At 38.6% G+C, this 115343-nt stretch carries 88 protein-coding genes, 4 tRNA genes and 2 pseudogenes (1 of these 94 cut by a window edge); 37 read left to right on the top strand and 57 right to left on the bottom strand.

The window, feature by feature from the left end:
• Both V6E90_RS09485 and V6E90_RS09480 read left to right on the top strand, forming a co-directional pair.
• Positions 1 to 1108: the 3' portion of an ATP-binding protein gene (locus tag V6E90_RS09485; protein ID WP_016542936.1), read on the top strand. 347 nt of this gene lie to the left of the window's left edge; the window shows 1108 of its 1455 coding nt (coding positions 348-1455); its start codon lies off the left edge, out of view; its stop codon occupies positions 1106 to 1108.
• 302 nt (positions 1109 to 1410) lie between these two features.
• Positions 1411 to 2925: an acetyl-CoA hydrolase/transferase family protein gene (locus V6E90_RS09480; protein WP_016660112.1), complete on the top strand. Its 1515-nt coding sequence runs from the start codon at positions 1411 to 1413 to the stop codon at positions 2923 to 2925.
• Positions 2926 to 2980: 55 nt separating this feature from the next.
• Here V6E90_RS09480 and V6E90_RS09475 read toward each other — a convergent pair whose 3' ends face one another.
• From V6E90_RS09475 to V6E90_RS09460, 4 genes are all read right to left on the bottom strand, one after another.
• Positions 2981 to 3718 (bottom strand): class I SAM-dependent methyltransferase, encoded by a 738-nt coding sequence (locus V6E90_RS09475; protein ID WP_332605205.1) that lies wholly within the window; start codon positions 3716 to 3718, stop codon positions 2981 to 2983.
• 97 nt (positions 3719 to 3815) lie between these two features.
• Positions 3816 to 3891, bottom strand: a tRNA-Phe gene (locus V6E90_RS09470).
• Between the two features lie 140 nt (positions 3892 to 4031).
• Positions 4032 to 4107: transfer RNA gene (locus tag V6E90_RS09465), tRNA-Phe, on the bottom strand.
• 100 nt (positions 4108 to 4207) lie between these two features.
• Complete coding sequence (locus tag V6E90_RS09460; RefSeq protein ID WP_004657331.1) at positions 4208 to 4585, bottom strand: GNAT family N-acetyltransferase; 378 nt, start codon at positions 4583 to 4585, stop codon at positions 4208 to 4210.
• A gap of 104 nt (positions 4586 to 4689) precedes the next feature.
• Between V6E90_RS09460 and hisB the strand changes: the two genes are divergently transcribed.
• From hisB to V6E90_RS09430, 6 genes are all read left to right on the top strand, one after another.
• The gene (gene hisB / locus V6E90_RS09455) at positions 4690 to 5283 is read left to right on the top strand and encodes an imidazoleglycerol-phosphate dehydratase HisB (protein ID WP_004803817.1); all 594 of its coding nucleotides are present in this window, start codon (positions 4690 to 4692) and stop codon (positions 5281 to 5283) included.
• Positions 5283 to 5900 (top strand): imidazole glycerol phosphate synthase subunit HisH, encoded by a 618-nt coding sequence (gene hisH / locus V6E90_RS09450; protein ID WP_332605204.1) that lies wholly within the window; start codon positions 5283 to 5285, stop codon positions 5898 to 5900. Before hisB ends, hisH begins: the two co-directional genes overlap by 1 nt.
• 155 nt (positions 5901 to 6055) lie before the next feature.
• Positions 6056 to 6589: a DUF805 domain-containing protein gene (locus V6E90_RS09445; RefSeq protein ID WP_023271179.1), complete on the top strand. Its 534-nt coding sequence runs from the start codon at positions 6056 to 6058 to the stop codon at positions 6587 to 6589.
• A gap of 90 nt (positions 6590 to 6679) precedes the next feature.
• Positions 6680 to 7348 (top strand): 3'-5' exonuclease, encoded by a 669-nt coding sequence (locus V6E90_RS09440; protein WP_081408988.1) that lies wholly within the window; start codon positions 6680 to 6682, stop codon positions 7346 to 7348.
• Between the two features lie 66 nt (positions 7349 to 7414).
• A complete protein-coding gene (gene hisA / locus V6E90_RS09435; RefSeq protein ID WP_004803807.1) occupies positions 7415 to 8146 on the top strand; it encodes a 1-(5-phosphoribosyl)-5-[(5-phosphoribosylamino)methylideneamino]imidazole-4-carboxamide isomerase in 732 nt (243 codons plus the stop codon).
• A 226-nt stretch (positions 8147 to 8372) separates the two neighbouring features.
• A complete protein-coding gene (locus V6E90_RS09430; protein WP_332605203.1) occupies positions 8373 to 9830 on the top strand; it encodes a SulP family inorganic anion transporter in 1458 nt (485 codons plus the stop codon).
• 65 nt (positions 9831 to 9895) lie between these two features.
• On the opposite strand, the gene V6E90_RS09425 is transcribed toward V6E90_RS09430, so the two are convergent.
• Positions 9896 to 10447: a helix-turn-helix domain-containing protein gene (locus V6E90_RS09425; protein ID WP_332605202.1), complete on the bottom strand. Its 552-nt coding sequence runs from the start codon at positions 10445 to 10447 to the stop codon at positions 9896 to 9898.
• A gap of 159 nt (positions 10448 to 10606) precedes the next feature.
• Between V6E90_RS09425 and V6E90_RS09420 the strand changes: the two genes are divergently transcribed.
• Positions 10607 to 11449, top strand: coding sequence for a DMT family transporter (locus V6E90_RS09420; protein ID WP_378319710.1), 843 nt, complete (start codon positions 10607 to 10609; stop codon positions 11447 to 11449).
• 58 nt (positions 11450 to 11507) lie between these two features.
• Here V6E90_RS09420 and V6E90_RS09415 read toward each other — a convergent pair whose 3' ends face one another.
• Positions 11508 to 12767, bottom strand: a complete 1260-nt coding sequence (locus V6E90_RS09415; RefSeq protein ID WP_332605201.1) for a monooxygenase — start codon at positions 12765 to 12767, stop codon at positions 11508 to 11510.
• Between the two features lie 12 nt (positions 12768 to 12779).
• Entirely contained in the window at positions 12780 to 14030 is a 1251-nt protein-coding gene (locus V6E90_RS09410) for an SfnB family sulfur acquisition oxidoreductase (RefSeq protein WP_016542945.1), read from the bottom strand.
• Positions 14031 to 14386: 356 nt separating this feature from the next.
• Here V6E90_RS09410 and V6E90_RS09405 point away from each other — a divergent pair, with 356 nt between their 5' ends.
• Positions 14387 to 15787, top strand: coding sequence for an LLM class flavin-dependent oxidoreductase (locus tag V6E90_RS09405; protein WP_332605200.1), 1401 nt, complete (start codon positions 14387 to 14389; stop codon positions 15785 to 15787).
• A 30-nt stretch (positions 15788 to 15817) separates the two neighbouring features.
• Here the strand turns inward: V6E90_RS09405 and V6E90_RS09400 are convergent, their stop codons facing one another.
• Genes V6E90_RS09400 through V6E90_RS09390 form a run of 3 tightly spaced genes read right to left on the bottom strand, consistent with a single transcriptional unit; the run spans position 15818 to position 17823 of the window.
• Positions 15818 to 16213, bottom strand: coding sequence for a DUF4870 family protein (locus V6E90_RS09400; RefSeq protein ID WP_065343178.1), 396 nt, complete (start codon positions 16211 to 16213; stop codon positions 15818 to 15820).
• Positions 16214 to 16245: 32 nt separating this feature from the next.
• Positions 16246 to 16863, bottom strand: a complete 618-nt coding sequence (locus tag V6E90_RS09395; protein WP_016542948.1) for a DUF1294 domain-containing protein — start codon at positions 16861 to 16863, stop codon at positions 16246 to 16248.
• 9 nt (positions 16864 to 16872) lie between these two features.
• Positions 16873 to 17823 (bottom strand): homoserine kinase, encoded by a 951-nt coding sequence (locus V6E90_RS09390; RefSeq protein WP_332605199.1) that lies wholly within the window; start codon positions 17821 to 17823, stop codon positions 16873 to 16875.
• Positions 17824 to 17924: 101 nt separating this feature from the next.
• Between V6E90_RS09390 and hisF the strand changes: the two genes are divergently transcribed.
• Together hisF and V6E90_RS09380 are read left to right on the top strand one after the other, a co-directional pair.
• On the top strand, positions 17925 to 18683 hold the full coding sequence (hisF, locus tag V6E90_RS09385) for an imidazole glycerol phosphate synthase subunit HisF (protein WP_004657307.1): 759 nt from the start codon (positions 17925 to 17927) through the stop codon (positions 18681 to 18683).
• Between the two features lie 53 nt (positions 18684 to 18736).
• A complete protein-coding gene (locus tag V6E90_RS09380) occupies positions 18737 to 19180 on the top strand; it encodes a hypothetical protein (RefSeq protein ID WP_332605198.1) in 444 nt (147 codons plus the stop codon).
• Between the two features lie 241 nt (positions 19181 to 19421).
• Here V6E90_RS09380 and V6E90_RS09375 read toward each other — a convergent pair whose 3' ends face one another.
• On the bottom strand, positions 19422 to 20075 hold the full coding sequence (locus tag V6E90_RS09375; protein WP_016542950.1) for a sterol desaturase family protein: 654 nt from the start codon (positions 20073 to 20075) through the stop codon (positions 19422 to 19424).
• Positions 20076 to 20190: 115 nt separating this feature from the next.
• On the opposite strand from V6E90_RS09375, the gene V6E90_RS09370 reads away from it, so the two are divergent.
• Positions 20191 to 21198 (top strand): AraC family transcriptional regulator, encoded by a 1008-nt coding sequence (locus V6E90_RS09370; protein ID WP_332605197.1) that lies wholly within the window; start codon positions 20191 to 20193, stop codon positions 21196 to 21198.
• 175 nt (positions 21199 to 21373) lie between these two features.
• On the top strand, positions 21374 to 22063 hold the full coding sequence (gene aqpZ / locus V6E90_RS09365) for an aquaporin Z (RefSeq protein WP_332605196.1): 690 nt from the start codon (positions 21374 to 21376) through the stop codon (positions 22061 to 22063).
• A gap of 46 nt (positions 22064 to 22109) precedes the next feature.
• Here aqpZ and V6E90_RS09360 read toward each other — a convergent pair whose 3' ends face one another.
• The 3 genes from V6E90_RS09360 to V6E90_RS09350 all read right to left on the bottom strand — a co-directional run bounded on the left by V6E90_RS09360 (position 22110) and on the right by V6E90_RS09350 (position 25532).
• A complete protein-coding gene (locus V6E90_RS09360) occupies positions 22110 to 22352 on the bottom strand; it encodes a hypothetical protein (RefSeq protein ID WP_016542953.1) in 243 nt (80 codons plus the stop codon).
• Between the two features lie 68 nt (positions 22353 to 22420).
• Positions 22421 to 23494, bottom strand: coding sequence for a DNA/RNA non-specific endonuclease (locus V6E90_RS09355; RefSeq protein WP_032865896.1), 1074 nt, complete (start codon positions 23492 to 23494; stop codon positions 22421 to 22423).
• A 157-nt stretch (positions 23495 to 23651) separates the two neighbouring features.
• The gene (locus tag V6E90_RS09350) at positions 23652 to 25532 is read right to left on the bottom strand and encodes a potassium transporter Kup (protein ID WP_016542955.1); all 1881 of its coding nucleotides are present in this window, start codon (positions 25530 to 25532) and stop codon (positions 23652 to 23654) included.
• Positions 25533 to 25657: 125 nt separating this feature from the next.
• Here V6E90_RS09350 and V6E90_RS09345 point away from each other — a divergent pair.
• Positions 25658 to 25747: transfer RNA gene (locus V6E90_RS09345), tRNA-Ser, on the top strand.
• Between the two features lie 183 nt (positions 25748 to 25930).
• On the top strand, positions 25931 to 27094 hold the full coding sequence (locus tag V6E90_RS09340; RefSeq protein WP_332605195.1) for a tyrosine-type recombinase/integrase: 1164 nt from the start codon (positions 25931 to 25933) through the stop codon (positions 27092 to 27094).
• Positions 27095 to 27436: 342 nt separating this feature from the next.
• On the opposite strand, the gene V6E90_RS09335 is transcribed toward V6E90_RS09340, so the two are convergent.
• The 9 genes and pseudogenes from V6E90_RS09335 to V6E90_RS09295 form a co-directional block, all read right to left on the bottom strand.
• Positions 27437 to 28948: a DUF6035 family protein gene (locus tag V6E90_RS09335; RefSeq protein ID WP_332605194.1), complete on the bottom strand. Its 1512-nt coding sequence runs from the start codon at positions 28946 to 28948 to the stop codon at positions 27437 to 27439.
• A gap of 22 nt (positions 28949 to 28970) precedes the next feature.
• A complete protein-coding gene (locus V6E90_RS09330) occupies positions 28971 to 30821 on the bottom strand; it encodes an AAA family ATPase (RefSeq protein WP_332605193.1) in 1851 nt (616 codons plus the stop codon).
• Between the two features lie 4 nt (positions 30822 to 30825).
• Complete coding sequence (locus V6E90_RS09325) at positions 30826 to 31296, bottom strand: ABC-three component system middle component 2 (protein ID WP_332605192.1); 471 nt, start codon at positions 31294 to 31296, stop codon at positions 30826 to 30828.
• Entirely contained in the window at positions 31289 to 32299 is a 1011-nt protein-coding gene (locus tag V6E90_RS09320) for an ABC-three component system protein (RefSeq protein WP_332605191.1), read from the bottom strand. Before V6E90_RS09320 ends, V6E90_RS09325 begins: the two co-directional genes overlap by 8 nt.
• Before the next feature lie 56 nt (positions 32300 to 32355).
• Entirely contained in the window at positions 32356 to 35067 is a 2712-nt protein-coding gene (locus V6E90_RS09315; RefSeq protein ID WP_332605190.1) for a TnsA endonuclease N-terminal domain-containing protein, read from the bottom strand.
• Complete coding sequence (locus V6E90_RS09310) at positions 35060 to 36970, bottom strand: site-specific DNA-methyltransferase (RefSeq protein WP_332605189.1); 1911 nt, start codon at positions 36968 to 36970, stop codon at positions 35060 to 35062. Before V6E90_RS09310 ends, V6E90_RS09315 begins: the two co-directional genes overlap by 8 nt.
• Complete coding sequence (locus V6E90_RS09305) at positions 36971 to 39850, bottom strand: ATP-dependent helicase (protein WP_332605188.1); 2880 nt, start codon at positions 39848 to 39850, stop codon at positions 36971 to 36973.
• Positions 39851 to 39950: 100 nt separating this feature from the next.
• Positions 39951 to 40091 (bottom strand): annotated as a pseudogene (locus tag V6E90_RS09300) (SAM-dependent methyltransferase); the annotation flags it as partial.
• Between the two features lie 78 nt (positions 40092 to 40169).
• The gene (locus tag V6E90_RS09295; protein WP_332605186.1) at positions 40170 to 45986 is read right to left on the bottom strand and encodes a DUF4011 domain-containing protein; all 5817 of its coding nucleotides are present in this window, start codon (positions 45984 to 45986) and stop codon (positions 40170 to 40172) included.
• 190 nt (positions 45987 to 46176) lie between these two features.
• Here V6E90_RS09295 and V6E90_RS09290 point away from each other — a divergent pair, with 190 nt between their 5' ends.
• Positions 46177 to 51210 (top strand): RecQ family ATP-dependent DNA helicase, encoded by a 5034-nt coding sequence (locus tag V6E90_RS09290; protein WP_332605185.1) that lies wholly within the window; start codon positions 46177 to 46179, stop codon positions 51208 to 51210.
• A 74-nt stretch (positions 51211 to 51284) separates the two neighbouring features.
• On the opposite strand, the gene V6E90_RS09285 is transcribed toward V6E90_RS09290, so the two are convergent.
• From V6E90_RS09285 to V6E90_RS09265, 5 genes are all read right to left on the bottom strand, one after another.
• Positions 51285 to 51515 carry a helix-turn-helix transcriptional regulator gene (locus V6E90_RS09285; RefSeq protein ID WP_332605184.1) on the bottom strand — a complete coding sequence of 77 codons (231 nt, stop codon included), beginning with the start codon at positions 51513 to 51515 and terminating at the stop codon, positions 51285 to 51287.
• A gap of 67 nt (positions 51516 to 51582) precedes the next feature.
• Positions 51583 to 52494, bottom strand: coding sequence for a recombination directionality factor (locus V6E90_RS09280; RefSeq protein ID WP_332605183.1), 912 nt, complete (start codon positions 52492 to 52494; stop codon positions 51583 to 51585).
• 139 nt (positions 52495 to 52633) lie between these two features.
• The gene (locus V6E90_RS09275; protein ID WP_332605182.1) at positions 52634 to 53746 is read right to left on the bottom strand and encodes a YqaJ viral recombinase family nuclease; all 1113 of its coding nucleotides are present in this window, start codon (positions 53744 to 53746) and stop codon (positions 52634 to 52636) included.
• Between the two features lie 117 nt (positions 53747 to 53863).
• On the bottom strand, positions 53864 to 54913 hold the full coding sequence (locus tag V6E90_RS09270) for a DUF932 domain-containing protein (RefSeq protein WP_332605181.1): 1050 nt from the start codon (positions 54911 to 54913) through the stop codon (positions 53864 to 53866).
• A 283-nt stretch (positions 54914 to 55196) separates the two neighbouring features.
• The gene (locus V6E90_RS09265; protein WP_332605180.1) at positions 55197 to 56315 is read right to left on the bottom strand and encodes a hypothetical protein; all 1119 of its coding nucleotides are present in this window, start codon (positions 56313 to 56315) and stop codon (positions 55197 to 55199) included.
• A 203-nt stretch (positions 56316 to 56518) separates the two neighbouring features.
• Between V6E90_RS09265 and V6E90_RS09260 the strand changes: the two are divergent.
• From V6E90_RS09260 to V6E90_RS09250, 3 genes and pseudogenes are all read left to right on the top strand, one after another.
• Positions 56519 to 56828: pseudogene (locus tag V6E90_RS09260) on the top strand (OST-HTH/LOTUS domain-containing protein); the annotation flags it as partial.
• A gap of 714 nt (positions 56829 to 57542) precedes the next feature.
• Positions 57543 to 58277 (top strand): hypothetical protein, encoded by a 735-nt coding sequence (locus V6E90_RS09255; RefSeq protein ID WP_332605179.1) that lies wholly within the window; start codon positions 57543 to 57545, stop codon positions 58275 to 58277.
• Between the two features lie 56 nt (positions 58278 to 58333).
• Complete coding sequence (locus V6E90_RS09250) at positions 58334 to 59074, top strand: lipoprotein (protein ID WP_332605178.1); 741 nt, start codon at positions 58334 to 58336, stop codon at positions 59072 to 59074.
• A gap of 70 nt (positions 59075 to 59144) precedes the next feature.
• Here V6E90_RS09250 and V6E90_RS09245 read toward each other — a convergent pair whose 3' ends face one another.
• The 12 genes from V6E90_RS09245 to V6E90_RS09190 form a co-directional block, all read right to left on the bottom strand.
• Positions 59145 to 59417 carry a hypothetical protein gene (locus V6E90_RS09245; RefSeq protein WP_332605177.1) on the bottom strand — a complete coding sequence of 91 codons (273 nt, stop codon included), beginning with the start codon at positions 59415 to 59417 and terminating at the stop codon, positions 59145 to 59147.
• A gap of 142 nt (positions 59418 to 59559) precedes the next feature.
• Positions 59560 to 59913 carry a hypothetical protein gene (locus tag V6E90_RS09240; protein WP_005206975.1) on the bottom strand — a complete coding sequence of 118 codons (354 nt, stop codon included), beginning with the start codon at positions 59911 to 59913 and terminating at the stop codon, positions 59560 to 59562.
• 211 nt (positions 59914 to 60124) lie between these two features.
• The gene (locus V6E90_RS09235) at positions 60125 to 61003 is read right to left on the bottom strand and encodes a YagK/YfjJ domain-containing protein (RefSeq protein WP_332605176.1); all 879 of its coding nucleotides are present in this window, start codon (positions 61001 to 61003) and stop codon (positions 60125 to 60127) included.
• Between the two features lie 370 nt (positions 61004 to 61373).
• The gene (locus V6E90_RS09230) at positions 61374 to 62915 is read right to left on the bottom strand and encodes a hypothetical protein (RefSeq protein WP_332605175.1); all 1542 of its coding nucleotides are present in this window, start codon (positions 62913 to 62915) and stop codon (positions 61374 to 61376) included.
• Positions 62916 to 63232: 317 nt separating this feature from the next.
• Positions 63233 to 63964 (bottom strand): Fic family protein, encoded by a 732-nt coding sequence (locus V6E90_RS09225; protein ID WP_332605174.1) that lies wholly within the window; start codon positions 63962 to 63964, stop codon positions 63233 to 63235.
• Positions 63965 to 64250: 286 nt separating this feature from the next.
• Positions 64251 to 65252 (bottom strand): T6SS immunity protein Tli4 family protein, encoded by a 1002-nt coding sequence (locus V6E90_RS09220; protein ID WP_016542956.1) that lies wholly within the window; start codon positions 65250 to 65252, stop codon positions 64251 to 64253.
• Positions 65253 to 66532: 1280 nt separating this feature from the next.
• Positions 66533 to 68395 carry a lipase family alpha/beta hydrolase gene (locus V6E90_RS09215; protein ID WP_332605173.1) on the bottom strand — a complete coding sequence of 621 codons (1863 nt, stop codon included), beginning with the start codon at positions 68393 to 68395 and terminating at the stop codon, positions 66533 to 66535.
• A gap of 8 nt (positions 68396 to 68403) precedes the next feature.
• Positions 68404 to 69405 carry a T6SS immunity protein Tli4 family protein gene (locus V6E90_RS09210; protein ID WP_332605172.1) on the bottom strand — a complete coding sequence of 334 codons (1002 nt, stop codon included), beginning with the start codon at positions 69403 to 69405 and terminating at the stop codon, positions 68404 to 68406.
• Positions 69406 to 69510: 105 nt separating this feature from the next.
• Positions 69511 to 70512, bottom strand: coding sequence for a T6SS immunity protein Tli4 family protein (locus tag V6E90_RS09205; RefSeq protein ID WP_332605171.1), 1002 nt, complete (start codon positions 70510 to 70512; stop codon positions 69511 to 69513).
• Positions 70513 to 70617: 105 nt separating this feature from the next.
• A complete protein-coding gene (locus V6E90_RS09200) occupies positions 70618 to 71619 on the bottom strand; it encodes a T6SS immunity protein Tli4 family protein (RefSeq protein WP_332605170.1) in 1002 nt (333 codons plus the stop codon).
• Positions 71612 to 74350 (bottom strand): type VI secretion system Vgr family protein, encoded by a 2739-nt coding sequence (locus V6E90_RS09195; RefSeq protein ID WP_332605169.1) that lies wholly within the window; start codon positions 74348 to 74350, stop codon positions 71612 to 71614. The genes V6E90_RS09200 and V6E90_RS09195 overlap by 8 nt, the downstream gene beginning before the upstream one ends.
• Positions 74351 to 74406: 56 nt before the next feature.
• Positions 74407 to 75663 (bottom strand): hypothetical protein, encoded by a 1257-nt coding sequence (locus tag V6E90_RS09190; protein ID WP_332605168.1) that lies wholly within the window; start codon positions 75661 to 75663, stop codon positions 74407 to 74409.
• A gap of 225 nt (positions 75664 to 75888) precedes the next feature.
• On the opposite strand from V6E90_RS09190, the gene V6E90_RS09185 reads away from it, so the two are divergent.
• The 3 genes from V6E90_RS09185 to V6E90_RS09175 all read left to right on the top strand — a co-directional run bounded on the left by V6E90_RS09185 (position 75889) and on the right by V6E90_RS09175 (position 76951).
• A complete protein-coding gene (locus V6E90_RS09185; protein WP_332605167.1) occupies positions 75889 to 76371 on the top strand; it encodes a hypothetical protein in 483 nt (160 codons plus the stop codon).
• A 77-nt stretch (positions 76372 to 76448) separates the two neighbouring features.
• The gene (locus V6E90_RS09180; RefSeq protein ID WP_023271151.1) at positions 76449 to 76775 is read left to right on the top strand and encodes a gamma-glutamylcyclotransferase family protein; all 327 of its coding nucleotides are present in this window, start codon (positions 76449 to 76451) and stop codon (positions 76773 to 76775) included.
• 100 nt (positions 76776 to 76875) lie between these two features.
• Positions 76876 to 76951, top strand: a tRNA-Thr gene (locus V6E90_RS09175).
• A gap of 9 nt (positions 76952 to 76960) precedes the next feature.
• Here V6E90_RS09175 and V6E90_RS09170 read toward each other — a convergent pair.
• From V6E90_RS09170 to V6E90_RS09155, 4 genes are all read right to left on the bottom strand, one after another.
• Complete coding sequence (locus tag V6E90_RS09170) at positions 76961 to 77383, bottom strand: GFA family protein (RefSeq protein WP_016542682.1); 423 nt, start codon at positions 77381 to 77383, stop codon at positions 76961 to 76963.
• Positions 77384 to 77390: 7 nt separating this feature from the next.
• Positions 77391 to 78218 carry an SAM-dependent methyltransferase gene (locus V6E90_RS09165; RefSeq protein ID WP_332605164.1) on the bottom strand — a complete coding sequence of 276 codons (828 nt, stop codon included), beginning with the start codon at positions 78216 to 78218 and terminating at the stop codon, positions 77391 to 77393.
• Positions 78219 to 78220: 2 nt separating this feature from the next.
• The gene (locus V6E90_RS09160; RefSeq protein ID WP_016542680.1) at positions 78221 to 79519 is read right to left on the bottom strand and encodes an FAD-dependent oxidoreductase; all 1299 of its coding nucleotides are present in this window, start codon (positions 79517 to 79519) and stop codon (positions 78221 to 78223) included.
• A gap of 433 nt (positions 79520 to 79952) precedes the next feature.
• Positions 79953 to 80819, bottom strand: a complete 867-nt coding sequence (locus V6E90_RS09155; RefSeq protein ID WP_016542679.1) for a pirin family protein — start codon at positions 80817 to 80819, stop codon at positions 79953 to 79955.
• A gap of 286 nt (positions 80820 to 81105) precedes the next feature.
• Here V6E90_RS09155 and ycaC point away from each other — a divergent pair, with 286 nt between their 5' ends.
• Both ycaC and V6E90_RS09145 read left to right on the top strand, forming a co-directional pair.
• Entirely contained in the window at positions 81106 to 81732 is a 627-nt protein-coding gene (gene ycaC, locus V6E90_RS09150) for an isochorismate family cysteine hydrolase YcaC (protein WP_016542678.1), read from the top strand.
• Between the two features lie 69 nt (positions 81733 to 81801).
• Positions 81802 to 82728 carry a LysR substrate-binding domain-containing protein gene (locus tag V6E90_RS09145; protein WP_016660103.1) on the top strand — a complete coding sequence of 309 codons (927 nt, stop codon included), beginning with the start codon at positions 81802 to 81804 and terminating at the stop codon, positions 82726 to 82728.
• A gap of 7 nt (positions 82729 to 82735) precedes the next feature.
• Here the strand turns inward: V6E90_RS09145 and V6E90_RS09140 are convergent, their stop codons facing one another.
• Complete coding sequence (locus V6E90_RS09140; protein ID WP_065343341.1) at positions 82736 to 83656, bottom strand: LysR substrate-binding domain-containing protein; 921 nt, start codon at positions 83654 to 83656, stop codon at positions 82736 to 82738.
• A 136-nt stretch (positions 83657 to 83792) separates the two neighbouring features.
• Between V6E90_RS09140 and V6E90_RS09135 the strand changes: the two genes are divergently transcribed.
• The 8 genes from V6E90_RS09135 to V6E90_RS09100 all read left to right on the top strand — a co-directional run bounded on the left by V6E90_RS09135 (position 83793) and on the right by V6E90_RS09100 (position 92899).
• Entirely contained in the window at positions 83793 to 84470 is a 678-nt protein-coding gene (locus V6E90_RS09135; protein WP_332605163.1) for a hydrolase, read from the top strand.
• Between the two features lie 186 nt (positions 84471 to 84656).
• On the top strand, positions 84657 to 85169 hold the full coding sequence (locus tag V6E90_RS09130; RefSeq protein ID WP_332605162.1) for a hypothetical protein: 513 nt from the start codon (positions 84657 to 84659) through the stop codon (positions 85167 to 85169).
• Positions 85170 to 85352: 183 nt separating this feature from the next.
• Entirely contained in the window at positions 85353 to 88208 is a 2856-nt protein-coding gene (locus tag V6E90_RS09125; RefSeq protein ID WP_332605161.1) for a type VI secretion system Vgr family protein, read from the top strand.
• Positions 88209 to 88220: 12 nt separating this feature from the next.
• Positions 88221 to 89177, top strand: coding sequence for a hypothetical protein (locus tag V6E90_RS09120; RefSeq protein ID WP_332605160.1), 957 nt, complete (start codon positions 88221 to 88223; stop codon positions 89175 to 89177).
• A 10-nt stretch (positions 89178 to 89187) separates the two neighbouring features.
• On the top strand, positions 89188 to 90474 hold the full coding sequence (locus V6E90_RS09115; RefSeq protein ID WP_332605159.1) for a type VI immunity family protein: 1287 nt from the start codon (positions 89188 to 89190) through the stop codon (positions 90472 to 90474).
• Between the two features lie 101 nt (positions 90475 to 90575).
• Positions 90576 to 91097, top strand: coding sequence for a hypothetical protein (locus V6E90_RS09110; protein WP_332605158.1), 522 nt, complete (start codon positions 90576 to 90578; stop codon positions 91095 to 91097).
• 277 nt (positions 91098 to 91374) lie between these two features.
• Positions 91375 to 92037: a hypothetical protein gene (locus V6E90_RS09105; RefSeq protein ID WP_332605157.1), complete on the top strand. Its 663-nt coding sequence runs from the start codon at positions 91375 to 91377 to the stop codon at positions 92035 to 92037.
• 232 nt (positions 92038 to 92269) lie between these two features.
• Entirely contained in the window at positions 92270 to 92899 is a 630-nt protein-coding gene (locus V6E90_RS09100) for a hypothetical protein (RefSeq protein WP_332605156.1), read from the top strand.
• A gap of 476 nt (positions 92900 to 93375) precedes the next feature.
• Here the strand turns inward: V6E90_RS09100 and V6E90_RS09095 are convergent, their stop codons facing one another.
• Positions 93376 to 93984 (bottom strand): hypothetical protein, encoded by a 609-nt coding sequence (locus tag V6E90_RS09095; protein ID WP_332605155.1) that lies wholly within the window; start codon positions 93982 to 93984, stop codon positions 93376 to 93378.
• A 751-nt stretch (positions 93985 to 94735) separates the two neighbouring features.
• Here V6E90_RS09095 and V6E90_RS09090 point away from each other — a divergent pair.
• Positions 94736 to 97882 (top strand): HsdM family class I SAM-dependent methyltransferase, encoded by a 3147-nt coding sequence (locus V6E90_RS09090; RefSeq protein ID WP_332605154.1) that lies wholly within the window; start codon positions 94736 to 94738, stop codon positions 97880 to 97882.
• 1 nt (position 97883) lies between these two features.
• On the top strand, positions 97884 to 98489 hold the full coding sequence (locus tag V6E90_RS09085; protein WP_332605153.1) for a hypothetical protein: 606 nt from the start codon (positions 97884 to 97886) through the stop codon (positions 98487 to 98489).
• A gap of 84 nt (positions 98490 to 98573) precedes the next feature.
• On the opposite strand, the gene V6E90_RS09080 is transcribed toward V6E90_RS09085, so the two are convergent.
• The 7 genes from V6E90_RS09080 to V6E90_RS09050 form a co-directional block, all read right to left on the bottom strand.
• Positions 98574 to 98990: a hypothetical protein gene (locus V6E90_RS09080; protein WP_130066763.1), complete on the bottom strand. Its 417-nt coding sequence runs from the start codon at positions 98988 to 98990 to the stop codon at positions 98574 to 98576.
• Between the two features lies 1 nt (position 98991).
• Positions 98992 to 101115, bottom strand: coding sequence for an integrase (locus V6E90_RS09075; RefSeq protein ID WP_332605152.1), 2124 nt, complete (start codon positions 101113 to 101115; stop codon positions 98992 to 98994).
• Complete coding sequence (locus V6E90_RS09070) at positions 101108 to 102664, bottom strand: site-specific integrase (protein ID WP_332605151.1); 1557 nt, start codon at positions 102662 to 102664, stop codon at positions 101108 to 101110. The genes V6E90_RS09075 and V6E90_RS09070 overlap by 8 nt, the downstream gene beginning before the upstream one ends.
• On the bottom strand, positions 102657 to 103883 hold the full coding sequence (locus V6E90_RS09065) for a site-specific integrase (protein ID WP_008941061.1): 1227 nt from the start codon (positions 103881 to 103883) through the stop codon (positions 102657 to 102659). Before V6E90_RS09065 ends, V6E90_RS09070 begins: the two co-directional genes overlap by 8 nt.
• A 155-nt stretch (positions 103884 to 104038) precedes the next feature.
• A complete protein-coding gene (gene ssb, locus V6E90_RS09060) occupies positions 104039 to 104635 on the bottom strand; it encodes a single-stranded DNA-binding protein (protein WP_016542674.1) in 597 nt (198 codons plus the stop codon).
• A gap of 51 nt (positions 104636 to 104686) precedes the next feature.
• Entirely contained in the window at positions 104687 to 106051 is a 1365-nt protein-coding gene (locus V6E90_RS09055; protein WP_065343164.1) for an MFS transporter, read from the bottom strand.
• Positions 106052 to 106206: 155 nt separating this feature from the next.
• A complete protein-coding gene (locus tag V6E90_RS09050; RefSeq protein WP_004657231.1) occupies positions 106207 to 107289 on the bottom strand; it encodes a DUF475 domain-containing protein in 1083 nt (360 codons plus the stop codon).
• Positions 107290 to 107461: 172 nt separating this feature from the next.
• Between V6E90_RS09050 and tenA the strand changes: the two genes are divergently transcribed.
• On the top strand, positions 107462 to 108136 hold the full coding sequence (tenA, locus tag V6E90_RS09045) for a thiaminase II (protein WP_262756260.1): 675 nt from the start codon (positions 107462 to 107464) through the stop codon (positions 108134 to 108136).
• Between the two features lie 153 nt (positions 108137 to 108289).
• Here the strand turns inward: tenA and V6E90_RS09040 are convergent, their stop codons facing one another.
• From V6E90_RS09040 to V6E90_RS09030, 3 genes are all read right to left on the bottom strand, one after another.
• Positions 108290 to 108643: a DUF1304 domain-containing protein gene (locus V6E90_RS09040; protein WP_016542671.1), complete on the bottom strand. Its 354-nt coding sequence runs from the start codon at positions 108641 to 108643 to the stop codon at positions 108290 to 108292.
• Between the two features lie 66 nt (positions 108644 to 108709).
• Positions 108710 to 109693 carry a zinc-binding dehydrogenase gene (locus V6E90_RS09035; protein WP_332605150.1) on the bottom strand — a complete coding sequence of 328 codons (984 nt, stop codon included), beginning with the start codon at positions 109691 to 109693 and terminating at the stop codon, positions 108710 to 108712.
• 3 nt (positions 109694 to 109696) lie between these two features.
• Positions 109697 to 110299, bottom strand: coding sequence for a TetR/AcrR family transcriptional regulator (locus tag V6E90_RS09030; protein ID WP_016542669.1), 603 nt, complete (start codon positions 110297 to 110299; stop codon positions 109697 to 109699).
• A 244-nt stretch (positions 110300 to 110543) separates the two neighbouring features.
• Between V6E90_RS09030 and uvrA the strand changes: the two genes are divergently transcribed.
• Positions 110544 to 113375 (top strand): excinuclease ABC subunit UvrA, encoded by a 2832-nt coding sequence (gene uvrA / locus V6E90_RS09025; protein ID WP_332605149.1) that lies wholly within the window; start codon positions 110544 to 110546, stop codon positions 113373 to 113375.
• Positions 113376 to 113495: 120 nt separating this feature from the next.
• Here the strand turns inward: uvrA and V6E90_RS09020 are convergent, their stop codons facing one another.
• Entirely contained in the window at positions 113496 to 115217 is a 1722-nt protein-coding gene (locus tag V6E90_RS09020; RefSeq protein WP_332605148.1) for a GGDEF domain-containing protein, read from the bottom strand.
• Positions 115218 to 115343 lie beyond the last annotated feature (126 nt).

Here is a 115343-nt window from a genome sequence, read left to right as displayed (position 1 = left end):
AGAATTTCCTAAAGTCGAAGATAAATTCTTAGCGGAACTATTTACCAATCAGATTGAATCCAAACTGGCCAAAGAACTGGGCGTAGAAAACGTCACAGTTTATTTTAAATTTAAACCAATCCCACGAATTTGGATTCAAACACCCGAAATGAACGGGAACTGGGTCAGAGAACCATTAAAAACCTATACCAACTATAGCGTCGAACTGATCGCGGGATGGTTATTTGGTGTTCCTATCGTATCCTCCATCATTATTTTAATTTTGGTCCGACAAATGAATCGACCTTTGCGTCGTTTACAAAATACAGCCAACAATTATAGTAAAACAGGTAAAGCCCCGTATCTTGATACCAATCACGGGCCACTTGAAATTCGACAAGTGAATCAGGCCTTTAATCACATGGTGTATACGCTTGAGCAAACCGAACGTGATCGTCAGATTATGCTGGCAGGGATTTCACACGACTTGCGTACACCTCTGACCCGTATCCGTCTGACCGCAGAAATGCTGCCTGATGAGTTTTTCCGTGAAGGGCTGATCTACGATGTCGATGATATGGATGCAATTCTGAATCAGTTCATTTCCTATATGCGGGATGGTTCGGATGAAGAACTCACAGAAACCAACCTGAATACCCTGCTACAAGAACTGGTGGTGCAATTCAAACCACTGGATATCCGCTTTCAGGCACAAGAGCTCCCTATCATTGCTGCTCGTAGTTTGTCCTTAAAACGCCTGATTGCCAATTTAATTAACAATGCCAAACGCTATGGTGCAGAACCGATTGAATTGTCTGCTAGTCATGTCGACGAGCACATCTTAATTACGGTTGCCGATCATGGTGAAGGGATTCCTCCCGATCAAGTGGAAGAGTTAATGCAACCTTTCGTGCGTGGTAATTCAGCGCGAACAATTCAAGGCAGTGGTTTAGGTCTGGCGATTGTGAAACGGATTGTCGATATTCACCAGGGACAGATTAGCATTCGTAACCGTGAGCAAGGCGGCTTGGAAGTGGTGATTTCCCTACCCATTTCCACAACACCAAGTGACGAACCCCAAAATAATGCCATCGACAAAATCAAACAGACGCTAACAGGGCATTTTTAAAATTGCCTAATGAGCATCCATGCACAGTCTAGTCATAACTCTTCGACTAAAGTCTTCAGTCCCAGCAATACAGGATTGAGGGCTTGAGTTCGATTTTATACGGATTCAAACCAAACCATTGCCCTGTTCTGAAGTTTCTTTTCTGTATAAATTCAAGCAAATATCACACAGAAAATAAGCAACCGAAAAGCAGATGAATAAAGCGTATGCAGCTGTATTAGACCTTAGCCTTATTTCAATTCACTTTTCATGTTTTAGCGCTAAAATCCATAGCCAATGAAAAGCAATATTGAGAATGGATGATGTCTTTAAGTCGTATTCGTCTTGCAGCACTGCATGACAAAGTGATGAGTGCAGAGCAGGCAGCTCAGTTTATTAAAAATGATATGACGGTTGGCATGAGCGGTTTTACCCGTGCTGGCGAAGCCAAAGCTGTTCCACAAGCATTGGTTGAGCAAGCCAAAAAAAATCCGTTAAAAATCACATTAATTACCGGTGCGAGCCTCGGCAACGACTTAGACAAACAATTGACAGAAGCAGGTGTGCTTGCACGTCGTATGCCATTCCAAGTCGACAATACCTTACGTCGTGCCATCAACAATGGCGAAGTGATGTTTATCGACCAGCATTTGTCTGAAACCGTTGAGCAAATGCGTAACCAGCAACTAAAACGTCCTGATGTTGCGGTGATTGAAGCGGTTGCCATTACCGAGGATGGTCATATCGTACCAACCACCTCTGTCGGTAACTCTGCCAGCTTTGCGATTTTTGCAGAAAAAGTCATTGTTGAAATCAATACATCTTTGAGTGAAAACTTTGAAGGTTTACACGATATCTATATTCCGACTTATCGCCCTACCCGTACGCCATTGCCTTTGACACAAGTGGATGACCGTATTGGTTCAACCGCGATTCCAATTGATCCTGCAAAAATCGTGGGGATCGTCTTCAATGACACGGCAGATTCACCATCAACGGTGACTGCACCTGATGCTGAGACTCAAGGCATTGCCAACCACTTGATCAAATTCTTTGAACAGGAAGTGGCTGCAGGTCGTTTAGCGAAAAACTTAGGCCCATTACAGGCAGGGATTGGTTCGATCGCCAATGCAGTGCTTACTGGACTGAAAGACTCAAATTTTGAAGACTTGGTCATGTACTCGGAAGTGCTACAAGACTGTACTTTTGAGTTGATTGATGCCGGTAAGATGAAGTTTGCTTCAGGTAGCTCAATTACCTTATCAGCACAATGTGGTGAGCGCGTTTTTGGCAATCTTGAGCATTACAAAGACAAATTGGTACTGCGTCCACAAGAGATTTCAAACCACCCAGAACTCGTGCGTCGTTTAGGTATTATCGGGATTAACACTGCGCTTGAGTTTGATATCTACGGTAACGTCAATTCGACCCATGTATGTGGGACCAAAATGATGAATGGTATCGGCGGTTCAGGTGACTTTGCCCGTAATGCACACCTTGCGATCTTCGTAACCAAATCCATTGCCAAAGGTGGTGATATTTCATCAATCGTGCCAATGGTTAGCCATGTCGACCATAACGAACATGATGTCGACATCTTGGTCACAGAAGTTGGTCTGGCTGATCTTCGTGGTTTAGCGCCACGTGAACGTGCCCGCGTCATTATCGACAACTGTGTACATCCACTTTATCAAGGTGCGCTCAACGATTACTTTGACCGTGCTTGTGCACGTGGTGGCCATACCCCGCACATTCTTCGTGAAGCCTTGTCTTGGCATGCCAACTTTGAAGAAACAGGTCATATGTTAGCGCCAGCAGCTGTGGCCAAATCTGCTTAACGCTCGGCTCCCATCCAAATAAAAAGCATGTTCCGACATGCTTTTTTTACTCTTCCTATTCTGATGCAGCTAAGCGCCCCACTCTGAGCAAAATTGGAAAAGTGACTCCAATGGATTGCTGTTGTTGTAAAAGGCCCTCTAAGCTCAGCAATGGACTCTTATGCTGTTGATCTTGGTAATGCTTCACCGCAGACCAAGTATTTAAATAATCCCACAATTGCGGCCCTGTCCAGCTTAACTTAATCTGAAATTGCGGCATGCTGATTTCCTCAAAAGGAAATGGGATCGTTTGATAAAGCTCATCAATATAACGTCGTTCCGCATCCCAAAAGCCCTTTAAAGTATGATGATAGAGCTGATCGATTCGCTGATTTAGATCTGTATCATCCAACTGGATTAAGCCATAACCAATCACCGCAAAAATACCGTCTGCTTTCAGCGTTCGCCTCACTTCTGCATAGAATTTTTCAAAATCAAACCAGTGAATCGCCTGGGCAACGGTAATTAAATCAAAATACTGATCTGGAAATATGGAGTGCTCTGCGGCTTGTTGTAAATACTGTACATTGGCGAAGACTGGAGCCTGATCTAATTGATTTTGACTGAGGTCCGTTGCAACCACTTGCTGAAAATAGGGAGCGATCAGTTGAGTTAGCTGTCCCGAACCTGCCCCGCAATCCCATGCGCAAGCAAAACCATTCAGTTGCTTGACCAAGCTATGGATCAACGAGTGTGGATAGGTCGGCCGTGCTTGTTGATAAAGTTTACTGTGTGCCGAAAATAAATCCTTCATGTGGGTTTATTCTTCAATTTTTCTACTTGTCATCAATATAACAAAATATTGAAGCAATAAAAAAAGCCCCAAACTTTTGTTTGAGGCTTTTTGAATATGGTGGCGAGACCCAGGATCGAACTGGGGACACACGGATTTTCAATCCGTTGCTCTACCTACTGAGCTATCACGCCGATGGGGTGTATTAAGCCGCATCTCAGCTGAATAGTCAATAATTATCATGAGCTTTTGATTTGAATGCACATTTTTCACGCAATCAATTTTAAGGCAAAAAAAATCCCTGATGGGATCAGGGATTGAAAATACAAATTTATGGTGGCGAGACCCAGGATCGAACTGGGGACACACGGATTTTCAATCCGTTGCTCTACCTACTGAGCTATCACGCCAAAGTGGGCGTATTAAACAATGTTTGTCTAAGCCCGTCAAGCAAATTTGTGGGTTTTTCTCTTAAACGCTTAATTTTACTACAAAGCAGTCACCTAGAACTTAGATTTTGCCAAGATGTGATAAACAGCGATGGATGGCCCCACAACCCGGTTCAAACTGTTTAACCCCTTGTTCTTCTTCCATACGGCACACCTCTTCAACCAAGCGTTCAGCGACCCCACGCCCACGATTGGCTGGGTGTACCACAATATATTCCAAAACACGGCTTTCACCTTGTCCTGTCGCCCAAATTGCACCTATAATTTTGGTGTTAAATTCAGCAGTATAAACTGTGGTATATTGCTGTAGATTTTGTTCAAGTTGTTCCATTGCATCTTGCCCATCGCCAAACTCTGGGCTGGTATCGTAAAGTCGCTCTAGCTGAGTACGAATTCCTAGATTATCCAGAGAACTGTAAGCATGTACGGTAATAGGCATTGATTAACCCTCCTGAGCAAACTATGATGCTGTCACTTTTTCGTCACAGCGAAACTATTGGTTTTTAATTCAATCATTTTTGACGTTTTTTGAGGAACGTGTCCATGACGCAACGTATCAGTGAAGTGGTAAGAAATACCAACGAAACAAAAATTCGAGTTCGTCTCAATCTCGATGGTACTGGTCAAGGCACACTCAACACTGGAGTTCCATTTTTAGACCATATGATTGATCAAATCAAGCGCCATGGTCTATTTGATATCGACATTCATTGCGATGGTGACCTAGAAATTGATGACCATCACACGGTCGAAGACTGTGGAATCACCTTGGGACAAGCCTTTGCGCAAGCACTCGGTGATAAAAAAGGCTTACGTCGTTATGGGCATTTTTATGCACCATTAGATGAAGCACTGTCTCGTGTTGTGGTTGATCTGTCTGGTCGTCCGGGCCTGTTTATGGATATTCCATATACACGTGCTCGCATCGGAACCTTTGATGTCGATTTATTTTCAGAGTTCTTCCAAGGTTTTGTCAATCATGCGCTGATGACATTGCATATTGATAACCTGAAAGGCAAAAATAGTCACCACCAGATTGAAAGTGTGTTTAAAGCTTTAGCACGCGCATTACGTATGGCCTGTGAAATTGACCCACGTGCAGAAAACACCATCGCTTCAACCAAAGGTAGTTTGTAATGACCCGTATTGCTTTACTTGATTATGGCATGGGCAATCTACACTCTGCAGCGAAAGCGCTAGAGCATGTCGGTGCAACAGTTGATGTCACCAATGACCCGAAACTGATTGCCAAAGCAGATAAAATTGTTTTCCCAGGTGTAGGGGCGATGCGTGACTGCATGCAAGGTATGCATGAAGCTGGGATTGATGAGGTGGTACGTCAGGCTGCATTCAATAAGCCTGTGCTGGCGATTTGTGTCGGGATGCAAGCCCTCCTACAACGTTCGGAAGAAAATGGCGGTGTGGCTGCATTGGGTATTTTTGATGGTGTAGTGAAACACTTTCCTGAAATTCCTCATTTAAAAGTACCGCACATGGGTTGGAATCAAGTACATCAACTTGATCCAAGTCATCCCATGTGGAATAACATTGAGCAAGATGCACGTTTCTATTTTGTACACAGCTATTATGTTGAACCAAAAGATTCAGCAGTCACTGCGGCAACGTGTGATTATGGCGTAAATTTCTGTACCGCAATTCATAAAGACAATTTGTTTGCAACACAGTTCCATCCTGAAAAAAGTCATACCGCTGGTTTACAGTTGTTAAAGAACTTTGTGGAATGGAATATTTAAGTAGCCGTCGATGCAGATCAAGTTTCACGTTATGACTTGATCTGCAACTGATAAAATAAATTAAGCTTTAATTTAGAAAATTTTTCTTTATTATTCTAATGCATACATTTTTCAAATTTTACAACACCCATAAAAACACTTAGATAGGAATAACAATGAATTCATCAACTCAAACCGTGGATCACCCACTGAGCCCCAAAGGTCGCTTTGGCCGACTATCCTATGCTGCTTGGACATTTTTAAGTAGTATTATTTTTTTTATTATTTTCTTCGCACTCGCCCTGTCATCAGGACTATTTACAGCAGGTAGTCCGCAAGAACCTAACTTTCCAATCTTCCTCATTCTCGTAGTGGCAATTGTATATATTGGGTTTATTTATCTATCTTTTATTTTTACAATCCGTCGCTTACATGATCGAAATCAAAGTGGCTGGTTATCCCTGCTCATGATTGTGCCTTTAGCAAATTTATTTCTTATGATTTATCTATTTTGTGCTAAAGGAACAGATGGAGAAAATAACTTTGGTTTGGCGCGAATAACATCTGATTGGGAAAAAGTTTTAGGCTGGATTTATATCATTATCATCCCGCTTGCTTTTATTTTCGGTATTTTGGCAGCAATTTCGATACCTGCTTATCAAGACTATGTACAAAGAAGCCAGCACATTCAAATGGAACAGCAGAATTAAGGCTTACTCGTAAAAAAAGCCAAGTGTTGTGACTTGGCTTTTTTATTTCAATAAAACCCTTTAAGCTCAATCAAACGCTTTGAGCTTTTAATGCAAATGGATACGCCTCAACACACTCCTCCTTTAAGCAAAGAATACATTCGCGCCTTGCCTGCATTTCAGAATCCAAGCACAGATCGTATCTTGGTGATTCAAACACCTGCACAGTGCAAGGCCATTCAAGCGGAACTCGCATCTATTCAAGTTTTTGGTTTCGACACCGAATCTAAACCGACCTTCAAAGTCGGCGAGCAATCGACTGGTCCTCACCTGATCCAGCTGGCAACACCAAACCAAGCTTATCTGTTCCAAATCAGTGCTGAAATTTTAGCCTTCCTCAAACCAATCCTTGAAAATGAACAACAACTCAAAGTTGGCTTTGGATTAAAAAATGATACCCATATCTTCCGTCGCAAAGGTATTCAGTGTAATGCAATGATTGACCTATCCAAGAGCTTTACAAGTTTTGGTTATCGTAGCCAAGTCGGAATTCAAACAGCAATCGCGCTGCTTTTTCAGCGTTATTTTGCCAAAAGTAAAAAAATCAGTACTTCAAACTGGTCTGTTCAACATCTCAGCCCACAACAAATCAATTATGCCGCAGCAGATGCCTATGCCGCACTGCTTTGCTTCGAGCAACTGTATCAGCAACAATTACTCACAACCCAATTATTGCAACAAATCAGCAGAATACTGGAAGGTTCAGCAGACAAGGCTTAGCGATTGACCAATATTTTGCTAAGATGTAGCCAATTTAAACTCTATGATGATGCAAGGAGCGAAAGCATGCTAATCATCCCAGCAATTGACCTGAAAGATGGTAAATGTGTCCGTTTAAAACAAGGACGTATGGAAGACGATACCGTTTTCTCTGAAGACCCTGTGGCAACTGCACAACATTGGGTGGATGAAGGCGCACGTCGTTTACATTTAGTCGATTTAAATGGTGCTTTCGCAGGTACGCCAATTCATAAACCCGTGGTTGAGGCGATTGCGCGCGCACAACCTGAACTTCCAATTCAAATTGGGGGTGGTATTCGTTCACTTGAAACCATCGAGCACTATTTGGAAGCGGGCGTTTCTTTCGTGATTATTGGCACCAAAGCCGTGAAAGAGCCTGAATTTGTTGAAGAAGCATGCAAACGCTTCGCGGGTCATATCATTGTGGGGATTGATGCGATCAATGGCATGGTTGCGACTGATGGTTGGGCCAATGTGACTGATGTAAAAGCGACTGACCTTGCTAAACGTTTTGCTGATGCTGGCGTATCGAGTATTGTGTATACCGATATTGCGCGTGATGGCATGATGCAAGGTGTAAACGTTGAACAAACCGTGAACTTGGCCAACTATTCTGGTCTGCCTGTGATTGCTTCTGGCGGTGTCACCAATTTGGACGATGTACGTAACCTCAAAGACAAAAAAGGGATTTTGGGTGCGATTACAGGTCGTGCTATCTATGAAGGTACTTTAAGTCTTCGTGAAGCACAATTATTGCTAGACCAGCAATCACTCTAATCGTTTCAGGCTCTAGTTATTGTAACAATCGCTAGAGCTTTATCCCCTTGGGTGCTATGCTAGCACCAGTTCAAATAAAGCCCTCTCTGCTCACATGATGCTTACGCCACCTTAAGTTTTACATGCCCTATGTATTAACTCATCACTGTCTAGTGATGTGGTGTAGTCGTGTGTCTGTATATCACATCACTAGCCTTTAAAAATTCCTAAAAAATAGGCTATTTCTATGTTTTCCAATATTCGAGCGCAATGGTTCTCCAATATCCGTGCGGATATTTTGGCTGGACTGGTTGTTGGTTTAGCGCTAATCCCAGAAGCCATCGCCTTCTCTATTATTGCAGGGGTCGATCCCAAAGTCGGTTTATACGCTTCATTCTGTATTGCCGTGGTGATTGCTTTTGTGGGTGGTCGCCCCGCCATGATTTCAGCCGCAACAGGTGCAATGGCCTTGGTCATGGCCAGTTTGGTTAAAGAGCATGGCTTACAATATCTGCTGGCTGCCACCTTGCTCACAGGTGTATTGCAAATTATCGCGGGCTATCTAAAGCTAGCCAAACTGATGCGGTTCGTATCCAAATCTGTGGTGATTGGATTCGTCAATGCTTTGGCGATTTTGATCTTTATGGCGCAACTGCCTGAACTGGTCAATGTCACATGGCAGGTCTATGCATTGGTGTTATTGGGCCTGATCATTATCTATCTATTTCCGCTGATTCCCAAGATTGGAAAATTATTACCCTCTCCTTTGGTCTGTATCATCACAGTGACTTTGCTCGCCATCTACTTCGGCATTGATATTCGTACAGTGGGAGACATGGGTTCATTACCCGATACACTTCCCATCTTCTTAATTCCAGATATTCCCCTTAACTTTGAAACCCTAAAAATCATCTTTCCCTATGCTGTTGCTTTAGCTGCAGTCGGTTTGCTTGAATCCATGATGACCGCAACAATTATTGATGAGATGACGGATACCCCAAGCGATAAATTCCAAGAATGTAAGGGTCAGGGTATCGCCAATATCGCTTCTGGTTTTATGGGTGGCATGGCTGGCTGTGCCATGATTGGACAATCGATGATTAACGTCAAATCAGGTGGCTTGACCCGTTTATCGACCTTCTCGGCAGGGATTTCCCTCCTCATCTTAGTGGTATTTATCAGCGACTGGTTAAAAGTGATACCTATGGCCGCCTTGGTTGCAGTAATGATCATGGTCTCAATCAGTACCTTTGAATGGAAATCCATCCGCAGTTTTAGCAACAATCCGATCAGCAGTAATATCGTAATGCTTGCAACCGTGGTTGTGGTGGTTGCGACTCATAATTTAGCCTTGGGCGTACTCACGGGCGTATTACTGTCGGCTTTATTCCTTGCCAATAAATTAGAGCAAGATATTCGAGTTGAGCGATATTTTGAAAATCAGGCACGCGTTTATGATCTAAAAGGTCAGATTTTCTTTAGCTCTTCAGAAAAATTTATGCAAAGTTTTGATTTCAATGAAGATGTAAAAGAAGTCATTATTGATTTAAGCCATTCGCATATTTGGGATGTCACTTCAGTGGCCATGATCGACAGTGTGGTGCATAAATTCCAGCGTAAAGGCGTGCATGTCATGGTACGAGGTTTGAATGAGGCCAGCTCGATCATGATTGATAAGTATGGAACGCATCAACGCTCAAGCTAAGTTGGCATAAATAGCCACAAATGCTAAACGTGCTTAAGCAATCAAACTTAAGCACGTTTTGAGTATTAATAAATCACGTTTCGGATAAAGCGAACGGTGCTACTTCCTTGATTGAGATAACGATAATTGACAGAACTCTCAAATAAAATCGATTCGCCTGCCTGAAGTACTCGATTTTCCTGTTCAAACGAAAGCGTTAATTCTCCCTCTAAGACATAAATCAATTCTTGCCAGCCTTTTTGATCCGCTTCCGCCTGATACACCTCTCCAACTGCTAAAGTCCAGTTCCATAATTCCACCTGCGCATGCGTAGGTACAGCTGCGAGCAAAGTTGCCCGACTTTCAGGAAACTGCCCTTGCCAAGCCAAGCTATTCACAATTGCAGATTCATTTAAGTCCGTCGCACTGACCAATCTTTTAAAGTCCACGGCCAAAGCTGTTGCAATCGCATCCAACTTGGCCAAACTAATATTGACTTGCCCAGTTTCTAAGGCTGCAATGGTACGGCGACTAACGCCAGCTTGATCTGCCAACTCCTGCTGACTCAATTGACGTTCCGTTCGGAAAAGGCGGATATTTTGTCCGACATACTCCAATACCACCTCTGAATGACTCATCGACAATCACAACAAATAAAAATATGAGCAATATATTGCACAATAGTATAAAGCAATGCAATATGTGCAGTATATTGCACTATAACTACCTGGAGCGATGTCTTGACTGCTTTATCGCAATCACCTAAAGCCGCACAATTTGCACTTATTGTGATTACCATGATTTGGGGTGGCACCTTTTTAGCCGTGCAATATGCACTGAACTTTAGTACGCCAATGTTTTTCGTGGGTTGTCGTTTTGCTGTTGCGACCTTGGCGATTTTCTTGATTTCAATGAAATCGATGCGTGGGCTAACCTTCAAAGAGACCATGGCAGGCACAGCGATAGGCGTTCTGATTGCCATTGGTTATGGCACGCAAACCATTGGACTCCAAACGATTCTGAGCAGTGAATCTGCTTTTCTAACCGCGCTTTATGTCCCTCTCGTCCCCATTTTGATGTGGGTGATCTTCCAAAAAAGACCATCTTTGATGACATGGGTCGGCACAGCGTTGGCCTTTATAGGATTGATCTTTTTAACGGGTAATGGTTTTTCAAATATTAGCTTCAGTTATGGCCAAGTACTTACCTTGATCTGTGCTTTTGCTGTTGCTTTAGAAATTATCCTGATTGGTTATTTTGCTGGAAAAGTTAATTTGAGACGGGTCACCGTGATTCAATTGGCGGTCGCATCATTACTCTCTTTTGCCAGTATGCCCATGGTTGGCGAACACAGCATTCCCAATTTCTCATGGGGCTTGTTGATTATTGCTGTGGCTTTAGGTCTGGCCAGCGCTTTGATTCAGTTTGTGATGAACTGGGCACAACGCATGGTGGACCCAACCCGTGCTGCGATTATATATGCTGGTGAACCAGTATGGGCGGGTGTAATCGGTCGTATTGCAGGAGAACGCTTAACTTTATTGGCCTTATTGGGTGGCTTATTGGTTGTGCTTGGTATTCTCGTTAGCGAACTAAAATTTAAATTTTTTGCGAAGAAACAACTGCCAGAAAATAAATAAATATAGGAACGTGCACAACTGGTTTTATAGAAAGCAAAACTGTTGTGCACTGGGCCTCCTAAGCTGGGATTTGTTTTTGCTCCACAGCAACAGGGCTCTTGCCAATCTGCCAGACATAAGGCAATGGCGCCTGATTCACTTCCCAATCACCAATCACTTTCTGTTTATAGACTAATGGATTGTGTGAGGCGACCACACGGGCATTGCGCCAAAAACGGTCTAATTGCTTGTCAGTACTACTGGCCGATGCCCCCAAGGCATTAAACAACTCGGTACTCAAATTCAAGACCAACTCCGCAATCACCACTTGCCCCTGTGCTGATACTAATTCAGCACGCTCATTAGCCTCCAGTTCAGCCTGTTCATCATTCTGAAAATGTTGTAAATACGCAGCATCTAGGGCTTCAGCAGTACCCAGTGCAATCGTTTGCGCCGCATAAGCCTGTGCAGACGCTTTGCCAATCACTTGTAGGATTTGAGCATCGTCACGTACCAGACTGGCATTGCCATGACTATAAATCCGTGTCCGCTGACGTACCTCTTGAGTAAACGTCTCTACAGCACTTTGTGCAATACCTGCCAAAGTCGCCAGATGCACCACCTGATAAAAGGCAGTTTGGTATTTAAATCGGTGTTCAAAAACCAAAATATGATCTCGAGCAATCTCCACATTACTTAAGCTCAGTGTGCCGCTGCCCGTGGTTTTTTGCCCAAAGCCATCCCAATCATCCACAACATCAATGCCTTCTGCTTGCGTGGACACCGCAGCAATCACATGCTGATTGGTAGTTTCATCCAAAGCGAAGAGATCAATCCAGTCAGCGAATATCGTACCTGTGGAATAATACTTCTGACCATTCACACGGAGTTTTCCATCTGGTGCTGCCGTGACACGGGTCGCCACATCACCGATTTCAACTTGACCAATTTCCGTCCATGCATTCCCCACAATCTCTCCACGGACAAAGCGTTCGAACCATAAGGTCTGAGGTTCCGTTTTTTGGGCATTTAAACGGTCTTCGACAAAAGCAAAATGCCCCCGTAAGGCCTGAACTACATTGGAATCTGCCTGAGCAAGCTCAATCAACAACTGAAACAATTGCTTTTGTGAAACACCATCACCGCCAAAAGCGACTGGCACTCGTACCGCACCAAAGCCTGCCTGTTTTAACCATTGAATCGGTTCATAGGGCAATGCTCGGTTTTTTTCCCGTGCTAAAGCACCTTCTGCAATGCGTTGGAAAATCGGACGGAACTTCGCCGCCACCTGTTCATAATGTGCACCCAAGGCAAGATTTTGATTGCTTTGACTGGTCATAATAGCGCCCTCTTAACTCCACGCATGACGTGGCAGTGCCACACCATTCAGATAATAATTACCCACCAGATTGAACTTCCAACGTACGGGATCATGTAGGGTATGGGTTCGTGCATTACGCCAATGCCGATCCAGATTCAACTCCGATAGGGTTGAACGGGTACCAGACAACTCAAATAATTTATTGGCCGCCAACAATGCAATTTCCGTGGTCAGCACTTTCGATTCAGCCGTGAGTAAGGTCGCCTCAGCGACAGTGTCTTCAGTCGGATTGGCCAAAGCACGATCAATCGCCTCACCTGCCAAAGCTAAAACCGCCTCGGCTGCACGCTGTTTAATTTTCAGTTCGCCAATATTACTGATGGTATAGGGGTCTTGGCTGGCAAACTCCAAACCGGAGTCAATCCAAGGACGGGCATGCTCACGCACATAACGGATAGTTTCCTCAATGGCCCCACGTGCAATCCCTGCATCAACAGCGGATTGAATAATTTGTGAAATTGCACCTGCTGCGGTAGGTCGTTCAAACGCCTGATGAATCGGAACAACGTATTTCAAATCGACTCGGACCTGATCGAGCTGTACGCTGCCACTGGCTGTAGTGCGCTGACCAAAACTGCTCCAGTCATTTACAATGGTCAAACCTGGGCTATGTTGTGGTACCAGTGCGGCAAATACTTTGCCATCGTCACTCACAGCAACCACAGGAATCCAATGTGCCAATAATGCGCCTGTGGCAAAAAATTTCTGACCACTAATCACCGCATAATCATCATGAAATTCAATTTTGGTGGTCAAGTCCGCGACGGTTTTCGAGTTTTTTTCAGAGAATGCATTGCCTAAACGCTTGCCTTGCAGCACTTGATCGAAGAAGAACTGCTGCTGTTCAAGTGAAGCATCTAAGCGGATATGTTCTAGAAAGGCCCAATGATTTTGGGCAATTTGCCCTAAAGATGAATCTGCACTGGAAATGATGGTCACCACCTCAGCTAGAGTTTTATAACTCACCCCTGCACCCCCGAACTGTTTCGGAATATTAATTCCCCACAGACCCGAGGCAGAATATTGCTGAATTTCTTGCAAGGGTAACTTGCGCTCATGATCACGCTTTGCTGCCTCTTTGGCAAAAGCAGCCGCTACGCGATGCGCCACAGCAATGGCTTCTTGATCTGAAGCAATCACATGTGCTGGTGCATTATTCAGATAAAAATCTTGTGGAATACTCTGTGCATCTTCCAGTTTTATTTCTATTTTTGAGGTCATTATAAATACTCATTTTCTCAACTCCAAAATAAACTAGCATTATTTTTATTGCCTATTTATAAGTTAAATATAGAAACTAATCGTTTTATTTTAAATAACCTAAAAATCATCATTTAATAACCAAAAAAACATTTAAATTCAAAAGCAACTCTCCGAAAAAGCAACACCACACCTCAATACACCGCACTCAATTAAAAATTAAATAATATTTTGAATTCAATCAAAAATAACCATTCAAACCACAGTCCAAAACCCCGTTAAATACATTTGTGATAAAGATTTATTTTTTTATGATTAATCAATACGAGCATTATTCATTAATATCAACAAAAACGATTGATATACGATAGAGCGATATGACCAAGAAAATTAGATTTAATGCCTTTGAAATGAACTGTATTGCGCATCAATCGCCAGGCTTATGGCGTCATCCACTAGATCGCTCGACTGAATATAAAGACCTAGAATATTGGACCGATTTAGCCAAGATTTTAGAGCGTGGCAAGTTTGATGGGGTATTTATTGCCGATGTTTTAGGCATTTATGATGTTTACCATCAATCCGCAGAACATGCGCTCACAGGTGCTGTGCAAGTTCCCGTCAACGATCCCTTGCAAATCGTACCAGCTATGGCGGCAGTGACCCAACATCTAGGTTTCGGTCTCACTACCTCGATTTCTTTTGAACACCCTTATCCCTTTGCGCGGCGTATGAGTACTTTGGATCACTTGACCAAAGGCCGTATCGGTTGGAATATTGTCACCTCCTATCTTGAAAGTGGCTCAAAAAACTTAGGTCTTAAAACTCAAGTCAGCCATGATCAACGTTATGACATCGCCGATGAATATCTCGAAGTGCTTTACAAACTCTGGGAAGGTTCTTGGGAACAAGATGCCGTGTTACGTGATAAAGAACGAGGGATTTTTGCAGACCATCGCAAAGTCCATCCGATCAATCATCAAGGTCAATATTTCAGTGTTCCGGGTATTCATATTTGTGAACCGTCACCACAACGTACCCCCGTACTCTATCAAGCAGGTGCATCCAGTCGCGGACAATTATTTGCCAGCCAAAATGCAGAATGTGTGTTTATTTCGGCACCCACCAAGGCTGCAGTGAAAAAGCTGGTCCAAGGTATTCGTTCCAAACTGATTGAACAAGGCAAAGATCCCCATTCGATTTTAATCTACACCATGCTGTCCATCGTGGTGGATGAAAGCGATGCCAAGGCCCAAGCAAAATTTAAAGACTATCAAAGCTACGCCAGCTATCACGGCGGCTTAACTTTAGCATCAGGCTGGTCTGGCGTTGATTTTTCACAATTTCATGCCGAAGACAAAGTGGAATATATTCATACCGATGCGATTCAATCCATGCTCGACTCTTATGTCAAAGCAGATCCAAATCGGATCTGGACCATTGAAGAGATTGCGAAATTTACCAGTATTGGCGGCAATGGCCCAATCTTGGTGGGTGCTGCTGCCACTGTGGCTGATCAACTCCAAGCATGGACCGAAGAAACCGATATTGACGGCTTTAACTTGGCCTATATTTTGGCGCATCAGACTTTTGAGGATGTGGTGGAGTATCTGGTGCCTGAGCTACAACAACGCGGTGTCTATGCAACTGAATATACCAAAGGGACATTACGAGAGAAGCTATTTGGCCAAGGCCCTTTGCTGACCGAACCGCACCGCGGGGCAAACTATCGCTATCATTCAGCAGCGAAAATCAACAACACGATAGAACTCGCTTAGGTTCACGACCCAAGCGAGTTCTGATCAATGTTAGTCTTGATACATCGGTTTATTGTCATTTAAAGCAATTAAGCCACGGATGGCGCGATACACGATCCACACCCATGCCCCAAAAATCACCGCAAAGGCAAAGGTGGTTGCAGAAATCGCAACACCTGCAAAGGCCGTCCCGTTATCACCAGTAAAAAACAAGAATGAGAACGGAATAAAGGCAATAATATTCCACGCCAAATACCACCAGAAGGTGCGGATTTGCCAAGTAAAGTGACTTTCAAAAATCGAGCCTTTTACATCACTGCGTTTGACATAGTTGATGATCAAGGCAATGATTGCCAATAGACCACCAGTAAAAATCGCAATGATATAAAGTACATATAACACCAAAGTTAAAGTACGGTTTGGGTCTTGATCAACGGAATAATTCATTTTTATTTATCTCCAGAAACAAAGCTCCCCGATCAATAAAACACATTGAGTGGAGAAATTAACCAACATATCAATAATATATGGAAGACTATGGTACAGAAATAAATCTTACCAAACGGTTGTTTTTGTGTTTTATGTCTCAGTTTTTGCTGGGCAAGCCAACCACCGCACCATCCACCCAAAGCGTCCACAATATGTAAAGTCTGTTCTGGGATGCGTCGATTGCCCAATTGTGCCGCCTCTTTATCTTGCGCGTAAAGCCAATAGCTCAGCACATTCATCAAGCTCACGAACAGAAAAGTGTAAGGTGGCAATAATTTGCTCAAACTTGCAATTACCATGAATACAATATAAATCACAATACCAATCTGCATCGCAGACCAACGTTTCGACGGCTTAGGCTGACTCGGACGAGCACGATGCTCAATCACCTGCGATGCTTTCAAATACGTCGCCTGTTGAGCGCGATAACGACCGCGCTCATCCAGAATCACCACATATTCCAAGGCACAGCCGACCAAGGGTCTTGGCCCGGTGCGAGCAAAGTCTTTAATATGAATAAAAACACGCTCTTTTGTGGTGTCATTGGGTTGGATAAAGCCATAACCCTTATCATCAAACCATTCAACTAAACGACCTTGATCTCGCATGTCTGTTTCCTAAGCTGTGATTCGTTGTAGACGGTCTTGTAACATCATGCGCATTTCCAGCGGATCTTTTTGCAAAATATCATCCCCAGTACGCCCTTGCTCAGCATTTTTCTGCGCCACTTGTAAACGCATACTCCAGAAACGGCACGCCGCCATTGCCAAGAAAATGTTTAAACAAGCCAACTCATCTGCTGTCAGTAGACGAACGCTTTGATATGCTGCAAGAAAGGCATCGGCCTTGGCTTGATCTAAATGCGCTTGAGGATAAGCAGTACAAAAGTCATTGATACTGATCGCAATATCAAACAACCATTCATCTTGATTCAATTCATAAAAATCAAGGATACCTTGCAAGTGATCACCTTCAAACAAGGTGTTATCTCTGAATAAATCTGAATGAATAAAGCCCGTCGGACGATCTGGATGCTGCTGGGTAATTGCCGCAAACTGCTGGAACACCTGTGCCAATAGCGCCTGATCTTGCACATTCATTTCTGGTTTAAGTTGCTCAGCGACATCTGACCAATATTGATGATTACGGTTGAAATCACGTTCTAAAGGAAAGCCTTGTAAGGCTATATGCAATTTTGCCTGTGCTTGGGCAATCGCCTGAATTTGGATAATGCTGGCGTCTTCAGGATGCTCACCCATCAAGCGCGGTGCAATTTGTGCAGGCTTATCGGCAATAGTATGAATGGCCTGCCCACTATGCTTTAAAGGCACTGCCACAGGCACACCTGCCTCACCCAAACAATCTAATACAGGCACCAGCTCACCTGCACCTTCAGCATCCAATTCTTCAAAAACCGTCAAAACATAGTGTTTCTGTGATTGATCCACCAAAAAATAATTGGTGTTTTGAATACCGCCTTGGATTGGAATCAGGTCAATCACCGCTAAACCATAAGGCTCAGCAAAGGCTTGAACTTCTTCTAAACTCAACGGGGTATAAACCGACATGGAAAACCTGCAAAAAATAGCTGTGAAGTTTGATAGAATACCTGTTCCCTCCATGAAGGTGTAGCACCCCTTTCTTTATTGGCGATTTTTTGGAAAATTTTATGCTCGCAAAACGTATTATCCCTTGCTTAGATGTTGATAATGGTCGAGTCGTCAAAGGCGTTCAATTCCTTGATATTCGTGACGCAGGCGACCCTGTTGAAGTGGCGCGTCGTTATAACGAACAAGGTGCCGATGAAATTACCTTTTTAGATATTACTGCTACCCATCATGGACGCGACACCACTTACCGTACTGTAGAACGTATGGCAGAAAGCGTTTTTGTACCCCTAACTGTCGGTGGTGGGGTTCGTAAAGTTGAAGATATTCGTTTATTGTTGAATGCAGGTGCGGACAAAGTCAGTATCAACTCAGCTGCGGTTTTTACCCCTGAGTTTGTCCAAGAAGCCTCACAACGCTTTGGCGCACAATGTATCGTGGTCGCGATTGATGCCAAAAAAACGGGCGAGAACAAGTGGGAAATTTTTACCCACGGCGGTCGTAAGCCAACAGGCATCGATGCGATTGAATGGGCGGTGAAAATGGCCGACTTCGGTGCAGGTGAATTGTTAATTACCAGTATGGATGCCGATGGTACTAAAGCAGGTTATGACATTGCCTTGATGCGTCAAATTAATGATCGCGTCAATATCCCGACCATTGCCTCGGGTGGTGTCGGTAATTTACAACATTTGGCCGATGGTATCTTAAAAGGTGGTGCAGATGCAGTACTGGCTGCTTCTATTTTCCACTTTGGTCAACACACCATTCCAGAGGCAAAACAATATCTTGCCGCACAAGGCATTGAAATGCGTCTCTAAAGCCTGTAACGGGCGTAGCTTTCAGTTACGCCTAAATCGTTAGTTGAAAAAATATGAATGAAACTTTAGTTTGGACTATTATTTTTGTTGTTGCAGGTTTCATTTTCTTTTGGGCAAAAAATCAAAAAAACGCTCTGATTCACATTGTATTCATAGTCGCTCTTGTCCCTTTGATATTTATAAGCTATTTATCTGTACATAAATTCTATTATTATCTCGCAGTCAATTACCCCACTCAGCAGCAGCATTGTGGCATCTTCCATCAGTATCAAACTGTAAAACGTTATTCCAAAACAGGTGACTCGATACAATATTTATATGAGTTTAAGACCGAGCAAGGACAAATATTCATTTTTGCAAACAATCGCTATGTTGCTCAACATTTACCAATCATGGCTCACCTTCAACCGAAGCAAAAAATCTGTTTTCAGTATTCGCCTAATTTTAAAGACAGCGATGAACATTACCTACTCACAGGTTTGAATTTACAAAACTAACAGACAAAAAAATACCTTGCTAAGCAAGGTATGGAAACTGCGTTATACAACGCTAGAGGGTAAGCATCATCTCGTTATTTTGAACAAATTCTGAGCACTTAAAATGCTTGAGCTAAATTAGCGAGAAAATGAGCAAAGATATTGACATTAAAAACCAATTTTATTGACAATTCACGACAAAACCTCAGGCTTGATGTCATGATTTGTCAATAAAAAGCTTACTCCCTAATATCTATTCAGTTTAAGCCACCGATTCTTGTTTTGCTTCTGCCTCGGTTGGCTTTGCAGGCGATGCCACCAATTTGGGTTTCTGCTCGACCCACTTCACCGGGAATACCGCTTCCACCGCTTGAGTCAGTGCTTTAGACAATGCGGCTGGCAATGGAATACCTAAAGGATTGGCTTCTTTGAGATCCGCAGAAGAGACCACTCGGGTACCCATCACATAATCAAACCACGGACGCGTTACACACCAGTTGGCATCTTGGTTCGAATTCATATGGTGATCATAATGCCAAGGAATGGTTCGTTTTGCCCAATCAGGCTCTAAATGTGCACGACGATGCACATAATAATAGTTACCCGCACTATATAGTGCCGCTAAAGACATGCCTTTTGAGATTGGGTAAAACGCCACACTGGCAACGCCAGCCACCACAGCCAATGACATGATTTCGTTGCGGGTACGCCAATGCTCCACGCCCTCAACATAGCAATCATCTGAAAACTCCTGCTTACGTACTTCACGGTGATGTGCCCAATGCGATTCCATGCTTTTTGGTACAGGGCTATAACGTGGCTGACCCGGACGATGTACCCCATGCAAAATGTATTTATGCGCAAACCATTCAAATGCATTGGCAACCGCTAAACCCGCAATAAAACCCTTAATCATGGTTTTCTCCAAATGTTTCCTTATTTTTATTCAAGATATAAATTTTTGTAGGCGAAGTATTGACGATACGATATATTTATATTGACAAAACACGACAAGATCAGAGGTGGACAGGATGTCTCAACTCAAGAACTATACTGGCTCAGTTTTTGGCGGTTTGGGGCATTTATTAAAAGCCTACTGCGAGGCAAAAAACATTGAAATTCCTGAACAATTACAAAAAATTCAAAATCAGGAACGCTTTGATTATGTGATTTGGCGTGACTTACTTGAAGACCTGAATCAACGCCATCCCAAAATTGGTTTAGGCTTAGAAATCGCAGAATATGTACAACCCAAACATTTGGGGATCATTGCCTATCTGGCCCTGTCCTGTGAAAATCTTGGTGAAGCTTTGGCGCGTTATCATGATTTTCATCGCTTAATTTATGATGGCAGCCCGCTGGTGGTCGAATTTAGTCAACCTTATGGCTCTATCCGCTGGGAAGCACCTGAACCACATCCGACCCAATTGACCGATGAAATCGCGATTGCCTTGATGGTGCAGTTTCTTAAACTGTTTATGTCGGGTGACACCATTCATCTGCATGAAGTGCATTTCGTCAATGCTGCACCTAAAAATATCAGCATTTATGAGCAGTATTTCCATTGTAAAGTCCGTTTTGAACAGCCCAAAACCCAACTCCTGATCCCTGTCAGCGAAGCCTTTAAGCCGCTCAAAACAGGAGATCACACCTTACAGCAATTACTGTTACAGCAAGCCCACGCCTTGCTAGATCAATTACCCAATTCGACCCAACTCGATCAACGGCTACAACATGCCATTTTGACTGGACTACAAAAGAACCAATATCAGATCGATTTTATCGCCGAGAAACTGGGTCTTTCCGTGCGTCAATTACAGCGCCATTTACAACAACAAGACACCACGTTTCAAGAACGGGTACAGCAGGTTCGTTTTATGCTGGCGACCGAATATTTAAAAGACCCTCATCTGAGTTTGCAAGAAATTGCGCTACTGCTCTGTTATTCTGAGCAAAGTGCTTTTCAACGGGCTTTTAAGATTTGGACGGGGCAAACCCCGCAACAGTGGCGAAACAACAACATAACTTACAATTCGTAATAAAAACACTCATGAACTAACGGTTTCGCAACTGATCGATTTTTTTACTCGTTTTATATAAGAGCCTATATACCTATGTGAATTGGTTCACAATTTTTTCACGAGGGTTAAACATATCCATAATAAATTTTGGATGCTTGTTTTTTTATTTTTTATAACTGATGTGGTGATAACAATGAACAAATATTTAGCAGAATTTCTCGGGACCTTTTGGCTTGTTTTTGGTGGTTGTGGTAGTGCTGTGCTTGCAGCTGCATACCCAGAACTTGGCATTGGTTTTTTAGGCGTTGCACTTGCGTTTGGTTTAACCGTATTAACTGGCGCTTATGCGTTTGGTCATATTTCGGGTGGTCACTTTAACCCTGCTGTCAGTGTCGGTTTATGGGTCGGTGGACGTTTTGATTCAAAAGACTTAGTTCCTTATATCGTGTCTCAAGTGATTGGTGGTGCGCTTGCAGCATTCGTGCTGTACATCATTGTACAAGGTCAAGCTGGCTTTGCTGGTACAGGTGGATTCGCAAGCAATGGTTATGGCGAACTTTCTCCAAACCATTTCTCGGTTGCGTCAGCATTCTTAATTGAGGTTGTTTTAACTGCATTCTTCTTGATCGTGATCATGGGGGCTACTGATCGTCGTGCGCCTGCAGGCTTTGCACCAATCGCAATTGGTTTAGCTCTCACATTGATTCACTTGATCAGTATTCCAGTCACCAATACCTCAGTAAACCCTGCTCGTAGTACTGCGGTTGCGTTATTTGCGGAAACAGCAGCAATCAGCCAACTTTGGTTATTCTGGGTTGCGCCAATCATCGGTGCCATCATTGGTGCAGTGATCTATAAAGTGGTGGGTAGCGAGAAAAACTAAAGCTCACCTTGCATAAAAAAACAGCCTGCAACGGCTGTTTTTTTACTTATAGGAATGGATTTTCAATATCCTGCTCAGGTTTTCGTTCAATCTGCTCAGGCAAATCACCCTTCTCCAATGCCGCAACCACATCATTGATAAAGCTTTGCAATGCCTTTGCGGTTTTAAGGCCTGATTGATCTTTGGTAATCTGCAAATTGCCATATAAACTCACGCAATCGACCTGATTTTCCAAGGTCAGATCATAAATTGCTGAAGACTCATCACCCTGTTCAAAAGGCTTAAACATCGTTTCCCTCTCATTGTTGTTATCTATACCACAACATGGGCCAAGCAGACTGACTTTGCAAGCCGTACTTATCGCAAGATTTGTAAGAAATACTGCACCAAAGCATTCACCAATTGATTGATCAAGGCTTGCTTGGTCTCTTCATCAATTTGCGGGAATTTACTTTCAGTGGCATTGGTCGGTTGTGAACTAAACTCACGTTGCTGAGCTTGAATCGCATCGGTTTTAGCATCTTCAGCACATTGACTCTGACCATCCCAATGCAAATAGCTAATGTCTTTATTCGGCTTCACTTGCTGCGCAGAAACAGGCAGCTGATAGACGTTACGTTTCTGCTGCTCGGTCAACTGTGGAAATAAATTAATGCCCAGTTTCTCTTCCAAATAGCAAACACTGACCACTTTGACCTGCTGAGAATTATTATTCGGTGCATAATACGCCCCTATAATCCCTTGCTTGGGTAAATACACCGCTTTATAAACCGCAGTCGGGACAATCACGCCACTGCCAATGGTTTTCAGGCGTTTACCTTCAAATACGGGACCTGTCAGCACATAGGCGTCTTTATGCTGTTTGGTCACCATCGAGCGTACCGCTTCTTCTAATTTACGCCACACTTCCTGATTATTCTTCGGCGCTTGTGGCACCATATTGGCCAGTGAGAAGCTGTCATACTGTGCCGCCGTATTATTCATATCACCATTCGGTGCCATATGACCACGGTCATAGCCAGAACCACGATAGTCTGACAATAAAGCACGATGAGCGGGCTTTACTCGTGTTTCCTCGTGGAAATTATCTTCCCGTTTAATTTTGACGCTTAAGCGTTCTGGGGTCAGATATTCTGCTGTCCATAATGGGGTCTTGGAAATACCTGAATACATCACATTAAAATCATTAAAACACAGTGCATAACTGTCTTTTTTCAGACTGTCTTTGCTGAGTAAAGGCGGAACATCACGATAAAACTGTTTTAAACATCCCGTATTACTCGATTGAAATGGGATGAACTTGGAAATTTTTTCACTGCCAAATGCGATCGCAAAACTCCCTGTTGCGACCAGTGCCAACATCATTTTTCCAACATTTTGGCTCAAAAAAGCAAATGGGCTTTTACTCTTTCGGGTTGGTTTCTTTGCCATAACTACATCAAAATCAATATGAACGCGCAGCTTAGCAACTCAAAAGCCCTGTGTATATTGAGTTTCAGCCCAGAGCGACATTTTATGTCGCAAATCTGTACACTCAGGCAACAGACAATAAAAAAGGCACTCGAAAGTGCCTTTTTCTATTGTGTTATTAAATTTCGATCTGACTGCCCAACTCCACCACACGGTTGGTTGGAATCTGATAGAAGTCACTAACAGGACTGGTATTGCGCTGCATCGAGATAAATAACTTTTCACGCCACGGCGACATGCCATCCCCCACGGTATGTACAATACGATCACGTGAAATAAAGAAGCTCATTTGCATCATATCGAATTCAAAACCAAGCTCCTTATAAGCTTGTTCTAATGCATTCGGTACATTCGGCTGATCTTTAAAGCCATAATAAATATAGATACGATAAAAATGCTCATCCAGTTTTTCAACTTTTAAGCGATCTTCATCTGCCACATAGGGAATATCTTGGGTATAGACCGTGACCATGACATTACGCTCATGCAGCACTTTATTGTGCTTGATGTTGTGTAACATCGCATGCGGCACAATGTTTGGGGTCCCTGTTAAGAAAATCGCTTCACCTGGCACAAAATGGGTTTCTTTGCTCATGCCAATGCTCTTGATAAACAGTTCAATTGGCAAGGCATTGGTTTCCATACGGGTATAGACGATTTCGCGACCACGTTTCCACGTCATTAAAATGGTATACACCACCACACCAATCAAGATCGGCACCCAACCGCCCGACAAGATTTTTAATGAGGTTGAACCAACAAAAATTAAGTCAATGATCAGGAACGGTACCGCAAATAAAGCCACTTTCCACAATGGCCAACGCCATACGCCATACGCCAAAGTCGAAATTAGAATGGTTCCGCAGAGCATGGTCATGGTCACCGCAACACCATAAGCACTGGCCAACTCGGCACTGCTTTCAAACAGTAGAATCAGGATCACCACCGAGATAAACAACACCCAGTTAATGAATGGCAAATAGATCTGCCCTTGTTCCACATCCGAGGTATGGTGCACGGTTAAGCGTGGTAAATAACGTAATTGAATGGCTTGATTGGCCATCGAAAATACGCCTGTGATCACCGCTTGAGATGCAATCACGGCCGCTGCCGTCGCCAAGCCAATCATCGGGAATAAAGCCCAATCAGGAACCAGCAAATAGAACGGGTTTTCAATAGCTTTAGCATCACGTAATAGTAATGCGCCTTGTCCTGCATAGTTTAAAAGTAAGCATGGCAGGACCACCAAGAACCACGCCAATTTAATCGGCAAGCGTCCAAAATGTCCCATATCGGCATACAGCGCCTCACCGCCAGTCATGGTCAGAATCACGGCACCCATGGTGATAAAGGCAACTGTCGGTTGATCAAAGACAAAATGGAATGCCCAATACGGATTGACCATCATCAAGACATACGGGGTCTGGATAATGCTCCACAGTCCAATCAGACCAATGGATGCAAACCATAACAGTGTAATTGGGCCAAAGAATTTCCCCATGGTGGCAGTACCATGTCGTTGCACCATGAATAATGCGGTGAGGATACCCAAAGCAATCGGAACCAGCCAGCGATCTAAAGCAGGTGTCACCAGACTCAAACCTTCAATCGCAGATAGGACTGAAATTGCTGGGGTAATGATCCCGTCACCAAAGAACAGTGATGCGCCGATAAAGCCCAATGCAATCAGAAAGATTTTATTTTTATTGCTAAAAACGGAGGAGCGCAGATTCAGTGCGAGCAGTGACATGATCCCGCCTTCGCCATTGTTGTCCGCACGCATGATCATTGAAACATACTTAAAACTGATGGTCAGGTTCATACACCAGAAGATCAGAGAAAGAATACCAAGAATACTCGCTTCACTGATATCAACATGTCCTGTGACAAAGCATTGCCGTATTGCATAGAGCGGACTGGTCCCAATGTCTCCAAATACCACCCCTAATGCTGCCAGCGTCACCGCGGGCAATGCGGCTTTTTTTGCAGTACTTTGCATATGATGTTGTCTTCAAAATAGAACGTTATATGGCGCAATATTATCATTAGCCAAAAAGTTTTTCTGCAAATCTGTTCGACTACAACTTGGCAGCGTGCATTTTTTTGGGTACTATCGCACACCTTGGTGAGGTGTCCGAGTGGCTGAAGGAGCACGCCTGGAAAGTGTGTATACGTTTGCGCGTATCGAGGGTTCGAATCCCTCTCTCACCGCCAAGTTTACTTTTTATGATATCTCATAGAGTCCTAAAAGCTTAAATCTAAAGGGTTTAGGCTTTTTTTATTGCCTTATGTTTTCCAATTGACCCTATTGAATCCTGATATAGTTGGGGGTATAACTGGGGGTATAATAAATTACCCCTATTTTTATACCCCCAAATTTCTACGGGAAACGCTGCAATGCTTACAGATGCTCAGGTCAGAAAGATCAAACCTGCTGAAAAGAAAACCAAATATTCTGATGAAAAGGGCATGTATCTGGAAGTCACACCATCAGGTGGAATGCACTGGCGTTTGAAATTTCGCTTCAATGGCAAAGAAAATATTTTTAGTATTGGCTCATATCCTGACACCACACTTGCCCAAGCAAGAAGAATTCGTGATGAAGCACGCTTAAACTTAAAAGATGGAATTAACCCAAACGAAGTGAAGAAACAAAAAAAATTGCAGGTTGATGAAAGTACGCTTTTCAGAGCACTTGTGATGGAATGGATGCAAGACCGTAAAGCAGTCCTTAAAGAAGCGACTTATTTACGTGATTTGTCAGTATTTGAAAAAGATCTCTTCCCTGCTCTAGGCAATATGCCAATTGATCAAATTAAAGGGAAAGACGTATTAGCTTGCGCCAAGAAAATTGAAGAGCGTGGTGCATTAGAAATGGCGAAACGCTCAATCCCTTTAACTGGGCGTATTTTTCGTTTTGCGATTCGTAAAGGTATTATTGAGAATGACCCTACCCCACACTTAGGCGAAGCTCTTAAACCACGCAAAGTCAAGAATATGGCACGTTTGGATATTTCTGAATTTCCTGCCTTTCTTGGGCGTATGGATCGCTACCATGGCAACCTTATCATTCGATCCGCCCTACAATTGATGACGCTTACTTTTGTCAGAACAGCAGAACTGAGAATGATGGAGTGGAATGAGATTGATTATGAGAATCGTTTATGGCGCATTCCAGCACACAAAATGAAAATAGCTATGCCCCATATAGTGCCTTTATCAAAGCAAGCTTTAGAAATACTAGAAAGGATTCAACCGATTACAGGTATAAAACAGTACGTTTTCTATAATTACAGTACCGCGAAGCCAATCAGTAGTAATGCCCTTTTATGCGCGATTCGCACAATGGGTTATAACGGCAAAATGACTGGTCATGGATTTCGTGGGCTAGCATCTACTACCTTACATGAGCAAGGCTATATGCATGATGCGATTGAAATTCAATTGGCACATCGGGTTGGGAATGCCGTTTCTCAAGCTTATAACCATGCTCAACATTTAGACTATCGCATCAAAATGATGCAAGAATGGTCTGATTTTATTGATAGTTTACGTATTTAAAGCTGTATCTATTCCTAAACATAAAACAGCTTATGTTGAAGTCATTATCTTATCAAGGCAATAGAATTAATATTAGAACTTAGAATTTATATAAGAAAGGGATGTTATTTCTTTCCCACAATATGAGCATTTATAGATTCCCCTATATGAAGGAGCTAAATTTAAATACTCATGCTTTTTCAAAATCTTGTTTTGTTTTTCGCCTACTAGAACATAATTATGTCCCAACACATTTATACAACTTTTCTTTGCCATTTTCTCAGGAATAAAAATAAATTTATTCAACAATATCATATTTATAACTAATTTTACTAATCATGAACTTCTTCTAGAGTTGGTATTTTATTCTTTATTTACTTCACTAAACATTACTTTCGAATGAAATTCACAGCTTTCACCCCAAGCAATTAGTCGCTCTTCAAACTCAGGTACTAAAAACTCAATAAATTGGTTTAAATCATGCTTATAAATTTTGGCATCTTCTGGCTGTTGAGTATATCTTTTATAACGCTGTTTCCATTTACCCGAACTATCTCTCTCGTTTAATAAATCAGGTTTGCCTGTTACTTTTAAAGTAAGCATGAAATGTTTAATATAAGCTGGATGATGTTCCATCAAGTTATGAGCCACACCCACTATATCGTTAATATTGTTACCTACAACATAACCAAATTTTGCACTTAAAATTGAATTGACCACTGTTTTATAAGGTGCATGCAAAATGTATTTGGGTGTACTTATTGCCATTAGCTCAAGCTCCTCACGAATATAAAACCACTGAAAGTTAAATTGACTGTCGGTAAGATAATGAGCTTTTACCCATAGTTCAGTAAATTCGACTAATAATTCAGATTTATTTTTTGATGGTTTTTTTGTGTCAAGATCGACTTGTTCTAATGATTCAAGATACTTTCTAATCTTTAGTTTATCATTTTTATTATTACTTTCTTGTAAATATTTTTGTTGTAAGCCTAATCTTTGCTTTAATTCTCGATATACAGCTTCATAATCAAAAAAGTATATTTGCTTTGTAGATTCATTATGGATCAATTTTTTAAATTCAACGAACTCACAATTCCACTTATTAATAATTTGATTATTCTGTATTTCAGGCCTTAGATAATGGCATTCTAAGGTAAAAACTTTTGTTTTAATAGACTGAGCAACTGTAGAATCATTCACTACAAAGGCATTAGCATTATTGTTATAGTAAATATCTTGGATTGACTGTTTCTTTGCTTTTTCAGTTGGCTCAAAATGATTAAAAATCCATAATAAGCAAGAATTGTTATCTTGATAAAAAATCTTGCGATCAATAATCACATTTAAGAAAGTAGTAGAAAGCTGTCCTTCAAAAACGATTAACTGATTTTGGTATTGAGCAGATACATCGGGTTTACGCCATTGCTTTAGGTCAATGCTTTTACGAACTTGCTCAATATGAATATCACTAAAAGCCTCATCCACTTGAAGGCTCTTATACATGTTCTTTTTCAACAATTTATGTTGTTGAGTTTCTTTAGCAATTTGATATTTAAGCGCAGTTTTTTCTTGCTCTGACAGCTGTTTGATATGCTTTACAGGGCACTGGAAATTGGGATTATTTTCTAACTCAGGGATATGTTTAAAAAAGAAAGTTGCAGAGGAGTTAATCTGCATGTGATCTGTACGTCTCGAAAGAATCACTGGTGATTGACACCAAGCACAATTAAAAACAGGCTTAGTTTTATCCCTCTTATATCGCTCCTTTATTTGACTACGCCATTGAGTCAGCTCCATTTCAGATTGTTGGAAGAATACATCCATATCAATCCACATATCTTGATCTGTATCAATGATATGAATTAGCTTCATGACTTCTCCAACAACCTATAAATTAGCTTTTAAGTTTCAATTCACTGGGGAAAAAACCTGCTCTTTCTTTACTAGTAGCACTTCGTCCTACAAACTCCGTGTAACTTAGTTGAAGTTTTTGTTGAGCACTGGGCTCTTCATTCTCTAGAACAATAATTTGTCCATTATTATTCCGTGCTGTTAACCATCCATAAAAGCTATCTTTAACACCTTCTGGTAGCAACTCACCATCTGAATTCACATCATGTTCATGTAATTCTTCTTTTGAATGTTTAGGGTCTTTGTAAGTAACGACTGGAGAATCTATAATTACAAATCCTAGATGAGGTAAATTATTTTCAATATTAAGTTCCATCAAAGCAACCATATAAGCAGTTAAAAATATCCCACGCTTTCCTTTTCCATACGAAACCCTAGCTCTTTGATTAATCTTTATGTCAACACACTTATCATCAAAGTCGATCGTTCGAACATCAGGAACTTTCCATTCTTCTAATAGCTCTTTGATTCTTACTGATAAATTCGTTGCTGAATTAGCAAGATTTCTTTCTATTTTTTGAGTCATACGCTTAGATTTTGGTATTTCTTTCTCTAATTGTATTTGTAATCTCTGAATAATTTTAAAATTATTCAAATAAATCGATAACTCAGTTTTTCTCTCAGCAAGTTCCTTTAGGTTATCTTTAATACTCAAACCATCTGCTTCTAGTAATTTTTTTTGCTGGATTTTATTACTCTCCAAATTATAATTTAAACTATCCAATTTTAGAGAAAGCTCTGAAATTTCTGACTCTATATCTTCTATAGCGTACTTTAAACCATCTCTTAATCGATTTATTTTTTGAATTTCTACGGCAGCACCATTTCTTATTTTAGCAAAATCTTCTTCTGAAATATGATGCCTTTTTTGATGATCTAACGTAGTTAAACAAATTGGACAGGATCTATTCGGTAAATTAGCTACGATCGAGGCAGATATATTTGTCATCTCCAGTCTACTAATATCATTCAGATACTTCTGATCAAGTATAGAAAATTGCTCTTTAGCTTCTATTAGACTTATTACTTTGGGATTAGTTTCGTTTATTTCTCGCTCTAATGAAGAAAACTCACTTTTTAATTCTCTTAATGCTTGATAGTCATATGTCAAAAATTTATTAATTTCATCTATTTGCAAAGAAATTTTATCAAGATTATCTTCTACATCTTCCTTACTTATATCTTTTGGAATTTCATCATTAAGTATCTGTATCTGTTCCTGTAACGATGACACTTGTCCTTTAGCTTGGTTTCTAGCATCCGTTGAAATAGCTAAAGGCATCTGTGAATCATCAGAACCTGTTAAGAAAAAAGATAAAGCAGATCTATTTCTTACCTTTGTATTGGTGTCTTTACCTTCAAAATTAATATTATCGAGAGTCTGAATCTCATCAAATATACTAATGCGCCTTAAGTCATTTGCTGTAACACGACCTAAAGTTCCCGATTTAACTAATATTTTGTTTTCTTGAATATTATTTTCAGTTATCAAAAAATCATCTACTTTAAAATCAAGTTTTTGAGCTAAGTCTATTGGGACATCTGAATATATTCCTTCATATACACTTTCTTGACCATTAGCTAAACTTTTAAAAATTGTAAATTCTTTTCCATTATTTGATTCAATTTGTAGAATAGCTAAACTGTATCCTTCACTGAAGCCTACATCCTTAGGGATTTTTTCATCTCCCAAGCAAAACCTAATACATTCAACGATATATGATTTTCCAGTATCAGTTGGACCAAAAATTAAATGAGATTTTTTATCAAAATTTAATATAGCTGGCTTTTTATTATTTCCAATAACTATCAAAGATTTTATAAAAAACTTCATTTAACTATTCACCTAAGTAATTTAAATTTGATATATCAGAACCAATAATTATACTTTCATTAAAGAAAATATTTCGCAATTCAACTTCGCTGTAGCCACCAAATCTCTTAGCAACCCATTCGCATCTCTCAATTAATTTTTTTGAATATTCATTGTTCATTACTGAAATAATACTAGGTCCATTATCTCCTATATAATAATTAACCCCATCATCATCAATAACAACATCGATCAGAGAGCGATTTAACATTAAAAATATACCACTTTCTAAAGCATCTTTCTTGTTTGAAAATTCCCCACCCCGAAAAGGCACTAATGTATGTAAACTCTCAGGACCACCAAAATCAGAAGAATAGATTACAGCATAATCGAGATATGCTAATTTATGGATATCTGCTCCCCTAGGATATAGAGCCCCTAAGAGATAAACCATTCGTACCCCTAATTCTAAGGAAGTATTAAAAATATCACTCATCGTCAATCCATTGAATTTTTTCTTGATTAACTAAATGATGACAAGAACCTTGTAAATCACCACCCTGAAGTCTGGCATGTAGAGGATTTGATGTAACTTGCAGTGAAGATGCTACATTTAAAACATTACGAATTTTTTCATAGCCTGTTTCATGTGGATAAATGAGCTCATTTCCTATGCCTATCTCAACCTGCACCAGCAGTTCCTCAAAAGCACCTGGCAATTTGTCACGACTGAAACGATTCAGACCTTCCGCAGAGTAAAATAGTCTACGTTGCATCATCAAATGTTTATTAAGCGGTTTTGATAACGTCGTTAACTCTAATAAACTCCCACCAACTTCTTTATATACTTTTAGCAATTCCTTCAAATATATCTCTTCTTCCTTTTCATGTGCCGCTGGGACTTCAGGGTTTTGTTCTCGAGGCCCTAATACACCGAATAAACTCCAATGATTTGACGATCTCGCATGTATTTCTAAAAGCTCATTGGATGGTTTGATTTTAATTATTTCAAAATCAAAACCATTGATAAAATTTTCTAGCTCATCAGAAAATGGGTAACTAAACTCTCTCTTTTTCCATGTTGCTAAAATCCATTCTTTTAAATCAGTAGGCTTCATTACGTAATCGTATAGTTTCGGACCTACTTTTAAAGCACAAATAAAATAAGATCTAGGAATTGTATATTCACCCTTAAATACACACCAAATAAATTTTGCTAATTCTCCTCCAAAGTTACTAGGACTCAAACTATCTCCATAATGTTTAGCCTGATATAAATCCCATGTACCTGCTTCAGGCTTTTCTAAAGTGAGGCCACATACATCTCGGCCTTTATCTCCTGCGCCACCTAACCTATGTACATGTTTATAATTGTTCTCATTCTTTAATTGCACAACACATTGTTCAATAAATAACTCCCAATCATCTTCATTCATTAAAAAAAGACGTTGCTCAGGAGTTGGCTGTGCTGGACCAGTGTTGTATGGCAATTGACTCATATTCAAATACCTTTTACTTATAAAAGTATTACAGAAACCTATGATACTTTTTCATTTTATTGAATTAAATTTACATTGTTAGATAATACTTTGCGGCCAAGTAGCTGTTGGTAAATATGCGCATTTACATCAGTTCCCTTAATCATTTTATATTCAATCTGACTATGGCTTGCATATTCTTTAGCAGCCTTAGCTTTAGCTAAAACAATAGGATCGTCATATTGATGGTCACCTTTCACCTCTACAATGATGTACTGACCATTTTTCAACTGAACCAAGAAATCAGGGTAGTAATTTCTCAATGCGTATGAATCAGGGTCAATGTACTGGAAGTAAAATTCAGTTTTAGACTTATCAGTAAACATGCCCGTAAAGTAAATTTTTTCAACGTCATCATCTTTCAATAGGTCCCAAAACAAAGCATATTCAGGATTTGAATCAAAGGTATATGTATCTAGATTAAAACTCTTATCTCTATAATTTGCTTGTGTATCTGCATAAGTCGAGGTTCCGCCTTTTCCTTCTGCAATTTCATAGAAAGATAATCCCCCAACTGCTGGTGGAATAATCAACTGCACTTCTTTTTCTATCGTTTCTGACTCAATATCTTGCTCGTACAATGCTGTAAATAATCTAGGGATCACCACATCATACAAAAGCTCATTGAACTGATTTATACAAAATAAAATCCTTTCTAAGCCTTCTTTGGTTTGATCAAGCATTCGCTCAATTTTGATCGGACTCAAATTTAAATATCGAGATATTTCAGCAACCAAAGTTAAACCTGAATATTCAACTTTTTCTTTTTCATTAGTACGATCCGTAGAATTTGTATATTGAGCACTGTTGAAATCATTAGCCTGTAGATTTGTCGTCGTCGTTTGGATGATTAAATACTTACTTGTGAGTTCATGCCAAGCATCTTCATTTGTTGGGTCAAGATCAAGTGAAGTACCTTCTACAAACTCTTTTTCTTTAAGCTTAATCGTTTGCTTGACATGTTTGAGTTTGATCTTTACATCTTCTCTCACTTGAACATTCAGCATTTTTTTCGGTTTAGGATCTGGGTCTGAAAACTCAGAAGCAGTCATCCTAAAGTTTGCTTGAAGCTCAGTATCAAGAATATCGTAGTTTTGTTTGCTTAGATAAATTGAACCTGTATATTGCTGTTTACCAATTGAACGTAAACAGCGCATAGTTGCCTGTAAAACAAATACTTTTGATTTCGGTGAACGATACATTGCAACGCCGAATAATGAACGACAGTTCCATCCCTCACGGCCTTTATTGACTAACAGAATAAACTGCTTTTCAGATCCCTCTGTTCCAGCCACGTCCAAATTATTAAAATTTCGGATATCATCAGATTTGGTAATTTTATCATCACCAACGTTGACTAAAATTTTATCAGTCGAAATACCATGTTCTGCTAACTGACGTTCTAGCTCAGGTTTTAACTCTTCAGTAAGCTCCTCTACTGTTGAAGCAAAAAAAGCTAGTTTAGGTAATAAGCCTTCGGGTTTAAGGCCTTTTGTAGCATCCAAGAAATCTTTTACAGTAATTTTCACAAACTCTTCAGTCCGCGTAGTCGTATATGAGTTTACTTCTGGGCTTTTCAAATAGCGTTCTTGAATCGCATTCTTTAAATTGAAAGCATATACGACCTCGGGTAATACATCCTTACCAACATATGGTGTACCCGTATAGTTAAAACAAGCAACTACATGGGTACCAGCTTCCTCTAAATTTTTAGACAATTCATCAATGGTTCTACGTAGACTCTTATCGGTCTTAGAATTGTTATTACCTAACTGATTTTTCTTCAATGCATCACCAAAAGAATGATGTGCTTCATCGACAAAGATACCAAGTTGAGGCAAACGTGATAACTTCTCAAACCGTTGGTTTGTCTTTAGATCATCTTCATTAGCAGGTAGACCTAAATCACCAAGCAGCTCCGTCAGTTCACCAAAATTAGGCTGATCATTTTCAAATAGCTTTTGAGTAGCTGTCTTATCAGCATGCTGACGCTTAAGAATAATCTTTTGAGTATTCGAAACAACTAAGTTAAATTTAGAACCGTCTATAGTGCTTAGTGAAGTACCTGCTTCATCAAGAAAATGAAACTTTAGATTCGCGTCAAAAATACCAACATATTCTTTGGGTACAACTTTTGAAATATCAAAAGACTCAATCTCACGTAAAGACTGTAAGACCGTCTTATCAGGTGCAAAAATAAGTGCGTTTTGACAGAATCTTTTATCTTTAGGAAATTTATTAGCCAATAAAAACTCGTAAAAGATACACGTTGCCATGAGTAAGGTTTTACCCGTGCCCATCGTTAAAGCGAAAATATAGTTAGGATAATTTCGACTGTTATCCTTCATTTTTTTCAACACGGCTTGATAATTTTTTACCTCAAGGACATCCTCAAATGACAAACTACCTTGTAAGGAATCATCATTAATAAAGCCAGTAGCTTTTCGACCTTCAAATTGATTTTTAGATTCAAACCAATCCGCAAAGATCTGCTCTACTTTTGAATTTCCTAGAAACTCTTTTAAGAAAATATAAGTTTCTAATGCTTCAAACTGTGGCCTACGCAAGAATGCATCTGTTCGATTTTTAGGATCATTATAATCTAAAAACTTTTTACTCAGCTCTTTATAGCTTTTACGGATGTTACCTTTATTGCTTTCGTAAAATGCCCACAAGTAATTAAAGAAGGCAAAGTCTAAAGCTGCCGAAGAGTTAGGTTTCTTAGCCATTCGCTAACTCCTCTTCTGTCAAATCACGCTCTAATGATTCTGAAAGGAGATCAGTAATTTTAATGCGGATTGTTCCAGCATCTTCCGGAATTGTATATTGGCCTTCTACAAGTTCATTTTTCGCAGGAATGTCTGTAAGTGTTGGTTGGAAAACCGCACCATCATAGTTCCAGTCGATCATGATACTTTCGACCATTTCACGCCAGTCAGAAACCATGTCTTTGGATTGTGATAGCTTTTGCAATAAATTCATTGGATAGAACTTATCTATAACTAATTGGCTATTTTCCACCTTTAATAAAGCTTCAGAATCACGTTTAAATTGTAAATCAGATCGATCACGTAGAATATCCACGACTTCAATATCAAGCTTATAATTAATAGAATGTTCCACAAATGCGGCTAAATCAGGTTCATGTCCCATACAGTAAATAGTAATTTTTTCAACAGGTTGATTTGGCTTTTCTTCTTTACGCTTTTCAAAAGCTTTGTAGTCTACGCCATGAATTAAATCAGCAACATCCGCTTTAGTCGCAATATGGTTGACTGGCATCAGTTTCACCATACGACCATCTTTTTCACCATCGTAAACGCTGTTTGGAATTGATTGGATATCTAAAGCTTGGATCAGTAATTCTTTTGCCTGAATAGGATTTCTAAATATATCATAATGATTGACATTATAGACTTCGAAACTTGTATACAAAGTTTTTTCATCATTAAACTCAATCTGAGTATTCTTGAGTTCATCTGCCATTTTAAGCAAACGCTTTGTAGTTGTTTGAATTGCACCTAAATTTATATCTGCACCAATAAAACGACGCCCTTCTTGCATTGCTACTGATTGAGTGGTGCCTGATCCCATAAAACAATCAAAAACAATGTCCCCAGACTCCGAGGCTGATTGGATAATTCTTCGAATTAATCCCTCTGGTTTTTGAGTTGGGTAATTTGTTCTAACATTCGACATTGGATTATCGAGATTGATATCTCCCCACATACTACCAAAATCAAACTCCTCTGCCCAGAAATCATCAGCTTGGACTCCCTTTGAGTCAGACAAGTATTGTTTATATGACCATCCAGCTCCAATTGATTTTGGGGGTATAAGTCTTCCTTCTTTTTCCCATTCGTTAAATCGCTCTTGGGAGTATGATTTTAATGAAGTTACTCTATATGGACCTTTCGGATCATTATCGGGATTTTTAAATCTTTTTAAATAATCTTCACTGTATTCACTATAGGAGTGTTTAAATGAAAATTGAGCTGTTTTAGTATAAAACAATATAACATCATGATTAATAGGAAATTTATTTGCTCTAGCTTTACTACTACCAGCAAATGGACTCCTTTTCCAACAAATGGAGTTTTGAAAGTTATTGCTTCCAAAAATTTCATCTAAAATACATTGGACATGATGAGATCTTTTTGTATCTACATGAACAAAGATAGAACCCGTATTACAAAGGAGATCTCTCAATATAATTAGGCGTTCATATAAAAATTGTAGATATTCATCATTTGACCAAATATCAGTATATTGTTTTTCCTCAAAGACACTCTGATCATTCTCAACATCATGACCTTTTAAGCTAATTTTTTTCTTGTAGTCTGCTTTTGAATCGAAAGGGGGATCAATATAAATTAGTTTAATTTTTCCGCGATACTCTTTTAGAAGATGAGCCATAACCTGTAGGTTGTCTCCCCAAAAAATTTTATTCAGCCAACTATTTACAGCCTCACCATGTTGTTCCTTTAATTGTGCAGGGTAGTAACTTGTTGAAGTAAAAGGACGCTTACCTTTCCAACTCAACATTGGATAGCCTTTAATTGGCTCGAATTTAAATAACCCCTCTTGAGGGCTTTCTTCAGTAAAATCTAAAGTATTATTTTCAGTCGTCATTTAAAGACTTTCCTTCATAAAATTCCAATTCTTACGATCACAGTAAAAGCGCATGTCACAGTTGGGGCAAAGCTTATCAGGTCTACACGTCATCCCGTAATCTTTTGCTTCAATACGAGACACAACTTGATCAAACTGTTTCACAGTCTGTTCGATCTGATCATTTCTCTTCTCAAAACTGACATAAGGTGACCCCTCTGTCTCGCCAGTATAGTAAAGATGCATTCGACTCACAGTCTGCCCTGTTTTTTCTTCAAGCAAATGTGCATACAACTGAAGTTGACGTTGGTACGTTTCAAATCTTATTTTTTCTTTTTCTAAATCAGGCTTACGTTCGGACTTAAAATCAATAATTTCCACTGTACCATTTTCACCACGAATTAAATCAATACTTCCTTTTAAGATGTATTGATCTTTCACCAATGAAATTTCAACTTCAGCTTCTTGCAGACGATCAAGCTGTCTCTTTTCACGATCGTAATAATTTACAACATGCCTTTCAATCGCCTTTAAAGTATTCGGCGCCAAGAACTGTCGTTCTTTTTTAGACAAATAAATATAATTAGTATTCAACCAATTCTGTATTTGCTCATGACTAACCAAATGGCCTTCATTGCGCAACACAGCTTTATGAATATCTTCAATCGTTTGATGTACCAAGGTACCAAAAATCTGTGCACCAGCTCGAACAGGATGAAACTCAAGCTCTTTAAAGAATCGATATTGCTCAGGACACCCTTCAAACAAAAGAATATGTGAGGTAAATGCATATTCACGTTTTAGGTTCATTTCTTTCACTTGAGTAAATTCGATCCCTGATAAGTCGAGTTCAGGGTGGTTCCAATTTACTAGGCCATCAACAACCGACCTAAAATACTTCGAAGGCGAACTACCAACACCTTTTTTAATTTCTGCTGAAAGTACCAGTAAATTCTGAGCTCGTGAAAAAGCAGTGTAGTACAACCGCCAAAAATCAAAGTTTTTAATTAACTCAAAAGGCTCATAAGGTGGCTTGCTGAAGTAATTATTTTCTAGAATTTCATCAAGTGCTGTATGACTTTTCCTCGGAACACCTTCTAAGCTACACGTCACAACGATTGGATACTCCAACCCTTTAGATTGGTGAATCGTCAGGAAGGATACACAACCACACGGTGCATATTCAGAATCATCTTCATACTCTCCAATACCACCATCTTTCAAAAATCTAAAATACTGGTTGAACAGATCTGTCAAATTCTTGTCCACAAATTCACGAGAAATAACCGTAATATAATGAAGATGCTCAAACTTCGCTAACAGTGATGAAAACTTAGATAAGTTTCGCGCAGCACGACCCTTATCTAAGCCATACAACGCCTCATCTGAAAAATATTTGCTAAATAAAGGAAATTGTAGAGCCTGATAAAATAATGTTGTGAACGCATAATCTGTATTTTCAACGAGTTGATAATGTGTTCTAGCACGTTCTTGTGCCCACTTTAATAAATCGTGATTTTCAGGTTTCTGTAATTCCTCTTTAATCGAAGGAATACATTGCTGGTCATAGTAGTCCCAAATAGCAAGTTTAAGATTTTCATTCCATTTACGGATATTGAAATACTGCGGAAATAAAAAAATAAATAAACCAATGAGTAACTTAATCTCTTCACGATCAAAAAATTGATTTGAACGTGGAGAATAAACAGGAATACCTTTTTCTTCCAAATAGTTCGCTAGGCCAACAGCCCGATCACTTTGTACTGATCTAAATAAAAATGCGACCTGATTCCAATCAGTCAGACCATCATTTTTTAAAGATAATAGGAACTGATAATTTTCTTCATACCAATCTTCACGCCCTTCTGCTACAACTTTAATCACCGAAGGAACTTCAGGAAAGTTATCTTCTCTAGCACGTATGTTTTTATCATAACGAAAACGATTAGCTCCTGATCCCCATTCTAGCCTTTGCATCCACTGACCAAAGAAATTCACAATATCAGGGTGAGAACGATAGTTAGTTGTGAGCTGAATTTGCTTACATTTATGTTCATCAAAGTTCTTAGGAAACTCTAAAATATTCCGTATTGTTGCCCCACGAAAACGATAGAGGCCTTGGTCATCATCACCAACGACACAAAGATTTTGAGCTGCGCCCATCAATAATTTTAAAATACGTTCTTGAATAGTGTTGGTATCTTGATATTCGTCTACCATTAAATACTTAAGCTTTTGCTGTAATTCCAATACTACTGTTGGCTGATGTTCTAATAAATTTAATGTTTCGTACTGAATAGTGGAAAAATCTAGAGCATTATTTTCTTCTAATAATTGATGATATTTTTCCAAACATTCACCTAATATCTCTACCTCTATATCATGTGCCTCTTTTAACTCATCAGGGGTTAAAGCTTCTTCCGTAACTTTATTAAGTAAAATTAAAAGTTCATTCGCTTGATTCCAACGTGACTGTTCCTCTTTAATTAGCAAATGAAAGTTTTCAACCTCAGTAAATTCTTTCATCTTTTTATACAAAAGGAACTGTTGATCAAACTGATCATACAAAGTAAAACTACGCTTTAAACGTGTGTACTGTTGATTCTCTTCTAAAATTCTTAAGCAAATAGAGTGAAAGGTTCCTAAGTACATTTCATTCAGATTCAGATCAATTTTCAACTCAAGAAGTCGATTTGAAATCCGTGTCGTTAGCTCTCTTGCCGCCTTTTCAGTAAAAGTTACAACCAAAATTGATTCGGGCTGAACACCTTTGACCTGAATCAACTTCACAATACGCTCAACCAAAGTAAAAGTTTTACCAGAACCTGGACCAGCAATAATGAGTACTGGGCCATCTAAGGTATTTAGTGCTTCTTGCTGAGCTTTATTGATATTCGACATTATTAGCCTCATGAGTTAAATTGACTAATGACTTTGGCTTGTTATTTAAGAAGCTTAATGCAAGTGGTTGAATCTTTTCGTCTATTAATAGCTTACTCAAACCATAATCTAAATTGAGTATAAAAGCATTATCTGATAGATAATGTAAAAATGGTTGATATAAGCTCTCCATATCTACTTTAAATATAGACTCGAAGAACCCTAGTGCATTGATATCGTAATAATCTAAAGTTTTCTTCATTTTTATATCTAATTAAATATTCTTAACCCTTAGTACGGAGTAAATAAAACAACATCTTATTTACTCCGTACTAACTATTTAAGCCACATTCTGACTCACTTTTATCTCATCTAGTGCTTGAATCAAATTAGTTAGATTTTGCTCAGGGTCCAACCACCAATCCACCGTCCAGACTGATAAAACCTCCCAGCCTAAACCATTCAATACAGTTGGCCTAAGTTGATCACGATCTCTTGCTGTAGCTGCTTTTGCATAGTTTTCACCATCAACTAAAATACCTGCAATATAACTACCTGAGTTCAAGTCATCTTTAATAGCTAAGTCTACACAACTATCACCTTGACCTATTCCGACATCTACATTCCAGCCTTGTTCATGCAACTTGGTTTGCAAGTATTGTACGAGCTCTTTTTTGGCTTGCTGTTTATTTCGATCAACATAATTCAAATGTAGCTGGCCGCTACGAGCAAAAACTAAAAAGTCCTTTAAATCTCTTACACCTTCGCTATTGGTACGAGTTAAATTAATTTCTTCTGGATTCAAGGCTGAGAAAACGTGTAATCCTTGGCGAGCACGGGTAATGGCTACATTTAGACGACGCTGACCGCCTTGACGATTAAGTGCACCAAAATTCATTGATAATCGACCAGCTTGGTCCTTGGCATATGTAATTGAAAAAACAATGATATCTCGCTCATCCCCTTGGACATTTTCCAGATTCTTCACGAATAATGGTTCAATGCCTGATTTACTTAATGTTTCCAATTCAGGATGACTTACCAATTCATTATCTAGCAAGTCCTCAATCAGCTTTTGCTGGGTCATATTAAAAGTGACAACACCCAAGGTTAGAGGATTCTCGTGTCCCAACTGAGACTGCAAATGCTGAATAATGAATTCAACAATCGCCTTTGCCTCATTAATGTTAGTACGGGTATCTCCTTTATCGTAAACACCATCAACCACATGTAGTTTTACAGCAGTATCCTTAGCAACAGGTGCAGGGAAAGTAAATAAACCACCTTTATAATATTTCTGATTACTAAACTGGATTAGGCTTTCATAACGACTGCGGTAATGCCAATTTAAAGCTAATTCAGGCAATTGAGCGGCAAGACACTCATCTAAAATACTTTCTAAATCTTCAGTGACTTCTTCGTCAACTTCTTCATCAGAGTCCCCCTTACCAAAGAAACTGGTTGGTGGCATTTGTTTATTATCACCGACAACAATTGACTGTTTTCCTCTAGCCAATGCACCAATTGCATCCCATACAGGAATCTGCGATGCCTCATCAAAAATTACTACATCAAATTTTGCCTCAGTATCTAGGTACTGAGCAACTGATAGTGGACTCATCAATAAACATGGTTTTAGCCCGACTAATACATCTGGAATCTGCCGCATCAGTTCACGTACAGGAAGATGGCGACGTTTTTTTCCTAACTCTTTATTAAGAACAGTCCATTGCCCCTTATATTGATTTTGCTCAGTGAAAATACCATTCCAGCGATGAATGATTTCCTGACTTGCTGCAAACTGATGCTCTTTATCTTGTTGAGCAAAGGACTGTATTTTCTGTTCATGTTGCTGGCTGTTGAACTGATTTAATTCTGGATGTTGGCTAAATTGATGTGTAATCCAGTGTCTCGCTAAATTAATATTCAAACGTTTTAGAGCAGCATCCTGTTCCAGCGGAGCATGTAAGAGTTCAAATGCTAATGGCTTTAAGCCATGAGTAATAAGTTGATATTTAATTGCTTGCCAATTTAACCAATGTCTCCAAGCTGAACTCTGCTGCTGTAATTGCCTTTGTCTTTCAATAATATCTGTAAAATTAATCTCTAAATATTGAGTTACGTGGGAATCAGTCTGCAATGTATGGTCATTCACTAATTGTTGCATTGAAGCTTCAACTCGAACTAAAGCCTGCTTTAAACCATCTAAACTATGTTGTTTACTAAATGCTAAGGCAGCCAACAAAGCTGTTTGATCAGTAATTGTTGATACAACTATCTGTTTAACAGTCTGCCATTGTTCATAAGCGTTCTGAATACTCGACCAATCAGTATTTTCACCTTGCCAATATCTTTCCAAAGGTATTTCTATCTCTTCAGAAATTTGGACAAACTCCTCTTGATAATTTCCAATTAATTGTAATATTTCTTTCAGCGTCTTAAGTTCAACACTATCTAATTCAAAACCGCCTTCTTTTCCGTTAGCAGAGAATTTTTGCAGTAGACTTTCAAGCTCACCGATTTCTATTCCAATAGTTTCTATATTTTGATTCTTACAAAATTGGAAGATTTTCAGTAATGATTGTTTATCAGTGCAATTATTCATTATTTGATTTACAGCAAGCCATTGTTGACATGCCCTTTCAATTTTTAACCAATCACTATTCTCACCCTGCCAATAATGACCAAGCCTTGAGGCCAACTGACTTTCATATTCAGCCATTTTATTCTGTTGTTTCTTAATATTATTTAAGACAGGTAAATCATTTGCAGCAGTTAAAACTGTAGGACGTTGAGAGACCGTTTGGTAAGTCTTCAACAAATTTCTAATTTGAAACTTTCCTAACCATGAAAAAGGCCAAACTTTATCTTCTGCTTGTTGCCATTTTTGTCCAAGCAACTCAAGATCTAATGTATATATTAGAGGATTGTACGTTCCAACTACGTTAGAACGCTGCTTAGATAAATCAGCCGTTACTTCTTTTAGAGTATGAATCGTATCAATGTGAACATCTTTGATGGCATCAATGAGATCAACGTCCGCATACTCGACTATATTCGAGATGGCGTGATAAACTGTAAAATCCTTTCTAAACTCATCAAGAGTACTTTTCTCAGAAAAACTAAACGCTCTCTGCCAAGGTTGCAGAACTCCTTGTATGCTATCAATTTTATTAACTAAGCTACTTTCTACTCCCTTAAAACTCTGCCATATATTTTTCCAAATACTATTTTGTATTTTTATCTCTTTATCCAAACCAACTAATTTATAAAAACGCCTTCTTTCCTGATTTAAAGAATTTGCTAAAGCCTCAGCTTTTTTCACATTATTTATATTTAAATCTTTCACTCTAGATAGTAGTTCTATATCAACTTGTTGTACGAAATCCACTATTTTGGTAAAAAGTAATAAATCTTGCTTAATCTCATTCAACTTTTGCTTTTCATTAAATCCAAAGGCTTGTTGCCATGTCAAAGTGATTTTTTGTAAATCTTGAATTTGTTCAATAAGTTGATCTTGTAATACTTTATATTGTTCCTGCCAAACTAAGTTCCAGATTGGTGTAGATATACCTTCTGCAAAACCATCTAAAACATCGTTCACATTTTGACTTACGAGCTGACGTAGACTCACTGCCTTCGTTACGATTTCACTTAATTGCTCACGCTTCTCTAATGTTAATGTCCCAATATTAATCTCAGGAAAACGTAAATTAGGTGTGTCCCGATACCGTAACTCATCACTCATTGCAGTATATAAACTCCAGCCAATCTCATGTGCTGTATGAAGAATTTTTACGTGCTCATTAAGTTCATCTCGAGTTTTAACCAATTGATTTGAAAGCTTTTGCCATTCTGTAGTCTTAGATTGATTACTTAAGAAATATGGATCATTATTTTTTTCTGCTCTTTCTCTCAGTTGATCCAGTACTTCCATTTTCTGTGATTTTGACGAATGCAACTGCAAACATAACTCACTTAAGCCAATTTGTGTTAAACGACGATAAACGACTTCTAAAGCAGCCATTTTCTCAGAAACGAATAATACAGATTTACCATCTGCTAGACACTGCGAAATCATATTAGTAATGGTCTGAGACTTACCTGTGCCAGGAGGACCTGATAGCACGAAAGTACGCCCCAACGCTGCGGACATAACCGCGGCTAATTGTGAAGAATCTGACGATAATGGTGTAAATAATTGTTGTGGTTGATATTGTTGGTCTAGCTGAGCAGGCTGAGGGAATTCATCTTGTTTAATAAATGGTTCCCGTGGAGATTCAATAAGATGATTCACCACAGATTGATTTTTTAGCTGATCCATTCGTGAAGATAAATCCAGCCACATTAAATATTTTGAGAATGAAAACTGACCAATCGCAGCCTCAGCTTTTACTTCCCATCCTGCTATATTCACAATTGCTTTACGCACAATCTGTAAGACTTTATTTACATCTATTCCTGAATCATCTGTAGGTAACGGATTCAAACCCGCAATATCCAGTTCAAAATCCTGTCTTAATAGCTGTAATAGCGTCGAGTTAAAACGTGGTTCATCATCATACATAAACAGGCGATAGCCAGTTTTAGCAGTCTCACGTGTAATCTGTACAGGAATCAGCATTAGAGGTGCTTTAAATGTACGTTTCGAACGTTCTGATTCTTTCCATTCGAGAAAACCAATTGCCAGAAATAACGTATTTGCCCCCCCTTCCTCCAAAGCTGTACGTGAAGCACGATAGACTTCAATTAAACGCTTTTCCAATAAAGGTGTATCTAATGGACTAAATAATAATTTTCTCGACAGACTTTCATCGACATACTGATAAATATGCTGACTTTCATTATCACGCTGGACATCTTTTAACGAAATACTATCAATACTTTTAAATAAGAAACCTTCGTTATTTGCTAAAGTATCTTCGAGTTTTCCTAATATGGACTCAGAGCACTGTAAAGGAATACTGTAACGATTATCTTTAAAGTTTAAAAGTTTGTTTCGGAGGCTTAAATCCAGCAATCGACGTAACCAACGATCAACCCGAGTGGATTTAGTTTCAACTAAACGTTCTATGTCATAAACAGGGGTTGATGCTGGAGTCCATTCAATTTCAGTTTCATCCAGATAGTTCTTCTTTTGCTGCTGTGAAGAAATCGGCTTAATTCCGCGTAGTCGTGCTTGCCGCACATCAATTGCTAGATAAAATTTGTGCTGACGAGATTCATCCTTAATATAGGTTTTTGCTGTTTCTAAAGCAGATCCAAATCGTGCCTGTTGGGTAAGTAAGGTGGTTTCAATAAATACCACTTCACCTAAATCATAGCGCTTTCTAAGCGCCTGAACATCATCAATAATCAAATCAATGTTTGGGGTTTCATTTAACCACACACCGACATAGGCATGCCCCTCTTCAATGACAATTAAGGTATCCAAACCAATTTGTTCAGCTAATGCGCTAAACAATAAAGTGGTGTCTAAACAACAGGCGAGCTTTTCCTCGAAAATTTGTTTAGCTAAACGGATTCGCTGACCTGCTTTTACAAAACTTGCAGGGCTTACAATATAATGCAGATTTTGAAATAGTAATGCTTGCCATAACGCATTCAGTTGATTTAACACCAACTCCTTATCCCGATCTAGATAGCCATTCAAACCGTTTTTTTCTGTAGCCCTCAGAATTTCACTAGTAGCCATTAAAATCGGACTCAATGATGAGGCATTCGGTTGGGAAAAACTTGCTAGTAATTCAATCGGTTGTTGTTCTCCCCCCCATGTATCAATAGTTAATAGATCAATTTCAATACATTGCTCAGTCAAAACCTCGTTTTGCTCACTCAACCAAAGGATTTCAATATTACCTTTCATATTTTCAGGCAATTCTTGCAATAGTTTTATATCAAAATTTAATTTTGGCTTATCAAGTGACAAAATTTGATCAGCCCCTAAACTTGCGATATGAATCGTGTGTTCTTTGAAATATTCAGGATTAGAACGAATAACTATTCTGGAATCAGCGACATTTCCAATAGAGGATATTAAGATTTGTCGGATCAGGGGAACTGAATTTTGTTGTAAAACAAAATTTAAAGTTGAAGCACAATCAACTTGTAATGAATATTCAGATTTAGGCTGTTGATTATTGTCAACTTCTGACATTATTTTTCCCCTTATCAATTTTATCGAATCTAAATCAAAATTATTTAAAAAACTTAAATCAGAATATTACCTCATTTATATCTACAAAATAAAACCTCATCAAATTTATATTTTAAAATTTGAACTATCCCAAAATTTGATTTTAAGATATATTTTACAAAAACATGACAAATGAAATTTTGGATACTTTGTGCTTTATTCTAACATTAACTATATTTCTCTAGAAAAGGCAGAAGACCTTTTTAATAAAAAAACTGTTTGGATAGATCTAGAAATCTGCCCAAGCAGTAAGAGTTTGCTTATCGGCGGGTTACTCTGTGAGATTGAGCAAGTCTTTTATGCTTTGAATTTTAAGAGTGATGATCTTGAGAGAGTTATCAAACTATTGGGACGTAGCCAATGGGTTGCAGGGCACAATATCATTGGTTTCGATTTGGAGTGGTTTAATACGCACACTGAATTTAGTTTATTCAGCCAATACATCATTAAAAACAAGTCATTCGATACCTTACTTCTCTCAAATCTTGTTTCTCCACATAAGCCATCACAAGCCTTATTAAAACTGTACAAAGCTAAAACGTCAGAAAATAATCCTGTATATGATTGTTTAGAAAGCTATCTTCTCTATCAAGATATATTAAAGGAATGGAATAATACACATCCTCAAATCATTGAGTGGGCAAAACAAAAACTACCATTTGATCATATTCTCCCATGCCCCCCGAACATCTCTTATGCAGCTAATTATCAACAATTAATACCTGAACAAGGTGATGCTGAAGCTCTAATAAACTTCATCAACACCTTAACTTCAAAGAATATTGAAAATATAGGGGCTCTTACCTTTGCTCACTGGCTATTACATTTGGAACAACCTAGTTGCCGTCGTCCTATTTGGTTAAGTGAACTTTCGGCCTACCATGAAAACTTTATTCGAGCTGAAGAAATCTTTTGGACACACAAAAAATTTGAAAATATTAATTTTGATGAAGAATCCACAGATATCTTTGGTTATGGTCTACGGGATGGACAACGCAAAATTATTCAAACTTTAGCCCAAGGAAAATTTATTCCTCTTGGACTCCTTCCAACTGGTGGAGGTAAAAGCCTAACTTTCCAATTGCCCGCCTTTATCTTAAGCCGCTATCGGCGTGAACTCACTGTCGTTATTTCACCTTTAAAAGCATTAATGGTCGATCAAGTTTTAGGTATTCAACAATTTGATTTTTGGGGAAATAGAGCAGCTTGTTTAATCTCAGGACAGACAGAAGAAGAACAAGCCAATATTTTAGAGGGTATATGGTCTGGTACAATTGATCTGCTATATATCAGCCCAGAACGCTTAAGAACCCACACGATTTTAACTTTATTATCACGTCGTCGCCCCTCTCTTTGGGTAATGGATGAAGCCCATACGATCTCTCAATGGGGTACAGATTTTAGACCTGATTTTTTACGAATCGGCCGTTTAATTGCTCAATGTCATAAAACTTCACATCAAGCTGCTCCACATGTAATGCTTGTTACAGCGACAGCATCTCCTCATGTGATCAATGAAATTGAAAAGGAAATTGTTGCTCCATTACAAAGTATCATGTCTTGTCCGATTCAAACGGTAACAATGGAGGAAAGACAGCGTGTTTGGCGAGAAAATATTTCAACAACTTTTGTTGAACTTTCTGCTGATGAACGTTTACCAGAAATTCGAAAAATATTGGCGGATATATTTCCTAATCGACAGTCCGATATGCTGGTTACGATTGATGATTTAGCTGAAGATCATCCAATTGCTCTTATTTATGTTCGTAGCCGTAAAAAGACTGAACACTTTGCAAATGAGTTAGCCCAACAAGGCTTTCTAACGGCAGCCTATCATGCAGGTATGTCTGCAACTGACAAACAAATAGTTTTAGAAAATTTTAAACAGCATCGGTTGGATGTTGTCGTTTGCACCAATGCTTTTGGTATGGGAATTGACCGAGCTAACATTCACACAGTCATTCATTATGCTCCCCCCAATAACCTCGAATCTTATTTACAAGAAATTGGACGCGCGGCACGTAAAGATAAAGAACAAGGTAATGCGATTTTATTCTGGCATAAAGATGATTTAGAAAATTTGGTTCGTCATAATTTACAGAGCCAGATTGGTGGTCAAAAAGTTCTACTCGAATGTTGGCAACAAGTAATTGCCAAAGTGCTTAAAAAGCCGATTGCAGAACGATGGTTTACAGCACAAGAATTACAATCCTATCTTGCCTTTGAAGATGAAGAGTTAGTCACTCAAATTCGAGTCATATTGTTAGCATTAGAACGTTATGATCTATTGATTGAAAAAGAACAACTGCCTGCTTTATTACGATTAAAACTATTAAAAAAACCAGATATTCAACAAGGCAAAGCTGCTGATCTCTATCGCCGTTTAGAACCCTTATTGTCAGACGGTGATACCCAACTTTATTTACCTGAAATCTCAATTGCATTAGGTATGAGTGTTCGCCAAGTTTTACAAGGGGTCAAACAACTGGTCAAATTAGATTGTGCTCACTGGTCATGTGAAGTCAGAATACGGCTATCTAAACGCCATCAGCCATTACAGCGTAAATTTAAAGATAAATTAAATGCATTAACCGCATTAGAAGAATGTTGGACACTATACCCACCAGAAAATACTGAACGTGTCGATTTAAGAAACCTTGATCAGTGGTTTAATCAACATAATCATCAAGTAAAGGCACGTGAAACTTTCTATATTTTTAAAATCTTTAAAATCCTAAAAATTAAAGAAAATAAATTCAGCCTACGATTAAGCTCCATTGATAAAGATCAAAATTGGCAAGACTGGATTAAATCCGCAAAAAAGCGCTTTGCTGAGTTAAGTGATAGCTTCGATCTCATTTTAAAAACACTACCAGATGATAGTGAGCCTGTTAGCCATATTCTAAATATAGATAAACTGGTTGAAAAATATGACTTAGAACCTGATTTATTTCTACAACACCTTGAATCTATGCAAAGTTTTGGGTGGATGAATGTCAGTCGTCTAGATGATGAAACTCAAAAAATCTTTTTTGTTGATCAATTAGATCACCAAAGAGGAAAAAAAATTAATGCAAAAAAGGCGTATGAATATTTGGAGTTACATTATCAAGATCGCAATAAGCGACTCCATATTTTAAAACGTTGGCTAGAACTTGATTTAGATCAGAAAAAAGCACTATTAGATGACTACTTCAATGAATCAATTGACGATGTTTGTCAAAAATATCTTGAAGACCCTGAACTCGCAAAACAGGGACACTTACAAGATTATGAGAAACTTATCTTTCCAGCGTATCTCAGCCCCATTCAAAAAGAGATTATTGGTGACGATCAACGCAGAGCCACATTAGTTTTAGCAGGACCTGGTGCAGGAAAAACGACAATCATCGTTCACCGTGTAGCAAACCTAGTGATGTGTCGCCATATTGCTGCACAGAAAATCCTTATTCTTGCTTATAACAGTCATGCAATTCTAGAAATACGCCAACGTTTAAGCCAACTCATTGGTATTGAACATGCATCTCAGGTCAATATTTTCACCTTTCATGGACTAGCACGTCACTTAACAAATCTAACAGAAAACCAAGCTCCACTTGAATTACAAAAAGGCGATAAAGCTGATCAAAAATATACATGGTTGTTAGCACAAGCTATTCAATATCTGATTGATAATCCTCAATATTACCAATATATTCTAGTGGATGAATTCCAAGATATTGATGATTTGCAGTACAGCTTAATTGCCCACCTTGCAGGTTTACGTAAAGAGGAAGAAGACAGTCAAGATAATGGTGATGACTATACTCAGCAAGGATATTTAGTTGCCGTTGGAGATGATGACCAGAATTTATATGGTTTCCGTGGCGCAAATATTCAGCATATTCATAATTTTAAACAAGAATACCAAATCACCTCCGAAAATATTTTATACTTGATTGACAATCATCGTAGCCCAAGTGATATCGTAGATTTTGCCAATTTATATATTCAACATAGCCTTCCACCGACTTCTCGCTTAAAGACAAGTGAACATTCCATTCGGGCTCAAAGGAAAGAAAGTGGCAATATTAAGATTGGTCTTTATCAACAACCACACGCCCTAGATGCTATTACATGGGTTGTTCAAGATATTCAAAGTAAAGTAGACGGTAAACAATCTACATGGTCAGATTGTGCAATTCTTTCATCTCAGTGGAATGAACTTTTAGTCGTACAGCATTATTTAACTCAAAATAAAATACCATTCCAATTATTAAATCATCAATCTAGTTTAGATGCTTGTGACAGTATGATTGGACAAGCTCTTATTCAAGACCTAAAACGCCGCCCTGCTTTAGATATCCTAAAAGGAGATGCTTTACAATATCTAGAACAATGGCGAGATACTCATAAGTGGAGTAATGTTGATCGTAGTTGGAATCGCCTAATACAACGTGTTAAAAATAAAACTGATTTAACATGTGAACAAATGCTGATTCAGTTACAGCTGACTAAAGACAAAGATCAAGACCGAGTTATTCTTACAACATATCATTCAGCCAAAGGCTCTGAATACAAACATGTTTATTTGTTCGACCAACAACCCACTACCACAACAAATTTAGATATAGAAAGTAAGATTCGTGCAATATATGTTGCTATCACACGAGCTAAACAGAGCCTTGCTATTTTCCAACCTTTACATCAACAACTGAAAAAAATGTATGATCCGTATTTAAGGCAAACTATTGAAAAAGTAAAATTATCAGATATTGAGTTTTTAATATTGCCAGTTGTTCCATCTATCCATGAAATTGAATATTTTGAACCTCTTTCACTCTCAGATATGTTTCTGTCACATGCCTGCATTGTAAGTGATGAAGGTCGCGATAAATTAGTTCAGCTAGCAAAAGATGATAATTATAGAATCAAAGATGATTTAAGTATTAAGCCTTTTGGGAAAAAATATTTAGGGATTGATAGCAAATGCTATGGGCACATAGGAATGTTCTCAGAAGAAAAAAGTAACAAATTAAAATTTTTATTGAAAAATAGAGGAGCGACTATTCATCATGTAGCAGCTCAAATCACTGAATTTTACCAAGCAGATCTAAGCTTCTATGAACGAGCAAAATATCATGGAGAGGCACATAGCCACTTTGTTTTTATACCTTATTTGCAAATTAAACAAACTTTAGATTAAATTAATTCTTCCTAAGTAAAACTAACTTTATTTAAGACAATAACACCAAAAAAATAAGGGAGCAAAAGCTCCCATTACTCTCGCTGTTCCAACTTAGACTCAATCCACTGATGGATTTCCCAAGCTGACCACCCGATACGCATTTCAGTCAAGCGCACAGGCTGAGGAAATGTCGGATCATAATACTTTGATTTTTTATTGATCATCTCATAGATTTTTGACTTGCTCAGAGCAGTAAATTCAACAACGTGTTTAATGTTAATGATTTGATTCATCTGAAAAGTTTGACCTGTGAACGCATTCATGATGTTTTTCTCCTAATCAATGAAGCGAGCGCATTTCGCTCAAACAATAGGCCAATTCCGTAAGAAATTATTTTTGCGAGTTCAAAGCCTGCACTGACTGCTGCAAGCCTTTCTGAATATCTTGAACATGAGTCAAATTATGGGTTTGTTGATGCTGTTCATGTTTGGTTTCATCTAAATAAAACTCCTCAACAATATCCAAACCTTCTTCACCTCCCACTTCAAAGCTGGCATTGCCATAACCCTGCCGTGCCACATGGTCTAAAGCCTCCTGATAAAACCCTGCTGCTTTGCTTTGTTCATCCATCTGCTTGGCTGAACTAATCGCATCTTTCAGGTTTGTGCCCTCGCGTAAAGTTAAATCTACGTAGTAAATTGGAGTCCGATAACTTTGAGTTGTACTTTTACCTCTTAGTGTTAGTTGTAGTGGCAGACACGAAAGTAAATCACCCGATGCTGCATGGTAATAACTTAGCCGCGCTGCCAAAGTACGAATGCTATTAAAGCCTGTAGTTCTAAAGATGAATGTGCCAAACTCATCTGATTCATCCAGATTGACATACAGCCGTCCATAAGCCTTACACAACCCGCCTTGTGCCAATGGACATAAATCAGGTGCCGGACAAGGATGTTGTTCAATGCCATTTTGTCCAAGTCGCTGACAGTTTTCGCCATTGCCTGAGCAAACTAATCGTCCAGTCTGACGATCAAATAAGCTGTACTCTGCCCTTAGATTCAGTTCAGGATCGTTGAAGATCATACGGACTGGAATACTTCTCAACTTTTGGTTTTGGTTAGGTGCTTTGGTACGGAGTTGTTCATCAAGTGGATGTTTGACCCAACCTTCTTTGTTTTGGATTTGGCTGGTAATGGTGAATTGGTCGTCCTTTTCAGGAAGCCGTTTTCCATTCTTTTCGACAATCTTGCCGATGCTAATACGACCTAAAACGGGCGGTGTGATCGCTAAACCTTTAATCATGCTGATTTCCTCTATATAGATGTATAAATAAAACTTTGCGCATAAAAAATCCCATACCTGTTTAGGCATGGGTTCAGTGAGTTTTTGAGGTGATTGATTTGATACGTAGTCGGTAATTAAATGCTGGATCGTATCTGCTTTATCCACCATTCGAATAAATCTGAAATCTTCGTGTTCCTTCTTTGATTTGAGGAAACTGCTGTAAATATTCTGGGTGCTGTTTAAGAAGTGATTTACTGTCTAAACTGATTGAGTCTTGTGACTTTTTCCAAGTGACAGAACCGCCTGTAAACACAGCTCGTTCTGCATCTTTCATCAGCATTTGTAATTCATGTTTGAGCTCATCGAAATACTTTTGGTGTTGTTCAACTTTATGTCGCTCCTTAAGTAACTGATTAAATAGGTAGTTGGCTTGTTCGTTTTGAGTAAGGTCTTCAACTGATAAGGGAATCTGTTCAGGGTAGAGTTGCTGCAAGGCTTTGGCTGCTGAATCAGAAGCATCGACACTTGGCGGAATATCCAATTCCACACATTGCCAGAAGTGGCGTTCGGCATTAATAATGTGCTGGATCACGGTTTCATTGCGAGTCACTTTATAGATTTTGGTTTCATGTCCACAGATCAAGGCGCAGATATGCGCTGCCTGTTTACCTGTCACGGCTAATTGATGCTGAACTTGGCAGAGGACATACAGCGGTACGCCATCTCGCCATAGTTTTGAGCCGTATTCCCCTACTGTTTTACACTCCAATATTTGAACTTCTTCATTACCGACTACGGCATAATCCAAGTTTGCCAACATGAAATGTTTGTCTTCATCAGGATGTTGCAGCACAGCATTGACCCGACGGACTTTATGATTGGTGTACATGCTGTAGTATTCAGCTACCAAGGGTTCAAGCTGTTTGCCCCAATACAAAGGGGCATAGCCTGTACTTTCATCCTCAATGTTCTGCTGCATCCGACCTGTCTTGATCATCCACAACTCTAGCATCGACATATAGGGATTCAGTCCACAAGCGGTAGCGGCATCACTACTACCTATGCCTTGTTTTCTAACTTCTAGCCATTGCTGGTAATTCATCTGCTTAGTATTAGCAAGGCGTTTGGCTGCGGGTGCCTTAGTTTTTCGAGGTATACGTTTGCTTCTTGTACCAACCTCAACTTGCTGGGTCGTCTGATTGAGATTTGGTAAATACGGTTGTAATGGTGGATGGTTTAAGGTGTTTTGTATCTGGGTATTGGTATTCATTGCACTATCCTATATTGCGATAAGAGCTTGGTAAAACTGGAATTTTCGGCATAAAAAAGCCGCATCCGAAGATGCAGCTTTAGAAAGTAAATTTGAATAAAGTTTGCTTAGGCTAATTTAGGCAATCATTCTTAAAGCCTGTTCCAGCCCACGTTGTTTAATAGATGCTCCTGCTCCAAACCAAGCAGAGTCCAGACGGTAATCCTGACTCATGGCCCGACGTTCGTGATCCACAAATTCAGTGATGCTGCACAGCAAACCATAGGCAGTGTCTTTGGCTGAGCTTAGTTCTGCCCCACGCCCATGTCCATTAAACATAGTCATCACCTTAGACATGGCCCGTCCATTCGGCTCAGTTTTATTGTCTGCTTTAGAGGGGACTGCCTGACTTGGCATAGCCACATTACGGTAGAATTGAATGATACTTTCATCCTGTTCAGCCAGAGTTAGATTAGTATTGTTAAACACTGCATCAAAATAGGCTGCTGCTTCCTGTTGAGTGACTTTGCGCTGACTAAGTTGTTTCATTTCATACATGTGTTCATCCCATGCACGTACTGAAATACCGAGTTGCTGTTTGACTTTCTCTGCATCAAATTTAGTACTATGTGGGACTTTCACTACACCAGCACTACTCTGCTGGCCTTTCAAGGCAATAGCTAAGGTGTTATTACAAACCACCCTGATCGAAGTAAACTGAGCTGTGGTAGCAAGTGTTCCATCGCAAGCGGTTGCTAATAAAATATAGCCATTGCTGACATCCCTGCCTTTTAAAGCTGAAGTTTGCCCTGTTTTCGCCAATGCCCAAAACTTCTTACCGCCTTTAAGTACACCTGCCGTTTCCAGTTCAAAACCAGATTGTTCAGTCAAGTCTTTGTAGAAATGTAGAATTTCCATTGGCTGGACTTCCTGAAAACGTTGGCTGACCACCGATAACGGAGCATGAGTATCTGAGCGATATAAAACCCGTTGTTCCTCGAAAGGCATAATGATGCTTTGTCCACGTTCATTCTGTGCCATATAACTGACATCAGAAGATTCAATACGCCAGTCCATGCCTGCTTGCTGTGCCCACACTTCTATGGGCTGGTTCTGCGACAATTGATTTCCTAAGTCATGCCAAGGAGTCTGTCCCACAAATGCCATTGTTTCAATTAAATGTGCCATAAGTTTTCCTTCTAAGGATTGATCTTGAATCTTTTCAAATTCAGATTTTGTGCATAAAAAAAGGCCTGCTGGGGCAGCAGGCCAAAATGAGAATTCCTTAAGATGCATGTGAATGCATTAATTCACTTAGATGGTATATATCTGAAATTTATTCTATTTCTGGTATTGTATATTTCTAACTAAGATTAACTTACGCTTAGAACTATTAATAAACCATAAGTGACTCTGGGAAGAATCAAATCAACAAACAACAAACAACAAAACTTTTACAAATGTAAAAGTTTTAATCTTCAGCCGAAGTATTCTGTGTTGCTAGTTTTTTCAAACGGCTCTCAGGAGAAAAATAATGCTTTAAACCAAATATAAATGTATTGGCAGAGCTTGTTGAAATATCTTGAAAACTTAACTTCTCTGGATCTACATCATGGTCCATTTGATCGTAGGATTTTTGTTTGAAGTCTAGTAGTTTATAAACCGACGTTGAATCTAAAGAGCCTTCATAGACTTGGTCTCTATCGCTAACAGTAAAGTTAAACTTATAGAAAAACACCCCAGATACAGATAAGCGATTGTCTTTGAAATCTAAGACATAGCCCCTTTGCCAATTGCTATTTGTTACGATCTCTTGCGCTAAGTCTGAAGGAATTTTTATCTTTAATAATGATTCGACTACTCTCGTAGATTCCTTCTCCTTCAAGGCTAATGTGAGTAACTCCTGATCAGCATCATATTGATACTCAGGTTTAGCATCTCCATTTTTTACATACAAACGTGCTAAAGTTTTGTTTAAAGCTGTTTGTAATAAACTCAAATCAAAATCGACTTGGTGGTTTTTTGGACTTTCTTGTAATACTTTAATACGCTCTTGATATTGCTCTGTAGTTTCAAACTCACCTTTAGCATCTACAGGAACTGTTTTTAAAAGCCGTATATAATTGATAGCAAAGTTATTCGAATATTTATAATACTCCTGATTTGTCAAATCAAAGAGTACAGTATCGGAGTCATTAACAGGCCCAGCATCACCACCAGCTACAATAATCTGATCATCTCTCAGATTTAGCTTTTGTCTAGCGAATGCTAATATCTTCTCAAAAGATTGAGTATGTTGACCAGAATATGAATCCACAGACTCTAATGAAAACTCTTCAGGGTTTGCATAGCTATAGCCCGAGTCAACGAAATTACTGTAAACATTACCATCAATCAACGGTAATGCCGAGACATCATTTTTAGAAACAATCACATGCTGGTTTACTGCTACTTGCTTTATAGGAGTTGCTATTTCCGTTGTACCTTCGGTTTTCAATTCTAAATCTGGAACAGGAGCCTCTTTCTTAGAACAACCACTTAGAACCAAAATAGAAACTATACAACAACTGAGCAGTAAAGGCTTAAACATAATTTTCCTCTGTATGTATTCAAAATCTAAATCTTGCCTTTGATCGTAAATCAAGCAAGGCATCTGTATAAGCTATCTTTATTTTTTAAGTAAACTACTAAATAGGCTCAATATTATAAGACCTAAATCCATTCAAAATAATACATCTCTTTCTTTTATTAGTAAGCTCTTATCAATAACCATTAAATACTCAACATGATTAAGAAAATAATAATGTTAAAAGCACTATAGACAAGGATACATCACAGCAAGTCGATCACCCTACTCTCAATTTAATTTACAAGGCATTTAAAGACAATTCACATGAAAATGGCTGGGCCAATCTCTCCGAAGTAGGTCAATAGATTAATAACGTGCGCCCTGATTTTTGATTCTCGCAATTATTGGCGAACCAACCTTTCAGACTTAATCAAAATGCCCAATCTGTTTGAAACTAGAATTGAAGACAGCCAAATGTTCCTCAAAAAATTGAAAAACAATAAGGTTTTTAATACTGATAATAAATCCACCTAACTCACTTTCTTACCTTTAAAGTGATTTGACGTCCCCTAAAGCACGCATTATCATTCACATGCTGGCCTACATTGCCAGTCGGTTTTGACAGACCGTTCCGAAAAACATTAAGAGATCATTCTTTTAGTGTGTATCCCTTCGTGCCCCCTCTGCGGTGGAACGGGAGGGGGACGCGTCCGCGCGTGCTGGGATTTTTCGGCCAGTCTGTCAACCCCCTTTCGTTCTGCCACCATTAAAAATGATCTGGCAGAACTTCTATTACATCTAGTAGGAGTTAGTAGCTGTGGCAATTCAATTTCTTTCTGGGGTATTTCCCAAACACATTTTCACCTTTGTGCTAAACATCAAGAGCCGCTGGCATAATTTTAACAAACTTTAAAACGGTCAATAAAGAGCAAGACTTTTTCAACGCAACAATTTGAAGCTTTCAATACTATCTGTTTTATCAGGTAGGAGCGATTAAAAATATTGCTTTCAGTGTCAGATGTTTACACGGCATAGGACGTTCGGCTTGATGAATGCTAATCGCCCTTGTATCAATTACAAGAATACTTTTATTGCTATTCTGGGCTGCTCAAAAAGGTGAACTTACAACATGTGTCTAAGGTGAATCACCTACAGCCCAATCAATGAGAATTATCCCACTACATCTAAATAAGAATTTGTATATCCATATTTGGACAACCAATGAATGTACATGTTTTAGGAATCACCATGAATAAAAAAGTTATCCTAGTCCTACTTGCTGGTTGCTTAATGCAAGCTTGCACTAAAAACGAAACTACAGAAAAAGTATCATCAGATAGTGCTCAAACAGAAGCAGTTAAAGCTAATACATCTGACTCACAACAGTTCATCGACCAAGGCAAAAAAGATATTGCAACCTATGGTAAAGAGACCTTGCAATACCTTCTTGATCAAAAATACCCTGATCGCTATACAGCCTTTTCAGTCGATAATGTTAGATTCCTACGTCAACAATCTGAAGAGCTTTTTATTTATACATGGAATATCCGTTTTTTAGATAATCAATCGGATGATGTTTATGGTTGTGATAGTCAACAACTTTCATGGAGCAAGCGAACCACTGATATTGAATCTACGTTAAACGAAGAGTGTTTTAATATCATTGAGCGTGGCAATACCCCTACAAGTCAAAATGAAACGGTTTCCACAACTCCTGCAACTTCTCCTATCAAAATTACAGTAGAGCAAAATCCACATTACTCATTTATAGCAATGATTAAAATTCAGTCACTTGTTGATGATGTATCTATATCGAATATCACAGTCAATCGTGGCAACTGCCCTTTATTGCAAAAAATAAGTAATCCGAGACGGCTTGGCTTTGGACAAACAACATCCGTGGATACAAACAACTGTGGTAAAGATAAAATTATTGAAGTGGTTGTATCTACAGATCAGGGCGATTGGAAGTTTGGTTCATAAATATTGGAACTATAAAACCAAAAAACACCCAACCCATTGATACATAGAGAACAATCATGCAAAAATCTACTTATGCCATTTCACTTGCTTTACTGTTAGCTGGCTGTAATGAAGTCAACTATGCCAAATTAACTTATCAGGCGCAGTCTTGTACCGCAGATAATTCTGTCAGTTGTAATGATATCCGTGTTCGACGAGCTATAGTTGCTACGGAAATGGGATATCAACAAATGCTTGATGAAAAAAATAAATTTGTCGCTGAACTGGGACAAACAGGATATGACCAATTACTTAGCCTGACGAAAAAAAAGGTAGAGCATCTCAAGAAACAACGTCCGAGCCTTTATTTACGCTGGTTTCAGGGAGATTCTAGATACCATAAGGATGTAGATTTTGGTGACTACATTGATGCTGAAATTGAAAAGCTCACCAATACAAAGTATACAACGTCACCATCATCTACACCAATAAATCTAATTCAGGATGGTGAACCCATTCATGTAGCATCGGAACAAAACCTGACAGATCATTTTTCTGAGAAGTATGGACATAGTTACACTTTCAAACTGATAGAACCAGTTCTGACAGGAGATTATGATTTACTTTTGAATACCCAAACAGGCCCTGTCAAGTTTGACTTACAATATACATCCGTCGCGCAGAACTATATTTTTGAGCACTTAAAACAAGGTGACTGTATTCGTTTTGATGCTAAAGATACTCCTGTGATGAATGCTGAACATCAGTTGTATTTCGAGACTTTCATTACTGATCCCCAAATTGTGAAATGCAATTAGTCTGGAATCAAATCACTGCCTTAATTTAAGGCACAGGGAGGCATAACCTCCCTAGTTTACTTATCCTTCCTCAATAAAAAGAATGTCCACAATACTGACATTGAAAGCAAGATTGTACATTTTGAGTTGAAGCAGAACCAAATACTGAACCTAACAAACCACCGACTACGACTCCTGCAATCCCCCCGATGAGAGGCGACACAGGCAATGTTTTTGATAATGCTGCACCCATTGTGGCAAATGATGCTGACGATGCCAGACTCTGATTACTTCCTTGTGAACTGCTATTTTGCACAACACGAATCACATGCTCTGAATGGCAATATGGACAATTGATTTGCATAAGATATACCTCTGGAATAAGAAAAGGCTTAGCATGCTGCCAAGCCTTGAAAACGATGAGTTCTCACCTAGATGGTATATATGTGAAAAAAAATAAAAATATTCCAACATGTTGTTTAAATGACTTATAAGCCGCCCTATCCTCAAGGGTCCAATTTATCCAACCTTTCGTTCAGCATTGTCAATTTCTCATCAAGCATGAATATCTGATCCACTATAGCCTCATCTAAAAGTTTAGTGAATTGTTGAGGTCTATAATGACTGTCACGGATAAACCTATCAATTTCATCTAGAATATACTCATGGTAATCTCCTTTGAATGCAAATGATCCGAGCCTAAGTCTTCTTGAACAACCATAAAGCGGATTCGACTCGTACATGTAAGACATAATATCGCTGAGAAGCGGACCTAATTCATATTCATAATTTTCTATCTCATTAAACAGTTTCTGATATTCACTCAGTTCATACTCTTCATCAGCATCTATTCTACTCATGATTATTCATCTCCAATTTTTAACTTGTGGGGTGTTACATAAGAGACGGGTTTTAGGTATAAAAAAACTGAATGCCATAGTTTGAGATCAACAAAGTCGAAGCCAGATCAGGTACTGGACCTAGCTTCGTGTGAATGGAAATCAATAGACTAAAACTAATGAAGAGAAGATGTTTCTCATCTAGATGGTACATATCTGTTTATGATTTCAATTAACGCTGTGACATGCCAAAGGTACGCATCCTCCTAGAGGTCTTCACACGGAGATATTGAAGTTTTTCAGGTTGTGCTAGGTAAGATAGTGTTGAACGCATCTTCTTTGCTTGGCAGGTCAAGTTACTATAAATAATTCCAATCCCAACAATGCCCCGCTCTTCATATTGCTTTAGGTATCTACGATCATGGCAATTAAAATAGCTTCCTTTACCACCCGTAGTATCTTCCCAGAGCTCCCCTACGGCTTTAGCTATACTCCATGCATCCATGCGCTTACGTTCATTTAAAACTAAAGCCACATGGCAATGATAGCCTTTCCTTTCCCCCTGCTCTAATGCCCAGACCAAAAGTAATACATCATCTCCATAAACTGAACGATTGACTTTTCTACGTAGTTTTTCTAAATCATGATCAACCTGTTTGATATCAAGATTCACTTTATAGGCTAAATCCACCCGTACAACTAACAATGCAGAATACTCCCTCTGCAACTCGCGTAACCGATCCTCTAGCTTGTGGGCATTTAATCTTTCATTATAACGATGCTGCCGAATTTCATTGAAATGGTCAGCTCTAGCCTGATTGAAATACTTTTGCCAGTCTCTAAATGAAATTTGCTTTAGACGATTGTAGAGGGAACTTGATGTTTCATATTTCAGATCGTACTCATACAACAGATCACAAAAGAGTTCGATTAAGCATGAGTAGCTAAAGTCAGGGTTATAGACTTGATGGAAGTTTAAGAGATGGTATGTGAAGTTTTCATAGAATGATCTTGGTGGTCTTGTTGAATCCATACTTGATAGAACAAACTTCTCGATTTCTATTAATAGTGATGCTTCGTTAATTGGATTTTGGTTAAGGATGGCGTTCATGCTCACTTACCTGTAGTTGTTTAGGACTACATGAAGTGGCTACATAGTAATTAATTATATTTAGGCTAGATAAGCGATATGTTTCTTGAAATACTGAACTAGTATTAAGTTCTTAAGAACATTAAGAACTATGTCATTACACCTAACCCAAACCTACTTTTCAAGGAAAAATATTCTCACATCTGATACAGATTAATGTGTTTTCACCATCAAATGCTGAATCTTTTAATCCTTTAGGGTAGCGTCAAAGATGTCAAGTTATCCGATGCTAGTTAGGGTTCGTATCTCATAAATTGAGAGTCCCTAGCCCTCAGTCAATTTCTGGTTCTGTAATTATTGACCACGCTTAAAACTATAGAATAGACTAACTTTAACCTTTTTTCTCTCTAGGGCTTCTTCCACCACTTATTCTAGAGATAAGGCTATCTGAGTACTCTCGCTCAAAGCTATCCATAATATACAAATATGGAATTAATTGCGTATCCACGACTTTCCATTGGGGACTTTTTCTTTCCAACAACCACACGCGATCGGTTGAAACATCTAATAAGATAGGAATCTGATTTACCAATATTTCCCAATCGTGTTGTACATCTTCTTCTAATTTTTCATTTTCTTTAGTTAACTGCTCTTTTGCAATTCTCTCAAAACTTTCTTTCAGATATGCAAATTGATTTATTTTATTTTTATGTGCAGCTAATTTGTTCGCATCGAAAAACAAAATGGCGTCAGCTTGCAAAACATTCCCACTCATCTCTTTCCAAACATTTATGTAATCCAATAGCTCCGATATGCCACTTGATTGTTTTACTGTTTTAAATAGTGCTGTAAAGAACTTACCAAAAAAATCATGTCTTATAGATTCTCTATTGCAATAAAGCTCAATTTGAAATCGATAGATAACGATATCTGTCATTTTATATTTTGCTATACGTGCTCTATCCTTATCTGCTCTTAACGCTAAACTTTTAAGTTTCTTTTTAAATTCGTTAAAATTACGATATTGTGCCCCAACTCGTCCTCTTCTCCAGTCATGTCGAACAACTGCATCATATCGTCCTTGCATCCATGAATCTCGTAAATCAAAAAGTAATCTGTTCATTTCCATTATACTTTCTCTTGAAATATCAATTTCTAGAGAGTAGCTATCTCTTGTATAAGGCTTAAACTTATCTTTTAGAAACGTAACAAAAATTTTTACAGCTGCTGTTAAATATTCATGATTGAATTTAGTAATTTTTTCGGATTTAGAAAGTAAAAACAAAAACTCTTTACCTACGGATGTTGTTTTTTTCCAAAACTCTGTTTTTCGATTTTCTAACGGTTCTTCAATAAACGCTGGCAGAGGTTTTAAAGCCATCACTAACATAAAATTTTCTATACGATATAAAAGTTCTAAATTCTCTTTTGGTAAGATATCATTCAAACTTTCAGCAGCAATACTTACGATATCCATTTTTTTTGAGTCTTGTCTTTTGACAGGAAATCCTTCATGGTAAAAATCCTCAAGAAGCTCTCTATTAGCTATCGATAGACCTTTTAAATAATCATGTAAGTAACCAAATTCTTTTCCTAGAACGAGTGGCTTAAGATCTCTTTGAACAAGATCATAAAAAGTCTTTGGTTGAAGTTCTTCATTCTTAACTCGCTCCCTATAACTTTCATCATGCCTTGGTCTCTGACCTCTATAATTGCCACGATGTCTTGAGCGAGGATTTTGCTCTGTAATACTTAGAAGCAGTCTATTTAAGTCATCATGTTGTAAAATTTTTTCTACTATCAAATCTGCCAATTCATCATTTGAGGCATATTGCTCAATATCATCAATATAATTTTCATCTAATATGTCGAGCTCTTCTTCATCAATATTATTATCAATTGTAGGTTCATTCGATTCGTTTTCTATATCCATAAAGTATTCCTAAGCTACAATTAGCTTTGTTCTAGTAGATTACACACTCCACTCAAATACTTATACCATATTCCTAACATACTAATTCTAAATATTTTTTATGATTGTTCAAAGGTTTTTCCATACTTATTCCAATATCTATTCGAACCATAAAGTCTTATGGACAAAAAATCAGCATAAAAAAACATCCTTTTCGGATGTTCTGATTATCGATTTTGATTTATAGCTGAATTATAAAAAGAATGTCACATTGCATTAGAAAAGCTAAGAAATTCTTCTTAAACGAAGTTTCATTCTTCTGATAAAAATGCATGGCTTTAAATTCCCAAAACCATCTGGTAAGGCTTAAATCCATCCTGTACAACTCCTACAACCAAATTGATGAATGGGATTGTCTTACAGTAAGCTACCCATTGGTCCAAGGCCTCGTAATAAGCTAAGCGATTTTCTACAGTAATTACACTTGGTGGATAACCTGATTTGAGTAGCTCAAGATTCATCAATAAAAGAGATGTTCGTCCATTCCCATCAACAAAGGGATGAAGACCTACGAAATCAGCATGAACTTTGGCAGCCCGCTCAACAGGATGTAGATTGTGAGCTTCCGTGTTGTACCAATCTATAAACTGAGCCATTTTGTCATTAAGCAAGGTATAATCTGGTGGATTGGTTGTAGCACCTGGAATTAACACATTCTGCTGGCGATATTGTCCTGCATTTTCATCATCAATATTTTTCAAGATCAATTGATGGATGTTCCGAATTTGCCATTCTGAAAATGGTTCTTGTTTTTTTATAATATCTTCGACATACAAAATCGCATCACGATGATTGATCGCTTCAAAATGCTCTCTTAATGCCTTACCGCCTACCGTAATCCCCTCAAGAACAACTTTAGTTTCCAATAAGGTTAAAGTATTACCTTCAATTGCATTGGAATGATAAGTCCAGCGCAAGATCAAGTCTTCATATAGATTTTTGACAATCCCTGGTGAAAGAGGTCTATGCTGATCTAATTTAGCTTTTAAATCATCAATGATCTCAAACATGCTTATCTCTATACGTATGTAATTTTAAAATGATCATACATAAAAAAACGATGTCAATAAAATCAGTCAGGCTAATGCCAAGCTTCCATGCTATAGTAAAAATAGTAGTTGAGTAGCTAGGAAGTACCCTCATGCAGTTGGGGGTATAACTGGGGGTAAAATATAAAATACGGTTTTTAAGTTTAATTAATTATCATACACTTAAGTTAATAAGTTTATTCCCTCTCTCGCCAGAATTTTTTATTCATAAAACCTATACATCAATAACTGCATATATAAATGATTATTAAAACTTTTTGATTGTATTTAATATGGCTTCATACAGCTGAATTGATTCTGTTTCATTCATACTTACTGTCTGGATATTATTTCGATCATAACCAGTATCGATCTCCAATTGAATAAGAGGATCTGTTGCTAATCTTGGTGTACCTAAATACTCCCATGTCGCCAACACACCATCTCTTTCAATTATTGGCGTTTTAATAACCCATTCAAATCCCTCTAATCTATCTCCCGAAATTTGAGCTTTAGCCCCTTTACGAATAGTTTTGATATTTGTCTTTGCCAAGAAACCTTCTTTTTTAAGGTTATAGTTCGTCCGAGTGATTAAATCAGAAGTAGCGCGAGCAAGGGCTTCCGTTTCTAAAAAGATTCGGAGGGAAGGATATTGCTTCAATTCGAGTCCAAACGAATGAACACTATTTCTGTAAGGATCACCAGAGTCCGTAATAAAACCGTTATTGATACAAACTCCTGCTTGCTTTGGCAGATTGGTATTATTTCTAAATGAAATATGATTCACTAAATTATTTAGAGCCTCATCACTTAGATCCTTGTATTTTAGTGAATATGTTCCTGTGATTGAAAAAAGTGTTCCTCGATCTAAAACCCAGGCAAACACATCATTTGCTCCACGACTATCTTTCCCATATTTTGCTTTAAATATCTTTATAATTTTATTTCCATTTTTTATTTCTGCTTTATCTTCAATGACTTTCATATTTTTATTAGAATACTTTTTTAACTGTTCAGCATAAGCATTTCTTAGGGCCTCATCACTAGCGTTCAATTCACTTTTAATCGTAAAAGAGTTGTATTTATCCATGCCACCAATCAGTAATGACTCTTTTGGAATTTTAAAAGTATATCGCCCTAAACACCAGCTTTGCATCTGTTCTACTTTGAACATTGACTGTTCATCTTGTGAATTATCAGCATAAGAACAACCTGAACTTAACAGTAGAATGCTCAATTTGATAAAAATTAATGGATACTTCAAATTCATATCGATTACAGCCTTCACGGTCATCATTGAGTTTATAAAATTAATAACATCTGAATATCAATTCGCTACCCCGCACATGAAAACAGTAACCCAGCAACACCTAACAGAGTAACCATAAGAATAATCATATCGTTTGTCTCTGACTTATTTTTTTTGCTTCTCATTCTGCACAAAGCTGATATACCAGCACCGATTAAAAATACGATACTAATGAGCATAACAATAGCTACCATTATTCCATGGCTAATATTTGCAGCACTCAACATAACTTTTCAAATCCTCTCAAAATAAATTAATTTAACCCCTAGCGAACACCCATAATTTAATATTAAAAATCAACCCTATATATAATGATCATTGATGTTTTTATAACTCGCCTGACCATCAAGTTTGGTCATTTTTGGAAATCACTTTAAATTATTAAACTCCCCAGATATCTCGAATTAAAGTTTGGCATCCACTCAGAAAAATGATAGCCAACAGACAAGCTATTTTCATAAAATCTGTCTTTTTCATGATTTAAATCCTTTATTTACACACAAATCAACCTGTCTAATTCATTATTTCGATCAAAAATTTTAAATACAATGAGCTGCTTATTCTCATTAAAGTGAAAATAGTAAAAATGTAGCCAAATAAATTAAGCTGCATCCCAATAAGTCATAACAAATATGTCTAACAGCCTTCCATTGTACAAATGACGGGATAAACTGACCACCCATTCCTTTTCGTAATATACCAGTCAGTCCAGTTTCTTACGTACCACTCCACAATGATCTGCTTCAGGCAGTTAAGCATTTAGGAAGGTCAATATGGAAAAATTGTCAGGCAAACCTAGAAGGAATTTACCAAATTAGGCAGACCTTATAGCCAAGTTATATCTTAAATTTGAGTTGCTTGGGGAAGTATTAACTTTTAAATCTTCGTGCAACAAAGTTTCTTAAAAATAAAATCCAACAGGGTTAAATTAATTTAAACATCCTATATTTTTAACTAAAAATATATCGAACATATTGCATCTATGCTACTTTTTGTTAACTCTATTGTTCTAAGGCTTTACTTCACTTATAGTATTAAAATCAATACAGGAAGTATATGCTATGAATAAAACAATTTTAATCAAATTATTTTTTATTTCTATACCATTTTTTATTACAGGATGCCAATCCTTTCTTGAAAGTTTCTATCGAGTTTAAGTCAGTAAAATACTCGTATTTATAAATTTTATCCAAATCAGACCAAGTAACATACTTACTCGATCTAATTTAAATTTTTTAAAACTAACAATCCTTCTTAATAGAATCGACTATATTCGCAATACAATATATTGTATTTAATTGAACATGTGCATTATCGTAGCTACCAGAATGCTCATAACCATTAATCACAAATGTCTCTTTTGGAGTTCTTGTACTCGCCCGCACATCCTGTCCCGATTGATAACAAACAGTACCATCACCTTGGGAGGTTGGTTTTAAATCTAAATAAAATGTGGCTTTATTGGTTTTTGAAATATTTGATTTTTCATCTAATAAAATTTCTCTAACACCATCCTCTTTATATGCATTTGTATTTAAGTTATGTGTTTTAGAACCATCTATTGCTAAATTCATCTCATCTTCTAGCAGATTGGTTTCATCGCTCTCTGTTGCATTGCTTCGATCTTTAATATTTGGTAGTCCAACCAAATTTTTCTTACCATACAAACTCATCAGCTCAATCAGCTCAGCTTCAGAACGAATATTAAGCACTTCTTTACAACGCCAAACCACTTGCCCAAACGATTGATGCTCTGTATCTGACCCATAATGCGCATAGGTGTTGGAATGATACGAGTCTTTAATATGATTATGTAGTTCTCGTACTATATTAATCTTGTCTGTGTAAACATCAAAAATACTGCTAAAGCCTTTTTCATGAGCTTCTTGTTTTAGTAACCCAGCAGGGTCAATAAAATCAGTATTCATCATTGCCCACCAACTGTCTTTTCTTTTGTAGATTTCAGTATATGGGTCAGCTGTTTGCGGTAATGATGCAGTAATTTCACCCGACGGTGTTTTGGCTTTAATTAACATCCAAGCTTTTGGATTTTGAGGAAAATCCACAGCATTGTAAAAATTGGCAAATGGCAGTAGTTCTAAACCACCAGGTGCACTGGCTAAGGTTGCTGTAAGCCGCTCAGACGTATTGCCAAACATAAACTTGGTCGCCCAAGCCTTAATACTGTTCACTAATCCAGTTGATGCTTTCCAACCATCCCAACCTACTGTAAGTCGTTGATACACAGCTGGCGCACCACTCGCAGGCATGACACCATGCACGACGCCTGCAATTTTATCTTTGACCTTGTCATTTTGAATTAAGGCACGAGTGACCAACCCACCCATAGAGTGTGTCACTACAATAAATTTCTTAAATTTAGCTGTCGGATATTCTCTTTTGATTTGTGCCATAACCTCATTATTCATTCGATCGGCAACTTTGTCCGCAGAATTCATATTGGTATCCAGCCAATTATAACCACAGGCAAATACAGGGAAAACATAATCGGCTAGTTCTTCATGCTGTTCTAAACTAAGTAATTCAACCACTTTGCTACTTGACCAATTTTTGAGTATTTTTTTAGTTTCCTTATTGCCTGGTTGGACGATTTTTTCCCATTCTGTTGTACCGTTAAATTTGTCTTTTTGTTGCTCTTTTAGGGGCTTAAAGGGATTATTGAGCTGGCTTTCTAAATAAATTAACACTTTGGCATAGCCAATCGGAATCACTGACCCCCACCCCCGTGCTCTGGCAATTTCTTCAGTGATATGCGGCGCTTTCTTTTTATTTATTTTAATATCCCCATCATAACCGACCTCAGTTGTTTTTGGGTTTAAATCAATTTGTCGTTCTTTTGCATCTCTTTTACTGTATTCAATTAAAGTCGAAATGCCAGGATACCAAACTCTCTTTTTATTGCTATCTTTGATATTGGATCCCATAATCCCTGGAATAAAAATAATTGGCACCACATATTTGACTGGTGCAGGGATTTCACATTCGGTATTAACACTATTGGGGGTGGTCTGTGAAACGTAGGAAGTTTTTCCAGACTGATGAAGGGTTTCATACGCCTCATGGTTATGTACATTATTTGACATTATTATTCTCAGAATTTACGAATGGTTTTTAAAATAGACTCATATAGTTTTAACGCTTCACCCTGCGCTAAACTACTGGTCTGATTTCCAAATGATGAATATGAGGTATCTACCTCTAACCCAATTAAGGGGTCTTTATTATTACGTGCTGTGCCCGTATGTTCCCATAAGGCACTCAGGCCATTCCGACCTTTCATTTTCTCGACCGAAATCCATTCTTGCCCATTTAAATAGCTCGTATTTTTTTCACCTTTCCGAATATTGTCTTTATTTATTTGACGCTGACTTTGTCCTGATTGGCTTAACTTACTTTCAATCCTTGGAATAAGGGCTGCGGTTTCTCTTGAGTTGGTCTCACTATCAAAACGTAATACGACACTCGGATAATCTTTAAAATCAAAACCCATTTTTTGTTTACTGTGTCTAAATTTCTGATCATTATCTTTGATAAAACCCTGATAAATACATTGACCATTTTCTGTGGGGATTTCATGTTCTGGACGATAGCGTAAATTTCTAACGAGATGCTGTATAGCTTCATTACTTTTTTCGGTCCACTCAGGTAGATCACTATGCCCACCTTCTATTAAAAACAAAGTCTTTTTATCGAGTACAAAACCAAAAACATCAAATGGATCACCTTTATCTTTTGATTTTTTTCCTTTAAGTATTTTAGTGATACGCCCCTCTATTTTTTGTTCTACAGAATCTTCAGTAATAAACCTATCATATTTAGAATAATCTTGTCGCCACTTTTGAATAGCCGCATCAAAATCTTGACGTGTCGCATTTTCTTTGACTTTAATAATAAATGAGTCGTATTGATCATAGCGATTTAAAGGATTGGCCTCAGCAGGAATCTCTACGGTATAGCGACCAATGCAATAGGTTTTTGTTTTTTCTAAATTTATCATATTATTTCCAATATTTTCTATGTTCGATTTTGCAGATATACAGCCAACACTGAATACACATGCAGTTAATAATAGAGAAGCATATATTTTATTCATCAACATATCCTAATAGTGTAATTACGGCCTGAGCCATTACATTGCTAAGTCCTTCTAGCAACTCGGTTTTAAATGATCCTATTACGTTTATTGACATGGTTATTCTCAGAATTTACGAATGGTTTTTAAAATAGACTCATATAGTTTTAACGCTTCACCCTGCGCTAAACTATTAGTTTCATTACCAGAAGGTGAGTGCGCCGTATCCACTTCAAAACTAATCAATGGGTCTTGGTTGTTATTAGCACTGCCTGTATGTTCCCATAAGGCACTTAGGCCATTAGGGCCTTTGATTTTTTCAACCGAAATCCATTCTTGCCCATTTAAATAGCTCGTATTTTTTTCACCTTTGCGAATATTTTTTTTGTCAATTTGACGCTGACTTTGTCCAACTTCTTTTAATCTTTTCTCTATTCTTGGAATCATTGCCAATACATTTTCATCATTACTTTCTGCTTCAAAACGTAATACTACCGTTGGGTGATCTTTAAATCTGAAGCCAAGTTTTTGAATACTATAACGGTACTGTTTCGTTTCATCTTTAATAAATCCTTGATAAATGCATTGTCCTGCTTCTTTTGGAATCTCATGTTCATTGCGGTAACGTAAATTTTTAACTAAATTCTGAATGGCTTCATTACTTTTTTGGGTTCTTGCAGGAGAGTCGCTATGCCCACCTTCTATTAAAAACAAAGTATTTTTATCCCATACAAAAGCAGCTACATCATAAGGAAGTCTTTTATCATCTTCTAACTTTCCTTTAAAAATTTTCGTTACTCGACCATCAATTTTTTGCTCTTGTGGGTCTTCAAAAATTTTTCGATTCCCTTTTGAGTAGTCACTTCTCCATTTTTGGACAGCCACATCAAAATCTTGACGTGTCGCATTATCGACAACTTTAATATTAAATGAATCAAACTTATCATATCGAGGTAAAGGGTTAGCCTCAGCAGGAATCTCTACGGTATAACGCCCAATGCAATAACTTTTGGTTGTTTCTAAATCCACCCTGTCCTTTGCATTATTTTTAATTTCTGCTTTTGTAGATGCACAGCCAGTACTGAATACATATGTAATTAAGAATAGACAGGCATATATTTTATTCATCAATATATCCTAATAGTGTAATTACGGCCTGAGCCATTACATTGCTAAGTCCTTCTAGCAACTCGGTTTTAAATGATCCTATTGCATTTATCGACATAGTTATTCTCAGAATTTACGAATGGTTTTTAAAATAGACTCATATAGTTTTAACGCTTCACCCTGCGCTAAACTACTGGTCTGATTTCCAAAAGATGAATAAGCGGTGTCAACTTCAAAACCAATAAGGGGGTCTTTATTATTACGGGCTGTACCCGTATATTCCCATAGTGCACTGACTCCATTTTTACCTTTCATTTTCTCGACCGAAATCCATTCTTGCCCATTTAAATAGCTCGTATTTTTTTCACCTTTCCGAATATTGTCTTTATTTATTTGACGCTGACTTTGTCCTGCTTGGCTTAACTTACTTTCAATTCTTGGAATAAGGGCTGCTGTTTCTCTTGAGTTGGTCTCACTATCAAAACGTAATACGACACTCGGATAATCTTTAAAATCAAAAGCCAGTGTTTGTTTACTGTGTCTAAATTTTTGATCACTATCTTTGATAAAACCTTGATAAATACATTGACCATTTTCTGTGGGGATTTCATGTTCTGGACGATAGCGCAAGTTTTTAACGAGATGCTGTATAGCTTCATTACTTTTTTCGGTCCACTCAGGTAGATCACTATGCCCACCTTCAATTAAAAATAAAGTTTTTTGATCAAGTACAAAACCAGCTACATCATAAGGAAGAATTTCTTTATCGGCCAACTTGCCTTTAAAAATCTTCGCCACTCGACCATCAATTTTTTGTTCTTGAGGATCTTCAAAAATCTTTCGATTTCCTTTTGAGTAATCACTTCTCCACTTTTGAACCTCTTCATCAAAATCTTGACGTGTCGCATTTTCTTTGACTTTAATCATAAATGAGTCGTATTGGTCATAACGATTCAAAGGATTGGCCTCAGCAGGAATCTCTACGGTATACCGCCCAATGCAATAGCTTTTGCTTGTTTCTAAATCCATCCTGTCATTTGCATTATTTTTAATTTCTGCTTTTGTAGATGCACAGCCAGCACTGAATACATATGTAGTTAAGAATAGACAGGCATATATTTTATTCATCAATATATCCTAATAATGTGATCACGGCTTTCGTCATTGAAAGAGAGGTAACTTTTTCAGTTTTACCTTCTGAGTCGGTCACTCCCTCAATTGTTTTTCCATCTTCTGTCTTAATTCGATATTTCATATTTGGCATCGCTTTGCCAGCTTTGTTTCGTAAAACAAAGAGCTCATCATAATCCATCTGTAATTTTGGCATGGCTGCGAGATCAGTACTTAATGTGCTACCAGACATCACCTGTACTTGCCCAGCTTTAAGGCTAATTTTACCAGGACAAACGATATCGATATTGCCACCTTCAATTTTGATATAACCACCACCAGAAGCGATTAATATGCCTTTACCACTTTCAACCTTAACGAAATCATTAATTGCATAGACATGCATTAACTCTTGCGATGCAATTTTCATTGAATCCGCTTGTGCTTCAATTTCAATGGGGCCTTGTCCAGCTTTAATTTTAATACCTGCTGCTTTCGCAAATAGAGAAATTTTATCTAAGACATTCGCCAAAAATCCTCGCCCTGAAAAAATCTGTACATTCCGTTCAGAACTTAGATCTATATTTTCTTTAGCTTGTGCAACAATCCCTTTATCCGCATCTAGAATGATTGAATCTTTAGCATCAATCGCAATATACGGCGTAGAATCAGACTCATTCCACTGAGGAAGTTCAGTTTTTAAGGACTCTTGAAACTCTAATTCAGGTTCCGTGGTTTGATGTCCTTTAGCTGCCTCTTTTATTGCTGAATTAGTCGCTAAGAATTTCTCAATATTTTGTTGTAAATGAGGTCGATCCAGTTGGTTTCCACTCGCATTAGATGCACTTTCAGTCGTAATTAATATCCCTTTAGGTGCACGTATTCCTCCCCAATCATCCGTCCGTAACTCAAAACCTTCGCCACGACCTTCACTTTCAGGCTTGTCTTTAGGATGACTTAAATTGCCTAGGTTCAGTTGGGTTGCACCATGACTACTGTGTAACTGGGCACTGATTTGTCCTGTGGTATCGTCAAACCTCAATTGGTTATAGCCTTCGCCACCGACCTCTTTGGAACGAATGCCACTGAGTTTTTTGGTGTCAGGAAGCTGGCCTTTAAGATCAAATTTAGTCGGTGAACGCTGTGCTTCATGGATGCGACCAGTCACAAAGGGACGGTCAATGTTGCCATCAAAGAAGTCAATCACCACGATCTCATCTTTACGTGGTAAGAAGCGCGCACCATAACCTTCACCCGCCCAAGGGGTGAGCACATCCACCCATGCCGAATCCGTATCACTGTCATTCGATCCTGCACCACCATCATGCGCATGATCTTCTGTACGGGTAAATAGAAAACGGACCTTGATCCGCCCCCATTCGTCGACATGGATTTCTTCACCATCACTCACCACTTTAGCACGTTGGACATGTGCTGTCGGACGGTGAGTCAATGGATCATATTCAGGCACAATAGCAATCGTTCGACGTACCAGCATCAATTCATTGGCTTGGCGTTCTTGTTCACTGTCTTTACTGATCGCCCAATGACTGAGACTTAATAGTTTTTCAACTTGCTCTTTAATCTCTTTAGGAAGGTTATTCTGGTTATAAAAATGCTTGCTTAGGATTAAGAACGCTTTATCTTCTTGGTGATTTTTTTCAAGTTCAGGGTGCTCATTTAACTGAAACCAATAGCCAACCTGTGTATCCCGCACACTACTATGCGCAGTAAAATATTTTGCTTGTAAGGCCTGATATTGGTTCAGCTGTTTATTGAGTTTATCTAACTGACTGTTTCCTGAAGCTGTGGCCTGATCTTCTCCTTTTAGATCAGCAATCCAAGCTGGTGAAATACTCCATGCTTGTTCCAGACTTAAACTTTCATTATCTCGCTGAGCACTGTGCTGATGTGAACTGATCACTGAACCACTGGCATCTTCTTGGCTTAAACTGTCCGCCTGCCAGCGCTGCACATGAATCGCGGTGGGTTGCAATTGGCGTTGTGCAATAAAGCTGGTAATACTATCAGCCTGCTCTGTGGCATGAGAGCGATGATAGCGAATGCTTCGACGTTCAAGCGCCTTAAATTGTGCATTATCATCAATTAAACGTAATTTTTGTGGCTCGATACTTTGGCTATTACTTGAAACAATATAATTCGATTCATCAATTAAAAAGTTAATCGACTCTTCGCGTAAAATTCTGGTTAAATAGGCATAATCACTTTCATTCGATTGCATTGAGAAAGGACGAATATCGTAGTTTTTGCTTAAACCGCTGCTATCTAGTTTCAGGCTGGCCGCAAATAAAGGGCTTTTGCTTTGCCATTCCTTAAAAATGATTTCACAAATCTCCACCGCACTTTTATTCATAAATACACGGCTGTTGCGTCGCTTATGCCATAAGCTGGTCGCGTCCTGCATCGTCAGTCGATAAAGGCTTAAAGCACCATCACTTTGCCCCTGACTTGCACCTGTAATAATTCCCGTGGTTCTAAACAGTTGACCGGTATCTGTCACTTGATCAACAGCAACTTGGCATCCAATAAATTGTTTGAGTTCAATATAAGGGTTAGTCGATAAACAGATCAGTTCTACAGATAATCCATCATTAATGCCATGATAACCCTCTAGGCGTTGCAGCATGATTTGAGTATTTAGAGCTGCATTTGAAAACCGCATACTCATCGCACGTTTTTGAGTGCCAACGCCTAATTTATCTAAGACGTTAAAGATATTATTCAACATTATTATTGCCTTATTCTTGATCAATGAAAGCTACCAGAATGACCTGTCTGATTCAATTATGAACTGTTTTCATTTTGTGTCATTTCAAATAAAAGTCTTCGATAACCTTGAACAACATAGCGACCCAACTGATATTTTTCTTGTATTTCCGCAATACTGAATTGCTCCAAATCCTGTTGGTGTTGTTTTACCCAAGCTTTCTTTTGATCCTCAATCGTAATATTTAGAAATTTTCTTAAAATCATACGATTTTTAATAATATATTTTTCACTCCGTTTTAATTTTTTTGCAATTTCAGTCACACTCAAATGTAAGTCTAATAAAATCTCCTGATTTTCTAAACGCCATGCCTGCACTTGATCCTTATGTTTTGGACGTCCTAAACGCTGTCTTAATTCATCTTTCTTCCGAAAAATTTGTTCAAGGCTCAGACCAAGCTTTTTAACTAAATCAGCATTACTCAGCTCAGGATTAAGGAGGTCTTCTTGATGTAACGCGAACCAAGCCTCTTTTTGCGCCTTAATTTTTGGAATATCAAGGATTTCTCTTAATCTTGCTTTTGCTCTTAAAATTTCTCCTGGCATTTTTTGGAATTGATCCGCTAAGACAGCAACCGTTTTTCCTGAGTTTAATAATTCCTCCTGATGATCCAATAGCCATTGCCGCTTTTCTTGCTTATCATTTTGAAATTTTTCAGAAAAACTGAATTCATCTAGCGCTTGCCGAATACGGTTATAAAATTTTTTAGCGATGAATACACTCACATCAAATTTTTCTACGATTTCTTGAACAGTTAAGCCTTTCAGCTGTTTTTTATTGGCTTGAAACCATTGTTCTTGAATCACCTCAGCTTGTTTTTTTCGAAGTCTCTTACGCACAGGAATATCGACAAGTTCAGCCAACCAGATTTTATGTTGATAAACTTGAGGTCGCGTTAGCCCATATTTAGCTTTTAATGTGTCTAAACTGTCATACAACAGTTCATCTTGATGCGCCAAAAGCCATCGATCATTTCGATAGATAAAATTTCTTTGAATACCCAATAATCGCCTGAATTTACCGACCATACTTAAAGACAGTTCAAGCTTATTTGCAGCTTCAAAAACTTTGTATTTTTTTACGAAATCAGCAACTTCTGGCGTTAAAATCACTGAAAAGCCTGGCCCAACCCCCTCATCTTTAGCGCTCAGTCCATAAGGCCAGCCACGATAAACCATAATACCTACATGTGTTTTTCGCTCCTCATAGGCATCCCAGTACTCCCCCTCCCAATCCTTAACGGTTTTAATTTTAAAATGTTTATATTTTCCCATTATTTTATTTCACTGCTCACAATCCAATATAAAGCCGTATCCATCAGGCTTCTTAATATGCTTGATACTAACTAATCTTTATTTTAAAGTTCAACAATCAACCTAATATGGATATTAAACTGACCTATTATGTGTATTGTTTTAAATAATTTTTTTGGCATTCTTTTATTTGAAAAACGTAGAAAAATATGAATTCATCAAATTCAGTATAAAGGAAATTATGAAATGCAAATTTATGGAAGAGATACATTATCTACAGAAGAAATTTGGCAACTCTATCAGTTTATTATTCAAACACCAGAATTATGGCGCCCTGAAACATTTAAAGAAGCTGCAAAGAAATGTGGTCTAAGTCGAGTTGCTACTCGCGAAGGTTATTTCAGTTTTACAGGCAAAAAAAATATTAAAGGGCAAGCTCATATTGTCAATAACTTTGTCGAGGAGATCCGTTTTTTCATTGTGAATGAACCCAGAAATTTAACAGAAGAACTTTATAAAAAAGATCGCCATAAAGTTAAAAAGCTTGCTGCTGAATATTCAACCAAATTTAAGCAACAACTGGGAGAACCAAGAGTATCAAGCAATAATGATATTTTCGAATATAACGATCACCGCCTTAGAGTATTACCGAACAACCAAATTTGGGTGGTCATTTCTAAGCTTTCAATCCTTAAACAATTGCCAAATGACTGGTGGGCCGAGAAATAGAAAAATCATTTTCTCATCTGATACCCACACTTATCCATTTTTTGCTACTCTATTTGTTTTACTTTCTAGCTTTCACTATGCTCAGTTTATTTGTTTACGGCACTTTAGGACCCAACCGTCCCAATGCCCATATCATGGAAAATATTGGTGGTACGTGGGCAGATGCACATGTATTTGGCACACTCAAACAACAAGGTTGGGGAGCTGAACTCGGCTTTCCGGGCATTGTGCTTGATCAAACAGATCAAAAGGTGTCTGGATTTGTGTTCTTCTCAGACAATCTAGAACAACACTGGCAAGCACTGGATGAATTCGAGGGTGCAGGCTATCAACGTGTCCCTGTTAAAGCACACTTAAGTACAGGTGAAGTGATTGATTCTTTTGTCTATGCACTGAATAGCTAAGCTGAAATTGGCAAAAATTCGACAATCCAATTAAATTTATCTGATTGCTCATTTTTTCGCTTGTTTTTTTAATTAGATTCTGTAGAATTCTCGCCACGTTGCCGGCATAGCTCAGTTGGTAGAGCAACTGACTTGTAATCAGTAGGTCCACAGTTCGAATCCGTGTGCCGGCACCATTTCTCGCTTTATTCTCGTTTCTTCCCCATCATTTTTTCAAAATGCGAAATATTCGGATTTAATAAATCCCATTCATTTGCATGACTCACAAAACATTCTGCTTGTGGTTGATACAAATTAGGATCATCCAGCGTTCCTGCACGGATCGAAATCATTTCGGGTACAAGTTCGGGTAGGCCAAACATTTGTGAACCACAATTGGGGCAAAATGCACGGCGGATCGGCTTGCCTGACAGTCCCAAAGACTCAAAATATTTCAGCTCACCTTCAATTTTTAGTTCAGACTGATGAAAGAAGGCAATTGGCGCATAAGCACTGCCTGTAGCTTTCTGACAATCACGACAATGACAATTAAAACGATAACGTGGCGCAACCTCGGCCTGATAGCTCACTGCCCCACACAGGCATGAACCTTTATATTGATTTGGCATCTTGTTCTCACTTTTTTACTGCGCTGATTTGAATATAACGTACTAATTCATCTTGGTAGAGTTTTCGGCACAACTTGGCAGTCATGTTTATTTTGAGTTGGGCCAAATCAAAGGCAGATTTTTCATTTTTTTGTGTTTTGATATATTCAGCAAAACCATTCAATACAGGTTCGGAAAAATCCTGAATTTGAATTTCACCAAAACCATGCCGCGCTAAAGTCTGCTCAAGCTGCTGCTGATCCATCAATTGTTGCCAATTCACATCGGCACTTTTTAATAGATAGCGATATTTTTGTTTTTGTAGAGTAGAACACTGTAGCCAATTTTCCGACCACATTAGCGTGTGAAATGCGATGCGACCTTTTGAATTTAAAACTGGAGATGTGGATTCAAGAAATGAATTCAAATCACTGTGATAAGCCGCATCTATACACAGCACCACATCAAATGAATTCAAAAGTCCGAGTGTTTTTAAATTCAAAAAAGATCCACAATGAATTTGAACCTGCGGTAATTGTTTTTGAATTCGTTTGACGCATTCGGGCTGTAACTCAACAGCACTGAGTTGTTGAATGTGATAATGCTGGAGCCAATGCAACAGACTGGCACCTTGTCCACAACCCAGATCTAAAACACGATCTGTGGATTTCAGTTGAATGGATTGTGCAATTTGATCAGCCAGACTTTGGCAGGCTTGTGGATAACGCTCATGTTGGCTTTGCCAAAAACCTAAATTACTCCAAGCAAGCCATGCATCATCACCAAGTCGTTTGGCATCAATCGCATATTTATGCCCAATGACTTTTTCGATCAACGCTTGCTTGAAGGTGGTCATGCTTAATAACCGAGTTCAGGCGCAACTTTAACTTTTGGTTTTAATCCAACAAAAGGTACGGCTGCACCTAAGATTTCAGAAATATGCATCGCAGAGGTCACAGCAGATTCTAAAATTGGCAAGCCATCACATGACCATGAACCGCAATAAAACACTTTACGGTTTAAATCTAAATGACGTTGTTGAATTTGTTTATTCAAAGCCACGGTTTCCGAATCAACCACTGCGCGAGTGAGTTTGACTTTGGAAATCACTTTCTTTGGATCGATATCAATCACCGGACACCACGTCTGGAACACGGCATTTTTACCCACCAAGCTGGGTTCAATCGCATTAATCCACACGGTAAATTGCTGACGGGTAAATTTACGATCCATCATATAGCTCAATACCGCCCAATCTTTACGGCGTTGCGGCATCACAATTGGATCGGTGTGAATCACCAAATCACCCTGCTCAAAGCGGAATTTTTTCAGCAAGGCAATATCCTCAGCAAATTGTGGTTGCTTGAGAAAATCTTCAATTACTGGGGTTGGTGTCGCAATCACCACACGGTCAAATAATTGGCTTTCACCCTGTGCATTTTCCACCAAAACTTTTTCGCCCTGCTCTTCAACTTTTTGAACAGGCGAACCACTATGAATTTCAATGCCTTCAATCAAGCGATTGACCAGTGCAGGCGTTCCACCTTTCATTCGCAATAAGGCTTCACCTTCGGTCAACTGACGAATAAATTCCAATAAAGGTTTGGCTGGCCATTCTCCAATGGTTTTAGGATGGCAAGTACAAATGGTATACAGCACAGGCATCACCGTACCATGCCAAAACACTTCCTCAATATGATATTGATTCATGAATTCAGCTAGTGTGATGTCCTGATTCTCTGATTTAAAGAATTGATGTACCGCAGTTTTCAGTTGCAACATACCTTTGACCAAGCGCCAACCATATTGCTGAATGCCTTTGCGGTTATTAATAATCGGGAAATTGCCGATACGGCTACGTGAAGTGGTGAGCCATGTATCGGTTTTATCTTCAAACAACCAACTGCAAGCCATAAAGGTACGGACAGGGAAAGTTTCGATACCTAAATAGCTGGCTAAACTTAAAGTATTTTGCCAAAGCTTTGGATTCATTACACGTAGCGGGGCATCAATAATGCCACCATCAAAATCAATACTATGACTATCCATGCCTCGCCCTGCGAGTGCTTCGAATATCGTTACCTTATGCCCTGCATCATGTAGGATTCTGGCTGAGGCAAGTCCTGCCATTCCACTGCCAATAATTGCAATATCCAAAATTATGTCCCATCAGTTGATGATTTTTCTTGATTATGACTGATAGTTAAGCGAAACACGGTATTAAAAAATACCAGATTCAGGGCTTCTGCCAGACTTTTGTCGTAATATCGTTGTTGATTTTTTGTTACATTTCATCACAAATTGCATTTCTATCTTAACATAATGAAAAAATTAAATTTATTACATTTTAGGCCACAAAAATATACAGAACATTCTATATTTTTTCATTTTCAGCACTTTACCGACTTCCCATTGCCCTAATTCAGTGCTATGTTTATTGAACAACAACGAGAATAAAGTCACATAACAAGCTGAATAATTATAAGTGACATAATATTAAAAAAATCAATAGAGGACCCTTACAGCGAAAGCCTATCACTCTAACGGAGTGATAGGCTTTCTTATATATGCAACTAATTTAGCTCAGCATTTAAGCTTCCATCGAACCAAATTTACCGCTATTGAAATCACGAACCGCATCCATGATTTCCGCTTTGCTGTTCATGACAAACGGCCCATAACCTTCAATCGGTTCATTCAGTGGCTGGCCTGTCAAGATCAGGAATTTACTGTCTTGTTCGGCCTTGATGCTAAAGTCAATTTCTTCACGGCTCAGTACCACCAAACTCGGTGCTTCTATGCTTTGGTTCTCATTTAAGATCACCTGACCAGAAAGCAAAACCAACAATGTGGTATGACCTTCAGTCGCATAAAAAGTATGTTCCTGATCTTTTACAATCATGCCATCCCAAACATTGACTGGGCTAAAAGTGGTTGCTGCACCAGCGGTGTCTTGATATTGACCTGCAATCACCCGCATTTCGCTACCCGCATCATCCAATTTAATGTGCTGAATTTGATCGGCTTCAATGGCTTGGTATTTTGCTGGCGTCATTTTCGAATGCGCTGGCAAATTAACCCACAACTGAACCATTTCAAACAAACCACCTTGATGGGCAAACTCAGGCGAATGAAACTCTTGATGCAAAATCCCACCACCTGCGGTCATCCACTGCACATCACCTGCTTTGATGGTTCCACCACCGCCACTCGAATCTTTATGGGTGACCTCACCTTGATAGGCAATGGTTACCGTTTCAAAGCCACGATGCGGATGCGAACCCACACCATGCTGAGCTGTGGTTGGATCAAATTGATACGGTGCAGCATAGTCCAAGAGTAGAAATGGACTAATGCTTTGACCTAAACGGTCATAAGAAAACAAGTTATAGACTGGAAAACCATCACCAACCCAGTGCATGTGTTTGTTTTGATACACACCAAGAATTCTTTTCATTCGCTTTCTCCTATAAGGTAGAAACTCTGTTCTTGAGGTCTATTTTACGCCTCCTCACACCGTGCTTATAGCCTCAGAATGACAACACATTATTCTACATATAGGACAATTTAAAATTAAAAACTGTATTGAACCCTAAACACTATCAATCATCCTATTTTTGATATTGTTTATCTCATTTTTTACGCTTCATCTACATGAAAAACTTAACTAGCATAATTTCAAGCACGACGGAAACTCACTGTCTTTTCCGTGTTCTTTTCTACAAAAACATGAGGATACAACCATGACTAAAGACTATATTCGCCTAGACAAAGACAACGCAGCCGTACTTTTGGTCGACCATCAAGCGGGGCTACTTTCATTGGTTCGGGATATTGATCCAGACAAATTTAAAAACAATGTCTTGGCATTGGCTGATGCTGCAAAATACTTCAACCTGCCGACAATTCTCACCACCAGCTTTGAAAATGGCCCAAATGGTCCATTGGTGCCAGAGCTGAAAGAACTGTTTCCCGATGCCCCTTATATCGCTCGTCCAGGCCAAATTAATGCCTGGGACAATGAAGACTTTGTCAAAGCAGTGAAAGCCACAGGTAAAAAACAATTGATTATCGCGGGTGTAGTGACTGAGGTCTGCGTGGCTTTCCCTGCTCTGTCTGCACTGGCAGAAGACTTTGAGGTATTTGTGATTACCGATGCTTCAGGAACATTCAATGCATTAACCCGTGATGCGGCGTGGGATCGTATGTCACAAGCAGGTGCGCAATTGATGACTTGGTTTGGGATGGCCTGTGAACTGCACCGTGACTGGCGCAATGACATCGAAGGCTTAGGTGCTTTATTCTCAAATCACATTCCTGATTATCGTAACTTGATGACCAGTTATTTCACCAATAGCTCAGAAAAATAAATAAAGCCCTCGGAAGATGAGAAGAGTTAATGCTATTCTCATCTTTTGTTATTTCGGATTCGCTTTGCCTTGATCAACTCATTTGATGACTTTCATTATTTCTATTTGGTGGTAAAACACGGCGGATTTAGTGCGGCCAGCGAAGCTGAGAATATCAGCAAATCTAAGCTTAGCCGTCGCATCATTGAACTTGAACATAAATTTAATGTCAGCCTGATCCAACGCACCACCCGTCATTTTAAAGTCACGGATTTAGGTCAAGAGTTTTATGAAGAATGCTGCAAAGTGATTGCTCAAGTCGAATGTGCCGAGAATGTCTTGCTCAAACAGAAAAATGAACCACAAGGCATGGTCAAAATCAGTTGCCCGCCGTTAATGATGCATTTCCAGATTCGGAAATTACTCAATCAGTTTTTAAAAGCCTATCCCAAAGTTGAAATCTCTTTAGAATTGACCAGCCGCCGTGTCGATGTGCTGCATGATGATATTGATATCGCGATCCGCACCAGTTTTGAACCGAATCAAGATTCCAGTTTAATTGTTCGCGATGTGATTCGTACTGAACATTGTTTGGTGGCTGCACCCGAGTTACTGCAAGACAGAACCATTCAACATTATTCAGAATTACAGCACTATCCAAGCGTAGCCCTAGGCATTCAAAAACATCAATATTATTGGCATTTATGTCATATCCACAGTGACGAAACTGTAGATATACCTTATCAACCACGAGTCAAAAGCAATGATTTGGCTGGGGTCTATTATGCGGTTCATGATGGTTTAGGTATTGCGGATTTACCTTATCTCACGGTGCAAGCCGATATTCAAAAAGGTAAACTGATTCACCTATTACCCGAATGGAAGTCCAATCGAGGTACCGTACAGCTGGTCTATGCCTCACGCAAAGGCCAACGTTTGGTGGTGGAAAAGCTGATTGAGACCCTGATGGAGGGCCTGAGAGAATTGGCAAAAACTGACAGTGGCTATTCTTTATAGTGCAGTATTAGTAAAGCACCGAATTGTGTTGTTTCAGTTCTGCAAATTTCTGTACCAGAAAATCAATCAATAATTTCATCGATGGCAATAATCCTCGTCTAGAGGTATAGACCAAATGAATCAGCTCAGGTTTAGGCTGCCATTGGGGTAGTACATGAATCAAACGCCCTTGTTTAATGTCTTCAGCTACCATTAATTCTGGTAATTTTGCCACGCCCAAGCCTTGCAGCGTGGCTTCTCTAAGCGCAGTCAAATCCGTGGTGGTCAGTCGTGGATGACATTGGACTTTGAGTTCTTGCTGATCTTGAGAGAATAACTGCCAAGCATATTCAGGCGCAAAGGACTCCATCATCAACACAGGGAACTGCGTCAGTTGTTGTGGCTCATGGATTGAATAAAACTGATGTAACAGGTCTGGACTGGCAACAATCAATTGTCGTGCCAAAGCCAGTTCTCGCACAATCAATTCACTGTCGGCTAAGGGTAAAGGACGAATTCGTATCGCCAAATCAAAACGCTCATTGATTAAATCAACGCGGCGATTGGTGGCTTCGACATGCAGACTGATTTTGGGATATCGCTGCAAAAACTCATTCAGCATTGGACTAATATTGATATGCAATAAATTGGTCGGGCAAGACAGCTTGATCAATCCACGTGGCTCGGCCGTTAAAAATTCAATTGCTTCTTCGGCAGCTTCCGCTTCAATCAACATGGCCTTGCAATGCTGATAATAAATTTTACCCACCTCGGTAATTGACACCTGTCGGGTGGTTCGATTGATCAACTTCACCCCCAGTCGATCTTCCAATTCGGCAATACGCCGGCTCAGTAAAGACTTGGTCACCATCAATTCTTGGCTGGCTGCTGAAAAACCACCGCAATCAATCACTTTCACGAAGAAATATAAGTCATTTAAATCTTTCATGTTATTTGCTCGACCCACCAATAATGATAACAATTGTTCTTTTGGCATGACAATATATCCTGTTGCAGATATTTTTCAGTCATCGTCATGTCTATATCATTAATTATACCCCCTAAGACAAGATGAGGATACAACAATGACAATGCCAGCAAACTTCAATGGTCAAGCACCTGTTATCGATGTCAATGATGCCGTGATGCTTTTGATTGACCACCAAAGTGGTTTATTCCAAACCGTCGGCGATATGCCAATGCCTGAATTACGTCAACGTGCTGCAGCACTTGCCAAAATCGCAAGTTTGGCCAAGATTCCTGTGATCACCACCGCTTCCGTACCGCAAGGCCCCAATGGTCCATTAATTCCTGAAATCCACGCCAATGCCCCGCATGCCCAATATGTGGCACGTAAAGGTGAAATTAATGCATGGCATAATCAAGACTTTGTCGATGCCGTTAAAGCGACAGGCCGTAATACCCTGATTATTGCAGGAACCATTACCAGCGTGTGTATGGCTTTCCCTGCGATCAGTGCCGTTGCCGAAGGTTATAAAGTCTTTGCCGTGATTGATGCTTCTGGAACCTATAGCAAAATGGCAGAAGAAATTACCCTAGCTCGTGTGGTGCAAGCCGGTGTGGTGCCGATGGATACCGCAGCTGTGGCTTCTGAGATTCAACGCACGTGGAATCGTGATGATGCATTAGAATGGGCACAGGTTTATACCCAGATTTTCCCGGCTTATCAGCTTCTGATTGAAAGTTACAGCAAAGCTCAAGAAGTGGTGACTAACCACGAAACCTTGGACTCTGCGCGATAAAATCAACACCAAAAAAAAAGGCATAGAACTGAGTTCTATGCCTTTTTTCATGCTGAACGCGAAGCGTTAGAACGGATATACCTACTAAAAATAAATAAACCCTTAAGTTACATAAGATTAAAATACCATGTTAAGTATTTCGTTAAATTTTACACTGTAAAGTTAACATTATTGGAAACTTCACCTATGAAGAGGTATGAAAATCCCATAGAGTACTTTTTGCATATCTACTCCTACCAATCCTCAAATCCTGTTGTCAAAACTATTAAGAATTTATTGATACGGCCTATAGAATCAGAGAAATCTGATGGCAAATGGCGAGTTTTTACATTGTGTGAATCAGATTGTATATTCTTGGCGCATTTTAAATATGATCTTTACACTCAGAAAGTAATAAAAAAATTGTCGAATCAGAGAATTAAGGCATGGTTAAACACAAAATCAGGTGAAAATTACCCTGCTTTTTACCCCTCTATTCAGCCTTGGTATACTGATGATAACGTAGAAATAAAAGTGCGAGGATTCTTATGTAATGGCAATATTATAGGGCTAGATATTCTCTCCATTTCAGCCCCTAAAGGTCCTGTCATTGAATGGCATAGCCCTACACGTAAAATGGGGAAATACCCTCCCTCAATAGATCGTGTATTACATATAGATCAGTTCAACAAACAGTTAGAGTTGTTTCAAAATGATTAAACAAACTAGAAACCTCTTATAATTTTAAAAACTTAACAATTAAAATTTCTGTGTTTAAACTCCTCCAAGAATAACAATAGAACACCAACCTTAACTTTTAGAGGACACCGTAACAACATAGACAGATCCTTATATTCTTTATACAATACCACCCCAATTAAGGGTGAATTAATATAAAAAAATATGATTTTTAATGTTTTTAATTTTTTAGAAAAAATAGGGCTAACCGCACAAAAACGTGCGATTCACATACAATTTTCAAATCCTGCTTTAGCCAATCAGGTATTTTTACAGCGTATTGAAGGTACGCATAGTCTAAATGGTGGGGTTAGCGCAGAACTCACCTGCCTATCAACGGACGCAACTATCCCCTTAAAGCAGTTTATTGGTTGTCAGGCAGCGATAGATCAAGTCACCGACACTGGCACACTGTTTAGAACTACAGGGATCATCACTGAAGCCGTACAAGGACAATCTGACGGTAGCCTCACACTCTATAAACTCAAACTCCAAGATGCAACCGCGCTGTGGCATAAACGTCGAAACAGCCGTGTGTTTATGAATAAAACCGTAGCGGACATCCTTCAAGTATTGTTCAAGGAATGGCAGCAGCGTAGCCAGTTGTTTGCATCGAGTTTAACTTTAGATTTAAGCGGTTTAACCCAAGACTATGATGTCCGTCCCTTTGTGATGCAAGCCAATGAAAGCGACTACGACTTCATTACCCGACTGCTTAGAAGTGAAGGCATTAACTGGCTGATCGACGAAGCCCAGCTCACGGTTACAAACAGCAATAGCCCCATCCAAGCACAAAAACTGCGCTTGATCGATGACAACAGCCAATACCAAGCTCTTGCACGAAGAACAATTCGCTACCACCGTAGCAGTGCCACTGAACAATACGACAGCATGACCAGCTTGATTGCAGAACGCTCCCTACAACCCACCGCAGTCCATATCCAACGCTGGCAAGCTGATGTCCTAGAACAAGAAGATGGGGCAGGTAGCGTCCAAAGCAAACACCAACATAGCCAACAACACGACAACGCCAGCTTAGGACTCGAAGATGCATGGCACTTCACTCCCGCATGGATGCAAGATTTAAACGGTGAAGATGGCGCAACCGCATCAGGCAACAACCAAATTGAAAAACTGAACCAACACCTCAGCCACTACCACGATGCCCAAGCCAAACAATTTATCGCCAATACCACTGTGAGAGATACCCAAGTGGGCTATTGGTTTAAACTGAATGAACACCCTGAAATAGATCAACATAAAGGGGCGGATCAGGAGTTTTTGATCACAAAGAAGGATTGGTTCAATCAAAACAACCTTCCTAAAGATTTGAATGATCAAATTAGCCAATTAGTAGAACAAAGCCAATGGCGGCATTCAAGCAAGAGTGAAGAACGCCAAGCCAACCAACTGACGCTACAACGCCGCAACATCAAAACCGTACCCGAATATCATCCACTGCAACACCGTCCATCTGCTCACCCACAACGTGCAAGAGTGGTGGGACCCGAAGGCGAAGAAATCCATGTGGATGAATGGGGACGAATCAAAGTCCGCTTCCTGTTTACTCGCAATGACAACCATAGCCACGATGGTGGCGCAGGCAGCAACAACAACGATACCGATTCAGCTTGGGTGGATGTACTCACTCCTTGGGCAGGCGAAGGCTATGGTGTGCGATTCTTACCGAGAATAGGTGAAATCGTAGCGATTGAGTTCTTTGATGGCAACATTGACCGTCCTTATGTCACTGGACGACTGCACGAAGCACAACGCAGTCCAACAAAATTTGATGACCAAGGTCAATTGCCTGATACCAAAAAACTGGCAGGGATCAAATCCAAAGAATATCAAGGTTCAGGCTACAACCAGCTACGTTTTGATGACACTACAGGACAGATCAGTGCCCAACTGCAAAGCAGCCATGCAGCCAGCCAACTCAATCTGGGTAAGCTGAGCCATCCCAAAGCCCAAGCAGAAAGCGAAGACCGAGGCGAAGGCTTTGAACTACGCACAGACCAATGGGGCGCGATTCGAGCAGGTGAAGGCTTACTGATCACCACCCATGCACAAGCGCAAGCCGAAGGCGATCATCTCGAAGCACAAACAGCCAAGCAACAACTGGAAGACAACCAAAACAATGCCAAAGCCTTGAGTGAAGTGGCGAAGAACCAACAAACGGATGAGTTGGAGTCTGTAGAGCAATTAAAAGGGTTCTTTGAACAGATACAACAAGACATTGCTCGCTTTGAGGAGGCTGTACTTTTACTCAGCTCACCCAATGGAATTGGACTTAGTACTTCAGAAGACATCCATCTATCCGCAGATGGGCAACTGAACCAATTTGCAGGGGACAGTATTAACCTGACCACACAAAAGAACTTGATTGCCCAAGCCAGCCAAAAGATCAGTCTATTTGCAGCACAAGGTGGAATGAAACAAGTTGCAGGCAAAGGTAAGTTTGAAGCCCATGCTCAAGGTGATGGTTTTGATATATTTGCTAAAGCTGGAATACAAATCATTTCAACTGAAGATGCAATTTATATTACTAGCCCTAAAGAAATCGTCATGAAAGCAGATACCTCAGAAGTCAGACTGAATGGTTCAGGGATTTTCCCGACCACAGGTGGAAAGTTTGAAGTAAAAGCTGGGCAGCATTTGTTTAAGGGTGGAGCAAAAATAAATTCAGCATTGCCAATTCTACCGGTCATGATAGATCAGTCTTACTCCGCTGCTGTAACTTTTTTAAATGAGTCAAAACAGCCAATGGCGAACTACAACTATAAATTAGTTGCTGAAAATGGTGTTGTGATTACAGGTGTAACGGATACCGATGGTAAGACTCAGCCAATCCAAACTGATGCACGAGAAAAGGTAGATTTATTTATTGCTGATATTCCTAATAATGACGTGACTTCAGCAGAATCTCCGTTACTGAAAAAAAGTTATCAGGAGCTTTTCTATAAGGAAGATGAAGACGATGTACTTGATGATATTGATGCAGAATGTGAAGAAGAATAAGAGGAATTTGAATTGCAGTATGTAGCTATTGTTATCGCATTTTTACTACGTGTTTTATTAACCGTTCTTAAAAAGTTGCTAAATCAAGCAGCTAAAGTCTCATCTGAAATTGTAAAAAAACATCTTATTCCCTTTCTAAAAGATACAGGTGCAGTCATTGCACAGGAAATTATTGAGTTCATATTTTCCTTTGCGACAGAGGTCGCAACTGATATTAAGAAAGAACAAAGGGACTCGAAAGCACCTCAACAAAGTGGATCAACAAAACCAACAGCCCCATCTAAACCCTCAAGTGTAGGGGCTTGGTATGATGTATATACAAAAAAGAGGATTCTCTTTAAGTCTGTAATCTGCAAAGTCTGTTGTTTTAGTAATCAAATTGGTGGTGCAACAGGAAAAGCCCCTAAAAAAGAAACGGTGGCTGAAAAAGTAATTAATTTATGGGGCGGATTACGGCATCTCAGACAAAAAGCAGTGCAAGTAATTTTTGCACTTGTAGATATCGTGATGGAGCATAAATGTCCAATTAAAGCCGAAGTGATTTATGATAAAAAAACCAAACAACCCTTGATGGTTAAAGGTGCAGAACCACCTAGACATCAATTTATGGAAACCCCAGGTTCAGGTCGCTTTGGTGCGGATATTATTGTAGTTTCTAATATCATGAAACCCCCAACGATTGATAATATTCTACACTGGGTGGAAATTAAGTTTTTAGACAGTAAAGACCCACCTGATGAAGCACAAATGGATGACTATTCAAGATTTTTAGGTAGTAGTACAAAATTGGCGATGATCAGAGTCTCAGAAGATCCTAAAAAAAGTGATTGTGGCTGTAAGGCAAAGAATTTGCCAAAAAGTACACAAAAGCCAAGCAGTACACCTCAGACCAAGAAAACCAGTAAGATCAATAAAATGCGTGAACTCTGGGATATGATTGTGACGAATGCCGAAAATCTTTGGAAATAAGGAGTAAGTGATGGGTGAGTTATTTGATGCGGCAAACCAATGGCTAGATCAAGTTGAGCAAACGCAAGACTATACATTACCTTATGTAGATATTGATTCAAAGACTGAACCTGTACGTTTGAACCTGATGATGTCTTTTTGGTTCTATGAGGGTGATCAACTGGCTGTAAGAGAGTATTTCTTTAATAAAGTGATTGATTATATCAACTTAACAGGTGTCGACTTTCAGCGAGAAGCCTCTGTCAAGAAACAAAGAGAGCGTAAGTTTCGTAAAGAAGGATTTCCAAAAAACTGGATTGAAGATATTCAAAAAAAGAAGCTAGATAGTTCTTTGGTTTATTATTTCTCAGATCAGCCTCAAATGAGTTTTGCTCCTAAATATGGGGTTAAAGCATCTTTCAGTCCTGACTTTGCTAATAATGAATGGTACTCAACAGTTAATTTTATATTTCCTTTTGATTTTCTAGGGAATAGTGATAAGAAGTTGCAGTGCATTGAGTTTTTTAAATCCATAGTACGTGAGGCAAAAATAGAACAAGCCTATTGTGGTTACCGTATTGGGCAGCCTTTAGACTTTACTCAAGCTGTCCCATGGCAAGTTTTTGATACAGCAACTGCATATCGTTTTCTAGGTTTAGATATTGAAAAAAAATCTCAGACTAGTGCAGTAACTAATGATGAACCTTCTTTAGAAAAAGGGGTCCGTTCAACAGCATGGTTGGTGTATTTGGGTAAACCATGGTTAGACAAATTGGAGGAAATACAGGCTAAAGAGTATGCCAATACACCATTACAGCTAGAATTAATCAATGATGGGATATTTTTTCAAGCTGATGAGTCGCCACAACTGGCACGTATTGGCTTACCACGACCACAAGGTTATCAAGCTTTAAATAACATTTTAAAGCCGATTCGAGAACAGATGCTTCCCCTTACTCAATATGCTGATTCATTAGCAGATTGGGAGCCTGTGTTTTTTCAACCTGAAGAATGTGATTGGTGGCTTGGCCGTTGGGATCGAGATGATGATGCGGAATTATTGGCGAAGTACCCTGTGCCTGATAATTTAAAGTCAAAAGATTCAGTTAATTTTGCAGAAACTCAATTGAAATCCGCCTCAGAACCTAAAGGCTTAGAGAGTCTGAAAGTTAGAGGTGGAGAAGCTTGTATTAAAACAGGATATTGGCAAACATCAGCACAACCAGATTCACGGCAGTATTTTAAAGAAGGTGAAATTCTTCCTAAAATGTCTGAATTAGATTGGGGTGAAGTGTATTGGTACTGGGATGGCGAATAGGTTAAATATCCTAGCAGCATTGCCAGTTTTTTATGATCAGTCCATAACGCTATCACCAATAAAAAGTACAGATTTTTTATTTCTCCATACATGAGGATTTTATGAAAATATTTTTTCTAATTTTAGTTACTTTTGCACTTACTGCATGCTCAAAGCCGCATGATAAATATCTTGGCTACTGGCAGCTTGAAGATACAAAATATCCAAAGATTTTGAGTATTTATAAAGAAGATAAAGAAACTTATCTTGTGAATGAGAATATCCTTGCAGAAAAAGATTTCTTCGGGAATAAAAAAACTGGTACTGTTTTAGAGAAAAAGGACAAAGAGCTTGGTGTAAATAATGGCTTGACTGTTATTCCCTTTACTCTATCTAGCGATGGAAGTACTCTGCGGATTACTAATAGTAAATACATTAGAATTACTGAAGCCGAAGCCCAAACAGCTCTAAAAAATAAGAAAGCATGTAGTGATTTAAGAACTCAGTACTTAGAGGAAAGTAAATCTTTCAATTTATTTGCAAAAGGCGCTGAAAAAACTGAACAAGATCAGATAAAAACGAGATTTTTAGATATGCAAAAACAAATCCCTGATTGTCAGTTTCATATTGGACAAGCATTCTAGACTTGATCAATTTATTCAAGCTGATGAGTCGCCACAACTGGCACGTATTAGTTTGCTACGACCACAAAGTTATCACGCTTTAAATAACATTTTAACGCCGATTCGAGAATAGATACCTCCCCTGACCCAATATGCTGATTCATCAGCATATTGGGAGCCCGTTTTTTTCAGCCTGAACAATGCGTTTGGTAATCAGAGCATTGGAATAGGAGAAATGATGCTGATTTATTGGAAAAATATTCAGTGAAAGATACCCTTTAGGACCCTTTGAATTGTTATGTTAAAAATAGCCTTATGTGTTTTTTTATTGGCTGTGGTTTCAGCATATTTTTTGAACCAAAGTAAAGCCATCAAAAATACAAATGACACCCCTCTAGCCATTGCTGAAACAACGTTACCAAATTCACAAGAATTAATGACACAATTTATTAATACTTTCCCTGAGCTAAAACACTCTGATTTCCCACCAGTGGATACTGATGAGACTGTAAATAGCTGGTTAATGCGCTGGCAATCTGATTATGATATTTCTTCAAAATATATTGCTACTTCAGAATATAAAGATTGGGGATGGCATATAGAAAAATCATTGGATCATCTTGGTGTTGTTCGCGATAAGAAGTTGGATGTTCAGCGTAGATTAAATGTCATGTTTACTAATATTGAGAAAATAGAAAAAGATGAAGAGTATTTACCACTGGAGGATGTATATCAAACGTACTATGAGAATGTTATAGACGTGATTCTGAAAGAAGGTTTTGATGTGATTGCGATTGATCATGGCGAAAGTGCTGCCTTTATTCTTGCTAAGACTAATAATCCTGAAATGCTTAAATTAGCAGAGCTATTAAGAAGTGTTTGGATTGAAAGCCAAGTTGATTTTTATGAAGCAAAGCTTTCTTCTGAGTATGAATTTGATTTTTCTATAGATAAACTTTAATCACAAAGAAAAAAACTTGAATAGATGAACGTCAATTATCAAACCATAATAGTGTACTGAGAACAGGAATGAGTAAGGCGTTAATGGATAAGAATAGATGGCTAACTTATCCAGTAATTTTTGTATGTATTGTGATATACGTCAAACTATGACGCAATAATGCTATTTACCTCTATAAAAAACAATAGAATTTTGTTTAGATAAAAACAAGCAACTTAAAAAGAGTTTAAATATGGAATGGGTAAATATTATAATTGCAATTCTAGGGCTAAGTGTTGTCAACTTCACTTCGAAATGGTTTTTTTCCAAAAAGTTCAGAGAGTCATTGAGAAAAAATGATTTTAAAAATGTCCGTGTTGAAACGGATGAATACAATGATTATATATTTGATACAAAAAAAGAAAAAGAGCCATGGCAGTTGCAAAATGCAACAAATCAATACTTAGGTACTGATAAGTTTCATTATAGCTTAGTTGCGAAGTATTTTAAGAAATCTTGGGACTTTAGAGATAAAGTTCGTGATTTGAATTTTTCCCTTACTTTTATCAAGCAACATGTTAAAGATGAAGAAGCTTGTTTAATGTACAAATATCATTTACCCACATTAAAACGCATTGAAAAATATAATATTTGGATTTGTGTAGCTGTTGCAATTGCCTATATATTAGCAATTCTTTTTGAGCTCTTTTTATTTGAAAGAATGGTGACTAGTTTTAGAATGGACGAGCAATTATATCATACTATTAGAACAATAATACTTGGGCTACTGGTATTTTTATTACCAATATCAGTATTTATGGGAAGTAAAGCCTCAGTTGCACTAGGATTAAAACAATATTTCGAAATTAAAGAGAAAAATTAATGGTAAAGCTATGTGAATATTACATTCACATAGCTTTAAGACTTTAACTCTCTATGTCTATTCGATTATTAAATTTTAAATCACCGCAAAGAATTACATAAATCTTATGGTTATGCTGAATTTTAAGGACAGTTCGTAAATATAACATCTTTCAATTAGTTAGAAAAATGATGATCTAGAGCTTTTGACCTGTGTAGCAGTGACCTTTTCTATGGCTTGATCAATTTCATCACATTTAGTTTTTGAAACAAATCTGCTAACCAAGCTTCTTAGATATGTAAATCTTGAGCAGTCCCATCAAGCTGTAAGAGAATACCTTTAAATCTGAACCCTGCTTAAACCCTGTTAATGTGTATTGATCAAAAAATCATACGTTAGCTTCAGGTGTACCCTTATCTGCTTGAGAAACACTTTATAAGAGAATAAAAACGTTAGTAATATCACCACGCTTTTACTGCTACTACTCTAGATATTTGTTATTGATAATGATCAGCCGAGAGTAACTGGCGGATTTCACTTGCCATTTGAGGACTACGCCAAGGGAATAGCACTTTTAGGCTATAGTTAGGTTTGAATTGATCTCTTGTCCCTATATTGACTTGGAACTCTCGCTTCATCGGTGTTCTATGCTCACGCTGATTAATATGTGTTCCCATCATCGGGTTACTAATCACTGTAGTTGTGGTTCTGAAGCGATCTTCGACCAAATTGTAATGGCCTACAGAGGTAATATAGTCAAAAGGATATTTGACTAGGCGTTGATCAGGCTGATCAAACAGGATAATGGTCTTATCATGACTGTTAATCCATACTCCACGATTTTGATAATTAAAGGTTTCACCCTGACGTTTCAGTTGTTCGGTCATCCCATCAAAGTAGGTATTTCCGTATTGATAGAGGTAGTAAATGATCACAAACCAAAATAGGTCAAAGCCAAAGAAGATATAGGCGAAAGCGCCAAAGGAAAAAATTTTGGCGACAATCAGAAAAATCACAATTGGTAGTACCACACATTTTAAAAATAATTTGGATTTTTTTGGGTAGTTTTCAATTGGAATGATTTTTGGTTTCGTTAATTCGGTCATAGTTATTCCCACACATGTTCAATGTAATACTTCACAATCACAAGGAGATAAAAAATTGTATTTTATAGGCGTGACTTAACCATCCACCTTATAGATTGTTTTATATAAAAGTTTTTTCTAATACAGCTAATTGAGAATTAGCTCTTTATTCCTCGTTGACTGACATAACGGGACCAAGCACGTGGTGGGACACAAATGAGAAAAGATGAATGAGACATGATAAATTCCTATATGCGAATAAAGTTTCTACCACATCACTGTCAAATGATGGTGGTAGAACAAAGAGGGGGTTGACAGACTGGGCATATAGAACCAGCACGCACGAAGCGTCCCCCTCTCGTTCTACCGCAAAGGGGGAACACGAGGGTTTCGCACATAACCCACACTTAGAAAAGTGTGAATCTGGTACGCTATACGCACGGTCTGTCAAAACCGACTGACAATTTAGGTCAGCAATGGAATGATAGATTCAACAAGGCGTCCAGTCAATTGATTTGAAAACCTAAAATTAATTATGAATAATCTCATTTTTCTAATTCATATAGAAAACAACTAGCAAAGTTGATAGGTGGGTTTTAGAATAAATATTTATTCTATATTATCAATAGCTTAAAAAATATTTTTTTAAATTCTACATATCTATAAATTCAACATTAATTTAATTAATGCTAGAAACTATCAAAATTTTTTGTTATATTTCACAAAGATATATCAATTTTGGATTTACTTATCTAATGATTTTTTTATACCAATGAATATTTTAGAAGAGCTTAGTTTACAACACTCGATTAGTTTAAATTCTGATAAAAAAATGTTATCGGAGAGTGAAGCTCATATTTTAAATGAGGTTTCTGATTTTGGTATAGATAGTGTTTATATTAATATCGATAATGAAACAAAGAATGCTTTTCCCGCTATTTTCATTAAGCAAGTTTTGGCTTTTGATTCAGAAACACTCCAAATAATTAGCAATATCCATAGAAAAATATGGAATTACAATAAAGTTTTATTTCTTTACGCTTATTCTAACACTGAAATTCGAATATATAATTGTACAAAAACTCCAGTAATACAAAAAAAAGAAGACATAGATTATGAAAAGGAATTAAAAAGCCTTGAAATTAATTCTTATAGCTATGATGACAAAAAACAACTCCAAGAACTTAATACATTATTTTCAAAAATAGCTATTGATACAGGAGTTATTTGGACTTTAGAAAAAGCAAAATTTATTAGAGATAAAATCAATCTTCAACATAAAGTTGACAAATATCTTGTTGAAAGCCTTATAAACACGACAGAACAATTAAATAAAGAGAATCTTGAAATTAATTTTATTCATAAAATAATTTTAAGATCTCTTTTCTTACTTTATCTTGAGGATAGAAAAGCTACAGATAGCAATTTATATTCAGAAATAAAAGAAGGGGCTTCATCATATTTCGACATTTTAGATGATGTTGAAGCTACTTATAAGCTATTCAAAAAGTTAGAAGACCATTTTAATGGAAATGTTTTTTCTGTTAGTAAGGAAGAAAAAATTACGATAAAACAATTAAAAATAATTAAACAATGTTTTATTAGTGGTGATCACAATACATCCCAAATGAATCTTTTGGATGATTGGCGTGTCTTCGATTTCAGTATTATTCAGATAGAATTACTGAGTGAGATTTATGAAAGCTTTTTATTTAAAACCGATCCCTCTCTAAAAAAGATAACTGGAACTTACTATACTCCACCATCATTAGTAGAATTTATATTAAATCAAAAACTCCCTATTAATAATAGTCAAACTGATTACAATATAAAAGTTTTAGATCCAACCTGCGGATCAGGAATTTTTTTAGTTGAAAGTTTTAAACGTTTAGTTAAACGATATGAAAATAAACATAATGAAAAACTAACAGATTTTAATAAGCTAAAAGAGTTATTAACAGATAATATTTTTGGTATTGAAATTCATCCCCAAGCAATTAAAGTAGCAGCTTTTAGCTTATACTTAGCCTTACTGGATAAGCTCAATCCAAAAACAATTTGGCAAAATAAAGATCATAGATTACCAAATCTTATTAACAATCCTAATGACTTAACAATAAAGAAGCAAGGTAATAACTTATTTTGTAGAGATACTATTGAAGATAATATTGAAATCCAGAAATTAAGTTTCGATCTGATAGTTGGTAATCCGCCCTTTGGAACATCCGAATTATCTAATACTTTAAGCAAATACTGTAATAAATTTAATTTTGCAAAAGAAATGGTTTTACCATTTTTGCACAAAGCAATTTCTCTTTCTCCAAATGGTGAGATAGCATTAATATTTAATACCAAAATATTAACAAACACAAATATAGGTTATTTAAACTTCAGAAATTGGTTATTTAATGAATGTTATGTTGAAAAAATATTTAATTTTTCGATTCTTAGAAATGCTAAAAAGAATTTCGGAGGCCAATTGTTTGGTAACGCAACTGGCCCTATAAGTATCATTTTTTACCAAAAACATCATAAAGAACCAAGCGACAAAATCGTTTATTATGCACCTAAAACATATATAAAATCTAATATAATTGAAGGTCTAAGTATCGACTCATCCGATCTGAAGTATTTACCAAGAGAAGAGTGCAAAAATCCGAATTCCAGAATTTGGAAAATTGCAATGTGGGGTAAAATGAATGATTGGGAACTAGTCGAGAGACTAAAAAAATATCAATTCAATAATATAGAAAGTTTTACGAAAGAACACAAAATAGAAAATGGTGTTGGTTTTCAATTACTTACAAGTAAACATGACTCAGCCAAAGAATCTGAATTACTTAGCTCACTTAAATATCTAGATGCAGATACTATTGCACAATACTATACGCCTACAACTTCTTTAGGTGAAATTAAAAACTCCGTTAAATCGGAGAAAGCTATTAATTATTATATTAATCATTACAATCTAAATAGCATTAATGATCTAAAAAAAATCACTCACTTTAGGAGATTAGGTGATATTAATGCTTATATAAACCCACATATTGTAGTCAAAAAAGGACTAGAAAGAAATAGAGTCTGTGCCTCCTTTATTGATGCAAATTGTGCTTTTAGAGATGGTGTATATGGATTTTATACCAAGAATACCAACATGGATTCTTTATATGTATTACTAGCATATTTTATTTCAAAATTTAGTACTTACTATTTATTTTTGACAAATTCATCATATGGCATCGAGAGAGAGCAGATAATGATGAATGAATATTTAACAATTCCTATCAAATTAAATTCTTGTCAATACGATAAACTAGTTTATGCGGGCAAAGAGATTGTTCAGAGAGTAAAAAATCAGGATTTCCTTGTTAATCCACATAAAGAATATGAACTTAAATTATTTATTGAAGAGAATATCGATAAAACTATCTATGAGAGTTTAGAACTCATAGAGTCTGAAATTGCATCAATTAACCATATTGTTGACTACGATATTGATTTATTCCATAAAAAAGAAAAATCAATTGCTCTAGAAGTAACTAATTTTGATCAAATTAAAGAATATGCGCAAATTATCAGTGATGAATTAAATGAATTTATTGAAGGCCAAGGTATTTTTGTTAATATTACTATTTATAATATTAACAAATTCTCCCCTTTAATTATGATTAAAATATCTCATGAGCAAACTGCTAAAGACGTTTCAATATCTCCACAGAAATTAGATAATGAATTGAGTCGTTTAGATAAATATCTTTGGGAGAAAAGCTCTACGAATATATATTTTAAAAAGAATTTAAATTTTAAAAATAATGATGATATTTATATTATACGACCTAACCAGAAAAAATTTTGGACACACTCTATGGCATTTAATGATGCTCATGATCTAATTTTTGAAATTCTTAATGGGGATTAAAATGTCAATTCCTAGTAAAATAGCATATGAAAGGGCTTTCGAAGTTAAATGCTTCAGATTGATGAATGAAGCTTATGAAGACTCTTTAGCTCTAAAAACTATAAAACTCGACTGGGATGAAAACGATATTTCTCAGGAACTATGTGAAAGAATTGATCTAAATCATTTAAGACGTAAGTGGCGAATTTTCGTTTCAAGAGAACACCATCTTACTTCTACAAATGTTAATAAAATCAAAGGATTTGCCAACAGTCTGTCTAGAATAGATTTCAAGATGGCTACGTTTAATAAGTCAGATGAACACCTCTATTACTTCGAGGCAAAAAGAATTAAAGAGAAGGATTCTAGCTTAAAGAGATCATATATAAATGAAGGAATGGATAGATTTATTAAGAATAAGTATCCCCTCGGATGTATGCTAGGATTTCTGTTAGAAGGAGATCTTCACAATACAGTCGGCGGGATTAATAAATTATTAATCAGCGATAAAAGAAACTTAGAAGTACTAAACCTCAGTACTGCAACTTTTAAAAATTATTATGAGTCTAGACATGTCACAATAGATTTATTAAAGCATTTGATATTAGATTTCACAGTTACTAAATGACAAGGAATGCTGAATATTAAAATTATATAATATCCAGCTATTAAATCACAATAAAATCAATTAAATATGGTTTTTAAACATATATTAATCTGAACTTTTTTTGCTCATCGGCTCATTCAATTTAGCAATACTTAGTCCATATTTGTGGGCGTTGTATTGCCACACTACAAACTGTTCCAATAGCATAGCGTTTTCTTTTTCCAATCTGGCATTCTTAGCTTCCAAAGCCTCAATTTTAGTTTGAGCAATTTTTAAACTAGCAGGCAATTTCTGTGTTGAATTATTTTTAACTTGCGTAGCTTTGGGTTTTTTGCATTGATCATAAGCATTCTTTACCCGCACATATTTCTGTAAAGTTTGACGAGTTGGTGCAGGCACAAGTTCGAGCTGTAGCTCAATGGCCTGACATAGCCGCTCCCAAGTCAATTTCTGATCTAAAGGCCAATAATCAAGAAGCTCAACAATATTCTCGATATCTTTATCTGTTAAATGCTGTGCCATATCAAATCCATAAATCCATTTGCAATGCAGGACTGAGCAAATGTGGTTCATCCTCTATCTTTTTCCGTTGAGTATTCTCAATAACGGGGATACGTTTAAGACCTGCTTTTTGATACGCTAAATCGAGATGTGTAACATCTTCAGAAGGGGGCAAACTCAAAGGTGTTCCATCGGGAATGTTTGGATCATCCAGTAAAGCAATCATCTGTTCACAACGTTTAATTGTAAGCTCTCTAGTGTGCAACCAGACCGTTGAACCAGTAACATTTTTACTAACAGCCTCCTTATCCTTTGCCCATAAGATTTTTTCTTTTCTAAGTCGATCTTGAAGCCGTTTTTTCTTTTCATCCTCCCCCTTAATACAGACATGCTCTGTACAATTAAGACAGTTTCTATACTTTAGGCAGGGTTCATCAATATAAGAATGTGTACAAAGTCCAAACTCGGTAGTATGCATGGACAATGTTGTTTTGGTATTTAGCTCTTGCAGAGTTCGAGGTGTAGCTATTTGGAATGTAAATGTACTATCAGTATTTACTGTACCAACCTCATTTTTCTGCATCTCAATTATGCCATAATTACGATCTTCAACCGAAGTATGGTCATATACTCGATTTTGCTTCATATCAGCCCGCCCTGACCATTTAGCGAGTAACATGCTATCCATTCCATTGGTATTTGCTATCGTATTGAGAAGATGCCTAAATTGATGGGTAGACACACTGTAGTCACCATATCCCCACCGTTGGAAAATGGATTGAACATTTACTAACTCATCACGTCCTTTCTTCTTTTTTTTCGTGGGAGATAAATCCTCATTTAAAGTATCAATATGTGGCATCCATAACTCAGAGAAAATAGTTGGTTTATCACGATGGAATTGATTTGCGAAACAACAAAATAAAGCTTCAGACCATTTAACCTGTACACTGTTACCTGTTTTAAACGGTATATAAGGAAAACCTTTAGGCAGTCTCTTTCGCAGCATAATATTTAAATCATTCAGGCAGACTTCATAATCACTAATAGGAATATCACGAGCTTTTAAAAATTGTCTTCCACTGTTATTTGCTTGACGAGCATCCAATAGTGACGCATCAAAACCCATTGCCATCAATACTTCACTACGTTTTAAAAATTGATGATCAGGCACATCAGGACAAAGCTCATGTCTCGGAAATTTATCACTTGTCTCAAGCAAATATGCTAAATGTCTAGACTTTTCTGACATCTTAATCAAACGTTCAATAGCCCGTTTTACCGTTGGGATCATGACACTTGGAATGTATTTAATGTCATGCCCATAATTTTTCTGTGCATACCACCTAATACCTAATACTGTCTCAATATTAGAACCATCTGCTGTAAGCCCTAAACTGCTCTTAGAAAGCGTTTGGACTTCTTCCTCGTGGATACAATTATGCTTTAAGAAAAATAGCTCTGATGCTCGTTCTGGCGCAGCTAGAAGCAAACTCACAGCACTGGTGACAAAAATATCTCTATCTGACAATTCTGAATCTTTCCGTGAGAAAATATCAGCTAATGCAAAAATCGCATCCTCATCTGGAAGTTTAGAAGCTCGATGTTCCTCTGACTCTGCATCTAACACAATTGATTTTTCAGAAGGCTTTTTAATTGGACTTTTCCAATCTGGTAAAGCAACTATTTTTAATTGGCGAAGAAAATCCAATAGAATCTTTAGTTGTCTACCTACATGGTAAGCAGAACTCGCTTTATAATTTACTTTTGCATTTTCAGCAGCCAAGTCAAAATCTGCAATAACCAATTTAGTTAAATCAACTTCACCATACCGGTCTAAACATATTTGTTCTATTGCCCGAATTGAAAGAATTGTATCTTGAGTTTTTAACTTACTATTAGTCCTTTGATACTTAACATACGCCTTGGCAAATTCTAGAATTGAATGATGCAAAAGATTTTCAGGTGATCTATCTTTGGATGAAATACCTGTTTTGACAAAGTTTACTTCGCCTTTCCAATAATTCTCATCAAATCTAATATCTTCATTTAATTCTGATAATTGTTTAACAAAATCAATAAACCGCTTAATTTCGGAGTAAGGAGATTGGATTTTGTCAGATGGAAAATATATTAAATTATCCATGATTAAACTCCTCACAAGCATCAATAACTTGCTGAACAGCAATAATTGTTCGATCATTCACGGCAGCGACTTCAAGGCTACACCCCATCGCAATTAGATCATCTCGTTCTTTTATTAATTGCTCTAGAACTAGATGGTGAGGTGCATTTGCCCAAGGCATAAACTTACTACACAGATAACATGCGATTGGTGCATAATCGTTACAGTATTGATGTGTACCACATGAGCCGACATCACAATCCTGTTCTACATAAGAAATTCTATTCGCATCTTTAACTTGTGATTGAGCCTCAATCTCATCCTTTACAACTTTTCCCTGAAAAGCATCTGCATATTTGCGTAAACTTTCATCCATGATAGATGATATTTGCTGTGCAATTTCAGGAATACTTTGCACATAGCAATGCGCATTCTGGGTGTCATGATGATCTAACAGCTTTGCAATAACATTCACGCCTGCTTTTTGCCTAGCAGCATTTGTACCAAGCGTGTAGCGAAACCGATATGCAGTTATATGTATTGGTTTACCAGTTTCTCTAGAACGGACTCCAAGCTTCACCACAGCATCTCTCAATATTTGAGTTAATTCAACAGTAGGTAAATGAACAATTTCCTTTGATAAAATTTCTGAAATTTCATTCTGATTGCCCCAATCCAGATTAGCTAATTTCTCAAAATCATAGAATAGTGGTAACTCTGCAAACTCTTGTTCAGATAACGCTCGCTTTATCTGTTTAGTTAATTTCTTCTTTAAAATTTGAATATGCTCAAATAGAATTTTCGCAATACTTTCACGAATTCCCACTTCACTAAAAGCAAATCTGAATCCACTAGCACCCCTAACTTTAGCTCTCGGAATGTTAAGGATATGAACTGCATTTGTATCATTAAAATTATATTTATCTGAAACGTATAGATCTTTCACCTTTAATCCTGCAATCTGGATGGGTCTTCTACCAGTCGCACAAAAAATACGAATTAAAGCAGCCTCATAATAGGAGATCTTATTTTCTGCTAAATATTCGTTGGTTCTAGTAATAATTGCTTGAAATTCAAATGAGCTAAATGGGCCTTCATCTGGATCAAGGGAAAGGACTGCTACTCCTTTGTCATTGCCACTTAATCTCCATGAGTCTATTAAATCGTAAATTTCACCATCTACTGAGGAATAACCCAAATCATAGAGTTTTTTTAAAAAAACTCTAAATTTTGCTAACTTATATTCGTATTTCTTATCATTATAATAGTTTTTATATTCTAAAATTCCTTTTAAAGTAATTTCTGACTCTCCTGTCAGATCGGGATACTTAAGTGCATAGCGGATCATTTCTGTAGCATGTGTGCTTGAACTATATTTAGCAAAGTGTATAAAGGTATTTAAAACATCAGACCTAACTTCCTCCGAAAATTTCGAGAGATTCGACATATTTACTTGCTGATTAATATCTAACACCCATATATCATCATAAATATCAACTTTATAACCTTTAAATGAGGTAAAGGTATTTTGTAATTCATCGAAACTATCGATTTGAATTGATTTATTCATTTTCATCCTCAAATTTTTCTTGGATACTTAAAAAAATCTCTACAGCACGCTTATTCTCTGCACGTCTTGAATATCTTCTTGCACTTTGTGAGTTAGGTATCCATCCCATCAGATATGCACGATCATTTTCAACTTGTGATTCTGTTATTTTTCCTGTTTCCACTAGGATGTGTGACTTCTCAGAAAATTTATCATTCCAAGTATGTCTAAATGCATGAGCATGTACATTGAATAGAACAACTTTAGAAATTTCAGAAAAGATTTTATCTAAGGCATTGATTGATAAAGGCTGGCCTTTATTTGATAAAATCAAAAAGTCTGTTAGCTCTGCATTAGGTACTGTTGACCTATAATTTAAAATATAAGTTTCTAATTTTTTCTTCAGATTTTGATTGACTGCAATTGATCGACTTCTAGTTTTAACCAAAGGTTGATATAGCCTAGAATCACTTACATCATGAGGATTACGCTTAATAGTAAGATACGATGTACCACCTTGAGAAGGGGTTATATCTGTAAGCTTTAAATTTAATAATTCACCTTTACGACATCCAAGATATAAAAACAAATAGATAATTAGCTCATTTCTATAAGTAAGATAATCTGATGTCCAGATACGATTCTGATTATCAGGATCAACCGCCTTGAAAATTTTATTTAATTGATCACTATCAAAAGATTTGTATTCAGACTGAATATCCATGGACTTACGAGGTCTACGAGATTTTAACAAACGTTTTGTACTTGTTATTGCTGATGAATGAAGATGAGTCTCAAACCATCCAATATATTCAGCAAAATTAGTTAACCGCCGATATATTAATTGTTTAGATACATAGTCCTGAGTAACAACCAATTTTGCTCTAGATCGCTCTTTATTATTACTTTTTGGAAAACTTATGATCTTTTTTTTTGAATCTGCCCCACCTAATCGACTACGATTGAAACTGGTTAAATTTACTATAGCTTCTATTTCGTTTAGTTTTAAAAAATCTTTACTTTTTATCCTTTGTTCCAAGTCAATTCCTAACTTATCCAACAACTGAAACAGCAACTTAATATCTTCCAGAATAGCTGTAATAGTATTGATTGATTGACCACGATTTCTTAAATGAATGATCGTATATAAATTTGGATAAGTCATAGGAACACCATCACTATTCAAAAGAACAGCAAATCTCTCACCACTACTCATTACAAATCTTTTAACAGACATCATAGTTAAATTTAACAAAATATCTAAGTATTAAATATCATAAGATATAAGTAAAAAAATTTACAGAACCATTTCTAGTATCTGTAAATTTTATTTGTAACTAACTGCTAATAAAGAATAATTTAATAAACTTTACAAAACATAGTCTCTAGGGTGTACTAAAACGGTAAATCGTCATCTAAATCCGCTGGCGCTGCCGCAGCAGGTTGAGGTGCTGCTTTTGGTGTATTAAAACCATTGCCTGCTTGTGGGCTACCTGCATAATTACCTTGCTGGTTGCCGCCATTAAAGCCGCCACCTTGGCCATAACCACCTTGGTTGTTGTTATTGTTATAGCCTGTATTTTGGTAACCACCGCCTTGGTTATTATTGTTGTTAAAACGAGGTTGGTTAAAGTCGCCACCGCTCTGCTCGCCTTGTTGACGGCTATCCAACATCTGCATTTGATCGCCACGAATTTCAGTGCTGTAACGCTCTTGACCATTTTGGTCTGTCCATTGACGGGTACGCAATGAACCTTCGATATACACTTTTGACCCTTTACGGAGATACTGTTGTGCAATTTCACCTAAACGGTTGTGCAACACGATACGGTGCCATTCTGTTTGCTCTTTACGCTCACCCGTACTTTTATCCATCCACGATTCACTGGTTGCAATCGAGAATTGAGTTAATGATCCACCATTTGGAAAAGTTTTAGTTTCTGGATCTTTACCTAAAGTACCTACTAAAATAACTTTATTCACACCACGCATTAGCTGTCTTCATCCTATATATTTCTATGTTTTACTTTATAAGAGTTATGATTAAATGGCTACCTCTTTGCCAATCAAGTGCGTTAAATCTTGTCGCCCAGCATCATCAATGCACTGTTTATCGACTTTAATATACGCAACTTGCTGTTCTGGCATCACCACGACTTCTTCAATACCACGAATCGCCAACAGTTTTGAAGTCCATTCATCTGTTTGTATTGCTTGAGGTAAAGGCAACACAATAGAAGACAAATATCTCGGCTGAGCCAGACCAAAACTAATTAGCAGCCATATTATAGCAATCCCCGTCAGCACACTCCACCCGAGCGCAGTATTCTGTAACATCAAAAGCTGACCACCCAAGGTTCCGCCAAAAAACGCTCCCAAAAACTGGCTGCTGGCATTGACGCCCATGGCAGTGGCTTTGGATTGGATCGGAGCTGCTTTGGATAACCAAGAGGGTAATAATGCTTCCATCACGTTAAATGCAATAAAGAATAAACCCAGCCCTGCCAACAATACATATTTAGACTCATAGCCAAAGATCAGAATCAGTAAACCACCAATAATCCCAGCAATGGCAGTGAGAAAAATGCCGCGCATTTTGCGATATTTTTCCGCAATGATAATGCTTGGGAAGGCAAAAAACAGGCTGATCACTAACAGAGGTAAATAGACTAAACCATGCTTTGCCAATGGAATTTGCGCGTACTCAATCAACTGTGAAGGCACATAAATAAACATGGCCGTCAGCAATAAATGTAGTGCAAACACCGACACGTGCAAACGGTTCAACTCACCCATTTGGATGACTTGCTTGAGCTGATTCAAATAGCCTTGCTGATAATTTCGGTGGTGTCGCGTAACTTTAGGCACCAATAGCAACATCGAAATCGCAGCCAACCCCATAATGGTGGTGACAAAGAATAGACCTGATATACCGACCAAACTGGTCAGCCATGGCCCCAAACTAAAAGCAACAACGAAGGATAAGCCAATACTCATGCCCATCGCCGCCATGGCTTTGGTCCGTTGTTCTTCACGGGTGACATCGGCCAGTAATGCCATCACCACAGCCGAAACCGCACCTGCACCTGCAATCGCACGGCCAATAATCACCCCATAAATGGTGTCGGATAGACCCGCAATGGCACCGCCAATGGCAAATAACAATAAGCCGAGCACCACCAAAGGCTTACGGCTGAAGCGATCGGCCAAGAGGCTAAATGGAATTTGTAAAATTGCTTGGGTTAAGCCATAGACTCCCACCGCGAGACCGATTAAGGCAGGTGTGGCATATTGATAGGATTGTCCTGCAACTGAAAATACAGGAATAATCATGAACAAGCCCAACATGCGTAAGGCAAAAATGCTACTTAAGGCAAAGGTTGAACGGCGTTCTAAAGCATTCATTATTGATAAGACACTATAACTGGCTCAGCGAATTATAAGCCATTCGCCTACAAAGGTTGTACGTAGATTATGAAAAACACAATCTTTCTGCAGAGAAAAAAATAAAGGAGCGATGTTCGCTCCTTTATTTACACTAACTGATCAAGCTGAAAACAAGCTTAAGAAGCTTGCTGTTCTCGCTTGCTATACTGAATCGAAGCCAACACCGCCCACACAATAAAGGCCACCCCGATCAAACCCGTGACTACTTCAGGTACATGCAAGCCCGTACCACTTGCGATCATGATGAATGCCAGTGCACCAATCGCATAATGTGCGCCATGCTCTAAGTAAATATACGCATCCAAAGTGCCCTTTTCGACCAGATAAATGGTCATTGAACGGACAAAGATCGCACCAATCGCGAGACCGAGCATAATGATCACCACATCACTGGTAATCGCAAAGGCACCAATCACGCCATCAAAACTGAAGGATGCATCTAGCACTTCGAGGTAGAGGAAGCCACCAAAACCAGCTTTTACCACACCCGAAGCTGCGCCACTTGAATCATGGCCAATGGCATTGCCATTTTCATCAATCTCAGGCTCACCACCCAATAAATGACTCAAGACCTGCACCCCGATGTACACCACGATGCCCCAGATTCCTGCCATGGTCACAGCCAAGCGAGCAGACTCATCGACATTCGCCGCCATAATGATCATCGCGATCAAGGCCAAGAACACCGACATGGCCGGCACGTTGGCCAAATGGGCTAATTTCGCTTCCAACCATTTAAACCAATGGGTTTCTTTACCATCGTCAAAGAAGAAGTTTAAGAACACCATCAATAAGAAGGTCCCACCAAAAGCTGAAATTTCAGCATGATGCGCCATCAAACGCTCTGAATAGGTCTTCGGATCATTCAGGGCCATTTTGGCGACTTCAACCATGCCCATATCGGCAGTTACCGCGACAATCACCACAGGGAAGATTAAACGCATCCCAAATACGGCAATCAGGATACCGACGGTTAAGAAGATCATTTTCCAGAAATGATCCCAACCCCGCAGTACTGAGGCATTCACCACCGCATTGTCGAAAGAAAGAGACACTTCCATCACCGCTAGAATGGCAGTAATGGTCAGTGCTTTTAGCATGGTGGCAACACCCGCTTCAGGGCCATGCGTATAGCCCCAGTAGGCCGAAAGTGCTAAACACACAATCGTAAAAAATATTGAGAAACGGAAATGCTTCATGAGCAGCCTTTTATCCAAATGTAGAGTGATAAAAATGTGCTTATTGTAGGCGAGTTTTGACCCAAAAACAGAAAAGATTGTTGGACTTGTTTGGCAAAAAAAACCATCCCGACCAGACTCTGCTATAGTGCTGAAAAGATTTCTTTTATATGTACTTTCATAGGTTCATTCCATGACGTTTTCTCAAGATGTTTGGCAACGTAATCAAGATTTATATCAAAAAATATTAGCACTACCTTTTAATCAGGAGCTTGCAGCAGGCACACTCGATCGTTCAGCCTTTTGTCATTATGTGATTCAAGATGCGCATTACTTATTGGCCTATGGACGTGCCTTGGCTGTTGCTGCCGCTAAAGCCTATGAAGCTGATGATGTGATTCAATTTTCTGAAGCGGCTAAAATTGCCATTATTGTAGAACGAAGTTTACACAATGATTTTATGCAGGAATTTGATGTCAGCAAAACCGAGTTTGAAAACACACCACTGACACTGGCCTGCCATCATTACACATCTTTCCTGACAGCAACCGCATGGTCAGAAAGCTATCCTGTGATTTTGGCAGCCTTATTGCCATGCTTCTGGATTTATGCCGAAGTCGGTAAAGACATCGTCAGTCAATCGGTTGCCAACAATCCCTATCAAGCATGGATCGATACCTATGCAGGGGAAGAATTTAATACCGCGGTGCGTAATGTGATTGCGACGGTTGATAAAGTCGCTGTACGGTGTGATGAGGATACCTTAACCAAGATGCATGCGGCTTATCGCATGGGTGCAAAACTAGAATGGTTATTCTGGGACAGTGCCTATCAACAACGTCAATGGTTAGGACTCGATCAAGCCTAAGTATCAGTTTAGTCGTATTTTCTCCAGACATAAAAAAGCCCCAATTAAGGGGCTTAGTCGTATATCGTATCGTCCGATATACTGTATGAGGCTCATCTCAAACTGAGCGCATTAAAACATAAATAGGCTCAAATGCCTACTTTTATTGCTGGGTTAAAAAACATTCACTACAATTAAAGCAATCAATGCAGGCACCGCCTGAATGTAGATAATCTTTTTACTCGCAGTCAGACCCCCATAAATCCCGGCAATCAACACACAGCCTAAAAAGAAGTTGGCAATCGCCGTTGCATAGTCGGCAGGTGCCAGTAATGACCAAAATAAACCTGCGGCAAGGAAACCATTATACAGCCCCTGATTTTGTGCCAATACTTTGGTCAGTTGTGCTTTTTCCAGACTATTGCCAAAGGCCTTTAAACCATAGGGCTTGTCCCACAAAAACATTTCCAGTACCAAGATATAAACGTGCAATACTGCAATTAACCCGATCAATACTTGTCCCAACATGCGATTTTTTCCTTTTTATTGTGTTTGAATTTAATTGGATCAGTCGCAAAACTGACCCCTTATTTTTTACAATGATGGTGCTAACAACACTTTACCCTGACGCGCGCCTTGAGTTGCTTTCAACGCGGCAGTATTAATCTGGTCAAAACTGAAGACACCCTCAACAGGTAGAACCAGTTTTTTCTGCGTCGCCAATGTAATCAGTTCTACAAACAAAGCCTTTTTACGTTCCACTGGCATTTCTTTATTGACTACACTGGCCCAGAACCCTTTAACCGTAGCTTGTTTAAAAATCAGATCACCCGATGAGATCTGCATGGTCTCGCCAGTCATACTGCCAAACGACACCAATAGGCTATTTTCACTGAGTAAACTCAACATTTCCCCGCTGGCGCTGCCACCAATTGAGTCCACCCCAGCAATTAAGGGCTGATCTGTATGTATGGCTTTGACTTGTTGCTTCCAATCTGGCTGATCCGTCGCCACCACATGCTGAATCCCCAAAGCCTGCATTTCTGCTATCGCATCAGTACGGCGAACCAAATGAATGACATGTAGTCCGCGCGCTTGAGCAATCATGGCAACGGTTTTACCCACCGCACCATTTGCCGTATTTTGAATCAACCATTGATCTGCTTGTACGTTGACAAAATCGAGGAGCATCAGCGCACTGATCGGCATCCCGATTAGTTGTGCGGCGGTTTGGTCATCAATCGCATCATTTAAAGCAATAATACTGGCTGCTGGCGCGATAAAATATTCCGCCCAACTGCCATGTACCCCTGCGACCGCAACGCGCTGTCCTAATTTGCTGCCATCTACACCGTCACCTACTGCATCGACGATCCCTACCGCTTCGCTGCCACCAATTGCAGGCAAGGTTGGCTTATAACCATAACTACCACGTACAGTCCAAACATCGTGATTATGCATAGGAGACATGATCATCTTGATACGAACTTCACCCACTTTCGGCTCAGGTTGCGGCATCTCACCCAACTGCAATACATCGACGGGTTCACCAAAACTGTGATGGATAATACTTTGCATGTTTTATTCCTTAATCGGTTGTAGCAACTGTTGAGTGGTTTCTAAGGCTAAATGTAGCGGTGCTTTGTCTTGGGCCAGTTTGGTCATCAAGGCGGCACCCAGCCACAATTGATACATCACCTGAGCGGTTTTAAGTGGGTCAAGATGGGCAGGAATCGAGCCTTGTTGTTGCCCTTCTTGTAATAACAAGGCCACACGTTGTGTCAATCGATGCACACCAAGGTTGAGAATTTGACGCATGTCGTCGGACAAATCAGCAACCTCTGCTGCTAATTTCACAATCAGACAATTCTCTGCCCAGCTGCCATAAACAGGATCATCGATCCATGCCTGCCATAACGCTATCAAACGTGCATGCGCACTTTGTTCGGTATGTTGCCAGAGCTGTTCGACACGGACTTTATAATCCGCCATATATTGTTCGAGCAAAGCACAGCCAAATGCTTCTTTAGAAGCAAAATAATGGTAGAACGACCCTTTCGGGACATCACAAGCTTTGAGAATCTCTTGCAAGCCAACACCCACAAAACCTTTACGTAATACCAATTCAAAGCTGGTATCGAGAATATGTTGTCGCGTGGCTTCACTTTTATTTGATCGTTTCATGCACACACTATAAATCAATATTAGACCAGTCGTCTAGTTAAATATCTATTTTAATAAGTGATCAATTTTTACATGGTAATCTGCGGCATTGAATGCTAAAAATACGAGGCGCATCGCGTGAGATAAATGTGAACCAGTTCATTAACCGTCACAATTTGTCGTTTTAATTATTTTTATACCACTTGAACGATTTTAAATCGCTATCATATACCTGTTTTCATATTCAGCTTATTGAGATGTATTTATGAGTCAAAGTCATATCCGTATTCGAGGCGCACGTACCCATAATTTAAAAAATGTGTCACTCGATATTCCACGTGACAAGTTTGTGGTGATTACGGGACTTTCTGGCTCAGGTAAATCATCCTTGGCCTTTGATACCTTGTATGCCGAAGGTCAACGTCGTTATGTCGAATCACTTTCGGCTTATGCGCGTCAATTCCTTTCGCAAATGGAAAAACCAGAAGTCGACTCGATTGAAGGTTTATCCCCTGCAATTGCGATTGAGCAAAAGTCGACCAGCCATAACCCACGTTCAACCGTGGGTACCATTACCGAAATTTATGACTATTTACGTTTGCTCTATGCGCGCGTAGGTACACCCTACTGCCCTGAACATGATTTGCCGATGGTGGCACAAACCATTTCAGAAATGGTCGATGCAGTCAAAAGCCTTGAAGAAGGCACTGCCTTGATGTTGCTTGCGCCTGTGGTGCGCGAACGTAAAGGCGAATACACCCAACTGTTTGAACAGTTGCAAGGCCAAGGCTTTGTGCGTGCCCGTGTCGATGGTGAAATCATTGATATTGATACCCCGCCTGAACTGGACAAAAAGAAAAAACATACCATTGAAGTGGTGGTCGATCGCTTTAAAGTGCGCGACGACCTCGGTAACCGTATTGCAGAGTCGTTTGAAACGGCACTGCGTCTAGGCGGCGATATTGCGGTGTTATCGTGGATGAATGGCGAACATCCTGAACGTGTGTTTTCAGCCAAACACTCCTGTCCTGAATGTGACCGTGCTGTAGCAGAGCTTGAACCACGTCTATTCTCATTCAACAACCCCTTCGGTGCCTGCCCCGTTTGTGATGGCTTGGGAACACGCAGCCATTTTAGTGCTGATAAACTGATTCCGAATCCAGAAGTATCCATTAGCCAAGGGGCGATTCGCGGCTGGGACAGACAGCGTCCGTATTACTACACCATGCTGCAAAAAGTGGCTGATCATTTCAATATTGACCTCGACCAACCGTGGAACGCACTGGATAAAGACACGCAAAAGAAATTCTTACAGGGCTCAGGCAAAGAGAAAATCGATCTGAGCTATATCGATGAACGCGGCCGTAAGCACAGTCGTGTGCAAGCCTTTGAAGGGATTTTGCCGCATTTAGAACGTCGCTACCGCGAAACTGAATCGAATTATGTGCGTGATGATCTGGCGCAATATCTGTCGAATGCGGCTTGTGATGCTTGCGGCGGTTCACGTCTGAATGAAATCTCTCGCCATGTGCGGGTCAAAGACAAGACCATTGCCCAAATCACCAAGATGTCGATTGGCGATGCTGAACACTATTATCAAGACTTGAACCTTGAAGGTGCCAAAGGTGAAATCGCCGATAAAATCTTTAAAGAGATTCGTGAACGCTTACACTTCTTAGTTAGTGTTGGCCTGAATTACCTCAGCTTGGCACGTTCAGCTGAAACCCTTTCAGGCGGTGAAGCGCAACGTATCCGTCTGGCGTCACAGATCGGTGCTGGCTTGATGGGCGTGATGTATGTACTGGATGAACCGTCAATTGGTCTACATCAACGTGATAATGATCGCTTGCTACAAACCCTAATTCGTTTACGTGATCTAGGTAATACCGTATTAGTGGTTGAGCATGATGAAGATGCAATTCGTGCCGCTGACCATATTATTGATATCGGACCAGGTGCGGGGATTCATGGCGGTGCGGTGATTGCTGAAGGGACTTATGATGAGTTGGCCAATCATGCGGACTCGCTCACAGGCCAATACCTATCAGGTAAGCTCAAAATTGAAGTACCGAAACAACGTACCGTCTCACCGCGTCCAGATGAAGTGATCAAGCTATCTGGTGCCAGCGGACATAACTTGCAGAATGTTGACCTGACCATCCCATTGGGCATCATGACCTGTGTCACAGGAGTTTCAGGTTCAGGGAAATCAACGCTGATTAACCGTACCTTATTGCCTTTAGCTGCGACGCAACTGAATGGTGCGACTACCCTGACTGCGGAAAAATTTGATTCGATTGATGGCTTACAACATTTGGATAAAGTGGTCGATATTGACCAAAGTCCAATTGGTCGTACCCCACGTTCCAATCCAGCCACTTATACGGGTTTATTCACACCGATTCGTGAGTTATTTGCACAAACGCCTGAAGCCAAAGCGCGTGGTTATAGTGCAGGTCGTTTCTCGTTTAACGTGAAAGGTGGCCGTTGTGAAGCCTGTGAAGGTGATGGCATGATCAAGGTCGCGATGCACTTCTTGCCTGATATGTATGTGCCATGTGATGCCTGCCATGGCAAGCGTTATAACCGTGAAACTTTAGAAGTCGGTTATAAAGGCAAAAACATTTCTGATGTACTGGAAATGACGGTAGAAGATGCAGCTGAATTCTTTAGCGCCATTCCGGTGATTCATCGTCGTTTAGATACCTTAACCCAAGTCGGGCTTGGCTATATTCGTTTAGGCCAAGCAGCGACAACCCTTTCAGGGGGTGAAGCGCAACGGGTCAAACTGGCACGTGAGTTGGCAAAACGCGATACAGGTCGAACCTTATATATCTTGGATGAACCGACCACAGGTCTGCATTTCCATGATATTGCCAAGTTACTCGATATCCTGTACGAGCTCCGCAATAAGGGTAATACCATCGTGGTGATTGAGCATAATCTGGATGTGATCAAAACTGCCGATTGGGTAATTGATCTTGGCCCTGAAGGTGGTTCGGGTGGTGGTCAGATTATTGCTGAAGGGACACCAGAACACGTAGCACAAGTTGAAATTTCACATACTGGTCGTTTCTTAAAACCGATGTTGAAGTGATCCTTCTTATACAAGATTAGAGTTCTCTAACAGGATTAAGTACACAAACTTAATCCTATTTTTGATTCTATACTCAAAAATACCTGAAGAAAAATAAGCATCACACCTTCCGTACAAGCTTTAGGTCTCTACAATATTCTTCCCTTTGGCCTTTGCCTTGAGCAAGGACTGATCCGCTTTTTCTAACAACTCTAACCAGCTATTTGCCCCAATTGCGACGCCGATACTGACCGAAACATGAAGCGACTCAGCTACATTCGGGATCACAATCCTTTCTTTTAAAATAGCCGCGCGGATACTTTCTGCAACCACTTTGGCAGCGCCCATCTGGATATTTTCAATCACCACCAAGAACTCATCACCGCCATAACGCACAATTAAATCCGAGGCCCGCACATTATGTTTCAGTTGATCGGCAATCATGCTAATCACCTGATCCCCGACAATATGTCCATACTGGTCATTCACAAACTTAAAATTATCAATATCAATTGCAATCACGCAGGTCTGTGACAAAGATTCAGGTTTGGATTCCAACATTTGAATATATTCATCCAAAGCCAAGCGATTGGCGACTCCTGTTAACACATCGGTATTCGCAATTTGTTTAAGTTGCAGTTCCATTTGATCACGCTGTGTCAACATGACTTTGAGTTTATCAATCGCCTCAAACAAGGAGAAAAACTCGCCTTTCCGCTTGTTTTCTGCAGGGAGTTCATCAGACGTTCCCGAGAGGCGTAAAATCATATTACGCGCATGAATTAATGGACTAAACACCCTTCGCTTGGCGTAGATCATGGTAAAAATGGCGATCAGCAAAGACAAACTAGAAATACATAAAGTAAAAAGAAACTGCCGCTTTGCCAACTTATTCTGTTCATCAGCCACCCGAATACTGTAATCCAGAATATAATTTTGCAAATCCATTACCGTGGTAAATTTCCCCACCATCCGTTCCGTTAGCTCCGTACCCGACAGAAAATAGGCCTGATTATGCTTGCTTTCATCAAGCAACTTCGCCACGATCGGCAAGCCATTATCTAAAAATTCGGTTTTCACACGGCGATATAAACGCACATATTCAAGTGTCTTTGACTGCTCAGGCTGAATCGTGTCAATTAATTCCCAGAGATAAATGGCTTGATGCTGAGTCTGTAAAGAGCGCGCTCGGTTCTCATCTGAAATTTTTTCCCCAAAGGTCACAGGCGCCATAATATTAGATGCCACCCGCCCTGCCTGATCACGCATATCCGTAAGTACCAGAATTGCCGTAAAGTAATTCGACATCTTGCTATTCTTGCTGTTGGAACGTACCAATAACCACGTTAAAAACTCACGGCTTTCATCCCAGACACTAAACATCGATAAAATTGCATGATCATACTGTTTCGATGTTCGCTCAGCATGGGGGGTATTGGCATAGGCATCAACAATACCGCGCGCTTTGGATAATTTAACTTTTAAATCTGTTTCCAATTCATAGGCAATCAGCCTAAAACCGTTTTGTTTTAAGATCGCAATGGTGTCATCAATTTCTGCATCAACAATTTTACGGTACTCGAATAACTCCTTTTGATTTTCTAATAGTATCTCAGGCTGACTCGACATCAATTTATTGGCAGGAGCTCGTTCTCTGGAAATTTTATTGGATGTTTTGACTAAGGCGCGCAGACAGGTAATTTCTGTGAGGGTCTGGTCAGATTTTATATATTCTTGGTAACTATTGATAATTAGAGGAATGGAAAGATAAAAAATCGAAAAGATAATGACAATCATGCAGAAAAAGAGGCGACGGCTAATTTGCTCAGATCGTAATTTCGAGCTTTTTAATTTACGCCCCATTCACACACCTTGCACTTTTCAAGAACGATCTCAATTGATTTTTAAACAGAGATTAATTTTACCCGAATTCTAAATCGCACTACCACGCTTAAACCGAGGTTTTTGGTTACATTCATCTCGATGTAT

This window comes from Acinetobacter sp. ESBL14, from assembly GCF_036668815.1.
Classification (GTDB): Bacteria; Pseudomonadota; Gammaproteobacteria; order Pseudomonadales; family Moraxellaceae; genus Acinetobacter; species Acinetobacter gyllenbergii.
Note: the sequence above shows the minus strand (reverse complement) of the source record. Positions and strands in the feature narration are given on the sequence as shown.

Bases quoted from the DNA above. Each gene is read 5' to 3' on its own strand.
- V6E90_RS09480 (WP_016660112.1), top strand. From the start codon at position 1,411: ATGTCTTTAAGTCGTATTCGTCTTGCAGCACTGCATGACAAAGTGATG.
- V6E90_RS09475 (WP_332605205.1), bottom strand. From the start codon at position 3,718: ATGAAGGATTTATTTTCGGCACACAGTAAACTTTATCAACAAGCACGG.
- V6E90_RS09460 (WP_004657331.1), bottom strand. From the start codon at position 4,585: ATGCCTATTACCGTACATGCTTACAGTTCTCTGGATAATCTAGGAATT.
- hisB (WP_004803817.1), top strand. From the start codon at position 4,690: ATGACGCAACGTATCAGTGAAGTGGTAAGAAATACCAACGAAACAAAA.
- hisH (WP_332605204.1), top strand. From the start codon at position 5,283: ATGACCCGTATTGCTTTACTTGATTATGGCATGGGCAATCTACACTCT.
- V6E90_RS09445 (WP_023271179.1), top strand. From the start codon at position 6,056: ATGAATTCATCAACTCAAACCGTGGATCACCCACTGAGCCCCAAAGGT.
- V6E90_RS09440 (WP_081408988.1), top strand. From the start codon at position 6,680: ATGCAAATGGATACGCCTCAACACACTCCTCCTTTAAGCAAAGAATAC.
- hisA (WP_004803807.1), top strand. From the start codon at position 7,415: ATGCTAATCATCCCAGCAATTGACCTGAAAGATGGTAAATGTGTCCGT.
- V6E90_RS09430 (WP_332605203.1), top strand. From the start codon at position 8,373: ATGTTTTCCAATATTCGAGCGCAATGGTTCTCCAATATCCGTGCGGAT.
- V6E90_RS09425 (WP_332605202.1), bottom strand. From the start codon at position 10,447: ATGAGTCATTCAGAGGTGGTATTGGAGTATGTCGGACAAAATATCCGC.
- V6E90_RS09420 (WP_378319710.1), top strand. From the start codon at position 10,607: ATGATTTGGGGTGGCACCTTTTTAGCCGTGCAATATGCACTGAACTTT.
- V6E90_RS09415 (WP_332605201.1), bottom strand. From the start codon at position 12,767: ATGACCAGTCAAAGCAATCAAAATCTTGCCTTGGGTGCACATTATGAA.
- V6E90_RS09410 (WP_016542945.1), bottom strand. From the start codon at position 14,030: ATGACCTCAAAAATAGAAATAAAACTGGAAGATGCACAGAGTATTCCA.
- V6E90_RS09405 (WP_332605200.1), top strand. From the start codon at position 14,387: ATGACCAAGAAAATTAGATTTAATGCCTTTGAAATGAACTGTATTGCG.
- V6E90_RS09400 (WP_065343178.1), bottom strand. From the start codon at position 16,213: ATGAATTATTCCGTTGATCAAGACCCAAACCGTACTTTAACTTTGGTG.
- V6E90_RS09395 (WP_016542948.1), bottom strand. From the start codon at position 16,863: ATGCGAGATCAAGGTCGTTTAGTTGAATGGTTTGATGATAAGGGTTAT.
- V6E90_RS09390 (WP_332605199.1), bottom strand. From the start codon at position 17,823: ATGTCGGTTTATACCCCGTTGAGTTTAGAAGAAGTTCAAGCCTTTGCT.
- hisF (WP_004657307.1), top strand. From the start codon at position 17,925: ATGCTCGCAAAACGTATTATCCCTTGCTTAGATGTTGATAATGGTCGA.
- V6E90_RS09380 (WP_332605198.1), top strand. From the start codon at position 18,737: ATGAATGAAACTTTAGTTTGGACTATTATTTTTGTTGTTGCAGGTTTC.
- V6E90_RS09375 (WP_016542950.1), bottom strand. From the start codon at position 20,075: ATGATTAAGGGTTTTATTGCGGGTTTAGCGGTTGCCAATGCATTTGAA.
- V6E90_RS09370 (WP_332605197.1), top strand. From the start codon at position 20,191: ATGTCTCAACTCAAGAACTATACTGGCTCAGTTTTTGGCGGTTTGGGG.
- aqpZ (WP_332605196.1), top strand. From the start codon at position 21,374: ATGAACAAATATTTAGCAGAATTTCTCGGGACCTTTTGGCTTGTTTTT.
- V6E90_RS09360 (WP_016542953.1), bottom strand. From the start codon at position 22,352: ATGTTTAAGCCTTTTGAACAGGGTGATGAGTCTTCAGCAATTTATGAT.
- V6E90_RS09355 (WP_032865896.1), bottom strand. From the start codon at position 23,494: ATGGCAAAGAAACCAACCCGAAAGAGTAAAAGCCCATTTGCTTTTTTG.
- V6E90_RS09350 (WP_016542955.1), bottom strand. From the start codon at position 25,532: ATGCAAAGTACTGCAAAAAAAGCCGCATTGCCCGCGGTGACGCTGGCA.
- V6E90_RS09340 (WP_332605195.1), top strand. From the start codon at position 25,931: ATGCTTACAGATGCTCAGGTCAGAAAGATCAAACCTGCTGAAAAGAAA.
- V6E90_RS09335 (WP_332605194.1), bottom strand. From the start codon at position 28,948: ATGAAGCTAATTCATATCATTGATACAGATCAAGATATGTGGATTGAT.
- V6E90_RS09330 (WP_332605193.1), bottom strand. From the start codon at position 30,821: ATGAAGTTTTTTATAAAATCTTTGATAGTTATTGGAAATAATAAAAAG.
- V6E90_RS09325 (WP_332605192.1), bottom strand. From the start codon at position 31,296: ATGAGTGATATTTTTAATACTTCCTTAGAATTAGGGGTACGAATGGTT.
- V6E90_RS09320 (WP_332605191.1), bottom strand. From the start codon at position 32,299: ATGAGTCAATTGCCATACAACACTGGTCCAGCACAGCCAACTCCTGAG.
- V6E90_RS09315 (WP_332605190.1), bottom strand. From the start codon at position 35,067: ATGGCTAAGAAACCTAACTCTTCGGCAGCTTTAGACTTTGCCTTCTTT.
- V6E90_RS09310 (WP_332605189.1), bottom strand. From the start codon at position 36,970: ATGACGACTGAAAATAATACTTTAGATTTTACTGAAGAAAGCCCTCAA.
- V6E90_RS09305 (WP_332605188.1), bottom strand. From the start codon at position 39,850: ATGTCGAATATCAATAAAGCTCAGCAAGAAGCACTAAATACCTTAGAT.
- V6E90_RS09295 (WP_332605186.1), bottom strand. From the start codon at position 45,986: ATGTCAGAAGTTGACAATAATCAACAGCCTAAATCTGAATATTCATTA.
- V6E90_RS09285 (WP_332605184.1), bottom strand. From the start codon at position 51,515: ATGAATGCGTTCACAGGTCAAACTTTTCAGATGAATCAAATCATTAAC.
- V6E90_RS09280 (WP_332605183.1), bottom strand. From the start codon at position 52,494: ATGATTAAAGGTTTAGCGATCACACCGCCCGTTTTAGGTCGTATTAGC.
- V6E90_RS09275 (WP_332605182.1), bottom strand. From the start codon at position 53,746: ATGAATACCAATACCCAGATACAAAACACCTTAAACCATCCACCATTA.
- V6E90_RS09270 (WP_332605181.1), bottom strand. From the start codon at position 54,913: ATGGCACATTTAATTGAAACAATGGCATTTGTGGGACAGACTCCTTGG.
- V6E90_RS09265 (WP_332605180.1), bottom strand. From the start codon at position 56,315: ATGTTTAAGCCTTTACTGCTCAGTTGTTGTATAGTTTCTATTTTGGTT.
- V6E90_RS09255 (WP_332605179.1), top strand. From the start codon at position 57,543: ATGAATAAAAAAGTTATCCTAGTCCTACTTGCTGGTTGCTTAATGCAA.
- V6E90_RS09250 (WP_332605178.1), top strand. From the start codon at position 58,334: ATGCAAAAATCTACTTATGCCATTTCACTTGCTTTACTGTTAGCTGGC.
- V6E90_RS09245 (WP_332605177.1), bottom strand. From the start codon at position 59,417: ATGCAAATCAATTGTCCATATTGCCATTCAGAGCATGTGATTCGTGTT.
- V6E90_RS09240 (WP_005206975.1), bottom strand. From the start codon at position 59,913: ATGAGTAGAATAGATGCTGATGAAGAGTATGAACTGAGTGAATATCAG.
- V6E90_RS09235 (WP_332605176.1), bottom strand. From the start codon at position 61,003: ATGAACGCCATCCTTAACCAAAATCCAATTAACGAAGCATCACTATTA.
- V6E90_RS09230 (WP_332605175.1), bottom strand. From the start codon at position 62,915: ATGGATATAGAAAACGAATCGAATGAACCTACAATTGATAATAATATT.
- V6E90_RS09225 (WP_332605174.1), bottom strand. From the start codon at position 63,964: ATGTTTGAGATCATTGATGATTTAAAAGCTAAATTAGATCAGCATAGA.
- V6E90_RS09220 (WP_016542956.1), bottom strand. From the start codon at position 65,252: ATGAATTTGAAGTATCCATTAATTTTTATCAAATTGAGCATTCTACTG.
- V6E90_RS09215 (WP_332605173.1), bottom strand. From the start codon at position 68,395: ATGTCAAATAATGTACATAACCATGAGGCGTATGAAACCCTTCATCAG.
- V6E90_RS09210 (WP_332605172.1), bottom strand. From the start codon at position 69,405: ATGAATAAAATATATGCTTCTCTATTATTAACTGCATGTGTATTCAGT.
- V6E90_RS09205 (WP_332605171.1), bottom strand. From the start codon at position 70,512: ATGAATAAAATATATGCCTGTCTATTCTTAATTACATATGTATTCAGT.
- V6E90_RS09200 (WP_332605170.1), bottom strand. From the start codon at position 71,619: ATGAATAAAATATATGCCTGTCTATTCTTAACTACATATGTATTCAGT.
- V6E90_RS09195 (WP_332605169.1), bottom strand. From the start codon at position 74,350: ATGTTGAATAATATCTTTAACGTCTTAGATAAATTAGGCGTTGGCACT.
- V6E90_RS09190 (WP_332605168.1), bottom strand. From the start codon at position 75,663: ATGGGAAAATATAAACATTTTAAAATTAAAACCGTTAAGGATTGGGAG.
- V6E90_RS09185 (WP_332605167.1), top strand. From the start codon at position 75,889: ATGCAAATTTATGGAAGAGATACATTATCTACAGAAGAAATTTGGCAA.
- V6E90_RS09180 (WP_023271151.1), top strand. From the start codon at position 76,449: ATGCTCAGTTTATTTGTTTACGGCACTTTAGGACCCAACCGTCCCAAT.
- V6E90_RS09170 (WP_016542682.1), bottom strand. From the start codon at position 77,383: ATGCCAAATCAATATAAAGGTTCATGCCTGTGTGGGGCAGTGAGCTAT.
- V6E90_RS09165 (WP_332605164.1), bottom strand. From the start codon at position 78,218: ATGACCACCTTCAAGCAAGCGTTGATCGAAAAAGTCATTGGGCATAAA.
- V6E90_RS09155 (WP_016542679.1), bottom strand. From the start codon at position 80,819: ATGAAAAGAATTCTTGGTGTGTATCAAAACAAACACATGCACTGGGTT.
- ycaC (WP_016542678.1), top strand. From the start codon at position 81,106: ATGACTAAAGACTATATTCGCCTAGACAAAGACAACGCAGCCGTACTT.
- V6E90_RS09140 (WP_065343341.1), bottom strand. From the start codon at position 83,656: ATGAAAGATTTAAATGACTTATATTTCTTCGTGAAAGTGATTGATTGC.
- V6E90_RS09135 (WP_332605163.1), top strand. From the start codon at position 83,793: ATGACAATGCCAGCAAACTTCAATGGTCAAGCACCTGTTATCGATGTC.
- V6E90_RS09130 (WP_332605162.1), top strand. From the start codon at position 84,657: ATGAAGAGGTATGAAAATCCCATAGAGTACTTTTTGCATATCTACTCC.
- V6E90_RS09125 (WP_332605161.1), top strand. From the start codon at position 85,353: ATGATTTTTAATGTTTTTAATTTTTTAGAAAAAATAGGGCTAACCGCA.
- V6E90_RS09115 (WP_332605159.1), top strand. From the start codon at position 89,188: ATGGGTGAGTTATTTGATGCGGCAAACCAATGGCTAGATCAAGTTGAG.
- V6E90_RS09110 (WP_332605158.1), top strand. From the start codon at position 90,576: ATGAAAATATTTTTTCTAATTTTAGTTACTTTTGCACTTACTGCATGC.
- V6E90_RS09105 (WP_332605157.1), top strand. From the start codon at position 91,375: ATGTTAAAAATAGCCTTATGTGTTTTTTTATTGGCTGTGGTTTCAGCA.
- V6E90_RS09100 (WP_332605156.1), top strand. From the start codon at position 92,270: ATGGAATGGGTAAATATTATAATTGCAATTCTAGGGCTAAGTGTTGTC.
- V6E90_RS09095 (WP_332605155.1), bottom strand. From the start codon at position 93,984: ATGACCGAATTAACGAAACCAAAAATCATTCCAATTGAAAACTACCCA.
- V6E90_RS09090 (WP_332605154.1), top strand. From the start codon at position 94,736: ATGAATATTTTAGAAGAGCTTAGTTTACAACACTCGATTAGTTTAAAT.
- V6E90_RS09085 (WP_332605153.1), top strand. From the start codon at position 97,884: ATGTCAATTCCTAGTAAAATAGCATATGAAAGGGCTTTCGAAGTTAAA.
- V6E90_RS09080 (WP_130066763.1), bottom strand. From the start codon at position 98,990: ATGGCACAGCATTTAACAGATAAAGATATCGAGAATATTGTTGAGCTT.
- V6E90_RS09075 (WP_332605152.1), bottom strand. From the start codon at position 101,115: ATGGATAATTTAATATATTTTCCATCTGACAAAATCCAATCTCCTTAC.
- V6E90_RS09070 (WP_332605151.1), bottom strand. From the start codon at position 102,664: ATGAATAAATCAATTCAAATCGATAGTTTCGATGAATTACAAAATACC.
- V6E90_RS09065 (WP_008941061.1), bottom strand. From the start codon at position 103,883: ATGATGTCTGTTAAAAGATTTGTAATGAGTAGTGGTGAGAGATTTGCT.
- ssb (WP_016542674.1), bottom strand. From the start codon at position 104,635: ATGCGTGGTGTGAATAAAGTTATTTTAGTAGGTACTTTAGGTAAAGAT.
- V6E90_RS09050 (WP_004657231.1), bottom strand. From the start codon at position 107,289: ATGAAGCATTTCCGTTTCTCAATATTTTTTACGATTGTGTGTTTAGCA.
- tenA (WP_262756260.1), top strand. From the start codon at position 107,462: ATGACGTTTTCTCAAGATGTTTGGCAACGTAATCAAGATTTATATCAA.
- V6E90_RS09040 (WP_016542671.1), bottom strand. From the start codon at position 108,643: ATGTTGGGACAAGTATTGATCGGGTTAATTGCAGTATTGCACGTTTAT.
- V6E90_RS09035 (WP_332605150.1), bottom strand. From the start codon at position 109,693: ATGCAAAGTATTATCCATCACAGTTTTGGTGAACCCGTCGATGTATTG.
- V6E90_RS09030 (WP_016542669.1), bottom strand. From the start codon at position 110,299: ATGAAACGATCAAATAAAAGTGAAGCCACGCGACAACATATTCTCGAT.
- uvrA (WP_332605149.1), top strand. From the start codon at position 110,544: ATGAGTCAAAGTCATATCCGTATTCGAGGCGCACGTACCCATAATTTA.
- V6E90_RS09020 (WP_332605148.1), bottom strand. From the start codon at position 115,217: ATGGGGCGTAAATTAAAAAGCTCGAAATTACGATCTGAGCAAATTAGC.